The sequence below is a fragment of the Burkholderia sp. AU15512 genome (assembly GCF_002223325.1).
Taxonomy (GTDB): domain Bacteria; phylum Pseudomonadota; class Gammaproteobacteria; order Burkholderiales; family Burkholderiaceae; genus Burkholderia.
The window spans coordinates 677764-791744 of sequence record NZ_NKEX01000004.1 but is presented as its reverse complement, the minus strand read 5'-3'; the positions used below and the strand labels follow the sequence as shown (position 1 = coordinate 791744).

Annotated in this window: 102 protein-coding genes and 1 pseudogene (2 of these 103 only partly in view); 60 read left to right on the top strand and 43 right to left on the bottom strand. The window is 68.1% G+C overall.

The window, feature by feature from the left end:
* The 3 genes from CFB43_RS16295 to CFB43_RS16285 all read left to right on the top strand — a co-directional run.
* On the top strand, positions 1 to 800 hold the 3' portion of the coding sequence (locus CFB43_RS16295) for a LysR substrate-binding domain-containing protein (protein ID WP_089495751.1). Its footprint begins 241 nt before the window's first position; 800 of the gene's 1041 nt are visible here — the last part of the coding sequence; the start codon falls outside the window, past its left edge; its stop codon occupies positions 798 to 800.
* Between the two features lie 115 nt (positions 801 to 915).
* Positions 916 to 1125 (top strand): hypothetical protein, encoded by a 210-nt coding sequence (locus tag CFB43_RS16290; protein ID WP_089495750.1) that lies wholly within the window; start codon positions 916 to 918, stop codon positions 1123 to 1125.
* A complete protein-coding gene (locus CFB43_RS16285; RefSeq protein ID WP_089495749.1) occupies positions 1125 to 1505 on the top strand; it encodes a type II toxin-antitoxin system VapC family toxin in 381 nt (126 codons plus the stop codon). Before CFB43_RS16290 ends, CFB43_RS16285 begins: the two co-directional genes overlap by 1 nt.
* A gap of 56 nt (positions 1506 to 1561) precedes the next feature.
* Here CFB43_RS16285 and dapA read toward each other — a convergent pair whose 3' ends face one another.
* Positions 1562 to 2455, bottom strand: a complete 894-nt coding sequence (gene dapA, locus CFB43_RS16280; protein WP_089495748.1) for a 4-hydroxy-tetrahydrodipicolinate synthase — start codon at positions 2453 to 2455, stop codon at positions 1562 to 1564.
* Between the two features lie 452 nt (positions 2456 to 2907).
* On the opposite strand from dapA, the gene CFB43_RS16270 reads away from it, so the two are divergent.
* Both CFB43_RS16270 and CFB43_RS16265 read left to right on the top strand, forming a co-directional pair.
* On the top strand, positions 2908 to 3927 hold the full coding sequence (locus tag CFB43_RS16270; RefSeq protein ID WP_069249019.1) for a sulfate ABC transporter substrate-binding protein: 1020 nt from the start codon (positions 2908 to 2910) through the stop codon (positions 3925 to 3927).
* 179 nt (positions 3928 to 4106) lie between these two features.
* On the top strand, positions 4107 to 5069 hold the full coding sequence (locus tag CFB43_RS16265; RefSeq protein WP_089495747.1) for an ion channel: 963 nt from the start codon (positions 4107 to 4109) through the stop codon (positions 5067 to 5069).
* 52 nt (positions 5070 to 5121) lie between these two features.
* Here the strand turns inward: CFB43_RS16265 and CFB43_RS16260 are convergent, their stop codons facing one another.
* The gene (locus tag CFB43_RS16260) at positions 5122 to 5736 is read right to left on the bottom strand and encodes a glutathione S-transferase family protein (protein WP_089495746.1); all 615 of its coding nucleotides are present in this window, start codon (positions 5734 to 5736) and stop codon (positions 5122 to 5124) included.
* Between the two features lie 400 nt (positions 5737 to 6136).
* On the opposite strand from CFB43_RS16260, the gene CFB43_RS16255 reads away from it, so the two are divergent.
* Both CFB43_RS16255 and CFB43_RS16250 read left to right on the top strand, forming a co-directional pair.
* A complete protein-coding gene (locus CFB43_RS16255; protein WP_089495745.1) occupies positions 6137 to 6694 on the top strand; it encodes a sugar O-acetyltransferase in 558 nt (185 codons plus the stop codon).
* A 2183-nt stretch (positions 6695 to 8877) separates the two neighbouring features.
* Positions 8878 to 12450, top strand: coding sequence for an indolepyruvate ferredoxin oxidoreductase family protein (locus CFB43_RS16250; RefSeq protein ID WP_089495744.1), 3573 nt, complete (start codon positions 8878 to 8880; stop codon positions 12448 to 12450).
* A 92-nt stretch (positions 12451 to 12542) separates the two neighbouring features.
* On the opposite strand, the gene CFB43_RS16245 is transcribed toward CFB43_RS16250, so the two are convergent.
* Positions 12543 to 14210 (bottom strand): Na+/H+ antiporter, encoded by a 1668-nt coding sequence (locus CFB43_RS16245; RefSeq protein WP_089495743.1) that lies wholly within the window; start codon positions 14208 to 14210, stop codon positions 12543 to 12545.
* Between the two features lie 298 nt (positions 14211 to 14508).
* Between CFB43_RS16245 and CFB43_RS16240 the strand changes: the two genes are divergently transcribed.
* Both CFB43_RS16240 and CFB43_RS16235 read left to right on the top strand, forming a co-directional pair.
* Complete coding sequence (locus CFB43_RS16240) at positions 14509 to 15795, top strand: sensor domain-containing phosphodiesterase (RefSeq protein ID WP_039346416.1); 1287 nt, start codon at positions 14509 to 14511, stop codon at positions 15793 to 15795.
* Between the two features lie 95 nt (positions 15796 to 15890).
* Positions 15891 to 16616, top strand: coding sequence for a copper homeostasis protein CutC (locus tag CFB43_RS16235; RefSeq protein ID WP_089495742.1), 726 nt, complete (start codon positions 15891 to 15893; stop codon positions 16614 to 16616).
* 196 nt (positions 16617 to 16812) lie between these two features.
* On the opposite strand, the gene bioB is transcribed toward CFB43_RS16235, so the two are convergent.
* The 11 genes and pseudogenes from bioB to aceK all read right to left on the bottom strand — a co-directional run bounded on the left by bioB (position 16813) and on the right by aceK (position 29030).
* Entirely contained in the window at positions 16813 to 17835 is a 1023-nt protein-coding gene (gene bioB, locus CFB43_RS16230) for a biotin synthase BioB (protein ID WP_089495741.1), read from the bottom strand.
* 55 nt (positions 17836 to 17890) lie between these two features.
* On the bottom strand, positions 17891 to 18610 hold the full coding sequence (bioD, locus tag CFB43_RS16225) for a dethiobiotin synthase (RefSeq protein WP_089495740.1): 720 nt from the start codon (positions 18608 to 18610) through the stop codon (positions 17891 to 17893).
* Positions 18611 to 18828: 218 nt separating this feature from the next.
* A pseudogene (bioF, locus tag CFB43_RS16220) lies at positions 18829 to 20103 on the bottom strand (8-amino-7-oxononanoate synthase); the annotation flags it as partial.
* Entirely contained in the window at positions 20100 to 21446 is a 1347-nt protein-coding gene (gene bioA / locus CFB43_RS16215) for an adenosylmethionine--8-amino-7-oxononanoate transaminase (protein ID WP_089495738.1), read from the bottom strand. The gene bioA and the pseudogene bioF, both read right to left, overlap by 4 nt.
* Before the next feature lie 398 nt (positions 21447 to 21844).
* Positions 21845 to 23194 (bottom strand): type II toxin-antitoxin system HipA family toxin, encoded by a 1350-nt coding sequence (locus CFB43_RS16205; RefSeq protein ID WP_089495737.1) that lies wholly within the window; start codon positions 23192 to 23194, stop codon positions 21845 to 21847.
* Entirely contained in the window at positions 23194 to 23583 is a 390-nt protein-coding gene (locus tag CFB43_RS16200) for a helix-turn-helix domain-containing protein (protein WP_256941058.1), read from the bottom strand. The genes CFB43_RS16205 and CFB43_RS16200 overlap by 1 nt, the downstream gene beginning before the upstream one ends.
* Positions 23584 to 23736: 153 nt before the next feature.
* Positions 23737 to 25011 carry a dienelactone hydrolase family protein gene (locus CFB43_RS16195; protein WP_089495736.1) on the bottom strand — a complete coding sequence of 425 codons (1275 nt, stop codon included), beginning with the start codon at positions 25009 to 25011 and terminating at the stop codon, positions 23737 to 23739.
* A 106-nt stretch (positions 25012 to 25117) separates the two neighbouring features.
* Positions 25118 to 25555, bottom strand: coding sequence for a YchJ family protein (locus CFB43_RS16190; protein WP_089495735.1), 438 nt, complete (start codon positions 25553 to 25555; stop codon positions 25118 to 25120).
* 45 nt (positions 25556 to 25600) lie between these two features.
* Positions 25601 to 26278: an SDR family oxidoreductase gene (locus CFB43_RS16185; RefSeq protein WP_089441137.1), complete on the bottom strand. Its 678-nt coding sequence runs from the start codon at positions 26276 to 26278 to the stop codon at positions 25601 to 25603.
* 111 nt (positions 26279 to 26389) lie between these two features.
* A complete protein-coding gene (gene can, locus CFB43_RS16180; RefSeq protein ID WP_089441136.1) occupies positions 26390 to 27157 on the bottom strand; it encodes a carbonate dehydratase in 768 nt (255 codons plus the stop codon).
* 55 nt (positions 27158 to 27212) lie between these two features.
* Positions 27213 to 29030, bottom strand: a complete 1818-nt coding sequence (gene aceK / locus CFB43_RS16175; RefSeq protein WP_089495734.1) for a bifunctional isocitrate dehydrogenase kinase/phosphatase — start codon at positions 29028 to 29030, stop codon at positions 27213 to 27215.
* 304 nt (positions 29031 to 29334) lie between these two features.
* Between aceK and CFB43_RS16165 the strand changes: the two genes are divergently transcribed.
* Positions 29335 to 30414 (top strand): MBL fold metallo-hydrolase, encoded by a 1080-nt coding sequence (locus CFB43_RS16165; RefSeq protein WP_089495733.1) that lies wholly within the window; start codon positions 29335 to 29337, stop codon positions 30412 to 30414.
* A 16-nt stretch (positions 30415 to 30430) separates the two neighbouring features.
* Here the strand turns inward: CFB43_RS16165 and CFB43_RS16160 are convergent, their stop codons facing one another.
* From CFB43_RS16160 to argS, 6 genes are all read right to left on the bottom strand, one after another.
* Positions 30431 to 32077, bottom strand: coding sequence for an ABC-F family ATP-binding cassette domain-containing protein (locus CFB43_RS16160; protein WP_089495732.1), 1647 nt, complete (start codon positions 32075 to 32077; stop codon positions 30431 to 30433).
* A 199-nt stretch (positions 32078 to 32276) separates the two neighbouring features.
* The gene (locus CFB43_RS16155; RefSeq protein WP_089495731.1) at positions 32277 to 33872 is read right to left on the bottom strand and encodes an ABC transporter substrate-binding protein; all 1596 of its coding nucleotides are present in this window, start codon (positions 33870 to 33872) and stop codon (positions 32277 to 32279) included.
* A 451-nt stretch (positions 33873 to 34323) separates the two neighbouring features.
* Positions 34324 to 35097 (bottom strand): SDR family oxidoreductase, encoded by a 774-nt coding sequence (locus tag CFB43_RS16150; RefSeq protein ID WP_089495730.1) that lies wholly within the window; start codon positions 35095 to 35097, stop codon positions 34324 to 34326.
* A 19-nt stretch (positions 35098 to 35116) separates the two neighbouring features.
* Positions 35117 to 35755 carry a thiol:disulfide interchange protein DsbA/DsbL gene (locus tag CFB43_RS16145; protein WP_089441130.1) on the bottom strand — a complete coding sequence of 213 codons (639 nt, stop codon included), beginning with the start codon at positions 35753 to 35755 and terminating at the stop codon, positions 35117 to 35119.
* A gap of 69 nt (positions 35756 to 35824) precedes the next feature.
* Positions 35825 to 36730 carry an SPOR domain-containing protein gene (locus CFB43_RS16140; RefSeq protein WP_089495729.1) on the bottom strand — a complete coding sequence of 302 codons (906 nt, stop codon included), beginning with the start codon at positions 36728 to 36730 and terminating at the stop codon, positions 35825 to 35827.
* Positions 36731 to 36822: 92 nt separating this feature from the next.
* A complete protein-coding gene (argS, locus tag CFB43_RS16135; RefSeq protein ID WP_089426440.1) occupies positions 36823 to 38604 on the bottom strand; it encodes an arginine--tRNA ligase in 1782 nt (593 codons plus the stop codon).
* 200 nt (positions 38605 to 38804) lie between these two features.
* On the opposite strand from argS, the gene CFB43_RS16130 reads away from it, so the two are divergent.
* Entirely contained in the window at positions 38805 to 39128 is a 324-nt protein-coding gene (locus CFB43_RS16130) for a DUF1840 domain-containing protein (protein WP_089426439.1), read from the top strand.
* 115 nt (positions 39129 to 39243) lie between these two features.
* Here CFB43_RS16130 and metH read toward each other — a convergent pair whose 3' ends face one another.
* From metH to CFB43_RS16100, 5 genes are all read right to left on the bottom strand, one after another.
* A complete protein-coding gene (gene metH / locus CFB43_RS16125) occupies positions 39244 to 41961 on the bottom strand; it encodes a methionine synthase (protein ID WP_179254842.1) in 2718 nt (905 codons plus the stop codon).
* A 42-nt stretch (positions 41962 to 42003) separates the two neighbouring features.
* On the bottom strand, positions 42004 to 43071 hold the full coding sequence (locus tag CFB43_RS16120) for a homocysteine S-methyltransferase family protein (RefSeq protein ID WP_089495898.1): 1068 nt from the start codon (positions 43069 to 43071) through the stop codon (positions 42004 to 42006).
* Positions 43072 to 43272: 201 nt separating this feature from the next.
* Positions 43273 to 43530, bottom strand: a complete 258-nt coding sequence (locus CFB43_RS16115) for a BTH_I0359 family protein (protein WP_006477667.1) — start codon at positions 43528 to 43530, stop codon at positions 43273 to 43275.
* 254 nt (positions 43531 to 43784) lie between these two features.
* Positions 43785 to 45065, bottom strand: a complete 1281-nt coding sequence (locus tag CFB43_RS16105; RefSeq protein WP_089495728.1) for a DUF3108 domain-containing protein — start codon at positions 45063 to 45065, stop codon at positions 43785 to 43787.
* A 126-nt stretch (positions 45066 to 45191) separates the two neighbouring features.
* Entirely contained in the window at positions 45192 to 46058 is an 867-nt protein-coding gene (locus CFB43_RS16100) for an IclR family transcriptional regulator (protein WP_179254841.1), read from the bottom strand.
* Between the two features lie 155 nt (positions 46059 to 46213).
* Here CFB43_RS16100 and CFB43_RS16095 point away from each other — a divergent pair, with 155 nt between their 5' ends.
* From CFB43_RS16095 to rfaE2, 6 genes are all read left to right on the top strand, one after another.
* A complete protein-coding gene (locus tag CFB43_RS16095) occupies positions 46214 to 47206 on the top strand; it encodes a fumarylacetoacetate hydrolase family protein (protein WP_089495726.1) in 993 nt (330 codons plus the stop codon).
* Positions 47207 to 47343: 137 nt separating this feature from the next.
* Positions 47344 to 48171: an enoyl-CoA hydratase/isomerase family protein gene (locus CFB43_RS16090; protein WP_089495725.1), complete on the top strand. Its 828-nt coding sequence runs from the start codon at positions 47344 to 47346 to the stop codon at positions 48169 to 48171.
* Between the two features lie 88 nt (positions 48172 to 48259).
* On the top strand, positions 48260 to 49021 hold the full coding sequence (locus tag CFB43_RS16085) for a PhaM family polyhydroxyalkanoate granule multifunctional regulatory protein (protein ID WP_089495724.1): 762 nt from the start codon (positions 48260 to 48262) through the stop codon (positions 49019 to 49021).
* A gap of 24 nt (positions 49022 to 49045) precedes the next feature.
* Entirely contained in the window at positions 49046 to 50272 is a 1227-nt protein-coding gene (locus CFB43_RS16080; protein ID WP_089495723.1) for a patatin-like phospholipase family protein, read from the top strand.
* Positions 50273 to 50736: 464 nt separating this feature from the next.
* The gene (locus CFB43_RS16075; RefSeq protein ID WP_011353352.1) at positions 50737 to 51615 is read left to right on the top strand and encodes a diiron oxygenase; all 879 of its coding nucleotides are present in this window, start codon (positions 50737 to 50739) and stop codon (positions 51613 to 51615) included.
* A 150-nt stretch (positions 51616 to 51765) separates the two neighbouring features.
* Positions 51766 to 52251: a D-glycero-beta-D-manno-heptose 1-phosphate adenylyltransferase gene (gene rfaE2 / locus CFB43_RS16070; protein WP_089426432.1), complete on the top strand. Its 486-nt coding sequence runs from the start codon at positions 51766 to 51768 to the stop codon at positions 52249 to 52251.
* Positions 52252 to 52267: 16 nt separating this feature from the next.
* Here rfaE2 and CFB43_RS16065 read toward each other — a convergent pair whose 3' ends face one another.
* The 3 genes from CFB43_RS16065 to CFB43_RS16055 all read right to left on the bottom strand — a co-directional run bounded on the left by CFB43_RS16065 (position 52268) and on the right by CFB43_RS16055 (position 54434).
* A complete protein-coding gene (locus CFB43_RS16065; protein ID WP_089426666.1) occupies positions 52268 to 52510 on the bottom strand; it encodes a hypothetical protein in 243 nt (80 codons plus the stop codon).
* 206 nt (positions 52511 to 52716) lie between these two features.
* Positions 52717 to 53517, bottom strand: coding sequence for a type III pantothenate kinase (locus tag CFB43_RS16060; protein WP_089495722.1), 801 nt, complete (start codon positions 53515 to 53517; stop codon positions 52717 to 52719).
* Positions 53514 to 54434, bottom strand: coding sequence for a biotin--[acetyl-CoA-carboxylase] ligase (locus CFB43_RS16055; protein ID WP_069248972.1), 921 nt, complete (start codon positions 54432 to 54434; stop codon positions 53514 to 53516). Before CFB43_RS16055 ends, CFB43_RS16060 begins: the two co-directional genes overlap by 4 nt.
* A gap of 432 nt (positions 54435 to 54866) precedes the next feature.
* On the opposite strand from CFB43_RS16055, the gene CFB43_RS16050 reads away from it, so the two are divergent.
* Genes CFB43_RS16050 through CFB43_RS16040 form a run of 3 tightly spaced genes read left to right on the top strand, consistent with a single transcriptional unit; the run spans position 54867 to position 56503 of the window.
* Positions 54867 to 55421 carry a hypothetical protein gene (locus CFB43_RS16050; RefSeq protein WP_089495721.1) on the top strand — a complete coding sequence of 185 codons (555 nt, stop codon included), beginning with the start codon at positions 54867 to 54869 and terminating at the stop codon, positions 55419 to 55421.
* Entirely contained in the window at positions 55408 to 56082 is a 675-nt protein-coding gene (locus CFB43_RS16045; RefSeq protein WP_179254840.1) for a M35 family metallo-endopeptidase, read from the top strand. Before CFB43_RS16050 ends, CFB43_RS16045 begins: the two co-directional genes overlap by 14 nt.
* Before the next feature lie 49 nt (positions 56083 to 56131).
* Positions 56132 to 56503 (top strand): OmpA family protein, encoded by a 372-nt coding sequence (locus CFB43_RS16040; protein ID WP_179254839.1) that lies wholly within the window; start codon positions 56132 to 56134, stop codon positions 56501 to 56503.
* 77 nt (positions 56504 to 56580) lie between these two features.
* On the opposite strand, the gene CFB43_RS16035 is transcribed toward CFB43_RS16040, so the two are convergent.
* From CFB43_RS16035 to CFB43_RS16025, 3 genes are all read right to left on the bottom strand, one after another.
* On the bottom strand, positions 56581 to 57129 hold the full coding sequence (locus CFB43_RS16035) for a hypothetical protein (RefSeq protein ID WP_089495718.1): 549 nt from the start codon (positions 57127 to 57129) through the stop codon (positions 56581 to 56583).
* Between the two features lie 214 nt (positions 57130 to 57343).
* Positions 57344 to 58189 carry a tetratricopeptide repeat protein gene (locus CFB43_RS16030; RefSeq protein WP_089495717.1) on the bottom strand — a complete coding sequence of 282 codons (846 nt, stop codon included), beginning with the start codon at positions 58187 to 58189 and terminating at the stop codon, positions 57344 to 57346.
* An 8-nt stretch (positions 58190 to 58197) separates the two neighbouring features.
* On the bottom strand, positions 58198 to 60267 hold the full coding sequence (locus CFB43_RS16025; protein WP_089495716.1) for a bifunctional 2',3'-cyclic-nucleotide 2'-phosphodiesterase/3'-nucleotidase: 2070 nt from the start codon (positions 60265 to 60267) through the stop codon (positions 58198 to 58200).
* Positions 60268 to 60624: 357 nt separating this feature from the next.
* On the opposite strand from CFB43_RS16025, the gene CFB43_RS16020 reads away from it, so the two are divergent.
* The 10 genes from CFB43_RS16020 (at position 60625) to CFB43_RS15975 (ending at position 69639) form a co-directional block, all read left to right on the top strand.
* Positions 60625 to 61749: an MlaE family ABC transporter permease gene (locus CFB43_RS16020; protein ID WP_089495715.1), complete on the top strand. Its 1125-nt coding sequence runs from the start codon at positions 60625 to 60627 to the stop codon at positions 61747 to 61749.
* Positions 61746 to 62660, top strand: coding sequence for an ABC transporter ATP-binding protein (locus CFB43_RS16015; RefSeq protein WP_089495714.1), 915 nt, complete (start codon positions 61746 to 61748; stop codon positions 62658 to 62660). The genes CFB43_RS16020 and CFB43_RS16015 overlap by 4 nt, the downstream gene beginning before the upstream one ends.
* Positions 62661 to 62678: 18 nt before the next feature.
* A complete protein-coding gene (locus CFB43_RS16010) occupies positions 62679 to 63608 on the top strand; it encodes an MlaD family protein (protein ID WP_089426421.1) in 930 nt (309 codons plus the stop codon).
* A 38-nt stretch (positions 63609 to 63646) separates the two neighbouring features.
* A complete protein-coding gene (locus CFB43_RS16005; RefSeq protein ID WP_089495713.1) occupies positions 63647 to 64270 on the top strand; it encodes an ABC-type transport auxiliary lipoprotein family protein in 624 nt (207 codons plus the stop codon).
* Positions 64271 to 64289: 19 nt separating this feature from the next.
* The gene (locus CFB43_RS16000; protein WP_089495712.1) at positions 64290 to 65441 is read left to right on the top strand and encodes a VanZ family protein; all 1152 of its coding nucleotides are present in this window, start codon (positions 64290 to 64292) and stop codon (positions 65439 to 65441) included.
* 139 nt (positions 65442 to 65580) lie between these two features.
* Positions 65581 to 65898, top strand: coding sequence for a (2Fe-2S) ferredoxin domain-containing protein (locus CFB43_RS15995; protein ID WP_089495711.1), 318 nt, complete (start codon positions 65581 to 65583; stop codon positions 65896 to 65898).
* 13 nt (positions 65899 to 65911) lie between these two features.
* Positions 65912 to 66556 (top strand): alpha/beta hydrolase, encoded by a 645-nt coding sequence (locus tag CFB43_RS15990; protein WP_034198940.1) that lies wholly within the window; start codon positions 65912 to 65914, stop codon positions 66554 to 66556.
* A gap of 486 nt (positions 66557 to 67042) precedes the next feature.
* The gene (locus CFB43_RS15985; RefSeq protein WP_089495710.1) at positions 67043 to 68356 is read left to right on the top strand and encodes a D-alanyl-D-alanine carboxypeptidase family protein; all 1314 of its coding nucleotides are present in this window, start codon (positions 67043 to 67045) and stop codon (positions 68354 to 68356) included.
* 48 nt (positions 68357 to 68404) lie between these two features.
* Positions 68405 to 69331, top strand: coding sequence for a D-amino acid aminotransferase (locus tag CFB43_RS15980; protein WP_089495709.1), 927 nt, complete (start codon positions 68405 to 68407; stop codon positions 69329 to 69331).
* Positions 69331 to 69639, top strand: a complete 309-nt coding sequence (locus CFB43_RS15975) for an HP0495 family protein (RefSeq protein WP_011353335.1) — start codon at positions 69331 to 69333, stop codon at positions 69637 to 69639. The genes CFB43_RS15980 and CFB43_RS15975 overlap by 1 nt, the downstream gene beginning before the upstream one ends.
* On the opposite strand, the gene CFB43_RS15970 is transcribed toward CFB43_RS15975, so the two are convergent.
* Positions 69623 to 70609 carry a transcriptional regulator GcvA gene (locus tag CFB43_RS15970; RefSeq protein ID WP_089441104.1) on the bottom strand — a complete coding sequence of 329 codons (987 nt, stop codon included), beginning with the start codon at positions 70607 to 70609 and terminating at the stop codon, positions 69623 to 69625. The two genes, CFB43_RS15975 and CFB43_RS15970, sit on opposite strands and share 17 nt — an antisense overlap.
* A gap of 102 nt (positions 70610 to 70711) precedes the next feature.
* On the opposite strand from CFB43_RS15970, the gene CFB43_RS15965 reads away from it, so the two are divergent.
* From CFB43_RS15965 to CFB43_RS15930, 8 genes are all read left to right on the top strand, one after another.
* A complete protein-coding gene (locus CFB43_RS15965) occupies positions 70712 to 71038 on the top strand; it encodes a DUF2917 domain-containing protein (protein WP_089426664.1) in 327 nt (108 codons plus the stop codon).
* Positions 71039 to 71122: 84 nt separating this feature from the next.
* Positions 71123 to 71881, top strand: coding sequence for a lipoyl(octanoyl) transferase LipB (gene lipB / locus CFB43_RS15960; protein ID WP_089495708.1), 759 nt, complete (start codon positions 71123 to 71125; stop codon positions 71879 to 71881).
* Positions 71874 to 72866: a lipoyl synthase gene (gene lipA / locus CFB43_RS15955; protein ID WP_039346279.1), complete on the top strand. Its 993-nt coding sequence runs from the start codon at positions 71874 to 71876 to the stop codon at positions 72864 to 72866. Before lipB ends, lipA begins: the two co-directional genes overlap by 8 nt.
* Before the next feature lie 334 nt (positions 72867 to 73200).
* Entirely contained in the window at positions 73201 to 73569 is a 369-nt protein-coding gene (locus CFB43_RS15950; RefSeq protein WP_089495897.1) for a helix-turn-helix domain-containing protein, read from the top strand.
* A 7-nt stretch (positions 73570 to 73576) separates the two neighbouring features.
* Positions 73577 to 74902, top strand: coding sequence for a type II toxin-antitoxin system HipA family toxin (locus CFB43_RS15945; RefSeq protein ID WP_089495707.1), 1326 nt, complete (start codon positions 73577 to 73579; stop codon positions 74900 to 74902).
* A gap of 182 nt (positions 74903 to 75084) precedes the next feature.
* On the top strand, positions 75085 to 76101 hold the full coding sequence (gene tauA, locus CFB43_RS15940; protein WP_089495706.1) for a taurine ABC transporter substrate-binding protein: 1017 nt from the start codon (positions 75085 to 75087) through the stop codon (positions 76099 to 76101).
* Positions 76102 to 76127: 26 nt separating this feature from the next.
* Positions 76128 to 76925, top strand: a complete 798-nt coding sequence (locus tag CFB43_RS15935; protein ID WP_089495705.1) for a taurine ABC transporter ATP-binding protein — start codon at positions 76128 to 76130, stop codon at positions 76923 to 76925.
* Entirely contained in the window at positions 76925 to 77887 is a 963-nt protein-coding gene (locus CFB43_RS15930; protein WP_089495704.1) for an ABC transporter permease subunit, read from the top strand. Before CFB43_RS15935 ends, CFB43_RS15930 begins: the two co-directional genes overlap by 1 nt.
* A 15-nt stretch (positions 77888 to 77902) precedes the next feature.
* Here the strand turns inward: CFB43_RS15930 and CFB43_RS15925 are convergent, their stop codons facing one another.
* The 3 genes from CFB43_RS15925 to CFB43_RS15915 form a co-directional block, all read right to left on the bottom strand.
* The gene (locus tag CFB43_RS15925) at positions 77903 to 78499 is read right to left on the bottom strand and encodes a hypothetical protein (protein ID WP_089495703.1); all 597 of its coding nucleotides are present in this window, start codon (positions 78497 to 78499) and stop codon (positions 77903 to 77905) included.
* 5 nt (positions 78500 to 78504) lie between these two features.
* The gene (ggt, locus tag CFB43_RS15920) at positions 78505 to 80382 is read right to left on the bottom strand and encodes a gamma-glutamyltransferase (RefSeq protein WP_089495702.1); all 1878 of its coding nucleotides are present in this window, start codon (positions 80380 to 80382) and stop codon (positions 78505 to 78507) included.
* Positions 80383 to 80453: 71 nt separating this feature from the next.
* Positions 80454 to 81416, bottom strand: a complete 963-nt coding sequence (locus tag CFB43_RS15915; RefSeq protein WP_089495701.1) for a LysR family transcriptional regulator — start codon at positions 81414 to 81416, stop codon at positions 80454 to 80456.
* 248 nt (positions 81417 to 81664) lie between these two features.
* Between CFB43_RS15915 and CFB43_RS15910 the strand changes: the two genes are divergently transcribed.
* The 9 genes from CFB43_RS15910 (at position 81665) to CFB43_RS15870 (ending at position 94637) form a co-directional block, all read left to right on the top strand.
* Entirely contained in the window at positions 81665 to 83797 is a 2133-nt protein-coding gene (locus CFB43_RS15910) for a 3-hydroxyacyl-CoA dehydrogenase NAD-binding domain-containing protein (protein WP_089495700.1), read from the top strand.
* Between the two features lie 29 nt (positions 83798 to 83826).
* Entirely contained in the window at positions 83827 to 85035 is a 1209-nt protein-coding gene (locus CFB43_RS15905; RefSeq protein ID WP_089495699.1) for an acyl-CoA dehydrogenase family protein, read from the top strand.
* Between the two features lie 14 nt (positions 85036 to 85049).
* A complete protein-coding gene (locus CFB43_RS15900; RefSeq protein WP_089495698.1) occupies positions 85050 to 86186 on the top strand; it encodes an acyl-CoA dehydrogenase family protein in 1137 nt (378 codons plus the stop codon).
* Positions 86187 to 86216: 30 nt separating this feature from the next.
* A complete protein-coding gene (locus CFB43_RS15895; protein ID WP_089495697.1) occupies positions 86217 to 87422 on the top strand; it encodes a CaiB/BaiF CoA transferase family protein in 1206 nt (401 codons plus the stop codon).
* 101 nt (positions 87423 to 87523) lie between these two features.
* Positions 87524 to 87829, top strand: a complete 306-nt coding sequence (locus CFB43_RS15890; protein WP_071335156.1) for a DUF485 domain-containing protein — start codon at positions 87524 to 87526, stop codon at positions 87827 to 87829.
* Between the two features lie 11 nt (positions 87830 to 87840).
* Positions 87841 to 89526 carry a cation acetate symporter gene (locus CFB43_RS15885; RefSeq protein WP_089495696.1) on the top strand — a complete coding sequence of 562 codons (1686 nt, stop codon included), beginning with the start codon at positions 87841 to 87843 and terminating at the stop codon, positions 89524 to 89526.
* Positions 89527 to 89883: 357 nt separating this feature from the next.
* Complete coding sequence (locus CFB43_RS15880; RefSeq protein WP_059489813.1) at positions 89884 to 91173, top strand: dicarboxylate/amino acid:cation symporter; 1290 nt, start codon at positions 89884 to 89886, stop codon at positions 91171 to 91173.
* A 4-nt stretch (positions 91174 to 91177) separates the two neighbouring features.
* Positions 91178 to 93187 (top strand): sensor histidine kinase, encoded by a 2010-nt coding sequence (locus CFB43_RS15875; RefSeq protein ID WP_089495695.1) that lies wholly within the window; start codon positions 91178 to 91180, stop codon positions 93185 to 93187.
* Between the two features lie 94 nt (positions 93188 to 93281).
* Positions 93282 to 94637 (top strand): sigma-54-dependent transcriptional regulator, encoded by a 1356-nt coding sequence (locus CFB43_RS15870; protein ID WP_089426405.1) that lies wholly within the window; start codon positions 93282 to 93284, stop codon positions 94635 to 94637.
* A 97-nt stretch (positions 94638 to 94734) separates the two neighbouring features.
* Here CFB43_RS15870 and CFB43_RS15865 read toward each other — a convergent pair whose 3' ends face one another.
* A complete protein-coding gene (locus CFB43_RS15865; RefSeq protein WP_089426404.1) occupies positions 94735 to 95271 on the bottom strand; it encodes a peroxiredoxin family protein in 537 nt (178 codons plus the stop codon).
* Between the two features lie 160 nt (positions 95272 to 95431).
* On the opposite strand from CFB43_RS15865, the gene CFB43_RS15860 reads away from it, so the two are divergent.
* Positions 95432 to 96004 carry a hypothetical protein gene (locus CFB43_RS15860; RefSeq protein WP_089495694.1) on the top strand — a complete coding sequence of 191 codons (573 nt, stop codon included), beginning with the start codon at positions 95432 to 95434 and terminating at the stop codon, positions 96002 to 96004.
* A 333-nt stretch (positions 96005 to 96337) separates the two neighbouring features.
* Here CFB43_RS15860 and CFB43_RS15855 read toward each other — a convergent pair whose 3' ends face one another.
* Together CFB43_RS15855 and CFB43_RS15850 are read right to left on the bottom strand one after the other, a co-directional pair.
* Entirely contained in the window at positions 96338 to 97969 is a 1632-nt protein-coding gene (locus CFB43_RS15855; protein WP_089495693.1) for a YifB family Mg chelatase-like AAA ATPase, read from the bottom strand.
* A 297-nt stretch (positions 97970 to 98266) separates the two neighbouring features.
* Positions 98267 to 98518: an accessory factor UbiK family protein gene (locus tag CFB43_RS15850; RefSeq protein ID WP_006489451.1), complete on the bottom strand. Its 252-nt coding sequence runs from the start codon at positions 98516 to 98518 to the stop codon at positions 98267 to 98269.
* A gap of 355 nt (positions 98519 to 98873) precedes the next feature.
* Between CFB43_RS15850 and CFB43_RS15845 the strand changes: the two genes are divergently transcribed.
* The 7 genes from CFB43_RS15845 (at position 98874) to ptsP (ending at position 106297) form a co-directional block, all read left to right on the top strand.
* Positions 98874 to 99212 (top strand): P-II family nitrogen regulator, encoded by a 339-nt coding sequence (locus CFB43_RS15845; RefSeq protein WP_027789049.1) that lies wholly within the window; start codon positions 98874 to 98876, stop codon positions 99210 to 99212.
* Between the two features lie 37 nt (positions 99213 to 99249).
* Positions 99250 to 100761 (top strand): ammonium transporter, encoded by a 1512-nt coding sequence (locus tag CFB43_RS15840; RefSeq protein WP_089495692.1) that lies wholly within the window; start codon positions 99250 to 99252, stop codon positions 100759 to 100761.
* Positions 100762 to 101005: 244 nt separating this feature from the next.
* Positions 101006 to 102295 carry a glutamate--cysteine ligase gene (gshA, locus tag CFB43_RS15835; RefSeq protein ID WP_011353295.1) on the top strand — a complete coding sequence of 430 codons (1290 nt, stop codon included), beginning with the start codon at positions 101006 to 101008 and terminating at the stop codon, positions 102293 to 102295.
* Between the two features lie 26 nt (positions 102296 to 102321).
* Positions 102322 to 103278 carry a glutathione synthase gene (gene gshB, locus CFB43_RS15830; protein ID WP_089456980.1) on the top strand — a complete coding sequence of 319 codons (957 nt, stop codon included), beginning with the start codon at positions 102322 to 102324 and terminating at the stop codon, positions 103276 to 103278.
* Positions 103279 to 103509: 231 nt separating this feature from the next.
* Positions 103510 to 103980, top strand: a complete 471-nt coding sequence (locus CFB43_RS15825; protein ID WP_089426398.1) for a PTS sugar transporter subunit IIA — start codon at positions 103510 to 103512, stop codon at positions 103978 to 103980.
* Between the two features lie 73 nt (positions 103981 to 104053).
* Positions 104054 to 104323 carry an HPr family phosphocarrier protein gene (locus CFB43_RS15820; RefSeq protein ID WP_089441083.1) on the top strand — a complete coding sequence of 90 codons (270 nt, stop codon included), beginning with the start codon at positions 104054 to 104056 and terminating at the stop codon, positions 104321 to 104323.
* 201 nt (positions 104324 to 104524) lie between these two features.
* Positions 104525 to 106297 carry a phosphoenolpyruvate--protein phosphotransferase gene (gene ptsP, locus CFB43_RS15815; protein WP_089495691.1) on the top strand — a complete coding sequence of 591 codons (1773 nt, stop codon included), beginning with the start codon at positions 104525 to 104527 and terminating at the stop codon, positions 106295 to 106297.
* A gap of 72 nt (positions 106298 to 106369) precedes the next feature.
* On the opposite strand, the gene CFB43_RS15810 is transcribed toward ptsP, so the two are convergent.
* The 3 genes from CFB43_RS15810 to gpmA all read right to left on the bottom strand — a co-directional run bounded on the left by CFB43_RS15810 (position 106370) and on the right by gpmA (position 109798).
* Positions 106370 to 107122 carry a HesA/MoeB/ThiF family protein gene (locus tag CFB43_RS15810; protein ID WP_089495690.1) on the bottom strand — a complete coding sequence of 251 codons (753 nt, stop codon included), beginning with the start codon at positions 107120 to 107122 and terminating at the stop codon, positions 106370 to 106372.
* A 103-nt stretch (positions 107123 to 107225) separates the two neighbouring features.
* Positions 107226 to 108773, bottom strand: coding sequence for a S41 family peptidase (locus CFB43_RS15805; protein ID WP_089495689.1), 1548 nt, complete (start codon positions 108771 to 108773; stop codon positions 107226 to 107228).
* A gap of 278 nt (positions 108774 to 109051) precedes the next feature.
* Entirely contained in the window at positions 109052 to 109798 is a 747-nt protein-coding gene (gene gpmA, locus CFB43_RS15800; protein WP_027789056.1) for a 2,3-diphosphoglycerate-dependent phosphoglycerate mutase, read from the bottom strand.
* Between the two features lie 135 nt (positions 109799 to 109933).
* Here gpmA and CFB43_RS15795 point away from each other — a divergent pair, with 135 nt between their 5' ends.
* The 5 genes from CFB43_RS15795 (at position 109934) to CFB43_RS15775 (ending at position 112847) form a co-directional block, all read left to right on the top strand.
* Positions 109934 to 110356, top strand: coding sequence for a rhodanese-like domain-containing protein (locus CFB43_RS15795; protein ID WP_089426395.1), 423 nt, complete (start codon positions 109934 to 109936; stop codon positions 110354 to 110356).
* Complete coding sequence (gene grxC, locus CFB43_RS15790; RefSeq protein ID WP_039346228.1) at positions 110353 to 110613, top strand: glutaredoxin 3; 261 nt, start codon at positions 110353 to 110355, stop codon at positions 110611 to 110613. Before CFB43_RS15795 ends, grxC begins: the two co-directional genes overlap by 4 nt.
* Before the next feature lie 107 nt (positions 110614 to 110720).
* On the top strand, positions 110721 to 111203 hold the full coding sequence (secB, locus tag CFB43_RS15785; protein WP_089426394.1) for a protein-export chaperone SecB: 483 nt from the start codon (positions 110721 to 110723) through the stop codon (positions 111201 to 111203).
* A 25-nt stretch (positions 111204 to 111228) separates the two neighbouring features.
* Positions 111229 to 112227 (top strand): NAD(P)H-dependent glycerol-3-phosphate dehydrogenase, encoded by a 999-nt coding sequence (locus tag CFB43_RS15780; RefSeq protein ID WP_089495688.1) that lies wholly within the window; start codon positions 111229 to 111231, stop codon positions 112225 to 112227.
* Positions 112228 to 112322: 95 nt separating this feature from the next.
* Entirely contained in the window at positions 112323 to 112847 is a 525-nt protein-coding gene (locus CFB43_RS15775; RefSeq protein ID WP_089495687.1) for an O-acetyl-ADP-ribose deacetylase, read from the top strand.
* A gap of 34 nt (positions 112848 to 112881) precedes the next feature.
* On the opposite strand, the gene trmL is transcribed toward CFB43_RS15775, so the two are convergent.
* Together trmL and CFB43_RS15765 are read right to left on the bottom strand one after the other, a co-directional pair.
* On the bottom strand, positions 112882 to 113352 hold the full coding sequence (gene trmL, locus CFB43_RS15770) for a tRNA (uridine(34)/cytosine(34)/5-carboxymethylaminomethyluridine(34)-2'-O)-methyltransferase TrmL (protein WP_089495686.1): 471 nt from the start codon (positions 113350 to 113352) through the stop codon (positions 112882 to 112884).
* A gap of 103 nt (positions 113353 to 113455) precedes the next feature.
* Positions 113456 to 113981 carry the 3' portion of a ComF family protein gene (locus tag CFB43_RS15765; protein WP_089495685.1) on the bottom strand. It continues 272 nt past the right edge of the window, so 526 of the gene's 798 nt are visible here — the last part of the coding sequence; the start codon falls outside the window, past its right edge; the stop codon is at positions 113456 to 113458.

Here is a 113981-nt window from a genome sequence, read left to right as displayed (position 1 = left end):
CGCTGACCGATGCCGGCGACGCGATGCTGCGCTATGCGCGGCGGATGATCGAGCTGAACGACGAGGCGGCCGCGGCCGTGCGCGGCATGAATCTCGACGGCTGGGTGCGGGTCGGGCTGCAGGAGGATTTCGGCGAGGCGATTCTGCCCGACGTGCTCGGGCGGTTCGCGCGTGCGCATCCGAAGGTGCGGATCGAGGCGCGCGTGGCGCGCAATGCCGACTTGCTCGACCGGCTCGACGCGAACCAGCTCGATCTCGCGCTGGTGTGGGGTGACCCGGCGTCGGCGGCGCTGGTGGCGCGCGCGGGGATCGACAGCGAAGCGATCGCGCAGGTGCCGATGCAGTGGGTGGGGGCGGCGGGCGGCTTCGGCGTGCCGGGCGGCGGTGCGGAGAAGGAGGGCGGCGCGGACGAAACAGGCGGCGATGCGGTGCGCGCGCCAGGCGAGCCGCTGCCACTCGTCGTGTTCGACCGGCCGTGCCGATTCTTCGGCGCGGCGACCGGCGCGCTCGATCGCGCGGGCGTGCCGTGGCGCGTTGCGTTCACGACCCCCAGTCTCGCCGGGCTATGGGCCGCGGCGGCGGCCGGCCTCGGGCTGACGGTGCGCTCGCAGTACGGGCTGCCCGCGTCAGTGCGCGTGCTCGATGCGGCTTCGTGCGGGTTGCCGGCGCTGCCGAGTTTGCCGCTGATCTTGCTGCGGCGCACGTCGTCGGCGACGCCGACCGTCGATCGGCTCGCGCGGATCGTGAAGCAGGCGGTGCGGGATGCGACGGAGGGGACGGGGGTGGCGCTGGCGGCGTGACGAAACCTTCGATTGCCGTGGCAGGGTGTTGTTCGGCACTCCCTCTGCCGATCGGTCGAATGGATCGATCAGGTGAACCTGACTACAGTGATGATCACTTGAAACGGAGGTCATCATGCGAAACGCAAATACGCCCGGCGCCAGTGCGGCCGATCCGGCCCAAAGGGCAGATGTCACGATCCGCGGTGACGGGGCGTCAACTGATCGACTCGTGCCTGGCGATCCGCCTGTTCGGTTCGGTATCCTGCAAGGGCAGGCGTGGATCGCGGACGATTTCGATGCCCCGCTGCCCGATTACCTGCTGGATGCCTTCGAAGGGCGCTGATGCGGCTGTTGCTCGATACGCACATCTTTTTGTGGATCGTGACCAATGACCCCAGGCTGAGCGCAACGGCGCGCCGGCTGATCTCGGCCGCCGATGACCGTTTCGTCAGCAGCGCGAGTATCTGGGAGGCCGCCATCAAGGCCGGCCTGGGGAAGCTCGATATCGACGTCGGCAAGCTGATCGGAGCGATCGGCTCGAGCGGGATTCGCGAGCTACCGGTTCGGGCCGCGCATGGGGCCGCGGTCCGTGATTTGCCGCACCACCATCGTGATCCATTCGATCGCTTGCTGGTCGCGCAGGCTCGTCACGAGCCGCTTCAGCTCGTGACGGCCGATGCCTATCTCGCGCGGTACGACCGGTCTCTCGTTCTGACAGTTTGAAGCAATCTGTCGGGGCGAAATCGATCGGTCGCCTGCACGTCATGTGGCGTCGCGGTTCATGCGGCCGCGACGTCCGGCTCGATTTCGTCCAGTTCCGCACAAATGGCCGCCAGCCGCTCCTTCAACCCTTCACTCGCCGGCACGAACGGCAGCCGCAACCCGTCCTCGCACCACCCTTGCGCGGCCAGCACGGCCTTCACCGGCGCCGGGTTCGGCTCCGCGAACAGCGCCGCGACGAGCGGCCGCAGCGCGACCGACAGGCGCCGCGCATCGGCGAGCCGGCCGTCGCGCAGCAGCGCGTGGATGCGCACATGCCATTCGGGCAGCACGTGCGCGCTGCTCGCGATCGCGCCGTGCGCACCGGTGCACATCGCCGCGAAGTTCTGGTTGTCGTCGCCGGACAGGATCGCGAGCGGCGTGTCGTGCACGAGCCGGCTCATCCGGTCGAGCGTGCCGCCGCATTCCTTGATGCCCGCGACGCGCGGGTCGCGCGCGAGCGTCTGCAGCGTGTCCAGTTCGACGTTCACGCCGGTGCGGTATGGGATGTTGTAGACGAGCACCGGCAGGTCGGCCGCGTCGACGATCGCCTCGACGTGGCGGCGGATGCCGTCCTGCGTCGGCCGCACGTAGACGGGCGGCGTGACGAGCAGCCCGTCAGGCCGCAGCGCCGCGAGTTCGCGCGCACGGGCAGCCGCGAAATGCGTCGCGCTCGCGGTCAGCCCGACGACGATCGGCAGCCCGGGTGCCGCGTCGCGCAGCGTCGCGAACACCGCGTCCTGTTCGCGCGCGTCGAGCAGCACGCCTTCGCCGGTCGTCGCGCCCGCGACGAAGCCCGCGAGGCCCGCGGCCGCATAGTGGCGCGCGAGTCGCGCGAGCGCGGCATGGTCGACTTCGCCGTGGTGGAACGGCGTGATGATCGGCAGCCAGATACCTTCGAAACGTGTGTTCATGCAAAGCCTCAGGGTGGAAACGGAGTGGGAAGGAACCGTTCCGCCGGCGGAGAGCCGGAGCGAGGCGTGCGAGCAAGGAGAAAGAAACGACCTGCGGGCATCCCGTCCGGCATTCGCCTGACGGGACGCGACGTCCCCGTCAGTCGAGGAGTCGTTTTTTCAGTTTCAGCCCGGCCGCGCGCGCACCTGCCGCGACGGCGGCGAGGATCGGAAGCGAGCGCAGGGCAGCGGACATGGAGGAACCGGGAAATGGGCTGAGCGGCGATCTTAACACCGGTTCCGATCCGCGCGCGAGCGCCTGCCGTCGTTTAGCAGGATTCGAGATTTGCTTTCCACGACTGATTGGAAAGCGCGCCGCGCCCGGCCGCTAGAATGCCCGCTTACGTTTCGATGACAGCGCGTACGCGTGCCGTCACGCACATTCACCACCACTGGAAACGGGGCATATCACGATGGCAAGCATGAAGGGGATCGGCCGCTGGCTGCACACGGGCGCGGCGGCGGCGCTGGTCGTGGCGGCAACGGCCGCGCACGCGGATACGTCGATCCTGAACGTGTCGTACGACGTGACGCGCGAACTGTACAAGGACATCAACGCGGGTTTCGCCGCTGCCTACAAGCAGAAGACCGGCGAGACGGTCGCGATCAAGCAGTCGCACGGCGCGTCGAGCGCGCAGGCGCTGTCGGTGCTGCAAGGGCTGCAGGCCGACGTCGTGACGATGAACCAGCCGAACGACATCGACCTGCTCGCCGAGCGTGGCCAGCTGCTGCCGAAGGACTGGCGCGCGCGTTTCCCGGACAACAGCTCGCCGTACTCGACCACGATGGTGTTCCTGGTGCGCAAGGGCAACCCGAAGGCGATCAAGGACTGGAGCGATCTCGCGAAGCCGGGTGTCCAGGTGATCATCGCGAACCCGAAGACGTCGGGCAACGGCCGCTATGCGTATCTGGCCGCGTGGGGCTTCCAGAAGCAGAAGGGCGCGACCGACCAGCAGGCGATCGACTTCGAGAAGGCGATCTTCCGCAACGTGCCGGTGCTCGACTCCGGCGGCCGCGGCGCGACGACGACGTTCACGCAGCGCGGCATCGGCGACGTGCTGGTCACGTTCGAGAACGAAGTCGCGCTGATGGACACCGGCGCATCGGGCGCGCAGTTCGACGCGGTGTATCCGTCGGCGAGCATCCTCGCGGAGCCGCCCGTCGCCGTCGTCGACAAGGTCGTCGACAAGAAGGGCACGCGCAAGGTCGCGCAGGCGTATCTCGACTACCTGTACACGCCGGAAGCGCAGGAAATCATCGCGCAACACCATTTGCGCCCGCGCGACGCGAACGTGCTGAAGAAGCATGCGGCCGAATTCAAGTCGCTGAAGACGTTCAGCGTCGAGCAGGTCTTCGGCAGCTGGGCGAACGCGCAGAAGACGCACTTCGCGGACGGCGGCACGTTCGACCAGGTGATCGTCGACCGCAAGTGAGCGCCGCGCGCAGCGCGCCCTCGCCCATCCGCCGACGATGCAGCCGGCCGCTTCCGCGGCCGGTTTTTTTTGCGCCGCGCGGCCGGTGGCGCGACGGATTTCCATTCCGAACCGGCACGCATACCCGGCCGCCGCCGCGCGTGCTACGCTCATCGCCTCCCTGTTTCCGGCACCGCGCGATGAACGTCGATTCGTCCTCCTCAGCCTCCCGCGGCCGTGGCCGCAAGCTCTGGTCGGGCACCCGCCCGGTGATTGCGTACGGGATGCCGCCGCTCGGCTGGCGCGACCTCTATCACCGCGCGCTGACGGTGAGCTGGCCCGTATTCTTCCTGTCGCTCGCCGTGCTGTTCCTGCTGCTCAATGGCGCCTTCGCGACGCTCTACCTGCTTGGCCATGCGCCGATCGCGAACCAGTCGCCGGCCGGCTTCGGCGGCGCGTTCTTCTTCAGTGTCGAGACACTCGCGACCGTCGGCTATGGCGACATGCACCCGCAGACCGTCTATGCGCACCTGGTCGCGACGTTCGAGATCTTCGTCGGGATGTCGGGCATTGCGATGGCCACGGGGCTCGTGTTCGCGCGGTTTTCGCGGCCGCAGGCGAAGATCCTGTTCGCACGCTACGCGATCGTCCGGCCGTTGAACGGCAGGATGACGCTGATGGTGCGCGCCGCGAATGCGCGCCAGAACGTGATTGCCGAGGCGCAGGCGAAACTGCGGCTGATGCGCGTCGAAGGCACGCACGAGGGCTACACGTTGCGCAAGATCCACGACCTGGCGCTCGTGCGCAGCGAGCATCCGATCTTCCTGCTCGGCTGGAACCTGATGCACGTGATCGACGAATCGAGCGCGCTGTTCGGCGAGACGCCCGAATCGCTCGCCGCGCGCGACGCGTCGTTACTGATCACGATCGAAGGCTCGGACGAGACGACCGCGCAGGTGATGCAGGCGCGTCACTCGTGGGAGCATGACGAGATCCGCTGGCGTCACCGCTATGTCGACCTGATGCACGACGAAGACGGCATCACGCACATCGACTACACGCATTTTCATGAGGTGGTGCCGGTCGACGCCGATACCGACGAGCGCGGCTCGCCGGGTGCGGTGGTCAACGCCGGCGCCGCGACGTCGGGCCCGGCCGCGTAGCGGCGCTCGCGGGCGGGCCGGTCGTGCCGCCCCCGAGCGACGCGTCTACACGTCACGCATGCAGCAGGCGCGCCGCTTCGCGCTGTTCGATCGCGACCGCGCGGCGGAATGCGTCGCGATCCTCGGCGCGCGCGACGTAGTCGCCGAGCACGCCTTCGTGCGGCAGCAGATGCGCGTCGAAGGCGATCTTCAGCGTGCTGGCGAGCAGCAGGTCGGCCGCCGTGAAGCGGTCGCCGACGAGCCACGGACGATGGGCGAGCGCTTGCGCGAGTGCGCGCTGCACGCGCGTGATGTTGCCCCAGCCGAACGCGACCGGATTTCCCGACGCGCCGGTGAATTTTTCGGCCATCGCCGGTTCGAGGCAGGTCGGCGTGAAGAACATCCATTGGAGGAAACGGCCGCGCAGCGGATCGTCGGGCGCGACGCCGAGCCCGGCAGCCGGGCAGCGGTCGGCAAGATAGAGCAGCACGGCGCCCGATTCGGCGAACGGCATGCTGCCGTCGTCGAGTGCGGGCAGCTTGGCCATCGGGTTGACCTGCACGAACGCGTCGCTGCCCTGTTCGTGCGAACGCAGGTCGATCGGCACGAGTTCGTACACCACGCCGAGTTCTTCGAGCATCCACAAGGCCCGGAATGCCCGGGTCTTCGGCCAATAGTAGAGCTTCATCTTGCCTCCGCGTTGGGGTGCAACTGTCGGTCCGGTGGATGCTCCAGCGTACCCGAGCAGCGGCGGTTCGGACAGGGGCGCCGGGCTAGGGGCGCCTGGCTAGGGGCGCCCGGCGAGGGGCTTCCCGCCGCGCGCGGCTATCTGCGTGTGATGACCCGATGCGTTATGTGTCGGGCGTGAATCAGGCAGAAGGCCGGGCAAAGCCTTACGACACAAGAAGGTTTGGTTATGACTAGTTATATTTAAACTAGTTATAAATTTTGCGGAAATCCCGGTATTGGCTGGCATCCCGCACACGGCATCACGGAGCCCGCAGCGTCCGCGCACACGCCAACACCGGCATCCTTCCGCAAGCGCCGATGCATCGCGAAACAGGGAAATCATGGGAGACAACTCACGCATGGCAAACGACGATTGCACCACGATCATTCCGAGAAGAACGCCGGAATCGGCGGCGATGGTGGCCGAAGTCAAGCGGGCGATGTCGATCGCCGCGCGGATCAATCGCCTGACGTTCGACGATGCCGCCGAGGTGCGCACATTATTCGGAGAGCTGATCGGCACGCAGGTGGATGACGGCTTCGTGTTGATCCCGCCGTTCCATGCGACGGGCGGCACCGGCATGACGCTCGGGCGCAATGTGTTCATCAACCAGAACTGCACGTTCTACGATCTTGGCGGGCTCGAGATCGGCGATGACGTGATGATCGGGCCGAACGTCAGCCTCATCACGTCCGGCCATCCCGTCGAACCTTCGCGGCGGCGCGACTTCGTCGTCGCGAAGCCGATCGTGATCGAACGGAACGTCTGGATCGGCGCCGGCGCGACGATCATCGGCGGTGTGACGGTGGGCGAAAACTCGGTGGTCGCGGCCGGCGCCGTCGTCACGCGGGATGTTCCGCCGAATGTGCTGGTCGGCGGCAATCCGGCGGCGGTCATCCGGTCGATTGTCGAGTAATCCGACGCGAGGACGCTTGCCCATTCGAGGCAGCCGGGATGGGCGGATGTGGATAACCGACCCCCGAGGCGACTCGAAACACTGTGCATTTGAATGGTGAGGGCGCCGCCGAGGCAGTCTGGATGCGGCTTTCTGGCAAATGCCCGATAGCGGTTGGCGGATGCGCGGGCCGTTCCGGTCGATGGTTGGAAGAAAGTCGCGCCGCGTGATCGGTTGTGGATATCCTCACGCCGAAACGACTCGGCGCCCTGTGCATTTCACAGGTGAGGGTCACCGGATGATACGGAACGCATGAAGCGGGTTGTGGACAACTCGCCCGCGAAACGACGCGAAATGCTGTGGAATTCAACGGTGAGGGGCCGCGTCCGATCGGGCGATGCGCCTTTCCTGGCGCGGCTTACCGGTCTTTGCGTGGTTCGAGGCGTCGCGCATTCTAGCCGAACGCGCGCATGCTTGGCGGAACCGCGTGCGTGCCGCGATGTGGAGATCCGGTTCCGGCTGTCACCCGGAAGGCCGTGCATTTTAACGGCGAGTGCGGGTGCGTGGTCTGCAACATGCAGATTTCGCGGCGCCTCGCCGCGTTCGCAAGCGACTCGAAACGCTGCGCAATGCAGCGGCGAGCGCGAATACGCGAGCGGTGGTCGGCGCGGCAAGATGCGATCGTTCCGCCAGCGGTTCCGTCCGAAGTGGCGTGCATGTCCGGTTCGGACGCGAGCGTGCGAGCGGGGCCAACGCAAGCCCCCGTGTGGATATCCGATCACCGAAACGACTCGCGACACTGTGCATTTCGACGGTGAGCGGCAGTACCCGATCGGCCGATGAGCCTTTGCCAGCAAGGATTGCCGGCCGGTCTCGCCTTCCGCGGCGCGCATCCGTCATCGCATTGGTAGATGCGCATGCATGTGGATATCCTGCGTCGCGGACCACTCGACGCGCTGTGGTTTTCAACGGTGAGGGTGCCCGCGTGGCTGGTCGGCAATGCCGGATCGGGCGTGGATAACCGCTGTTGTGGACACTCGAAGCCCTGTGTATTTCAACGGTGAACGCGAGCCCGCGATTGTGCCGCATGCGCGTTGCGGCGTACATGCCCGGCCGATAAACCTGCTCGTGCCCCCGTGTGTACTTCTGCGGAGTGTGTGAATCCGCGATTGCGCAGCATGCGGGTTCCGGCCTGCCTGTTCGGCCGATAGGCCCGCTCTCGACCCAATGCATTTCCATGGTGAGCGGGAGCCCGCGGTTGTTCAGCATGCGGGTTCCAGCGTGCCCGTCCGGCCGATAAACCCACACGCGACCCGGTGTATTTCCACGGTGAGTGTGAGTCCGCGATGGTGCGGCATGCGTGCACCAGGGCGCCCGTCCGGCGGATCGTCCCGCTCGCGACCCGGTGTATTTCCACGGTGAGTGCAGGCCCGCGATTGCGCAGCATGCGTGTTCCAGCGTGCCTTTCCGGCTGATAAACCCACTCGCGACCCAACGTACTTCCACCATGAGCGCGAGTCTGCACTTGCCCGGCATGCATGTTTCCGCACGCCTTTCCAGCCGACAAACTCACTCACGACCCTGAGCATTCGAACGCCGAAGGCGAGCCGCCGATCGACGCAACACGCCCTCACCGATGTGGATATCCGCAGCCGAAATCCACTCGCCGCGCTGTGAATTTCGACGGTGAGCGTCGAGGCAAGCGCCAAACGCATGCCGCCAACGATGTGGACATCCCGGCCTCCACGCCACTCGAAACGCTGTGCAATCGAACGGTGAGCGCGCGAGCCCGGTCGGCCGAGGGGCGCGGCGTTGTGGACATCCCGCGCCGCCGACCAATCGCAACGCTGTGCATTTCAATGGTGAGGGTCACCGCCACGAAGTGCTGAAACGCTTGTCGCACGGGGCACGAGCGCCATCCGCCCCCTACCCGGGGCCACCGTCGGACCGCCACGCGTTTCCCCGACAAGCGACCCGCCCACCCCGACGCGTCGCCCATCCCGCCCGACCGCCGTGCGCGAAAACTCTCTCAAATCCCGCCAAAAAGGTGCGCAGTTTTTCTCACAGAGGGCCCGCCCGAGCAAGATGAGAAAAAACATTCTCGGCTGCGCGCGAAAAAATAGAGCCATTCGCTGCCGCCAGTCACGCGTCGCCCGACGCCCTGCCGAGCAGCCCAGAACAGCACAATCCGGAGACATCCCCCCATGACTGCCCGCCTGCCCGTCGATGGCACGCCTGCCCTGTCCGACTACCGCCTGACCGACAACCTGACCGCGACGCGCGGCCGGATCTTCCTGACCGGCACGCAGGCGCTGGTCCGCCTGCTGCTGATGCAGCGCACGGTCGACGTCGAACAGGGGCTCAACACGGCCGGCTTCGTCAGCGGCTATCGCGGCTCGCCGCTCGGCATGGTCGACCAGCAGCTGTGGAAGGCGAAGAAGCTGCTCGACGCCGGCGGCGTGCGCTTCCTGCCCGCGATCAACGAGGAACTCGGCGGCACGGCCGTGCTCGGCACGCAGCGGGTCGAGGCCGATCCCGAGCGCACGGTCGAGGGCGTGTATGCGATGTGGTATGGCAAGGGGCCGGGCGTCGATCGCGCCGGCGACGCGCTGAAGCACGGCAACGCGTACGGCTCGTCGCCGCATGGCGGCGTGCTCGTCGTCGCGGGCGACGACCACGGCTGCGTGTCGTCGTCGATGCCGCACCAGAGCGACTTCGCGATGATCGCGTGGCACATGCCGGTCGTGAACCCGGCGAACATCGCCGACATGCTCGAATTCGGCCTGTACGGCTGGGCGCTGTCGCGCTACTCGGGCGCGTGGGTCGGTTTCAAGGCGATCTCGGAAACGGTCGAATCGGGCTCGACCGTCGACCTCGACGCGCTGCAGACGCAGTGGCCGGCGCCGGAAGGCTTCACACCGCCGGCGGGCGGCCTGCACAACCGCTGGCCCGATCTGCCGAGCCTCACGATCGAGGCGCGCCTCGCCGCGAAGCTCGACGCGGTGCGCCATTTCGCGCGCACCAACAGCATCGACAAGTGGATCGCGCCGAGCGCGCAGGCGAACGTCGGCATCGTGACCTGCGGCAAGGCGCACCTCGACCTGATGGAAGCGCTGCGCCGCCTCGACCTGACGGTGGCCGATCTCGACGCGGCCGGCGTGCGGATCTACAAGGTCGGCCTGTCGTATCCGCTCGAGATGACGCGCGTCGAAACCTTCGTCGACGGCCTGGCCGAAGTGCTCGTGATCGAGGAGAAGGGCCCGGTCATCGAGCAGCAGATCAAGGACTACCTGTACAACCGCACGGAAGGCGCGCGCCCGCGCGTGCTCGGCAAGCACGACGCCGCCGGCGCCTGCCTGCTGTCCGAGCTCGGCGAGCTGCGCCCGTCGCGCATCCTGCCGGTGTTCGCCGACTGGCTCGCGCGCCACAAGCCGGCGCTCGACCGCCGCGAGCGCGTGGTCGATCTCGTCGCGCCGCAGATCCTGTCGAACGAGGCGGACGCGGTGAAGCGCACGCCGTATTTCTGCTCGGGCTGCCCGCACAACACGTCGACGAAGGTGCCGGAAGGCTCGATCGCGCAGGCCGGCATCGGCTGCCACTTCATGGCGTCGTGGATGGAGCGCGACACGACGGGGCTGATCCAGATGGGCGGCGAGGGCGTCGACTGGGCCGCGCACGCGATGTTCACCAACACGAAGCACGTGTTCCAGAACCTCGGCGACGGCACCTACTTCCACTCGGGCATCCTCGCGATCCGCCAGGCCGTGGCCGCGAAAGCGAACATCACGTACAAGATCCTCTACAACGACGCGGTCGCGATGACGGGCGGCCAGCCGGTCGACGGCAGCATCTCGGTGCCGCAGATCGCGCGGCAGGTCGAGGCGGAAGGCGTGTCGCGCTTCGTCGTCGTGTCCGACGAGCCGGAGAAGTACGACGGTCATCACGGCCAGTTCCCGACGGGCACGACGTTCCATCACCGCAGCGAACTCGACACCGTGCAGCGCGAGCTGCGCGAGACGCCGGGCGTCACCGTGCTGATCTACGACCAGACCTGCGCGGCCGAGAAGCGCCGCCGCCGCAAGAAGGGCGAATTCCCCGACCCGGACAAGCGCCTGTTCATCAACGACGCCGTGTGCGAAGGCTGCGGCGATTGCGGCGTGCAGTCGAACTGCCTGTCGGTCGAGCCGCTCGAAACACCGCTCGGCCGCAAGCGCCGCATCGACCAGTCGTCGTGCAACAAGGACTACTCGTGTGTGAACGGCTTCTGCCCGAGCTTCGTGACGGTCGAAGGCGCGGCGCTGAAGAAGGCCGCCGGTGCCGCATTCGACGAGGCCGCGCTTGCCGTGCGGGTCGACGCGCTGCCGGTGCCGGCGACGCATCTCGACGCGGCGCCGTTCGACATGCTCGTGACGGGCGTCGGCGGCACGGGCGTGGTGACGGTCGGCGCGCTGATCAGCATGGCCGCGCACCTCGAAGGCAAGAGCGCGTCGGTGCTCGACTTCATGGGCTTCGCGCAGAAGGGCGGCTCGGTGCTGTCGTTCGTGCGGATCGCGTCGAGCGACCGGTGGCTGAACCAGGTGCGTATCGACACGCAGCAGGCCGACGTGCTGCTCGCGTGCGACATGGTCGTCGGCGCAAGCGCCGAGGCGCTGCAGACGGTGCGTCACGAGCGTTCGCGGATCGTCGTCAATACGCACCGGATCCCGAACGCGTCGTTCGTGCAGAACCCCGATGCGAACCTGCATGCGGACGCGCTGCTCGAGAAAATGCGCCACGCGGCCGGCGACGGCTTCCTGTCGAGCTGCGACGCGCAGGCGCTCGCCGCGAAGTTCCTCGGCGACTCGATCGGCGCGAACATCCTGATGCTCGGCTATGCATGGCAGCTCGGCCTCGTACCGGTGTCGCTCGCGGCGATGATGCGTGCGATCGAGCTGAACAACGTCGCGGTGCCGATGAACAAGCTCGCGTTCTCGATCGGCCGGATGGCGGCCGGCGACGCGGCGGGCCTCGATGCGTTGTGGAACGCGCGTCACACGGTGGCCGCGCATGCCGCGCCGGAGACGCTCGCCGAGCTGATCGCCGATCGCGAAGCGCGTCTCGACGCGTACGGCGGCGCACGCTATGTCGAGCGCTACCGTACGCTCGTGAGCGCGGCGCGTGCGAAGGGTGACGACGCGCTGACGCGCGCGGTCGCGACGACGTTCTACCGGCTGCTCGCGGTGAAGGATGAATACGAGGTCGCGCGGCTGTACGCGGACGACGCGTTCCGCACGGCGCTCGAAGCGCAGTTCGAAGGCGTGCCGGGGCAGGCCTATCGCGTGAAGTTCAACCTGGCGCCGCCGACGGTCGCGAAGGCCGGCCGCGACGGCAGCGCACCGAAGAAGCGGGTGTTCGGCCAGTGGATGTGGCCGGTGTTCGGCATGCTGGCGCGCGTGCGCAGCCTGCGCGGCACGTGGCTCGATCCGTTCGGCCGCACTGTCGAGCGCAAGATGGAGCGTGCGCTCGCCGACGACTACGAGACGACGCTCGCGCGTGCGCTCGCCGCGATGACGGCCGGCAATGCGGCGCAGGTCACGCAACTGGCCGATCTGCATGCACGTGTGCGCGGCTTCGGGCACGTGAAGGTGCGCAATCTCGCCGGCGTGAAGCGCGCGGAGCGCGAGCTCGCATTGCAGCTCGGCATCGAAGCGGCGACGAGCGCGGCCGTGCAGCACGCGCTCGACGAGATGAAGGGCGCGGGGATGCTGAAGGGGATTCCGGTCGTCGTCGCGAAGTAACGCGAGCGCGGGCGGATGTGAAAACGGCGACGCGTGTGCGTCGCCGTTTTTTCTTGGGCGCCGGCTGCCGCGTACGGGCAGCGGCCGGCCCTTTAGAGAATGCCCTTCTTGCGCGTCGACAGCGCGGTTTCCGACAGGTCGATCTCGCGGAGCAGCTTCGTCAGCGTCTCGTCGGAAATCTTGCTTTCGCTGCGCAGCCGGTACAGCGCGGAGCGTTCCGCGCGCACGGCCGCGATCCGCATCTGCAGTTCCATCGTTTCGGCCTGCTTCGCTTCCGCGCGCGGCGTGGGGCCGTCCTCGGCGAGCGTCGCGAGGCGGCGGCGGTACTGGTCCATCACGCGTGCGGAGATGTCCGCGCAGCGTGCGGCGCCCGATTCGTCGAGATCGACCGAGATCGCGTCGTGCGACGAGTCGATCGCGCGGATCGCGGCCTGCGCGGCGGCCGCGCGCGCGGCGCGCTCCTCGTCGCCGAGCGGGCTGCGCGACGAACGCACGCCGCGCAGCAGCAGCGGCAGGCCGATCACCGCGACGACGAGCGAGCCGAGGATCACGGCCGACGCGACGAAGATCGCCGTATCGCGGCCCGGCAGCGGCACGCCGTCGGACAGCGCGACCGGAATCGACAGCACGCCGGCGAGCGTGACCGCGCCGCGTACGCCGCCGACCGTCATCACCGCGATCGTGCGCACGCCGGCCATCGTGCCCGCGAGGCCGTGGCGGGCGGCGCGTCGGCTCGCGAACCAGCGCAGCAGCCAGACCCACAGGAAGCGGATCGCATACAGCGCGAGCATCATCGCGCAGACGTTGAAGATCATCCGGCCGACGAGCGCGTCGCTCGTGTGGTGCGCGTCGACGAGCGTGCGGCCGATGATGTGCGGCAGTTGCAGCCCGAGCATGATGAACACCATGCCGTTGAACACGAACTCGATCATCGCCCACGTGCTTTCGGCGCGCACGCGCGATGCGACGGTGCTTTTACGCGAGAAGCTCGTGTAGTTCATCATCATCCCGGCCGACACGGCCGCCAGCACGCCCGACAGGTCGAGGTGCTCGGCGAACAGGTAGGCCGCGAACGGCACGAGCAGCGTCATCACGATGCCGGGGGCCGGATCGCCTTCCTGCTCGGCGTTCAGGAAACGCGTCGACAGCGCGCTGAACGCCCACGACACGATCGCGCCCGTCGCGAGCCCGCCGGCCGCGACGATCACGAACGTGACCGACGCGTCGCGCAGCGAGAACATGCCCGTCAGCGCGGCCGCGATCGCGAATTTCAGCGCGACGAGGCCGGACGCGTCGTTCATCAGCGCCTCGCCTTCTAGGATGTGCATCAGTTGCGGCGGGATCCGGCCCTTGCCGGCGATACCGGACAACGCGACCGCGTCGGTCGGCGACAGCACGGCCGCGAGCGCGAACGCGATCGGCAGCGGCAACTCGGGTATCAGCCAGTGCGCGAAGTAGCCCACTGCGAGTACCGTCATGAACACGAGCCCGAATGCGAGCATCAGGATCGCGCGGCGCTGCAGGTACAGCTCGCGCTTCGGAATCCGCCAGCCGTCCGCGAACAGCAGCGGCGGAATGAACAGCAGCATGAAGATTTCGGGATCGAACGTGACGTGCAGGTTCAGCTTCGGCCACGCGAGCATCGCGCCGAACGCGATCTGCATCAGCGGCAACGGCAGTTGGAACGGCAGGTTGCGCGTGACGGCGCCGGACAGCGCGACGGTCAGCAGCAGGATCAGGACGGTGAAGACGATTTCCATCGATACGGCGAATACGGGGAATGAAACGATCGTACGGAGTGTAGCGTGCTGGCGTGACGGCTGCGTTCGAGCGGCCGGTGCGTGTGCACGAAAACGGTGCGCGCGACCTGCGCCGGGATGGTGCGGCAACCCGGCGCGAGCCGTGCGGCGCACGGGCTGTCGGCGCCTTGCACGGAGCTTGCTTGAGGTTCGGCAGCCGTCCGGCGTCGACCGGACAACCGAGGGTCCAACCAATGACATTGCACGCGCCGCTCGCTTCGTCGGGCGCCGCGTTCGAAGGCAATACCAGGAGGAAGGCATGACGATCGTGCAACAGGAGCGTCCGGCCGCCGCGTCGCCGTACCGGTTCGAGCGGGAGGTGAGTTCCGGCTTCGAACGTCTGGCGACGCAGCACCGCGACATGACGCTCACGACCGTATTCCAGCCGATTTTCAGCCTGTCGCACCAGCGTGCGGTGGGCTACGAGGCGCTGCTGCGCGCGCACGATGCGCTCGATCGCGCGGTGTCGCCGCTCGACGTGTTCGGCGAAGCCGCGCGCCAGGGCGAGCTGCTGCAGCTCGACCGGCTCGCGCAGGCGCTGCATCTCGAGAACTTCGCGCTGCTCGGCGCCGAGCGCGAGTGGCTGTTCCTCAACGTGCATCCGGGCGTGCTCACCGACCCGTTCCAGGCGGCCGCGCTGCTCGCGAACCTGAAGCGGCTCGGCATGCCGCCGCGCCGCGTCGTGCTCGAAGTGCTCGAGCAGCGCGCGGAAGACGTCGAGCGGCTCGCCGAGGCCGTGCGCGAATTCCGCACGCACGGCTTCCTGATCGCGCTCGACGATTTCGGCGCGGGCCACTCGAACCTCGAGCGGATCTGGCAACTGAACCCGGACATCGTGAAGCTCGACCGGATCATGCTGTCGCACGCGGCGCACCGCACCGGGCTCACCGCGATCCTGCACGGGCTCGTGACGCTGCTGCACGAGGCCGGCAAGCTGGTGCTCGTCGAGGGCATCGAGACCGAGCACGAGGCGCAGATCGCGCTGTCGTGCGAGGCCGATTTCGTGCAGGGCTACTACTTCGGCCGGCCGGCGCCGGGGCTGCCGGACAGCGCGGCCGCGACGGGGTGCATCGGCGAGCTGACCGAGCGCTTCCGGCAGCAGACCGACGCGCGCGAGCGGCGCGATGCGCAGCGGCTCGCGCCGTACCTGCGCGCGTTCGAACGTGCGGCCGAGCGTCTCGCGGCCGGCGAGCCGCTCGACGAGGTGTGCTGGAACTTCCTCGCGCTCGACGCGGCCGCGCGCTGCTTCCTGCTCGACGCGCACGGCCGCCAGTCGGGCCGCAACGTCGTGCTGCGCGCCGACCGCGCGCTCGCCGAGGCGCGCTTCTCGCCGCTGGCGGACGCGCAGGGCGCGAACTGGCTGCGCCGGCCGTATTTCCGCTCGGCGATCGCCGAGCCTGGGCGCGTGCAGGTCACGCGGCCGTACCTGTCGATCAACGAGGCGCAGCCGTGCGTGACGCTGTCGGTGGCCGTGCGCATCGGCGATGCGCAGCGCGTGCTGTGCGGCGATATCGACTGGCGCGACGACGAAGCGGACGCCGGCTAGCGCCGCGCGCATCACGGGCGGCCGCCGGCACGCTGGCGTCCGTCACGCGGCTCGGCTAGGATGCGCGAATTGTCCTGACGATTCGCGGGCCGCCCATGAACCGAAACGCCGCTTCCTCCGTTCTCCTCGAAGTGATCGCCACGACCGTCGGCGATGCGCAGGCCGCCGCCCGCGCGGGCGCCGACCGCCTCGAACTCGTGACCGCGATCACCGAGGGCGGGCTGACGCCGAGCGTCGGCCTGATCGAAGCCGTCGTGGCCGCCGTGCCGATTCCCGTCAACGTGATCGTGCGACCGCACAGCCGGTCGTTCGTCTATGACGTCGACGATCTCCGCGTGATCGAACGCGACGTGCGTGCAGCCGTCGCGGCCGGGGCGAACGGCGTCGTGTTCGGCGCGCTCGACGCACGCGGCGACGTCGATCTCGGCGCGCTGGCGCGCATCGCGGCCGCGGCGGACGGCCGCGCGCTGACCTTCCACCGCGCGTTCGACGTGTCGCGCGACCTCAATGCCGCCTTCGACGCGCTGTTGCGCGTGCCGGCCGTCACGTCGGTGCTGACGTCGGGCGGCCATCCATCGGTGCTCGACGCGGTCCCGACGATCACGCGGCTCGCGCGGCAGGCGGCAGGCTCGACCTGCACGGTGCTGGCCGGCTCGGGGCTCACGGTCGATGCGGTCGGCGATTTCGTCCGCGCGACCGGCGTGCGCGCGGTGCATGTCGGCTCGGGTGTGCGGCCGCGCGGCGAGGTGCTGGCGCCGGTCGATCAATCACTCGTCGAGCGCGTGCGCGCGGCGATCGACGGCGCGGCGGCACACGTGTGACGCGCACCGCAGCGGGCAGCGGCCGCTGCCGTACGTGCCGATACGACACACCGGTACGCCATCCGGAAGGGCGGGCCACATGACGGGCGTGACATTCGCCACGCGGGACGGCGCGCGAGTCTATCCGGTGCAGACGATCGGGTGAAGAAAAGCCGGGGCATGCCCCGGCTTTTTCGTGGGTACGCGATGCTGCCGCTTACGCGTTCGCCGTCATCGCGTCCGCATCGCTCGAACGGATCCCGAGGCGTTCGAACAGCGCGCGGTCTTTCTGCGACTGCGGGTTGCTCGTCGTCAGCAGCTGGTCGCCGTAGAACATCGAGTTCGCGCCGGCGAGGAAGCACAGCGCCTGCAGCCCGTCGTCGAGCTGCTCGCGGCCGGCCGACAGGCGCACCACGGCCTTCGGCATCGTGATCCGCGCCACCGCGATCGTGCGCACGAATTCGAACGGGTCGAGCGGCGCGGTGCCTTCGAGCGGCGTGCCTTCGATCGCGACGAGGTTGTTGATCGGCACCGAATCCGGGTACGGGTTCAGGTTCGCGAGCTGCGAGATCAGGCCCGCGCGTTCGCGGCGCGATTCGCCCATGCCGATGATGCCGCCGCAGCACACGTTGATGCCCGCGTCACGCACGCGGTCGAGCGTGTCGAGGCGATCCTGGTAAGTGCGCGTCGAGATCACCTGGCCGTAGAACTCCGGCGACGTGTCGAGGTTGTGGTTGTAGTAGTCGAGGCCCGCGCTCGCGAGTTCCTGCGCCTGCTCGTCTTCCAGCATGCCGAGCGTCATGCAGGTCTCGAGGCCGAGTTCCTTCACGCCGCGCACCATCTCGGTCAGCGCCGGCATGTGGCGCTCCTTCGGGTTGCGCCACGCGGCGCCCATGCAGAAGCGGCTCGCGCCGTTCGCCTTCGCCGCGCGCGCGGCGTCGAGCACCGCGTCGACGTCCATCAGCTTCTCGGCCTTCAGGCCTGTGTCGTGGTGCGACGACTGCGAGCAATAGCCGCAATCTTCCTCGCAGCCGCCCGTCTTGATCGACAGCAGCGTCGACAGCTGCACCGCGTTCGCGTCGAAGTGCTCGCGGTGCACCTGCTGCGCGCGGAAGAGCAGGTCGTTGAACGGCAGCTCGAACAGCGCGACGACGTCGGCGACGCGCCAGCGCTGCGAGACCGGAGCGGCCACGGGAATCGCGTCGGGATGCACGGTGGCGGCGGTCTGGGCTTGGGTCATATCGTTTTCCTGTCCTGGTCGGGGATGAGGGATCGGGGGGATCTGTTTCGGTTGGTCAATGCCGCGCGGTGCGCAGCGTCTCGACGAGCGCGGCGATGTCGAGCATCGCCGCGGCGGATTCGGGGGCGGCCGGGCTCAGGTGCGGAATGCGGCCGAGCAGCGGCGCGCCATGCTCGCGCGCGAGCCAGTCGCGCATCGTCGCGATGTTTTCATCGGGGAACGACATCGCCGGGTCGACGTGGTTCGCGACCCAGCCGGCGAGCGTGAGGCCGCGCGCGGCGATCGCGTCGGCGGTGAGCAGCGCGTGGTTGATGCAGCCGAGCCGCACGCCGACCACGAGCACGACCGGCACGCCGAGCGCGACCGCGAGATCGGCCATGTCCTGCGTGTCGTTCATCGGCACGCGGAAGCCGCCGGCGCCTTCGACGACGACGATCTCCGCGCGCGTCAGCGCTTCGCGATGGCACGCGACGATCGTGTCGATGTCGAGCGTCACGCCTTCCTGTGCGGCGACGATATGCGGCGCGGCCGGTGCCTTCAGCAGGAACGGCGTGCGCAGCTCGGGCGGCAGCACGACGTTCGCGGCCGCGTCGAGCTGGTCGGCGTCCTCGTTGCGCCACACGCCGTCGCGTTCATACGCGCCGGCCGCGACGGGTTTCAGCGCGGCCGCGCGCAGGCCATGCCGCGCGAAGCCGTGCAGCATCGCGGCCGACACGAAGGTCTTGCCGATTTCGGTGTCGGTGCCGGTAACGAACAGCGAGAGCGGGGCGGTCATGCCGCAGTCTCCCGCCGGGCCGCCCCAAGGGAGGCGGCAGCCCCCTCGGGGGGCAGCGAACGAAGTGAGCGTGGGGGCGGTTCTGTTTCCCGCCGGGCCGCCCCAAGGGAGGCTGCAGCCCCCTCGGGGGGAGCCGTGCATGGGACCGGAGTAAGCGCTGACGCGCCAACTCCGGTCGACAGTGAACGAAGTGAGCGTGGGGGCTGTTCTTCCTCTTGCGCGGCCTGCGCTTCGCTGGCTTCGATCAGCGCGGCTTCGAGTCGCGCGAGATCGTCGAACGAATGCGCGGCCGACAGCGACACGCGCAGCCGCGACGTGCCGACGGGCACCGTCGGCGGCCGGATCGCGGGCACCCACAGGCCGTGCGCGTCGAGCGCGCGCATCGCCGCGAGCGTCGCGTCATTGCTGCCGATCACGAGCGGCTGCACGGCCGTGTGCGAATCGACCGGCTGCCAGCGCGTGTTGCGTAGCAGCGCGCGCGTGCGGTCGATCAGCGCGGCGAGATGCGCGCGTCGCGCGTCGCCTTCGTCGCCCGCGATCACTTTCAGGCTGGCCGATACCGCGTGCGCGACGGCCGGCGGCGCGGCCGTCGTGAAGATGTAGCTGCGCGCGCGCTGGATCATCCATTCGATCACGGTCTCGTGCGCGATCACGAACGCGCCCGCGACGCCGGCGGCCTTGCCGAGCGTGCCGACGTACACGAGATGCTGCGAGCGCAGCGCGGCGGCCGCGAGCGCGCCGCGGCCTTGCGGGCCGAGCACGCCGAAGCCGTGCGCATCGTCGACGACGAGCCACGCGCCGTGGCGTTCGGCCAGCGCGACGAGTTCGGCGAGCGGCGCGATGTCGCCATCCATGCTGAACACCGTGTCGCTGACGATCAGCTTCGTTTCGGCATCCGATGCGTCGAGCAACGCGGCGAGCGCGGCCGTGTCCGCATGCGGATAGACCTGCACGTTCGCGCGCGACAGCCGCATGCCGTCGATCAGCGACGCGTGGTTCAGCGCGTCGGAGAAGATCGTCGCGCCCTTGCCGGTGAGCGCCGTCATCGCAGCGAGGTTCGCCATGTAGCCGGTGCTGAAGTACAGCGCGCGCGGTGCATCGGAGAAGCCGCCCGAGAAGGCCGCGAGTTCTTCTTCGAGCGTGGCATGCGCACGCGAATGGCCGCCGAGCAGGTGCGAGCCGCCGCTGCCGGAGCCGTAGCGCTGCGCGCCGTCGGCGAACGCGGCGACGAGCGCCGGATGCGCGGCGAGGCCGAGGTAGTCGTTGCTCGCGAAGCCGACGATTTCGCGACCGTCGACGGTCATGCGCGCATCGCACGCGGTGTCGGCGGTGCGGCGCACGCGGCGCAGCCCTTGCGCGTCGAGCGCGGCGAGGCCGCGTTGCAGGGTATCGAGCAGAGGGTTCGTCGCTGCCTCCCGCCGGGCCGCCCCAAGGGAGGCAGCCGCCCCCTCGGGGGGCAGTGAACGAAGTGAGTGTGGGGGCTGTTGTGTCATCCGGCGATCTCCGCGAGCGTTGCATCGAGCGTGTCGCGCGTGCTTTGCGCGAGCCACGCGATGTCGTCGTCGCTCATCACGTACGGCGGCATCAGGTACACGGTCGTGCCGATCGGGCGCAGCAGCAGCTCGCGTTCCAGCGCGCGCTCGAAGAAGCGACGCGAGAAGCCGCGCGCCACGTCGCCGTCGAGCGCGACGTCGAACGCGAACAGCGTGCCGCGCTCGCGCAGGTGCCGTACCTGCGGGTGCGCATCGAGCGGCGCGAGCGCGGCGCGCAGCGTCGCCGACTTGCGGGCATTGGCCGCGAGCACGTCGTCGCGCGCGAACAGGTCGAGCGTCGCGACCGCCGCGCGGCACGCGAGCGGGTTGCCCGTGTACGAATGCGAGTGCAGGAAGCCGCGCGTCGTGTCGTCGTCGTAGAACGCGGCGAACACGTCGTCGCGCGTGAGCACGAGCGACAGCGGCAGGTAGCCGCCGCTGATGCCTTTCGACAGGCACAGGAAATCGGGCCACACGCCGGCCTGCTCGCACGCGAAGAAAGTGCCGGTGCGGCCGCAGCCGACCGCGATCTCGTCGGCGATCAGGTGCACGCCGAATTCGTCGCACAGCGCGCGCAGCCCGCGGACGTACGACGGATCGTGCATCGCCATGCCGGCCGCGCACTGCACGAGCGGCTCGACGATCAGCGCGGCGATCCGGTCGCCGCGTTCGACGAACAGGCGCCGCACGTCCGCGAGCGCGCGGCCCGCGACGTCGGCGGCCGTTTCGCCCGGCAGTGCGCCGCGTGCGTCGGGTGACGCGACGACGTGCGCATGGCGGATCAGCGGGTCGTACGCGTCCTTGAACAGCGCGACGTCGGTCACGCCGAGCGCGCCGATCGTCTCGCCGTGATAGCTGTTGGCGACGCAGACGAATTCCTGCTTGTTCGCGCGGCCGCGGTTGCGCCACGCGTGGAAGCTCATCTTCAGCGCGATCTCGACCGCCGACGCGCCGTCCGACGCGAAGAACGCATGGCCGAGCGTGCGCTGGGTGAGCGCGTGCAGCCGCTCCGCGAGCGCGATCGCGGGCTCGTGCGTGCAGCCGGCGAGCATCGCGTGCTCGAGCGTGTCGAGCTGGTCCTTCAGCGCCGCGTTGATGTCCGGGTTCGCATGGCCGAACAGGTTGACCCACCACGAGCTGATCGCGTCGAAGTAGCGGCGGCCGTCACGATCGTACAGCCACAGGCCCGCGCCGCGCGCGACGGGGATAAGCGGCAGGCGCTCGTGATGCTTCATCTGGGTGCAGGGATGCCAGACCGCGCGCAGGCTGCGCGCGACCCAGTCGTCGGTGGCTGGCGTACTCAAGGCGACTCCGGGGGATAAAACGGCTGCGCGGCATCGACGGGATGCCGCGCGGCGAGATACGAAACGCGCTGAGATTAGCGTGTTCCGCGACCCGTTGCACTACCGGTTACAAACACCGCAAAGCCTTGCCGGGCGGGAGTTTGGCGCAGATCGGGGCGGCTCGGGACGGTACGGTTCAGATATCCCGAAATGACCGCAGATGACGACGTTCGAGTGAGACCCCCCAACTGAAAAAATCGTGGGGCGGGTGGGGCGTGATGGCGCAGAAATATGGGGAATGATGAAATGGGTGGTTTGTGGCGACACTGGGAGATCGAACGATCCAGCGTCTCGCGTTGCCCGATCGACGGGGACCATGCATGGCAAGGCGCCGGGACGGACGCCGATGGAAGGTGAGATCAGGGCAACGCTTTACGCAACGCCGGGTGGGATACGTCATCGATGTGGCGGAACGCCGGCGTGATCTTGTCGATTTCCTTGCCGGGCACGCCGCGCTCCTCGAAACACGTCTTCCACTCGCGGGTCGGCTGCCAGACTTCCGCAATTGCGAGTCCGGCATCCGTTTTCGAAAGACCGAACGCATCCCGGGCGTCGAACGCGTTGTCCAGCGTCGCGAGCCGGCCTTGCGGCCCGATGCCGAGGTGCAAATAGCGTTCGTGCGCGCTGCTCGGCCGGGGCAGGACATCGTACAGCGGGCTGAGGCGCCAGCCGGGGAGGCGGGGGTCGTAGATGAATCCGTGGTTGCGCAGGTGGTCGTCGTCGTTGCTCACGAGGATGTTGAAGACCATCCGCTTGAACAGTTCCCGGTTGTCGGCGCGAATGGCATCGATGTGTCCATGCTGCCGGATCGCGTGCGCGACGTCCTGGTAACTTTTCGCCATCGATTCCATCTCGGCACAGCCGACCAGCGTCAACGCACTCGCGAAGGGGAGTCTTCGCTCGGTTGCTCCGGCGCGAGGGGGCAGGTATAACGCGTCGTCGCCGCGAAGGGTGCCGAATTTGGGGTGGGTCCAGTACCGATCGAATCGACGGATCAACATGACCTGACGGGTTCCCACGTCGACGATGCGGGTGGGCGGTACCCGAATGCCGCACTGTGCCGCCAGACGAAGCGTGGCTTCTTCGATGACCGTCAGGTTCAACCGATCGCTGAGACTGGGGAATTTGGCCAGCCACAACACGCCGTCTTCGTCTCGCACCGTCGCCTTCGGGCGCGCACCGCCGAGACCGCTCCCTTGTACGAAGATGGCCTCGAGTTCGGCGGGCACGGCCTCGCCTTCCTCGATGCGCGCCGCCGAATCGACCAGGTATTCGAGGTTGAGCAGGCCATTGCCCGCCTGCGGGCCGGGGGGCGTGTCCAGGCTTTCCCGAACATCGAGTGCGCCGATCCGCTGACTGCCGGCGTGCAGGAGATAGGTGGACTCGGGCAGCGCGTTGGCTTTGGCCCTGAGCTTGGCTTCGATGACACGTCGCCCCCATGCATCGGGCGCGGCATCGCGAATACCGCCGAACTGCGTCAATCCGCCCGCCGGAAAGTTCATCTTGCCGCGTATCTCGTCCTTTCTTGCGAGGCTCAGGCTGACCGGGTCGATTTCGATGGCGTTGGGCCGGCCGAGATAGCGCAAGCCGTATGCGAAGCTCGACGCCTGCAGGCTCACGCCCTCTTCGGTCATTTCGAGCAGACCGGCGGGTGCCCAGTCATCGTCGAGATAGGCAAACACCGCGAGTCTTTTGACGACGGCAGCCATCAGAAGTCCAGATCCTTGAGTTCGTTGTCGGTGAGCGAGCGCACCCGCCGGCCGCGTTCGCGGGCCGCTTGAGCCTTGAGCGACGGGTCCGTTCCGGAGAGCAGTTCCAGCAGGGTCGTTCCTGGCGCAATCGCGTCGAGATACCGAAGCCACTGCCCGAGGGCGACGCCAGGATCGCCTTTCTCGATACGATAGGCGGTATTGCGCGAGAGCCCGGCGCGGGTGGCCGCCTCGTTTTGCTGAATGCGTCGCGCAACGCGCAGACGGGCGAGCGCTTCGCCAACGCGGGCGGCTTCTGCGAGAACGGTTGGGCTGGCGGCAGCGGCTTGATTGACCTTCATGTTCGTAAAATCGATCGTTATATCGATAGGGATCGAAATAACGATCATGATAGATCATGCGTATGCGAATTCAAGCTGGATGCTCGTAAAAACGAGCATTCCATGGATTGCGCTCGATTTTACGAGCACGAGCGAGGCGTGAAGTGAGGCGCTGCAATGGCCTCGGTGTGATGGGCGAGGGGAGGAAATGACGCGCTTGGATCAGCGCGAAGCCAGCGCCGGCGTACCGGTGTCGCGTGCGGTGCCGTCGTCGTGATCGGCCGTTTGCGTCGCGTCGTTCCACACGACCCGGTCGTTGACCGCATACAGCCGGCACGAACCTGCGCCCTGCTTCGAGCAGTTGTCGAGCGCGAGCGCCATCGGATCGTCGCCGCCTTCGGCCCACGACCACGCGCCTTCCGACGACACCGCGAATGCGCGGCTCGGATGCTGGTTCAGGAAGCGGCGATAGCCTTCACGGCCGGCTTCGTCGACATACGGTACCGCGTTGACCGAGTCGATCGACGCATAGCCGCTCGCCTTCGGTTCGTGCGGGCTCGCGACCGCGTAGCGCACCGACGTCGGCAGGTTCAGCTGCGCGAGGAACGCGTCGACGGCCGGCCACCACACGGGCACGCCGTCGCGATCGACGATCAGCCGGTGCGCGTCGTCCTTGTAACGGCCGAAATCGATGAACCGGGCCTGCGTGCCGTGCGAAACGTACGCGTCGTGCATCTGCGCGACGAGCCCGGGCGTCCACACCGAGTCGTTGTCGCCGTACAGCCACAGCGACCGCACGGCCGTGTGCGCGCCGTACTGGTCGAACGCGTCGACGAGGTTTTTCTGCCAGCCGTCGCAGAGGTCCTGGCGCAGCCCGCCGGAGAAGTTGATGATGCCGCGCACGCCCGGTGCGGCTTCGGTGCCATATGCGACCGATACGAGGCCGCCGTGCGACGTGCCGGCGACGACGATGCGCGACGCATCGACGTACGACTGATGCGACATGTAGCGCACGGTCGCGTCGACGTCGGCCGCTTGCGCGAGGCCGTTCTTGCCGACGTTGCAGCCTTCCTGCTGGTACGTGCCGTCCGAGCCGGCGAAACCCTGGCGGTTCGGCGCGATCACCGCATAGCCGCGGCGCACGAATTCGCGCGCGAACGCGAGCGGCCGGCTGCGCGGCTGCTGATGGAGATCGCCGGTGTTCTTGCCGTGGTTGAAGACGACGAGCGGGAACGGGCCGGTCCCGTTCGGCTTGAAAAGCGTGGCCTCGAGCGTAACGGAGCCCGATGCGTCGGCCGGAATGCGGAGGATCTGTTCGTTCAGGTCGGCGGCGACCTGCGGCAGGTTCGAATCGGCGTAGTCGAAGCGTTCGGCGTGGGCGAGCGACCCGCTGGCGCCGGCACCCGACCCCGTATTGGCGCTCGGCAGCGTACCGGCCTGAGCGGCCGACAGCGCACACGCCGCCATCCATCCCACCAATCCCTTGCTGAACGCCATTCGTAAGCCCTGCCATGCAACATGACCAATTCGAGGTCATCGTAGCCGGACAAAATGGGGTTGTGCAATGCGGGAATTACCCGGCGTCTGACACAGCAACTATTTGTCAACGTTCACTGACTTCGCCGTCGACGTAGCGCCAGAAACCCTGTTCGTCGCGCTCGAAACGGCTCGTCTCGTGGAGCCGGTAAGCGCGCCCGCCAACCTTGTAGCGGGCCACGAACTCGACCTCCGCATGCCGCTCGTCGAGCGGCGCGTGGCGTTTGACCGCGAGGCCGAGCCAGCGCGGCGCATCGGGCGCTTCGGGGTCGGTGTCGAGATCCGGCGGGCAGGTGCGCGTGGCCCAGGTCGCGCGCAGGTAGTCGGTCGCGCCGAGCACGTACGCGCTGTACCGCGAGCGCATCAACTCGAGTGCGGTCGGCGCGGCTTGCCCGCCGTCGATGAAGCGGCCGCAGCAGGCCGCATAGCGGGGCGCCGGCGCTTTGCCGGCGGGAGCGGGGGACGCGCCGCCGCACGGGCACGCATCAGGTCGGTTCAAAATCATGCGAAACAGGAATTAACGACGTAGGGTTGTCGGCTGACTACCGGTTCACCAGCTCAGCTCGATACCGTCGTACTGGAAGAAGCGGCCGTTTGCCTGCGACACGTCCGCGCCGGATTCGGCGATCACGCGGCGCATGCCGGTCACGCTGGTTTCCGGATCGATCGCGGCCTGCGCGCCGCCCATGTCGGTGCGCACCCAGCCGGGATGGAGCGAAATGCATGCGGCGTGGCGCGTCTGCAGCGACGCGATGCGCAGCGCATCGTTCAGCGCGGCCTTGCTCGCGCGGTACAGCCAGCCGGTCGTGCCGGTCGCCTCGGCGATGCTGCCCATCCGGCTCGACACGACGGCCAGCACGCCGCGCGCGTCCTCGACCAGCGGCAGCACGATCGGCAGCAACTGCATCGGCCCGCGCACGTTCGTGTGCATCACCGCGTCGAAATCCTCGGCGGTGACCGTCTCGACGCCCTCGGTGCGCGGCCCGTACACCCCCGACACCAGCACGGCCGCATCGAGCCGCTCGCCGTCGAGCTTCCAGCCGAGCGCCGCGATCTGCTCGGGCTGCGTGATGTCGAGCGCATGCGCCTGCGCGCCGAGCGCGCGCAGCGCGTCGAGCGACGCGTCGTCGCGCGCGGTGGCGATCACGTTCCAGCCGTCGCGCCGGTATTGGCGGACGAATTCGCGGCCGAGGCCGCGCGATGCGCCGACGATCAATGCGGTTTTCATGCCCGTCGCTCCTTTGCTTGGCGCCGCCGTGGCGGCAGCGCCGGTGTCAGATCCGTTCGATGAGTGCGCAGCGGCACGCCTGTGTAGCGATCCGCTACGCAGGCCGTGGCGTCACTTCGCGTCGTCGCACGGCTTCAGCGTGGCGGCGACTGCCTGCGCGACGCCTTCGAGCCGTGCGGCGTCCGCCGCGATCATGTCGTTGTCCGGCGCATGCTCGCCGCCGGCGACGAGTGCGGCCACGCAGCGCTTGTAGGTCTCGTCGAGCGCGTCGAAGCTCGACACGGCCATCCCGAGGTTGCGCATCCGGCCGTCATGCACGCCGTACACGAGCCCGTGCACGGTGAGCGACTGGCCGCGCGCCCACGCGTCGTTGACGATCGTCGTGCGGCACACGTTGACGACCTGCTCGATCGCGTTCAGCTCGATCAGGCGGCGATACCGCGCTTCGCCCACCGGCCATGCGTCGAGCAGCGCCGAGTGGCGTTCGCGCACGTCCTGCACGTGATGCAGCCAGTTGTCGGCGAGGCCGACGCGGCGGTTGAGCAGGGCGGCGTTCACGCCCGAGCAGCCATAGTGGCCGACCACCATGATGTGCTTCACGCGCAGGATGTCGACCGCGAACTGGATCACCGACAGGCAGTTCAGGTCGCTGTGCACGACCACGTTCGCGATATTGCGGTGGACGAACACTTCGCCCGGCGGCAGGCCGATGATCTCGTTCGCGGGCACGCGCGAATCCGAGCAGCCGATCCACAGATATTCCGGCGCCTGCTGGTGGGCGAGACGCGCGAAGAACTGCGGGTCGTCCTCGAGCTTGTGCTTGACCCAGGCGTCGTTGTTGTCGAACAGGTGTGAAAGCGGATTGTCTTGGGGGTTCATCGGTGTGGATTCCGTTGACGGAAATCGGGTCGCAATCGGTGCGGCATAGCGGGCGTCAGGCGGCGCGCTGCGCGTCGCCTGCGCCCTCGTTCTGGTCCGTCGCGCCGAAGCGCGCGGGGTAGCGCACGCAAAAGCGCAGCGCGGTGTCGTACGGATAAAAGTCGGGTAATTCGCCCTGGATCAGCTTGTCCTTGCTGGCCTGCCACAGCGCGGGATCGAAAAAGTCCGCGTGATGCTTCATGAAGACCTCGCGCACGCGCGGGTCGCCGAGCAGGAATGGCCCGTAGGTCTCCGGAAAGATGTCGTGCGGGCCGACGGTATACCACGGTTCGCCGGACAGCTCGTCTTCCTCGTTGCGCGGCGGCGGCACACGGCGCACGTTGCAGTCGGTCAGGTACTCGATCTCGTCGTAGTCGTAGAACACCACGCGGCCGTGGCGCGTGACGCCGAAGTTCTTGTACAGCATGTCGCCGGGGAAGATGTTCGCCTTCATCAGCTCCTTCACCGCGTTGCCGTACTCCTTCACGCCGTGCTCGACGTCGGCATCGGAGCCGTTCTGCAGGTACAGGTTGAGCGGCGTCATCCGGCGCTCGATGTACAGGTGCTCGATCACGAGATTGCCGTCCTCGTATTCGAGCAGCGACGGCACCTCCTTCTCCAGCTCGCGCACGAGCGCGTGGTCGAGCCGCGCGAGCGGCAGCGCGACGCTCGAATACTCGAGCGTGTCGGCCATTCGCCCGAGGCGGTCGTGGCGCTTCACGAGCTGGTACTTCTCCATGATCTGCGCGCGCGTCGTTTCCTTGGGCGGCGGGAACTGATCCTTGATGATCTTGAACACGTACGGGAACGACGGCAGCGTGAACACGAGCATCACGAGGCCCTTGATCCCGGGCGCGATGATGAAGCGGTCGCTCGAATGCGACAGATGGTGCAGCAGGTCGCGATAGAACAGGTTCTTGCCCTGCTTCTGCAGGCCGACCGACGTGTAGATCTCCGCCTTCGGCTTGCCGGGCATGATCGTGCACAGGAAGTCGACGTACGCGGACGGCACGCCCATGTCGACGAGGAAATACGAGTGCGAGAAGCCGAAGATGATCATCAGCTGGTCGCGGCGCAGCAGCACGGTGTCGAGCGCGAGCACGCCCGGGCGCACGTGGCGGATCGGCACCGCGAACGGCAGCACGCGGTCGGCGTTGATGATGCGGCCGACGATGTATGCGCTCTTGTTGCGGAAGAACAGCGACGACAGCACGTGGATCTGGAAATTCGGCGCTTCGTCGAAATGGCCGAATTCGTCGTGGATCGCGTCCATCACGCATGCGATGTCGCGCGGGAGATCGTCGAACGCCGGCTCGAGCTGGAAGTTCGTGACGATCCGCTCGAGCGTGGCCGCGAGCCCGTCGGTGCCCGGATAGTACGCGCGGTAGGTCGGCTTCGCGGCCGGCTCGTCGTTCTCCAGATACTCGGTCGAGATCGCCGGGCGCACGAAGATGAAATCGTTGCTGAAGTACGAGCGGTGCAGGATCTTGCAGCACACCGAATTGAAGAAGGTCTCCGCGCACTCGGGCTGGCGGTGCGACGTGAGCAGGCCGATGTAGTGCAGCTTGATCTGCTGCCACACTTCGTCGTCGATGTTCTCCGCGTCGTATTCGTCTTCCAGCACCTCGACGCATTCCTTCACGCGATCGTCGTACGACGTGATCCGCTCGCGCGCGAGCCGCTGCAGCCCGTGCCAGTCGCCGCGCTCGAACAGCGTCTTCGCCTCGACGGCCGCGTCGCGGAAGATCCGGTAGTGGCGGTCGAAGTTTTCGAGCATCGTCTGCGCGACGTCGAAACCGATCTGCGAGGACAGCAGTTTGGGGAAGTGATTCATCGCGTGCAGGCTCGTTCGGGAGGGGCTGTAAGCACTCGCCATTTTAGCGCCCAAGCGGGCGGTTCAAGGGCTTTGCGGCAAGGCGCAGCCGGCCGGCAAGCGGCGGGTTGCCCGCCGTTGGGTGCCGTTCGGTGCATCTTCGCGTAAAGATACGGGTACGGAACCGATTCTGGCACGAACTTTTTTTGACGGGCAGCAAGCCGCCGGGCACGCGTTCCCCGGGACGGCGATAGAATCGGCGGAACGCCCGCCATGGCCTGCCGCCCGCGCGCAATCGCACCGATAACGACGAGACGCCCCACCGATGAACGCACTGGAACACCAACTCGACTATCCCTTCGCCGATACGCTGCCCGCCGCGGGCGACACGTTCGAGGTCGCGCCCGGCGTGCGCTGGCTGCGCATGCCGCTGCCGTTCTCGCTCGATCACATCAACCTCTGGCTGCTGCGCGACGAGATCGACGGGCAGGCCGGCTGGACGATCGTCGATTGCGGGATCGCGTCGGATGCGATCCGCGCGCACTGGGAACAGATCTTCGATACGCATCTCGACGGCCTGCCCGTGCTGCGCGTGCTCGTCACGCATTGCCACCCCGATCACTTCGGCCTCGCGAACTGGCTGTGCGAAGGCGGCGACAAGGGCCGCTGGAACGTGCGGTTGTGGATGACGCTCGGCGAGTACATGTTCGGCTGCCTGATGGCGGCCGGCAACGGCTCGAACGCGGGCGGCGCTGCCGCCGCCGATCACTTCGCGCGCCACGGGCTGACCGATCCGGCCGCGCTCGACAAGCTGCGCAACCGCCGCCACTACTACTCGGATCTCGTGCCGGCCGTGCCGCCGCGCTACCGGCGCTTGCGCGAAGGCGACGCGGTGACGATCGGCGCGCGCACGTGGCGCGTCGTGACCGGCTTCGGCCATTCGCCTGAACATTGCGCGCTGCACAGCGAAGCGGACGGCGTGCTGATCTCCGGCGACATGGTGCTGCCGCGCATTTCGACGAACGTGTCCGTGTTCGACCTCGAACCGGAGGCGAACCCGCTCGCGCTGTACCTGCAGTCGCTCGGCCGCTACGAGACGATGGCGCCCGATACGCTGGTGCTGCCGTCGCACGGCAAGCCGTTTCGCGGCGTGCGCACGCGCATCACGCAACTGCGCGAGCACCACGACGCGCGCCTGGCCGAAGTGCGCGTCGCGTGCGCGGAACAGCCGATGAGCGCGGCCGACATCGTGCCGATCATGTTCCGCCGCCGCGAACTCGACATCCACCAGATGACGTTCGCGCTCGGCGAGGCGCTCGCGCACCTGAACCTGCTGTGGCTCGCGGGCGAGCTCGTGCGCGAGCAGGGCGACGACGGCGTGCTGCGGTTCCGCACCGCCGGCTGACACCGTTTCGCTTTCCTCAAGCGACGGGTTCGTAGCGCCACCCGTCGCGATGCCATTGCATCGTATGCGTCGGGTCGAGCGCCGCAAGAAACGCGGGGTCGTGCGACGCGACCACGATCGCGCCGGGGAAGCCCGCCAGTGCGGCTTCGATCGCCCGCACCGATTCGAGATCGAGGTGATTGGTCGGCTCGTCGAGCAGCAGCAGTTGCGCGGGCGTGCCGCGCCACAACGCGCACGCGAGCGCGGCCTTCAGCCGTTCGCCGCCGCTCAGTTGCCGCGCCGGCTGCGTTGCGCGTACCGCGTCGAGCTGCAACAACGCGAGACGGCTACGCAGGTCGCCTTCGGCGAGCGGCGTATCGAGCAGCCCCAGTTGCTCGACGATCGAGCGATCGGGATCGAGCAGCGCGAGCCGCTGGTCGAGATACGCGGCACTTACGTGTGTCGTGCATGCGCCCGAACGCGGCGCAAGCTCGCCCGCGAGCATGCGCAGCAACGTTGATTTGCCGCAGCCGTTCGGGCCGGTCAATGCAATGCGCACCGGGCCGCTGGCCGACCATGTGATCGCGTCGGCATCGCCGGCGATGCGCCACGGCAGTTGCGCGCGGTCGAGCGTGAACAGCTGGCGGCGTGCGCTGACCTCGGTGCCCGGCAGCGACACGAGCACGGGCGCATCGGCTTCGACGCGCGCGGCCGCTTCCTGCACGCGTTCGTCGAGCGTCGCCTTGAATTCATTCTGGTGGCGCCGCACCGTGCCCATGATGCTGCGCGCCGCACCCTTGCGACTCTGTTTTGCCCCCGACGACAGGTTGGCCGTCTTCGCGTCGCGCAGCGACGCGGCCGCGTGGCGCTGGATCGTGTCGTGTTCCTGTTCGAGCCTGCGCCTGACGCGTCCGCGTTCGGCACGCGCGTTGTCGAGCGCGGACTGCGCGGCATCCTGTTCCGCGTCGCGCTGCGCACGATAGAGCGCGTAGTTGCCACCGTACGCGCGCACGCCTTGTGGCGTCAGCTCGACGATGCGCTGCACGTCGGCGAGCAGCGCACGGTCGTGGCTCACGATGACGAGGCCCCGGCGCCAGCCGTCGAGCGCCGCGCGCAGCCACGCGCGGCCCGACGCGTCGAGATGGTTGGTCGGTTCGTCGAGCACGAGCAAGCCCGCGCCGGACAGCAGCGCGCCGATCAGCGCGACGCGCGCGAGCTGCCCGCCGCTCAGTGCCTGCGCGGGCGTGTCGGGTTGTACGTCGTGCAGGCCGGCTGCGTCGAGCGCGGTGCGCAGCCGTTCCGCAAGATCCCAGCGATCGCCGATCAGGTCGAAGTCGTGCGGTTCCGCGCGGCCGTCGGCGAGACGTGCGAGCGCGCCGAGCGGTGCATCGAGCGCGGCGATCTGCGCGACGGTTCGCGGGCCGGCCGATACGCCACCGTAGTCGTGCTGCTGCGCGACGTAGACGACGTGCGTGTGCCGCTCGATCGCCCCCGCGCTCGGCGCGCAGCGGCCCGCGATCAATTGCGCGAGCTGGCTCTTGCCGATGCCGTTGCGGCCGACGATGCCGGTCGGCGTGCGATCGATGGAAAGGTTGAGCGAATCGAACAGCGTGAAGCCGTCGTCGAAGCGGAAGGAAACGTGATGAAGCGCGACGAGCGCGCCGGTGGGCGTGGCTGCAGCCATAAGCACCTCCAAAAATGCGTGAAGACCTTCGCGCGCGGCGTACGTGGCACGGCGGCGAAAACATTTCGGGAAGGCTTAGTTGTTCACTTTGGCTGGCGTCCGGTATGAGGAATAGGCGCGCAGTGTAGCAAGCGCGGCGCGCGGGCCGCAAGCGACGGTCGGACGCACCGTCGCTTGCGCGCCACGCGCGAGGGTCGCGTTACTGCACGGCGACGGTCGTGAAGTTCTGCCGCCCGAACGGACTCACGTGATAGCCGCTCACGTTCGTGCGCGTGAGCGCGGCCGCGGTCGGATAGCCGAGCGGAATCCACAGCGCCTGGTCGTGGATGATCTTCTGCGCCGCTTCGTACAGCTTCGCGCGCTTGGCCTGATCGGCGGTCGACTTGCCGTCGGCGATCAGCTTGTCGAGTTGCGTGTCGCAGAAGCGCGCGAAGTTGATGCCCGACTTCACCGCATTGCAGCTGAACAGCGGCGACAGGTAGTTGTCCGGATCGCCGTTGTCGCCGGCCCAGCCCATGAACAGCATGTCATGCTGGCCGAGCTTCGCCTGCTTGATCAGCTCCCCCCATTCGATCACCTTGACCTCGGCCTTCACGCCGATCTTCGCGAGGTCGGCCTGCAACAGCTCCGCGCCGACCTTCGGGTTCGGGTTCAGCACGCTGCCGGTCGGGCGCGTCCAGATCGTCGTCGAGAAGCCGTTCGGGAAGCCGGCCTGCGCGAGCAGCTGCTTCGCCTTCGCCGGATCGTATGCATACGGCGCGACGTCCTTCGCGTAGCTCCACGTGTTCGGCGGATACGGGTTGTTCGCGGCCGTCGCGGTGTTGTCGAACACGACTTTCAGGTAGGTCGCGCGGTCGAACGCGAGGTTCAGCGCCTCGCGCACCTTGTCGTTGTCGAGCGGTTTCTTCTGCGTGTTCAGTGCAACGAACGCGGTCATGAACGCAGGCGTCTGCGCGACCTTCAGTGCGCTTTCGCCCTTCGCGGCGAGCACGTCCTGCGGCTTCGGCGACAGCGCGATCTGGCATTCGCCGGCCTTCACCTTCTGCAGCCGCACGGACGGATCGGGCGTGATCGCATAGATCAGCCGGTCGACCTTCGGCTTCGTGCCCCAGTAGGTCGGGTTCACGTCGTAGCGGATCAGCGCATCTTTCGTGTAGCTCTTCAGCACGAACGGGCCGGTGCCGACCGGCTTCGCGTTCAGGTCGGCCTGCTTGCCGGCCTTCAGCAGCTGGTCCGCGTATTCGGCCGAGTAGATCGACGCGAAGCCCATCGTCAGGATCGGCACGAACGTCGCGTTCGGCTCGTTCAGCACGAACTTCACGGTGCTGTCGTCGACCTTCGTGACCGACTTCACGAGCTTCACGAGGCCCATCGACTGCGCGTGCGGGAAGCCGCTCGCGCCGGCCACCTTGTGCCACGGATTCGCGTCGTCGAGCATCCGCGAGAACGTGAACACGACGTCGTCCGCGTCGAGCGCATGGGTCGGCTTGAAATACTCGGTGGTCTGGAACGCGACGTTCGGGCGCAGATGGAACGTGTACGTGAGGCCGTCGGCGCTCGCGTCCCATTTGTCGGCGAGCGCGGGCACGACCTTCTTCGCGGCTTCGTCGTACGACACGAGCGTGTTGAAGATCACGTCGGCCGACGCGTTGGTCGTGACGAGCGAGTTGTATTGCACGACGTCGAAGCCGTCGGGGCTCGATTCCGTGCAGACGGTGAGCGGCTTGGCGGCGGCGAGGCCGGGGGCGGCGAGGGCGGCGGCGAGCGTGGCCGCGGCGAACAGCTTGACCTGCATAGGATCTCCCACGTGGCTTGTGTTTTTTGCTCGGTGACGGGATGCGGGCGCGGCCCGGAAGCGGACAGGGCCGGCGCGGCTGGCGAATAGCATACCGTCAAAGCGCGCGGCGCGTGAAAAAAGGCGCCTGAACGCGGCGAATTGGCCGAAAAACGGCTGCGTTCGCGACGGAACGGGTGTTGGGGCGGCGAGTGGGGCGAAGGAGGCGGCGGGCGGCGGAACGCTGGCGCCGGGGATGCCGGGCAGCGACGCGTCGGGGATGGCGCGGGAGCGGTGCGGACGTGTCGCGAATCGAAGCGTCGAAACGGCCAGGTGGCGGTGCGGAGAAGCGGAGAAGCGGAGAGACGGAGAGACGGAGAGACGGAGAGACGGAGAGACGGAGAGACGGAGAGACGGAGAGACGGAGAGACGGCCCGCGAAGCTTCACGCGGGCCGAGCGCTCACCGGAGCGTCAATGCGCGCCCGCCTTCGGCTTGCGCGGCGCCTTCTCGAACAGGCGGTCGTACAGCCAGCGCGGCAGCACATGCAGCACCTTCGCGACCACACCCATCTGCCACGGAATCACGCGGAACGCGCGCTGCCGCGCGATCGTCTGGGCCGCACGCGAGGCGAAGCGGTCGGCGTCCATCAGGAACGGCATCCGGTACGGGTTGTGTGCGGTCATCGGCGTACGGATGTAGCCGGGCGCGATCGTCACGACGCCGACGCCGGCCGGCCGCAACTCGACGCGCAGCGCTTCGAGATACTTGATCGCGGCCGATTTCGACGCGCTGTACGCGCCGGAACCAGGCAGCCCGCGCACACCGGCGACGCTCGCGACACCGACCAGCGTGCCGTGGCGCGTGGCCGTCATCGGGCCGACGAACGGCTCGAACGTCGCGACCATCCCGTAGTAATTGATGTCCATCACGTCGCGGAACGTCGCGAGATCGCCCTGGCCCGTGACGGCGCCCTGGCTGATGCCGGCGTTCGCGATCACGACGTCGGGGCAGCCGTGCGCCGCGATGAACGACGCGGCGGCCGTCGCGAGCGCGTCGGCATCGCGCACGTCGGCGGAATAGACGGAGATGGACAGCTTCGGGAAGCGCCGCGCGAACGCCTCGAGGGCATCGGTGCGGCGCGCGACGAGTGCGAGCATGGCGCCCTGGCGGGCGTATTCCTCGGCCATCGCGAGGCCGAGGCCGCTCGATGCGCCGGTGATGAAGACCTTCAGCGGAGTAGTCATGCCGGCGCGCGGGCGGGGATCAGAGCTTCTTGTCCTGAACCTGCTTCACGAGGAAGTCGAGCACCTGGGCGGTACCCGGGATGCTGTTCGTGTAAGCGGGGCCCGTCTTGTACTTGCCCTGGACGACGACCGTCGGCACGCCGTCGATCGCGTAGTCCTTCAGCAGCTTGGCCGACTGGTTCACTTCGCCCTGCACGCTGAACGAGTTGTACGCGTCCGTGAACTGCTTCTTGTCGACGCCCTGCGTGGCCAGGAAGTCGGCCTGCGCCTGCGGCGTCAGCAGGTAGTTCTTCTGCTTGTGGATCGCGTTGAAGATCGCCGGCGTGACCTTCTCGGAGATGCCGAGCGCGGACACCGCGTAGAACAGCTTCGAGTGCGGGACGAAATCGTCACGGAATGCGACGGGGACGCGCTTGAAGTCGATGTTGTTGCCTTGCTTCTTCACCCAGGCCTCGATCGTCGGCTCGAATTCGTAGCAGTGCGGGCAGCCGTACCAGAAGAATTCGATCACCTCGACCTTGCCGGCCGGTGCGGACACCGGCTGCGGCGACTTCATCACCTCGAAGTCCTTGCCGGAGACCGGTGCGGCGGGCGAAGCCTGCGCGAGGCCGGCGGCCAGGCCCAGGGACAGAAGGAGCGTGCTAAGCAGTTTTTTCATGTTGTGAACGTCGAATCAGTTGCTCGGGTTACGAAACGTAACGGGTTCTGAGTGGGCTCGGCCGGTTGCTTACTGCTTCGTGAAACGGATCACCGCCGTGTCGACACCTGCATCGGACAGGCGCTGGCGAGCCGAGTTCATATCCTCGAATTTCGAGAACGGGCCGACACGCACGCGGAAATACGTCACGCCGCTGACATCGCGCTTCGACACCTTCGACTCGAAGCCCTGGAAGCCGAGGCGCGCCCGCTGCTGCTCGGCGTCGCCTTCCGTCTTGTACGCGCCCACCTGCAGGAAGTAGCCGGTATTCGCGTCGTTCGCGGTCGGCGGCTTTGCCGTCGCGGCGGCCGCGGCCGACGAGGTCGGCTTCGGCGTGTTCGCGGCCAGTTGCTGTTGCTGCTGCTTTTGCGCGGCCGCTTGCTGCGCCTGCTTCTGCGCGGCGAAGCGGGCGAGGTCGTCCTCGCCGCCTTGCTGCTGTTGCTGCTGCGCCTGCTGCGTCTTCTTCGGCGGCGGCGTGGTGTCGGCCGGCTTCGGCGCGACGGCCACGCCGTTGCTCGACGACGTGTTGTTCGACGCGGTCGTGTTGTTCGAGCTGCCAGTGTTGTTCGAGCCGCTCGACCCGTTGGCCTGCGGCGGCACTTCGACGATTTGCGGCTCGGGCAGCAGGCCGCCCTGGGTCTGGTTCGCGGCCTGGCCGGGCGCGGTGTTCGGCGGCGCGGGCTGCGCGGCCTGCGGCACCGGCTGGCCCGGCGTCTTGCCCTGCAGCGCGCGGTTCGGATCGAACTGCTGCGGCTGGCTCGCGCCGTTGTCGGCCGGCGGCGGCGCGACCTTCGATACGAACGGCGACGGGGAACGCGTGATGTAGAGCGCCACCACCACGGCGATCGCGAGGCCGACGATCAGGCCCAGCACGATTCCAAGAAATGTCCCTCCGGCTTGTTTCGATTGCTTCGAAGTTCGGCGTGGTTGTGCCATTGCTTGAGTCACCTGCAAAAAGAATCGTGAAAAGGCTGCGACGGGCACTCCAGCCGCAGCCATTCGCTGCCCGGTTCGGGCCGCTTACTGCCTTACATCTTGGCGGGCGCGGACACGCCGAGCACCGCCAGGCCGTTCTCGAGCACCTGCCGGGTCGCGGCGAGGAGTGCGGCGCGCGCATTGCGCGGCGCTTCGTCGTCGACCAGCACGCGCTCCGCATTGTAGAACGAGTGGAATTCGCCAGCGAGGTCGCGCAGGTAGAACGCAACCGCGTGCGGTGCCAGTTCGTTGGCCGCGTGCGTGAGCATGTCCGGGTACTCGGCCAGCTTCTGCATCAGCGACGCCGCTTGCGTGCTCGTCAGCTGCGACAGGTCGGCGCCCGGCAGCTGCGCGACGTCGACGTTGTAGCGCGACTTCAGCTCGTTGAGCACCGAGCAGATCCGCGCATGCGCGTACTGGACGTAATAGACCGGGTTTTCGTCGTTCTGTTTCAGCGCGAGGTCGATGTCGAACACGAACTCGGTATCGGCCTTGCGCGAGATCAGGAAGAACCGCACCGCGTCGCGGCCGCGCGTGATGGTCGCTTCGTCGATCAGGTCGGGCGCCGCTTCCTGGCCCGCCGCCGCGCCGCCCGACCATTCGATCAGGTCGCGCACCGTCACGTAGCTGCCCGCGCGCTTCGAGATCTTCACTTCCTGGCCGTCGCGCATCACGGTGACCATCTTGTGCAGCACATAGTCGGGGTAGCCCTTCGGGATCCCGATGTGCAGGCCCTGCAGGCCGGCGCGCACGCGCGCGATCGTGCCGTGGTGGTCCGAACCCTGGATGTTGATCACCTTCGTGAAGCCGCGCTCCCACTTCGTCACGTGGTACGCGACGTCCGGCACGAAGTACGTGTACGTGCCGTCCGACTTGCGCATCACGCGATCCTTGTCGTCGCCTTCGTCGGTCGTGCGCAGCCACAGCGCGCCGTCCTGCTCGTAGGTCATGCCGGCCTTGATCAGCGCGTCGACCGTCTTCTCGACACGGCCTTCGCTGTACAGCGACGACTCGAGGTAGTACTGGTCGAACTTCACGCCGAACGCCTGCAGATCCATGTCCTGCTCGCGACGCAGGTACGTGACCGCGAACTTGCGGATCGCGTCGAGATCCTCGACGTCGCCCGTGCCCTTGACCGGCTCGCCGTCCGACGCGGCGACCGTTTCGCCGTTCAGGAAGTCGCGTGCGATGTCGGCGATGTATTCGCCGTTGTACGCGGCTTCCGGCCAGCCCGCGTCGCCCGGCTTCAGGCCGCGTGCGCGTGCCTGCGTCGAGATCGCGAGGTTGCCGATCTGCACGCCCGCGTCGTTGTAGTAGAACTCGCGGTGCACCGCGTAGCCCTGGCTCGCGATCACGTTCGCGAGCACGTCGCCGAGCGCGGCCTGGCGGCCGTGGCCGACGTGCAGCGGGCCGGTCGGGTTCGCCGACACGAATTCGAGCAGCACCTGCTTGCCTTTCTCGCGATCCGACGTGCCGAACGCGCGGCCCTGGTCGAACACGGCGGCGATCACCGCCTGCTTCGCGGCGGCCGACAGGCGCAAGTTGATGAAGCCGGGGCCGGCGATCTCGGCGGCTTCGACGAGGCCTTGCGCGCCCGGCTGGGCGGTGAGGGCGGCGACGATCTGCTCGGCGAGCTGGCGCGGGTTCGTGCCGAGCGGCTTCGCGAGCTGCATCGCGACGTTGCACGCAACGTCGCCGTGCGCGGCGACCTTCGGGCGCTCCAGCGTGATGACGGGGGCGACGGACGCGGCGTCGGCGCCTTTCAGCGCGTGTGCGACCTGCTTGACGCTATCCGCGAGCAGGGCTTCGAGGGTCTGTTTGTGTGCTGGCAGCATGCTGGTAGAAGGCTTCGTTGGTGGCGGCCGGAAACGCCGGCCCGCCGGCGCGCTTTTTAAGCGCGCGTTTCAGGGATCGCAGAATTTTAACAGGTGCTAATATGCCGCTCAGGCGGCCCGCGTCCGCGAGGCCGGACGCCGGTCTGCCGGCGTTCCCCAACCGCGCCGCGCAGGCACAACAAGATGAAAAGGGAATTGTCATGATTACGTTCAAGAGCAAGGCGGCACAGGATCTCGACGTGCTGAAGGATTTCGCCGTGTATGTGCTGGGTCTCGTCGGCAAGCAGCTGGGCGAGCGCGGGGTGATTACGCACGACGAGCTGGACCACGCGATCGCCAAGCTGGAAGGCGCGGTCGCGCAGGCGAAGCAGGAACGCGCCGAGCACGCCGGCCATTTCCACGAGGACGAAGCCGACCACGCGCACCACGAAGTGCCGGCGAGCCTGGCCCAGCGCGTTGCGCCCTTCCTCACGATGCTGCGCGAAGCGAAAGCCGGCGAAGCCGACGTGCACTGGGGCTTCTGAGCCTGCTTGCCCGGCCGGTCCGAAAGGATCGAAAGGCATGAAAAAGCCCGCTTTCGAGCGGGCTTTTTCTTTTGTCTGATGATAACGGGCGGCGCCGCGCCCGTCGAAGGGCCGATCAGAGCTGCGGCGCGAGCGCGCGGCGCGCGTCGTCGAGCGACAGCGCCATGCGCTGCGCGTAGTCCTCGAGCTGATCCTGGCCGATTTTGCCGACCGAGAAATACGTGCTGTCCGGATGGGCGAGATAGAAGCCCGACACGCTCGCGGCCGGCAGCATCGCCAGCGAGTCGGTCACGCTCATGCCGATCTCGTCCGCGCGCAGCACGTCGAACATGTCGCGCTTCACGAGGTGGTCGGGGCAGGCCGGGTAGCCGGGTGCCGGGCGGATGCCCGCGTACTTTTCCGCGATCAGCGCATCGTTGTCGAGCGTCTCGCCGCTCGCGTAGCCCCACAGCTCGCGCCGCACGCGCGCGTGCATCGCTTCCGCGAAGGCTTCCGCGAAGCGGTCGGCGAGCGCCTTCAGCATGATCGCGCTGTAGTCGTCGTGGTCGGCTTCGAACTGCTTTTCCTTCGCGTCGACGCCGAGGCCGGCCGTCACCGCGAACATCCCGATGTAGTCGGCGACGCCCGATTCCTTCGGCGCGATGAAGTCGGCGAGCGAGCGGTTCGGCCGCATCACGCCGTCGACCACCGGGCGCACGCTCTGCTGGCGCAGGTTGCGCCAGGTGAGCAGCACATCCGAGCGAGACTCGTCGCTGTAGATCTCGATGTCGTCGTCGTTGACGGTGTTCGCCGGCAGCAGCGAGATCACGCCGCTCGCGGTCAGCCAGCGGCCCTGGATCAGGCGCGCGAGCATCGATTTCGCGTCGGAGAACACGCGCCGCGCCGATTCGCCGACGATCTCGTCGTTCAGGATCGCCGGGTACGGGCCCGCGAGATCCCAGGTCTGGAAGAATGGGCCCCAGTCGATGTACTGCGCGAGCTCGTTCAGGTCGTAGTTCTTGAACACGCGGCGGCCGATGAACTTCGGCTTCACCGGCTGGTAGCCCGCCCAGTCGACCTTGGTCTTGTTCGCGCGCGCTTCGGCGAGCGTGACCATCGGCTGCGCCTTGCGGTTCGCGTGCTGGTCGCGGATGCGTTCGTAGTCGGACTTCAGCTCGTCGAGGTACTTCGTCGCGCCTTCGTCGGACAGCAGGCTGGAGGCGACCGACACCGAGCGCGACGCGTCCGGCACGTACACCACCGGGCCTTCGTAGTGCGGCGCGATCTTCACGGCCGTGTGCACGCGCGAGGTCGTCGCGCCGCCGATCAGCAGCGGGATCTTCTTCACGCGGAAGTAGTCGTCGCGCTGCATTTCGGACGCGACATAGGCCATTTCCTCGAGGCTCGGCGTGATGAGGCCCGACAGCCCGATGATGTCCGCGCCCTCGACCTTCGCCTTCGCGAGGATCTCGTTGCACGGGACCATCACGCCCATGTTGACGACTTCGAAGTTGTTGCACTGGAGCACGACCGACACGATGTTCTTGCCGATGTCGTGCACGTCGCCCTTCACGGTCGCGATGACGATCTTGCCCTTCGCGCGCACGTCGCCGCCCGCTTCCGCGAGCAGGCGCTTTTCTTCCTCGATGAACGGGATCAGGTGCGCAACCGCCTGCTTCATCACGCGCGCCGACTTCACGACCTGCGGCAGGAACATCTTGCCCTGGCCGAACAGGTCGCCGACGATGTTCATCCCGTCCATCAGCGGCCCTTCGATCACGTTGATCGGGCGGCCGCCGGCCGCGGCGATCTTCGCGCGCACTTCTTCGGTATCCTCGACGATGAAGTTCGTGATGCCGTGCACCAGCGCATGCGAGAGCCGCTTCTCGACCGGCTGGTTGCGCCACTCGAGGTTCTCTTCCTTTTTCGCGCCGCCCGCCTTGAACTTGTCGGCGATCTCGAGCAGGCGGTCGGTCGAATCGTCGCGGCGGTTCAGGATCACGTCCTCGACGCGCTCGCGCAGCTCCGGGTCGAGGTCGGCGTACACGCCGAGCTGGCCCGCGTTGACGATGCCCATGTCCATCCCCGCCTGGATCGCGTGGTACAGGAACACGGTGTGGATCGCCTCGCGCACCGGGTCGTTGCCGCGGAACGAGAACGACACGTTCGACACGCCGCCGCTCACCTTTGCGTACGGCAGGTTCTGCTTGATCCAGCGGGTCGCCTCGATGAAGTCGACCGCGTAGTTGTTGTGTTCCTCGATACCGGTCGCGACCGCGAAGATGTTCGGGTCGAAGATGATGTCTTCCGGCGGGAAGCCGACTTCGTTCACGAGGAAGTCGTACGAGCGCTTGCAGATCTCGGTCTTGCGCGCGAACGTATCGGCCTGGCCGGTTTCGTCGAACGCCATCACGACGGCCGCCGCGCCGTAGCGGCGGATCAGGTGCGCGTGGTGGCGGAACGCGTCCTCGCCTTCCTTCAGCGAGATCGAGTTCACGATCGCCTTGCCCTGCACGCACTTCAGGCCCGCCTCGATCACTTCCCACTTCGACGAGTCGATCATGATCGGCACGCGCGCGATGTCCGGCTCCGACGCGATCAGGTTCAGGAAGCGCACCATCGCCGCCTTCGAATCGAGCATCGCCTCGTCCATGTTGATGTCGATCACCTGCGCGCCGTTCTCGACCTGCTGGCGCGCGACCGCGAGCGCCTCGTCGAACTGGCCGTTGAGGATCATGCGTGCGAACGCCTTCGAGCCGGTGACGTTGGTGCGTTCACCGACGTTGATGAAGAGCGTCCCGGGCGTGACGTTGAACGGCTCGAGGCCGGCGAGGCGCATCATGTGATCGGTCATGGCGGTGCGAATTCTGGTGATGAAGGACGGGGGACGGTCGGGTCAGGCGTTGTCGCTGTACTGGTTCGGCCAGCGGCGCGGCTTCACGTCGGCGAGCGCCTTCGCGATCTCGGCGATGTGTTCGGGCGTCGTGCCGCAGCAGCCGCCCGCGAGGTTCACGAGCCCGGCTTGCGCGAATTCCTTCAGGAGGCCCGACGTGACGTCCGGCGTTTCGTCGAAGCCCGTCTCGGCCATCGGGTTCGGCAGGCCCGCGTTCGGATAGCACGACACGTACGTGTCGCACAGCTTCGCGAGCTCGGCGATGTACGGGCGCATCAGCGCCGCGCCGAGCGCGCAGTTCAGGCCGAACGTGAGCGGCTTCGCATGACGCAGCGAATTCCAGAACGCCTCGACCGTCTGGCCCGACAGGATCCGGCCCGACGCATCGGTGACGGTGCCCGAGATCATGATCGGCAGGCGCTCGCCGGTGTCCTCGAACAGCTCGTCGAGTGCGAACAGCGCGGCCTTCGCGTTCAGCGTGTCGAAGATCGTCTCGACGAGGAACAGGTCGACGCCGCCGTCGAGCAGCGCCTTCGCCTGCTGGTAGTACGACGCGCGCAGTTCGTCGAACGTGACGTTGCGTGCGCCCGGATCGTTGACGTCCGGCGAGATGCTGGCCGTCTTCGGCGTCGGCCCGATCGCGCCCGCGACGAAGCGCGGTTTGTCGGGCGTCGCGTATTGCTCGGCCGCTTCGCGCGCGAGCTTCGCCGAGGCGATGTTCATCTCGACGACGAGATCTTCCATCTCGTAGTCGGCCTGCGCGACGGTCGTCGCGCCGAACGTGTTGGTCTCGACGATGTCGGCGCCGGCCGCGAAGTACTGGTCGTGGATCTCGCGGATGATCTGCGGCTGCGTGATCGACAGCAGCTCGTTGTTGCCCTTGATGTCGCGCGGGAAATCCTTGAAGCGCTCGCCGCGATACGCGGCTTCGTCGAGCTTGTAGCGCTGGATCATCGTGCCCATCGCGCCGTCGAGGATCAGGATGCGCGATTTGAGCAGCGCAGGCAGAGCGGCGCCGCGCGTGTAGGACGCGTCGAGCGGGACGGAAGCGGCGAGAGGAGTCGCAGACATGGGCGAAAGACCGGCGAAGACGGGAAAGCCGTCATTGTAGCCGGTGCGCATGGGCGCCGCCCGGCCTCGCGCCGCGCCGGCCGGGCCGCCAAATGAAAACCCCCGCCGGCGAACCGGGCGGGGGCAGGATCGGAGTGCTCGCGGCGCCGCATCGATGCGCGGCGAATGGCCCGGCCGCACGAGGCGCCGGGCCGCGGGCCGTCAGTGCAGTACGACGGGCATCATCATCAGGCTGTCGAATTGTCCGAGGAATTCGTCGACTTCATCGAGCGACGGTTCATCCTCGATCAACTGCTTCACGTGCGCGCGGAATCGTTCGGCAAGTTCGCCGTCGATGAAGATTTCGCGCTGCGCGTTCTTGTCGACGATTTCATATCCGCCGGCATTCATCAGGTGGTGGCCGGCCTGCGGCGCGAATTCGACGACGCAGTAGTTGGGGCTGTTGTAGATCATTTGCATGGCGGCACTCCTCTTCGCAGTGGCATCTGGCCTTGTTGTCCCCTAGGTGGGGCGAGCCTTGCCGGTTTCAAGGGGCTTGCGCTGCACACCCCGTTCCCGTCTGCATGGGGTGTATCGGTTAGAAGCCGATGTCTATGAAACGTTTCCCATTGTCTGCCGGTGGACTGAAATAGTTGTTAAAGAGTGTCATCGGCCATTTCACGGAAATCTGTAATCGGTCGAAATTGCCGAATCGCGTGCATGTGCGCGCGAGTTCACTGTGTGACAGGCGATGTGACAGGCGAGGGCGCGGGCGGTGCAGCCGGTTGTGCCGGCGGTTGCACGGCGGCCGGCGGTGCGGGTTGTGCTGGTTCCGCGGCGGGAGCGGTTGATGCGTCTGGCGTCGGCGTACCGGCGGGCGCATGCGGTGCGCCGCCTGCGGGTGCGTCGTCGGACGGTACGCCCGGCGCCGCGAGCCGGCCATGCCACAACAGCTCGATCTGCGCGCCGTTCGGTTCGGTCTGCACGAGCCGCGCCGGTAGCCAGCCGAGCGACGGCGCGAGCCACATGTCGATGCGGCGCGTGTCGCCGTCGCGTCGCGGCAGGCGCATGAAGTGCCGCGCGCCGATGATGCCGGCCTGCGTCTGCACCTGCTCGTCGCCGATCACGGTGATCGGCCAGGTTTCGCCGCTGTTGTTGTCGATCACGAAGAACTGCTGCGTGACGCCCGGCTTGTACGCGGACGGATTGCCGCGCACGAGCCCCGACAGTTGCATCAGCATGCTGAAGCGGTCCTGCACGCCGTCGGGCAGCGGCGCGTTGTTCGGCGTGCGCGTGAACACGACCTGCCGGATCTCGCGGTTGAAGATCGCGATGTCTTCCGGCCGCTTGCCGCGCTTCTCGACGTAGCGCTCGGGCGCGACGCCGAACGCGTCGATGCGGCCTTCGCTGCGGTAGGTGAACGGGCCGACGAACGGCACGGGCATCGACACCGACAGGTCGTAGGTGTGCCCGTCGGTGCGCCAGTGGATCGTGCCGATCATGTTCTGCATGCCGTTGTAGAACGTGTCGTACTGCAGGTCGCCGGACGGCGGCGCGTTGAACTTCACGCCGTTCGTCGCGGGGCCCGGAGTCGCGGTGCTGGCGGCGCCGGCAGCCGACGCGGCATGCGCGCCCGATGCGGCAGGCACACCACTCGCTGCTGCTGCGGCGGCCGGCGGCTCGCCGTGCTCGGCCGTTTGCGTCGACGTGAGGACCGGCTCAGGCGCGGGTTTCGGTGCGGCGGCCTTCGGGGCCGCCGGCGCGGGCGCGGCCGGCTGCTCGACCGGCTGCGGCGCAGGCGGCGCAGGCTGGCGCTCGATCGGTTGCGGTTTCAGCAGCTCGATCTGCACGGGGACTTCGGCGGCTGGCGGCGGCGTGAACGAATCGCGGTTGCGCATCAGCCAGAACGCGGCGAGCGCATGCAGCACCAGCACGATCACGAGCGCAATGCCCACGCGCAGCCAGTGGCGGGGCAACGCGTGACTCGGGCGGGTGTCGGCAGGCTGCATGGGCATCGGGACAGGATCGGGGCGTTCGCGTGAGCTCGGGCGCGCAGCGCGCGCCACAGGAATCGGACTGTCGAATGCGCCGCACGTTCGCGCTGCGTGACGGGCAGGTGCCGGGGGCGGTTACCGGATGCGTCAGGCGTCGCGCGCGTCGGCACTATAGCCGAGTTCGTAAGACAGTTTCTGCGCGCAGGCGCGCAGCGCGGTGTCGATCTCGCCGCCCCATGCAATGTCGAACGAGCCTTCCTGGCCGAGCGCGACGATCGCGAGCGCGAGTTCGCCGACCGCATCGAACACGGGCATGCAGAACGCGTGGATCGTCGGCAGCAGCATCCCCTCGACGCGCGCGGCCTCGTGCCGGCGCACGTCGGCGAGCACCGCGTCGACCTCGTCGAGCGTGCGCGGGCCGCCGTGGTGCGGCGAGCGGCGCGTATCGGCGAGTTCGCGCTCGAGCATCGCGGCGGTCTTGCTGCGCGGCAGGTACGCGGCGAACAACAGCCCCGTCGCGGAGCCGAGCAGCGGCATCACGTCGCCGAGCTTCAGCGACGCCTTCGCCGGGTGGCTCGATTCCATCCAGTGCACGATCGTCGGCCCCTGGTTGCCCCACACGGCGATGCCGACCGTCTGGTCGAGCCGGTCGCGGAATTCGGTCAGCGCGATCCGCGCGAGCTTCACGCCGTCGACGCGCGCGAGCCGCGCGAGCCCCATCTGCAGCGCGAAGCCGCCGAGTTCGTAGCGGCCGGAGACGGGATCCTGCGACACCACGCCGAGCCGCGAGAAGCTGACCAGGTAGCGGTGCGCCTTCGCGGGACTCATGCCCGCGCGCTGCGCGAGGTCGCGCAGCATCATCGCGCGCGGCTCGCTCGTCAGCACGTCGAGCAGGCGGAAGCCGACCTCGATCGACTGGATGCCGGAACGGACCTTCTCGCCGTGCTCGCCGGAAGCGGCGTCGTCGGTGTCGGAGTCGGCGAGATCGTCGTCGGGAAGCGGGCTGGCAGGCATGGGTGGCAGGTGCGCGAAAACGCGGCAGGAGTCGGACTGGAAAACCGGGCCGAAGAATCGGGGCGAAAACGGCACGCACGATCGCAGCGCGCCGCAGGGATTCACCATCGTAAAATAGATTCCCTCCATCGTCACTACAACGCCAGAGTCCCCTTATGAAACTTGCTTCGCTGAAGGACGGCACGCGCGACGGCCAGCTGATCGTCGTGTCGCGCGACCTGCACACCGCGGCGATCGCCGACGCGATCGCGCCGACGCTGCAGCGCGTCCTCGACGACTGGGCGTTCTACGCGCCGCAGCTGCGCGACCTGTACGACGCACTGAACCACGGCCGCGCGCGCAATGCGTTCGCGTTCGATCCGGCCAACTGCATGGCGCCGCTGCCGCGCGCGTTCCAGTGGGCCGACGGCTCCGCGTACGTGAACCACGTCGAGCTCGTGCGCCGCGCGCGCGGCGCGGAGATGCCGCCCGAATTCTGGACCGATCCGCTGATGTACCAGGGCGGCAGCGACGATTTCCTTGGCGCTCGCGACGACGTCGTGTGCCCGTCCGAGGAATGGGGCATCGATTTCGAGGCGGAAGTCGCGGTGATCACCGGCGACGTGCGGATGAGCGCGACGCCCGACGAAGCGCTGAAGGCCGTGCGGCTCGTCACGCTGGTGAACGACGTGTCGCTGCGCAACCTGATCCCGGCCGAGCTCGCGAAGGGCTTCGGCTTCGTCCAGAGCAAGCCGGCCACCGCGTTCGCGCCGGTCGCCGTGACGCCCGACGAGCTCGGCGACGAATGGCGCGAAGGCCGCGTGCACCGGCCGATGATCGTCCACTGGAACGGCAAGAAGGTCGGCCAGCCCGATGCCGGCACCGACATGGTGTTCCACTTCGGCCAGCTGATCGCGCACGCGGCGAAGACGCGCAACCTGCGCGCCGGCTCGATCGTCGGCTCGGGCACGGTGTCGAACAAGGACGCGAAGCGCGGCTACTGCTGCATCGCCGAGAAGCGCTGCCTCGAGACGATCGAGCACGGCGCGCCGCAGACGGAATTCATGCGCTACGGCGACACCGTGCGCATCGAGATGTTCGACACGGCCGGCAAGTCGATCTTCGGCGCGATCGAGCAGTCGGTCGCACCGCCCGACGGCGCGGCGTAAGTCGCGCGGCGCACGCAGCGCTGCGCTTTCGCGAAACCCGGGCCCGGCCCGCGCGCCGGGTTTCGCCTGATGTTTGCCCGCGCGGGCTTGGCTACACTCGATTCAGGGGCGCGAAAGCCTCGAGCAAGGAGCAGCGCATGGCCGATCTCGCCGCGTACGGCGGTTACGAAGCACTGAAGGTGACGCGCCGCGACCATGGCGTGCTCGACATCGTGATGAGCGGCGAGGGCGCGAACCGCAGCGGCCTCGCGACCGCGAACGCACGCATGCATCGCGAGCTCGCCGACATCTGGCGCGATATCGACCGCGATCCCGACACGCGCGTCGCGGTGATCCGCGGCGAAGGCAAGGGCTTCTCCGCGGGCGGTGACCTCGCGCTCGTCGAGGACATGGCGAACGACTTCGACGTGCGCGCCCGCGTGTGGCGCGAGGCGCGCGACCTCGTCTACAACGTGATCAACTGCAGCAAGCCGATCGTGTCGGCGATGCATGGCCCGGCCGTCGGCGCGGGGCTCGTCGCCGGGCTGCTCGCCGATATCTCGATCGCCGCGAAGGATGCGCGCATCATCGACGGCCACACGCGGCTCGGCGTCGCGGCCGGCGACCACGCGGCGATCGTGTGGCCGCTGCTGTGCGGGATGGCGAAGGCGAAGTACTACCTGATGCTGTGCGAGCCGGTGAGCGGCGAGGAGGCCGAGCGGATCGGGCTGGTGTCGCTCGCGGTCGAGCCGGCCGACCTGCTGCCGAAGGCCTACGAAGTGGCCGAGCGGCTCGCGCACGGTTCGCAGTCGGCGATCCGCTGGACCAAGTACGCATTGAACAACTGGCTGCGCACGGCCGGGCCGACCTTCGATACGTCGCTGGCGCTCGAATTCATGGGTTTTTCGGGGCCCGACGTGCAGGAAGGCATTCGCTCGCTGCGCGAGCGGCGGCCGCCCGAGTTTCCCGGCGACGCGCCGTTCTGACACGCGCCGGCGCTATGATCGATCCAGGCGCGGCTCGCGCGACGCATGGCGGCCGCCTCGCTCTCACCCAGTCAACCAGGATGCCCGTATGACGACCGATGCCTCCGGCTCCAACCCTTTCGCCGGCTTTGCCGGCTTCAAGCCCGCCGACATGATGGACCGGATGTGGGACATGATGCGGATGTCGCCGTTCGGCGGGATGACGTCGTTCCCGGGCGCCACGCAAGGGCTGCCGCCGTCGCTGTCGAGCATGTCCGACATGATGGCGCCGCTCACGAGCGTCGAGGAGCTCGACAAGCGGATCACCGATCTGCGCGCGGTCGAGCAGTGGCTGAAGCTCAACCTCGGGATGCTGCAGTCCGCGATCCAGGCGCTCGAGGTGCAGCGCGCGACGCTCGCGACGCTGCGTGCGTTCGGCGCGTTCGCGCAGAGTTCGATGTCGGCCGCCGAGGAAGCGGCCGTCGCGGCCGCGCATGCGGCGAAACACGCGTCGGGGGCGTCGAACGATGCGCCGCCGGCACCGGATGCCGACGCGTCGGCGGCAGCGTCGGGCGACGCCGCGCAGCAGGCGTTCGACCCGTCGGGCTGGTGGAACCTGCTGCAGTCGCAGTTCAACCAGCTCGCGAGCCTCGCGATGGCGCAGCCGGGCATGCAGCCCGCCGCGTCGGGCGATGCGCCGCCGGACGCGCCCGCTGCGCCGGAGCCGGCCGCGAAGCCGGCACCGGCCGCCGCCGCGCCGCGCAAGCCTGCCGCGAAGCGCGCGAAATCAGCCGGTGCGGCCGGTTCGGCCGCGGCGCGCGCGGCCGCCGCATCGTCGCCCGAAACCCGTCCGCCGAAGCGCTCGACGTGACGCGGCGCAGGTAGCAGGTCGATCATGCGGCTCGCGCTCGTGCTGATGGGAGGCGGCGCACGTGCCGCCTATCAGGTCGGCGTGCTGAAGGCGCTGGCCGAGATCGCGCGCGAGGCCGATCCGCTGCGGCACACGCTGCCGTTCGCGGTCGTGTGCGGCTCGTCGGCCGGCGCGATCAACGCGACGTCGATCGCGAGCCACGCGGACGACTTTTCCCACGGCGTGCGGCGCCTGCTCGAATTCTGGGAGCCGCTACGCGCCGACTACGTGTATCGCACCGACTGGCTCGGCATCGCGGGCGCCGGTGCACGCTGGCTGGCGACGATGACCTTCGGCTGGGCGGCCCGCCGTTCGCCGCGCGGGTTGCTCGACAACGCGCCGCTCGCGCACCTGCTGCAGCGCGAGCTGAGTTTTCACCGGATCGAGCAGATGCTCGAGGCGCGCCTGCTGCATGCGCTCGCGGTGACGGCGCTCAGCTATTCGAGCGGGCGGCACCTCACGTTCTACCAGGCCGCCCAGCCGATCCAGGCGTGGCGGCGCGCGCAGCGCACCGCGCGGCTGGTCGACCTGTCGGCGTCGCACCTGCTCGCGTCGTCGGCGATTCCGTTCGTATTCCCGGCCGTGCCGCTCGTGCTCGACGGGCAGATCGAATACTTCGGCGACGGCTCGATCCGGCAGATCGCGCCGCTGTCGCCGGCGATCCACTTCGGCGCGGACCGGATCGTCGTCATCGGCGCGGCCGACCCGCGGCCCGAGATTCCGGCCGCGAACGGCCACGGGCTGGTGCGCGGCTACCCGACGCCCGCACAGATCGGCCAGCAGGTGCTCGCGAGCGTGTTCCTCGATTCGATCGGCTCGGACATCGAGCGCATCGAGCACATCAACCGGATGATCGAGCACCTGCCGCACCAGGTCGAGATGGACAGCGGCTGGCGGCACGTCGACGTGCTCGCGATCGCGCCGTCCGAGCGCATCGAGCTGATCGCCGCGAAGCACCTGAAGCAGATGCCGGCGACGATGCGCGGGCTGCTCGGCGCGATCGGCGGCAGCCAGCCGGCCGGCGCGTCGTTTGCGAGCTACCTGCTGTTCGAGGAGGCGTTCACGCGCGAACTGATCGAGCTCGGCTACCGCGACGGGCGTGCGCAGCGCGACACGCTGGCCGGCTGGATCGCGCGAGCGGACGGCGGCAGCGCGCCGGCCGCCCGCATGCCGCCGGAAGATGGCCTCGCGACCGGAGAAATACGGGTCTGATGCTTGCAGAGCAATGTAAGGTTGCGTTTTCGCGACGTTCGGCCGCGACCGATCGCCGCACCGATGGGCGGCGCACGACCGGGCAGGCGTCTCGGAACCGTCATGCACGCGTGATATCATGGCCGCCGCCGTATACACCATATCGAGCAGCCCGCCGATCCGGCATCCGCACGGGACCTTTCGGGGAACCGCCTGGGGCAGGGGACGGGCGCGCAACGAGCCGGCCAGCGCCGGCCCCCCACTCAGGCAGGCGTGCAGCCGGTTCCGTTCGCGGAGCGTGGCTGCGGCATGCCGCAACGGCGGCGGCGCGGCCGCCCGGCTGCCGGACGAGGAATCACCGTCCGGCTGGCCGGTTTCCCGCGTAAAATTAGAGTCTTGGCTGCAAAAGGCGCGCTCGGGCGTGCTTGCGCGGCAACAGTCACGTTTAGAGAAGTCGCATTGCGCAGAACAGGGGTGGGACCATCATGAACACGATGCTTTATCCGGAACTTTACCGATCGCTCGAAGCCGTCCGCTGGGACATGGAGAAGGACATTCCGTGGGACAAGTTTGACGCGTCGCTGCTCACCGACGAGCAGGCGAAGACGATCAAGATGAACGCGATCACCGAATGGTCGGCGCTGCCCGCGACGGAAATGTTCCTGCGCGACAACCAGCACGACAGCGACTTTTCCGCGTTCATGAGCGTGTGGTTCTTCGAAGAGCAGAAGCATTCGCTCGTGCTGATGGAATACCTGCGCCGCTTCAAGCCGGAAATGGTGCCGACCGAAGAGGAACTGCACGCGGTGCGCTTCCAGTTCGACCCGGCGCCGCCGCTCGAGACGCTGATGCTGCACTTCTGCGGCGAGATCCGCCTGAACCACTGGTACCGTTGCGCGGCCGACTGGCACACCGAGCCGGTCATCAAGCAGATCTACGAAACGATCTCGCGCGATGAAGCGCGCCACGGCGGCGCGTACCTGCGCTACATGAAGAAAGCGCTGAACAACTGCGGCGACGTCGCGCGTGCGGCATTCGCGAAGATCGGCGTGCTGATGGCGTCGGCGCGTCGCACCGAAAAGCCGTTGCACCCGACCAACCTGCACGTGAACCAGGCGCTGTTCCCGCGCGACACCGTGCAGTCGCGCCTGCCCGATCCGGAATGGCTCGAGCGCTGGCTCGACGAGCAGATCCGGTTCGACGGCGAGTGGGAAAAGAAGGTCGTCGAGCGGATCCTGCACAACCTGTCGATCCTGTTCGAGCGCACGTTCGCGACCGCGCAGGAGCTGAACCGCTACCGCAAGGAGGTCACCGGCCGCCTGCAGGCCGAAAGCGGCCCGTCGTCGGCCGCCCAGCCGGCCTGAGGCCGGTTGGCGCCGCAGCCGGCGTGAATCGCGCCGGCCGCGTTGCGCGATGTCGTACCCGTTGCATGAAGCCCGCCCGGTCAGTCCGGCGGGCTTTTTATCTGGCGCCGCCGCCGCGCGCGCCGTTGCCCACTTCGTCCGACCTCCATCATGTCCGCCACCTTCGAACGCAAGCTGATCACTCGTGATGCCCTCGTCGCCCTGCGCGCGTCGCTGCCGTCGCCCGTCGTGTTCACCAACGGCGTGTTCGACATCCTGCATCGCGGCCACGTCACCTATCTCGCCGACGCGAAGGCGCTCGGCGCATGCCTGATCGTCGGCGTGAACAGCGACGCATCGGTACGCATGCTCGGCAAGGGCGACGACCGGCCGATCAATCGCCAGGAAGACCGCGCGGCACTGCTCGCGGCGCTAGAAAGCGTCGACTGGGTCGTGACGTTCGAGGAAAAGACGCCGGTGTCGCTGATCGAGGCGGTCCGGCCGGACATCCTCGTGAAGGGCGGCGACTACGACATGGATGCGTTGCCGGAATCGGCGCTGGTGCGTGGCTGGGGTGGCCGGGCGCTGGCGATTCCGTTCGAGCACGATCGCTCGACCACCGCGTTGCTGAAGAAGGTGCGCGCGCAGCAGTCGTGAGCGCGGCCCGGCGCCGTCAGGGCGCGGACGCGGCGAGCGGCTCGGCCGTGACGGACGGCGGCGCGATCGGGCCGCCGATGACGGGCTGGTCGGTGGCCCGTGCGAGCGGCGTCACGCGCAGCGCATCGGGCCGCACCTGTCGCGCCAGCACGCCGGGTTCGCGCGGGCCGGCCGCCGGCAGCGGCCCGAACACGCCGCGCGCCACCACGAACGCGAGCATGTTGGCGAGAAAGAGAACAGCGATCAGCCAGCGCAGCATCGTCGACACTCCTCGTCGTCATTGACGTGGTTCACGTCATTCAATCGGGCCGGCCGCATCGCCGGCGATTTCATTCCTTCCCATTCCTGCCGTTGACCGTGCGCGCGGGCGGCCAGCACGGCGCCGCCGGTGCTTCACCGTCATCGTGACGCAGGCCCGCACGGGCTCGCGTTGCCGTGCGCCGGCGCGATGCCGGCGCTTTTCCGTCACGCCTGCGTCGGCGTGGTGGTTGCTGCTTCCGCGGCGATCAGCGCCAGCCCGGACAGGATCAGGGCATCGTGCCGCGTATGCGGGAGCGTCAGCGCACGCGCGACGTCGTCCGCCGCGCCGCCGGCCAGCACGAGCCGCACGGGTGCCTGCCAGGCATCCGCGAGATCGCGCCACGCGCGTTCGATCAGCCCGGCCTGCGCATACAGGCAGCCGGCCGACAGCGAGCGCGGCGTATCGACCTGGAACGGTTCGGCTGGTGCGCCGGCGAGCAGGCCGCTCGCGATGTCGGTGGTCAGCGTCGGCAACTGCGCGGTGTGCGTGCCGAGCGCGCGCATCATCAGCGCCCAGCCCGGTGCGATCAGCCCGCCCGTGAAGCGGCCGTCCGCGCGCAGCGCCTCGAGCGTCGTCGCGGTGCCGAACGTCGCGATCAGCAGGTGCTCGCCCGGAAACGCCGCGTGCGCGCCGATCAGGCCGGCCCAGCGGTCGCTGCCGAGCTGGTCGGGCGTCGTATAGCCGTTCGTCACGCCGCATTGCGTCTGCCGCGCGCGTATCGTCGTGCGCGGCAGGGCCGGCCAGCGTGCGTCGAGCAGCGCGTCGAGCCGCGCGGCCACGTCGGCGCCCGCGACGTTCGAGATCCACGCGCCGCGCGGACGCGGCAGGGCCGACCAGTCGGGATCGGCGCCGCCGTCGCGGGTGTGGCCGAACGCGCCCGTCTCGACGAGCGTGCGCTGCGCATCGGCGAGCGCCCACTTGATCCGGCTGTTGCCGGCGTCGATCAGCAGGTGCGGCTCGTTCATTGCGCTTCGCGCAGCGACACGTCGCCGGCGGCGATCGCCTGCACGCCGTCCGGCGTATCGAGCAGCAGCTGGCCGGTCGCGTCGATGCCCGTCGCGATGCCGCGCACGCGTTCGACGCCCTGTTCGAGCAGCACGACTTCGCGCCCCGCGTACGCGTGCAGCGCGTGCCAGCGCGGCAGGAACGGCGCGAGCCCTTCGGCGCCGAACTGCGCGAGCGCGGGCGTGAGTGCGTTCAGCGAAGCGGCGAGCGTATCGGTGAGGTTGGCCGATGCGCACGCGATCGACAGCGCGGCGGGCGGCAGCCCGCTCGCGAGCGTCGCTTCGCGCGCGCGCAGCGCGTCGACCTGCGCGGCGACGGCCTCCGCGCCGCGCACGTTGATGCCAAAGCCGATCACGACGGCGGTGGCGTCGGCGCTGGTCCACGCGGTTTCGATCAGGATCCCGGCGAGCTTGCCGACGATGCGCGGCGTGCCGTCGTCGGTAGCGGTCAGCAGCAGGTCGTTCGGCCATTTGAGCGCGACGCGTGTATGGGCGTCGAGCGGCAGCGCGGCCAGCCCTTCGGCGAGCGCGACGCCGATCGCGATGCTGAGGCCGCCGAGTGCTTCGACGGGGCGCGGCACGATGCAGCCGACCGAGCACAGCAGCGCATTGCCGGGCTGCGCGAACCACGGGCGGCCCTGCCGGCCGCGGCCGGCCGTCTGCTCGAACGCGACGCGCACGAGCGGCGCGGGCAGCGCGTTCGCGTTGCGCGGCAGCGCCTTGAGCCGGGTGGCGACGTCGGCGTTGGTCGAGCCGGTGGCGGCGACGATGTCGAGCGGCCACGCACGCGGCGCGGCGTCCAGGTGCGCCTCGAGCCGGTTGCGCGCGATGTGCGCGTCGCCGGAATCGGGCGTGTCGGAGGAGGTGGGGGCGTTCATGGCGCCTATTGTAGCGACAGGGGGCGGTGGCGCGCGTCGGGCGGGGTAATAGTCATTTCCCCGGGACAGGGGCCAATTGGTATCCGACGCTTCGCGCGTATGTGCTCGTGCCGAATCGAAGGAAGTTACGTTCAGGTAGTCATGGGCATGCGAGCCGGAAGAAATGCCGCACCGACATTCCGGTCGATCAATTGACGAAACATCGCCGACCGATATCGATCGGTCAGAAGTTCGAATTCGTATGATGGATTTCCCGGTGCCGATCGTGCATTTTGGTGGGATGAGATTGCGCTGATAGCGACGAGAGGGAATCCGGATGAATGGTGGCGAGAAATGGTTAAGCGAGTCTTCGTTGACCGTTGGCGGAGGGGCGGGGCCCGGTACTTTCGCGGATGAGCGTTGCTCGGGCGCGATGAGCCGAGGTGACGCCGCATGATCCGCTATTTCCTCGCCAAGGGCGATCGGGGCGGCAGCGCGACGATCACCGAGGGATTGGAATGCGTCACGTGTTCCAATCCGCCGCCGCGTGTGCAGATCGCCACGCTCTACATGAAAACTTACTGTACGGCTTGCGAGCAGGTGGGGTTTGTCGCGCCGAAAGGCCCGCGCTTGCCCGGCAGGGCGCCGAATGGTCAGGGATGGGCGTTGAGTGGGGATATCAATGCATGCGGGTGCAGTCCGCCGCCTGTGTTCTATGCCGAGCGGGGCATGAGGATGCGGGTCGGTGACGGGGCGACTGAGCCGAAAGAACTGGGAGACGATCATTCTCACTCGCCGGTCTCTGGGGTGGAATGCGACGAGCAGTATGTATTGAAAAACGAGAAGACGGGGCAGCCCTTGGTATGTGTGCCTTATCGAATACATACCAGTTCCGGCCAGGTCTTCAGCGGTATGACTGATCGTGCCGGGCACACACAGCGCGTAGCGACTCGTCATTCGGAGAAACTGCGAATTGAAATAGTGGAGCATGGCCATGCCGCACGATGACTACGAATACGTGACCGTGCATGACTCGGCCATAACGAATACGACGCGTGGTTCGAAGGTTGAGCTTTTACTGGCAGTCGACGGGCCGCCCATCTGTAAAAACATGACCGATGCGGAATTTCGGAAGAAAGTCCTGACATTGCGCGACGATGCCGTAAAAATAATCACGCAGAGAGTCGACGAACTCGATGTCTGGAGAGAGCCTGCGCGGGCGAGAGTCAGAGAGTGGTTCGGGGTCGCCGACGAGCCCACTCGCGATGCGCTGACGAACGGATTGGTGGCGTTGATCACAGTCATGAACGGATTGACGGCAAGGAATTTCGTTCGCTCCGATCCCGACCTTGATCGGGCTCTCGGCTGTACGCCAAATACCAAAAATCTAGACGGCGAAGTTGCGCACGTTTGCGGCCCCGATACCGCCACGCACACGATATCGATTTCCCCGAAGTTCTGTGAGCTTCCGGATACGAGTGCGGGTACGTTTTCCTCGATGCAACTGACCATTGTTCACGAGTGTGTGCATTTTCGGGATACATTCGGAGCGATTGACTACAAGAACACCTATGGACAATTTCTCAGCAGGCGGCTCGCCAAAGAGGTCCCGACAATGGCGATCAGGAATGCGGACAATATTGCGTGGTATATCTTGTGCATCGATTAGCCTTGTGGGGCTTTGTGCTTCAAGCGTCCTGTTTGCTTGCAGCTTTTCCTTGCAATACGCAAGTAAGCTCGACCTCGGCGTCGTGGCCATTTCGAATGCTGACCGGATTGCGCTCGCCAGCTTGTTGGTGACCGTTCGGAACAGTGCGGCCAACAATGGTCCCGTCGTGATCTACGGATATGCCGACGAGCGTGAGCGCGACGCAATTTCGATCGCCCGTACTCGGGCCAATGCTGTCCGAGCGTATCTGCTCGATCTCGGCGTAGCAAAAGATCGGATTCACATGGACTCTAAAATCTGGCGAAGCAACTCCGTTGTTCCGTCGAGTAAACGCAATCAGATAGAGATAGAGTTTATTCCAGCGTGTTCATCGGAAGGTTGCGAGAATCCGTGCGGTACGGTCCTGCCGGAGCAGAAGTAACGACGCACGGTATTCGCATGCGAGATATCCCCGGTGTGGCGTTGCGTTGCGTTGCGTCGCGCCAGCGCCTCACCTCCTCAGCGCCGCATCTCCATCCGCTCCAGCGCCTTGATGTCCTCCTCCGACGTCATCTCGCAGGCCAGCAGCGTCTTGCCCTTCAGCGCGGGGCCCTGGCGGGCCGACACGAGGATCAGCGCGCCGCCCGGGCCACGGACCGTCAGCCGGCGCGAATAGCCGACGGACGACGCGCCCAGCAGGTGGCCCTTCTCGAGGGCGAGCTGGTAGCGCTTCGCGAGCTGGTCGGCGACTTCGCCGTCGACGAGCACGCCGATCCCGGTACTGACGAACACGACCTGCTGCGTCGTGAAGCCGTCGCGGTGGATCGGCTCCGGCAGGCGATAGACCGCGGCGCCCAGCATCGATTCGTCCGGCTTCGGATCGGCCGCCTTGGCGATGTTGTAGATCGAGTCCATCAGGTCCGACGTGAACGGCGGCTTGCAAAGCGCGGCGTTGAAGATGTCGGGCTGGGCGGGCGGCGCGGCGCGTGCGGTGAGCGGTGCGCCGGCAATGACGAGGGCGACGGCGCCGACGGCAGCGGCACCAAGCCTGGAAAGGCGATGGGACATGGATGCAGTTCTCTCAGGTTTTATTGTGAGGCTGCATGTTAATGCATTGCCGCGTGTCGAACGGTCGACGTGGCGCAGCCGGAGGGCGGCAATGCAACCGGCGCGCGAGCCCGGACGCGCCGCGATCGATTCCGTTGCCGGGTGATCGATGCGCGGTGCGTCGGGGCATGCGCGTCATGCAGCCGGTGGGATGCCGGTGCGTGCGGACGAACCGTTACGGCGCGACGACCGGGTGCTTCAGCGCATGCGCGGTCTCGATCCACTGCGCGTGGAACGCGTCCGCGTCGGGCTTGAGCCCGAGTTCGCCGTTGCGATAGGCCATCGCGAGCGTCTGCACGGCTTCCGGCAGTTCGTGCTCGGCGGCGCGGCGATATAGCGCCAGCGCGCGCGCCTCGTCGCGCGGCACGCCGCTGCCTTCGCGGTACGCGTTCGCGAGCATGAAGTCCGCGGCCGGGATGTCCGCGCGCGACGCGACGTCGAACCAGTGCGCGGCCTGCACGGGATCGGCGGCGACGCCGTAGCCGCTGCGATAGATCAGCCCGAGGTAATACGCGGCGGCCGGGTCGCCCTGCGCGGCCGCTTCGCCGAGCAGCGTGCGGGCGCGTGCGTAGTCCTTCGGCATGTCGCTGCTGCCGAGCAGCAACGCCTTGCCGAGCGCGAGCTGCGCACGCCGGGCGGCCGGCGCGTCGGCCTTGCTGTCTGCCGCCGCGGCCGTTTCCAGCCAGCCGCGCCCCTCGTCGCGCAAGCCCGGTTCGCGCGCGTCGACGAGCGCGATCCCGAGCGCCGCCTGCGCGTCGCCCGAGCCGCGGCGCGCCAGCGTGCGCAACTGCGCGAGCGCATGCGGCTCGGTGGCCTGCGTGACCATCGCCTGCCACTCGTCGAGCTGCGCGGCGCTCGGCGCGGGGCCGGCGCCGCGCAGGCCGGCTGCCGCGACGACGGCCGCGACGGTCACGGCCGCCGCCGCGAGCAGCGCGGCCGGCGGGAGTTTCGCGCGCAGCAGGCGCCGCGCGGCGGCGGCGAGGCCGGTTTCGGCCGGCCGCATCGTCCGGATCGGTTGCATCGCGGGTCTCATTGCGTGAGGTCGATTTCGTAAGTGGCGAGGTTCTTGCCCGAGCCGTCGTCGGCCGCGACCTGCGTGATGCCGGTCAGGCCGGCCGCCGCCGCGTCGCCGAGGCGGTTCGGCGCGGACGCGAACTGCACGTGCGCGACCGAGCTCGCGAGCTTCGTGAAGCGCCAGCTGCGCTGCGCGCCGTCGGCTGCGCGCGTGATGGCGCCGCGCTTCTTGACGAACGCGATCAGCACGTCGCGGTTCGCGTCGGGCGACGCGAAGATCGTCTTGCTGCCGTCGAGGCCCGGGAAGTTGCCGCCGCCGCTCGCGCGGTAGTTGTTGGTCGCGACGATGAACTGCGCGTTCGGGTCGATCGCCGCACCCTTGTAGGTCAGGTTCTTGATCCGGCTGCCGACCGGCTGCGTGACGTCGATCTCATACGCGAGATCGGCCGACGTGAACATGTCGAAGTTGTAGCCGGGGAACGTGCTGACGAGCGGTTGCACGGTCGCCTTGGTCGGGTCGATCCGGTTGAAGCGCTTCGCGGCCGTTTCGAGCCAGTTCTTCACGTCGGCGCCGCTCACCTTCACCGCGTACACGGTGTTCGGGTACAGATAGAGGTCGGCCGCGTTGTTGATCGCGAGCGCGCCCGGCGCGACGTCGGTGTAGTCGGTGCCGCCGCCGAAGCCGCTCTTGAACGGCGCGCTGACCGACAGCACCGGCAGCGACGCGTATTGCGGCAGGTTCGCCTGCACGTAGGTCTTCACGTAGTCGGCCTGCGCCTCGTTGACGATCTGGATCGCGCCCGGATCGCCGACATCGGCGAAGTACGAGTTCATCCGGTAGTCGGTCGAGCCGATCGGCGTCTTCACGTAGTCGATCGTCGCCTGGTGCTCGGCGGCGATCGCGGCGGACACGGACGGATCGGCCGCGACGTAGCTCTTGTCGGCGTTCTGGATCGGCCGCGCCTCGACGGTGGTCTGCGACTTGTCGACGCTCCACGTCTTGCCGTCGAACTTCAGGCCGAGCTTGATCACGCCGAGGTGCTTGCCCCAGTAGTTGGCCATCACGGTCGGCACGCCGTTGACGGTGCCCTTGACCTTGTCGACGCCCGGCAGGTTGAACTGCGACACGGTGCTGTTCGCGTCCGGGAACACCTGGTGCGAGTGGCCGATCAGCATCGCGTCGATGCCGGTCACCTTCGACAGCCACCAGCTGCCGTTCTCCATCGTCGGCGAATACGCGGAATTGTCGAGGCCGCCGTGCGAGATCGCGACGACGAGATCGGCGCCCTTCGCGCGCATCTCCGGAATGTACTTCTCGGCGGCTTCCTTCAGGCCGGTCGTGTAGACCTTGCCGTCGAGCCAGCGCTTGTCCCAGTTCATGATCGCGGGCGGCGTGAAGCCGATGATGCCGATCTTCACGGGCGCGCTGACCGTCTTGCCGTCCGGCGTCGTCGCGGTCACGGTGCGGGTCAGGATCGTGTACGGCGTGAACAGCGGCGCGTTGGTCTTCGCGCTGATCACGTTCGCGAGCACCTGCGGGAAGTTCGGGCCCGCGCACTTCTTCTGCTGAGCCGGCGCCGGCAGGCCGTCGACCTCGAACGTGTTGCCGGTCACCTGCGACAGGTACGGCAGCCCGTAGTTGAATTCGTGGTTGCCGATCCCGCCGCCGTCGAATTTCGCGGCGTTCATCACCTTGTAGATCGCGAGCGTCTGGTCGCAGCCGACCGGTTTCACGAGCGCCTGGTAGTCCGACAGCGCGGTGCCCTGGATCGTGTCGCCGTTGTCGAGCAGCAGCGTGTTCGGATACTGCGCGCGCGCTTGCGCGATCAGCGTCGACACGCGCTCGAAGCCGAGCGAATTGTCGGCGGCGAGCTTGAAATAGTCATACGACAGCACGTTGGTGTGCAGGTCGGTCGTCTCGAGCAACGCGAGCGTGGCCGTCGTGCCGACGGGCGCCTGGGCCGCCGGCGGCGTCGCGGGCGGCGAGGTGACGTCGTCGCCGCCGCAGGCGGCGAGGATGAAGGCGAGGCTGGCGAGCGCGGCGATGGCCGGCATGCGGCGGCGGGAAAGCAGGGGGAGACGCATCGGTTGTCCTGTTCGGTGTTCTGTTTTATGAAAGGCGAGAGTCGCAACGATTGGCGGCGCGGGGCGCCGACGGCCTGATGTGCGGCGCGTGAGAGTATCGAAAGGAATCGTGACGGAACAATGAAAGGTTGCGACGTCGGCAGCGGGCCGTGGCCGGCGACGGCTTCGGGCCGGTTCCGACCGGCCCCCCGGCTCGGCGCCCCGGCGCCCCCGCCGCGCGCGCCGAGCTCGCCGCCCGCAGCTACGCTGCCCCCACGCTTGCCGCCCGGGCTGCGCGCCCCGACGGAAATCCTCACGTCGCGTCGTCGGGCGGTTCGCTACAATGGCCGCTGTCACCTTTTTGCAAACAATCCGCCCTTGGACTTCGAGACTCCTCCCGGCCTGTCGGTCGACGCCGGCGGCCAGGGCCAGACGGTGCGCCTGACCGGCCAGTGGACCGCGCTCGCGCTGGCACGCAATCGCGGCGCGGTGGCGCGCCGTATCGCGAGCATCGCGTCCGGGCGCGTGAGCGAATGGGATCTGTCCGGCATCGAGCGGCTCGACCATGTCGGCGGCCAGGCGCTGTGGCGCGTGTGGGGCCGCAAGCTGCCGGCCGGCGTCGCGCTGAGCGCCACGCAGCGCACGATCTTCGAGCGCATCGAGCGGCTCGACAGCGCGCGCGAGGCGCCCGAGCGCGTGGTGCGCTTCGGCCCGATCACGCGCTTCGGCTTCATGCTGTTCGCGTTCGGCGAACACCTGAAGGGCGGTATCGCGATGTTCGGCCTCGTGATCCTCGATGCATTGTCGGTGCTGCGTCGCCCGAAGACGATGCCGTGGAAGGAGACCTCGGCGAACATCTACAGCGCCGGCGCGCAGGCGCTGCCGATCACCGCGCTCGTCGCGTTCCTGATCGGCATCGTGCTCAGCTACCTGTCCGCGCAGCAACTGCAGATGTTCGGCGCGAACCGCTACATCGTGAACATCCTCGGGCTGTCGGTGATCCGCGAGCTCGGCCCGGTGCTGTCGGCGATTCTCGTCGCCGGCCGCTCGGGCTCGGCAATCACCGCGCAGATCGGCGTGATGCGCGTGACCGAGGAGCTCGACGCGATGCGCGTGATGGGCATCCCGCACGGGCTGCGGCTGATCCTGCCGCGCGTGCTCGCGCTCGGCGTCGCGATGCCGCTGCTCGTGATGTGGACCAACATCATCGCGCTGACGGGCGGCGCGCTCGCCGCGAAGCTCGTGCTCGGCATCGACGTCAACTATTTCGTGCGCTCGCTGCCGGGCGTCGTGCCGATCGCGAACCTGTACATCGGGGTCGGCAAGGGCGTCGTGTTCGGCATGCTGATCGCGCTGGTCGCCTGCCATTTCGGCTTCCGGATCAAGGCGAATTCGCAGAGCCTCGGCGAAGGCACGACCACGTCGGTCGTGACGTCGATCACGGTCGTGATCCTCGCCGACGCGGTGTTCGCGATCCTGTTCCAGAACGTGGGGCTCGGATGAACGCATCGAACGAAACGACCGCGCACGCCGCGGCCATCGGCGCCGGGTCGGTCGGCAACGGGCCGGCCGCGGCGGCCGACGGCGGCGACCTCGTGATCGAGGTGCGCAATCTGACCAAGCGCTACGGGCGTAACATCATCCACCAGAAGCTCGACTTCGACGTGCGGCGCGGCGAGATCGTGTCGATCGTCGGCGGCTCGGGCTCCGGCAAGACCACGCTCGTGCGGCAGATCCTCGGCCTCGAGCGGCCGACGTCGGGCACGATCAAGGTATTCGGCGAAGATACCGCGACGATCGACGACGCGAGCGCGCGGATGATGCGCACGCGCTCCGGGATGCTCTTCCAGCAGGGCGCGCTGTTCTCGTCGATGACGGTGTTCGACAACGTCGCGCAGCCGCTGCGCGAGCTCGGCCGCGTGCCGCCGGACCTGCTGCACGACATCGTGATGCTGAAGCTCGAGATGGTCGGGCTGCCGTGCAAGCACGCGTCGAAGATGCCGGCCGCGCTGTCGGGCGGGATGGTCAAGCGGGTGGGCATCGCGCGCGCGATCGCGCTCGAGCCCGAGCTGCTGTTCCTCGACGAGCCGACGGCCGGCCTCGATCCGCAGGCGTCGGACGAATTCGTCGAGCTGATCGCGACGCTGCACCGCACGCTCGGGCTGACCGTCGTGATGGTGACGCACGATCTCGACACGATGGTCGCGCTGTCGACGCGCGTCGCGGTGCTGGCCGACCGCAAGGTGCTGGTCGCCGCGCCGGTCGAGGAGGCCGCGAACGTCGACCATCCGTTCATCCACGAATATTTCCTGGGGCTGCGCGGGCGCCGCGCATTGCAGGCGCTGCCGCCCGAGCGGCGCGCGAAGCTGCCGAAGGCGGCCCTCGAACCGGCGCTGTCGAGCGTCGAGCTGTAGGCACGAAGGAATCAGCGAATGGAAAACAAATCACATGCGTTCTGGGCCGGCCTGTTCACGATCGCGCTGACGCTCGCGATCGCGGGCACCGTGTTCTGGTTCAACGTCGATCGCACCGTGCGTGTGCCGTACGACCTGCTCGCGCGCACCAACGTGACGGGGCTGTTCCCGGACGCGGCCGTGCGTTTTCGCGGCCTCGACGTCGGCAAGGTGCAGTCGATCGGCTTCGACCGCACGCATCCGGGCCAGATCCGGATCCGGATCCTCGTCGATCACGACGCGCCGATCACGCAGTCGACCTACGGCAGCCTCGGCTTCCAGGGCGTGACGGGCATCGCGTTCGTGCAGCTCGAGGACACGGGCCGCGACCTGGCGCCGCTGCCGTCGTCGCCGAAGGCGATCGCGCAGATCCCGATGCGGCCGAGCCTGTTCGACCAGATCCAGGAGCGCGGCGACGTGCTGCTGCGGCAGCTCGAACTGGCCGCGAAGAGCGCGAATGCGCTGATGTCGCCCGAGATGCGCGAGCAGTTGCGCGCGACCGCCGAAAGCCTGCAGCACGCGGCCGATGGCGCCGCCACGCTGACGAAGCAGCTCGGCCCGGCGGTGACCGCGCTGCCGGAAACGATGCACGAGGTGAACCGCGCGATGGCGTCGGCGAACACGCTGCTGCAGCCGAACGGGCCGCTCGTGTCGAACCTGAACAAGGCCGGCACGGCCGCCGAGCAGATCAGCGTCGCGCTCAACGGTCTCAACACGCGCGTGCAGTACGACACCCTGCCGCGTTTCAACGCGCTCGCCGGCAGCGTCGGCGACGCATCGCGGCAATTGAAGGACGTGGCCGGTGAACTTGGCCGCAATCCGCGCAGTCTGTTGTTCGGTTCGCCCGGCGCGGCGCCGGGGCCCGGCGAGCCGGGCTTCGTCTGGCCGGGTGCGACGGCCGGGCAGTGACACCCATCGAAACCGGAAACATCATGCAGGAACACGCCATGCCACGAATCCTTGACCGCGCGCTGCGTCCCGCCGCGGCCGCGCTTGCCGTGCTGACGCTGTCGCTCGCGGCCGGCTGCGCCGGCAACGGCGCGGTGCTGTCGAATGTCCGCTATGACCTCGGGCCGGCCACGTCGGTCGTGACCGCGGGCCCGGGCCCCGCGCTGAAGGTGCTCGACGTCGCCGCGCCCGACGCGCTCGACTCCGACAAGTTCGCGTACCGCCTCGCGTACGTGGACGCGCAGCACGTGGCCGTCTATCGCGACAGCCGCTGGACCGCGCCGCCCGCGCAACTGCTCACGCAGCGGCTGCGCGGCGCGCTGTCGTCGCGCGGCACGGTGCTCGAAGGCTCCGACGGCGTGCGCGCGCCGACGCTCAAGGTCGACCTGAACGAATTCGAACAGGTGTTCGACGGCCAGTCGCAGAGCCACGGCGCCGTCACCGCGCGCGCGACGCTGATGCTGGACGGCAAGGTGCTCGGCCAGCGCACGTTCGTGGCACGCGCGCCGTCCAGCACGCCGGACGCGGCGGGCGGCGCCCGCGCGCTCGCGACGGCGAGCGACCAGCTCGTGTCGCAGATTGCCGCGTGGGTCGGCATGCAGGCGTACGCGGGCACGCCGTGACGCGTGCCGTGCAGCCGCGATGAGCGCGACCGGCACCCTTCGCGCATCGCCGCTCGCGCGGCAGGCCTTTGCCGCTTATGCGGCCCTCGTCGTCTACGCGTCGCTGTATCCGTTCGCAGGCTGGGTGTCGCTCGGCATCGGGCCGTTCGACTACCTGTTCGCGCCGATGCAGCGCTACGTGACCGCATTCGACGTGGTCACGAACGTGCTCGGCTATATGCCATTCGGCGCGCTTGCCGTGCTCGCGCTGCACCCGCGCTGGCGCGGCGTGGCCGCGACGCTGATCGCGGCCGGGCTCGGCGTGCTGCTGTCGGGCACGATGGAAGCGCTGCAAACCTACCTGCCGACGCGCGTCGCGTCGAATCTCGATCTCGCGGCCAACGCGCTCGGCGCGCTGCTGGGCGCGGCGCTCGTCGCGCCGGCCACCGGTGCGCTGCTCGATCGCGGCGCGCTGCGCCGGCTGCGCTTCGCGTGGTTCGAGGACGACGGCGCGACGCCGCTGCTGCTCGCCGGGCTGTGGCCGTTCGCGATCCTGTTTCCGTCGCCGTTCCTGTTCGGCATCGGCGACTGGCCGGCCGCGCTGTGGGAGCGCGCCGACGTGTCGATGCAGGACGCGCTGCTCGCGTGGCTGCCGGCCGCGTGGCGCGTGGGCGAATGGCCGGAGCGCGTCGACGGCTGGCTGTCCGACTCCGGCTGGGAAGCCGCGCTCGGCGGGTTGATGCTGTTCGCCGCGCTGACGATCGCGTCGCTCGCGATGCGGCCGCGCGCGCCGCGCATCCGGCTCTTGGTCGCGCTCGTCGTCGCGACGCTCGTGCTGAAGGCGGCCGCGACCTTCATGCAGTCGGCCACCGGCCTCGTCGTCGTCTGGGCGACGCCCGGCGCGCGGCTCGGGATCGAGCTCGGGTTCGCGGCCGCGCTCGTCGCGCTGCACGTGCCGGCGACCTGGCGCGCGACGCTGGCGGCGCTCGCGCTGCTGGCCGGCGTGGCGCTCGTGAACCTGCTGCCGGTCAATCCGTTCTTCGATTTCACGCTGTCGGGCTGGCGGCAGGGCCGCTACGTGCACTTCAACAGCCTCGCGCGCTGGCTCGCGTGGATCTGGCCCTACGCGGCGCTGATCTGGCTCGGCCAACGCGTCGAGCATGCGTGGCTGCCGGCCGTGCTGCGCCGCTGACGCGTGGGCGCAGCACGGCCGCAGTGCTGTCGCGGGCAGCGACACGTGCCGCTCGCTATAATCGTCTCCTCCGTTGCCCCGCGCAGCGGCAACCGCTCCTCTTTCCGCACGGCCTCGCGCCGGGCCGCTCGTCACCATCATGGATTCCTACTACCAGCACCACGTCTTCTTCTGCCTGAACCAGCGCGAACCGGGCGCCGAACGCCCGAGCTGCGCGCAATGCGACGCGCAGACCATGCAGGAATATGCGAAAAAGCGCGTGAAGGAACTCTGCCTCGCGGGGCCCGGCAAGGTCCGCATCAACAAGGCCGGCTGCCTCGACCGCTGCGAGGAAGGGCCCGTGATGGTCGTGTATCCGGAAGGCACGTGGTACACGTACGTCGACCAGGCCGACATCGACGAGATCGTCGAATCGCACCTGCGCGACGGCAAGGTCGTCGACCGCCTGAAGATCTGAGCGGGCCGGCGCAATGAACGTTCATACGCAGAAGTCGCTGATCGCGGGCCCGGTCGGGCAGATCGAAATCGCCGTCGACCTCCCCGACGCCGTGCGCGAAAGCGGCGCCGCGCCGCGCGGCATCGCGCTCGTCGCGCATCCGCATCCGCTGTTCGGCGGCACGATGGACAACAAGGTCGCGCAAACCCTGGCGCGCACGCTCGTGCAGTTGAACTACGTCGTGTTCCGGTCGAACTTCCGCGGCGTCGGCGCGACCGAAGGCGTACACGACAACGGCACCGGCGAGGCCGACGACCTGCTCGCGGTGCTCGCGCACATGCGCGCGCAGCCCGCGTATGCCGACCTGCCGCTCGTGCTCGCGGGCTTCTCGTTCGGCACCTTCGTGCTGTCGCACGTCGCGAAGCGGCTGCGCGACGCGGGCGAGACGATCGAGCGGATGGTGTTCGTCGGCACGGCCGCGAGCCGCTGGCAGGTGGCCGACGTGCCGGAGAACACGCTCGTGATCCACGGCGAAACCGACGACACGGTGCCGATCGCTTCCGTGTACGACTGGGCGCGGCCGCAGGAACTGCCGGTCGTCGTGATCCCCGGCGCCGAGCATTTCCTGCATCGCAAGCTGCACGTGCTGAAGCGCATCATCGTCGACGCGTGGCGCTAGCCAGTGCGCGGGTGCGGGCGTAACGCCGGCACCCGCGTCGCATCTCACCCTGGATCTCCTGGCACGCGCCGGACGCGCGTTCCCCCACGCGACATCGCGCCGCGCCGTGCGGCGCCACCTCACTTCCGCCTCGCCTGCGCATGCCTTTCGCACCCCTTCGCGTGCGATGACGGGCAGCTTGCCGTCACCCCGCGCCCGATGCGGATGCGCAACTGTCCGGCGCCAGGTTCGCGAAAACGCGCTGCGCGCCCACGTATAATGGCCGGATTCCGCGTCGCCCGCGGCCCGGCTGGGCGCATTGCGGCGCTCGTTTCGCCGCCTGTCCGCCCGCTCGCGACGGCCGCGAACCGAACGCGTCCGCACGAGTCCAACCGGCGCGTTTCGCGTCGCCCGACGATCTCGGGCGAGTGCCCGAAACGCCCGCCGCCTTGCCGTTCAACCCTGCGCGTTTCGCACCGCACTTTCTGCCATCAGCCTGAATCGATCATGCGTCTGTCTCCCCAAGGCCTCAAGTCCCTCGCTTCCTCCATCGCCTTCGGCACCGCCGCGCGCAACGTCGCGCTCGGCGTGATGCTGCCCGTCGCGCTCGCCTCGACGATCGTCGTCGCCGAAGCGAAACCGGCCGCCAAGGCCAAGGCCGCGCATGCGGCGCCGGCCGCCACCGAGCAGTTCACCGGCGCGCCCGCGACCTACATGCCGGGCGCGGTGCCGCCGCCGGGTGTGAATGCGCGCTCGTGGGTGCTCGTCGATGCGACCAGCAACACGGTGCTCGCATCGGGCAATGCCGATGAACGCGTCGAGCCCGCGTCGCTGACGAAGCTGATGACGGCGTACCTCGTGTTCGAGGCGCTCGACAAGAAGAAGATCTCGATGGAGCAGATCGTCACGCCGAGCGAAGCCGTGCGCCGCGTCGGCCGCGACGAGTCGCGCATGTTCATCGAGGCGAACAAGCCGGTGTCGGTGCACGACCTCGTGTACGGGATGATCATCCAGTCGGGCAACGACGCCGCGATCGCGCTGGCTGAACTCGTCGGCGGCAGCGAAGGGCAGTTCGTCACGTTGATGAACGACGAGGCGCAGCGCCTCGGCATGAAGGGCACGCACTTCGCCGACGTGAACGGCATGCCCGACCCGAACCACTACACGACGGCCGGCGACCTCGCGAAGCTGTCCGCGCACCTGATCCGCGATTTTCCGCAGTACTACAGCATCTTCTCGGAGAAGGAATTCAAGTACAACAACATCCGCCAGGGCAACCGCAACCGCCTGCTGTGGCTCGACCCGACGGTCGACGGCCTGAAGACGGGCCATACGCAAGCGGCCGGCTACTGCCTGATCGCGTCGGCGAAGCGCGCGATTCCGGGCGTGGACGGCCAGCGCCGCCTGGTGTCGGTGATGATGGGCGAGCAGAAGGAAAGCGAGCGCACGCAGGACAGCATGAAGATGCTGAACTACGGCTACAGCGCGTTCGATTCGGTGCGCCTGTTCAAGGGCGGCCAGGCGATGTCGACGCCGCGCATCTACAAGGGCAAGGACAACACCGTGCAGGTCGGCGTGAAGGCCGACCAGTGGGCGACCGTGCCGCGCGGCCTCGGCGACAAGATCAAGACGGAAGTCGACGTCAACGCGCCGCTGATCGCGCCGCTCGCGGAAGGCCAGCAGGTCGGCACCGTGAAGATCGTCGCCGACGGCAAGACGCTGTCGGAATTCCCGGTCGTCGCGCTGCAGGCCGTGCCGGAAGCGGGTATCTTCGGGCGTATCTGGGACTCGATCCTGCTGATGTTCAGCAAGAAGAAGTAAGCACGACGGGCCTTTGTTTTCGCGACTTCATCCCCATCTGACATAGCTATGAGCCAAGCCGAATTCGAACCGATCGTCTACCTCAGCGTCTCGTCGCAGGAGGAAATGGTGCCGCTGTCGGAAGCCCGTGTACCGGTGCTCGACCGCGGGTTCATCTTCGGCGACGGCGTGTATGAAGTTGTCCCCGTTTATGCGCACGACGGCGCGCACGTGCCGTTCCGGATCGAGCAGCATCTGGCACGGCTCGAGCGCAGCCTGAAGAAGATCGGCATCGCGAGCCCGCACGACGACGCGGGCTGGCGGGCGTTGATCGAGCGCGTGGTGGCGGCGAATGCCGAAGGGCTCGGCGATGGCAACGCGCTCGTCTACCTGCAAGTGACGCGCGGCGTCGCGAAGCGCGGCCACGCGTTCCCGGCGAACGCGGTGCCGACGGTGTTCGTGATGACGAGCCCGCTGCGCCTGCCGTCCGCCGAAGAGCGCGCGCGGGGCGTGCGCTGCGTGACGGCCGAGGATCGTCGCTGGCTGCATTGCGACATCAAGTCGATCTCGCTGCTCGGCAACGTGCTGATGGCGCAGCATGCGGCCGAACGCGATGCGTTCGAGACGCTGCAGCTGCGCGACGGCAACCTGACGGAAGGCTCGTCGTCGAACGTGTGGATCGTGAAGAACGGCGAGCTGCTCGCGCCGCCGCGCAGCAACAAGATCCTCGAGGGGATCCGCTACGCGCTGATCGAGGAGCTGGCGGACGAATGCAAGATCCCGTTCGTCGCACGCGAGATCAGCGAAGTGGAGTTGCGCGCGGCCGACGAAATCATGATCACGTCGGCCACGAAGGAAGTGCTGCCCGTCACGTCGCTCGACGATCTGCCCGTGCATGGCGGCAAGCCGGGCCCCGTATTCGCGGCGTTGTACGACGCGTACCAGCGCGCGAAAGCGCGCGAGTTTGAACAGTTTGACCTAACCCGGAGCAAATGATGAGCGAACCGACCAAAACCATCGAGGTGACCGGCGCGATCGATACCCGGAAGGAGTCGCTGCTGGAGTTCCCGTGCGATTTCCCGATCAAGATCATGGGCAAGGCGCACCCCGAGTTCAAGGACACGATCTTCAAGGTCGTCGCCGTTCACGACAATGAGATCGACGTCGAGAAGATCGAGGAGCGCGCGTCGAGCGGCGGTAATTACACGGGCCTCACGATCACCGTGCGGGCGACGAGCCAGGAACAGCTCGACAACATCTACCGCGCACTGACCGGCCATCCGATGGTCAAGGTCGTACTCTAAGCGCCTTCCATCCTCCTTCCTGCGCGCACTCGGCGGGGGTCTTCCCCGCCGCGCGCCGCGCGTCCAGCTCGTCGCACAGCCGCTTGTATTCGGCGACTTCCTGAAGCAGCCAGGTCCTGAACGCCTGCACGCGCGGCGTGTTCACGAGCGGCGGCGGACACACGAAAAAATAGTGCCACGGGCTCGGCCCGTCGATGTCGAACAGGCGCACGATGCGCCCGTCGAGCAGGTCGTGCACCGCGAGCGAGCGGCGCACGAGCGCGATGCCCTGGCCGTCGATCGCGGCCAGCAGCAGGTTCGACGAATCCTGGTACAGAATCCCCCGTTTCGGCTCGGTCAGCGTCTTGAGCCCGGCCGCGTCGAACCACGGCCGCCATAGCTCGTCGTCCGAGCGCAGCAGGTTGTAGTGCACGAGATCCGCGGGCGTTTGCGGCAGCTTGCCGCCGTTCAGCGTCGGCGCGCACGCCGGAAAGAACACCTCGTCGAACAGCGGCTCGACATGGAGCCCCGGATAGTTGCCTTGACCGAAGCGGATCGCGATGTCGACGTCGTCGCGCGCGAAATCGGTGAGCGAGTTGGTGGACTGCAGCTCGACGTCGATTTCCGGATGCCGCTCGATGAACGTGCCGATGCGCGGCGTGATGAAGCGCGCGGCGAACGACGACAGCATCGACACCACGAGCCGCCGGTCGCGGTCGCTCGCGCGCACGTCGCGGGTCGCATCGGCGATCACCATCAGCGCGGTGCGGATCTGCTGCGCGTAGCGCATGCCGGCGTCGGTCAGGCACAGCCGCTTGCCGTTGCGCGTGAACAGCTGCACGCCGAGTTCTTCCTCGAGTGCGCGTACCTGGTGGCTCACCGCGCCGTGCGTGACGAACAGCTCGTCGGCGGCGCGCGAGAAATTCTCGTGACGGGCGGCGGCTTCGAACGCGCGAATCGCGTTCAGCGCAGGTAGCTGGCGGAGGTCCATTTGCTAATTTTCCTCACATCGACGTGAAAATTGGTCGTTTTGTCTGACGCCTTGGAGTGACTACGATTGTAGCCATCGAAGCACTTTTTGGCGGAGTCGATCATGCAAGAAATTTCTTCAAGCATCACGTTCGAAATCCCCGCGGGCGAAACCGTGCCGATGAAGGTACAACGCAGCACGCGGCTGATCGTCCAGAGCGGGCCGGTGTGGGCAACGCGCAGCAACGACGTCAACGACTACTTCCTGGTCGACGGCGAAACGCTGAAGCTGCGCCGCGGCGAGCGGCTGTGGCTCAGCGCGGAGGGCCGGGAGGGCACGCGCGTGGCGTTCTCGGTGTCGCGGCCGCCCCGGGAAGTCGCGCTCGGCGGGCTGGCACGGCTGCGTGAACGGCTGTCCGCGCTGCTCCATGACGGATGGCGCACCGTCTGACCATCATTTCCTCCGACGGATACCGGCGATCCGTCCCCCTCCCCAGGCCGGCGAGACCCACGGGTTTTCGGTAAACTACCGCCCATGTCCGTTTCGCCGGTTTCCATCGTGTCCACGCCTGTTGCCGTTTCCGCATCGCCCACCGGGTCCCCGGATCAGCCGGCCCCGCCGGTCACCGTGCGGTGGCGGGGCGTCGAGACCTACGAGGCGAGCTTCGACGCGATGCGAGCGTTCACCGACACGCGCACCGCCGACACCGGCGACGAGATCTGGCTGGTCGAGCACCCGCCCGTCTACACGCTCGGCCAGGCCGGCGACCCGGCCCACCTGCTGGTGGCCGACAGCGGCGTGCCGCTCGTGAAGGTCGACCGCGGCGGCCAAATCACTTACCACGGCCCCGGCCAGATCGTTGCGTACCTGCTGCTGGACCTGCGTCGGCGCAAGCTGATGGTGCGCACGCTGGTGACGAAGATCGAGGAGGCCGTGATCGAAACCCTCGCGGCGTATAATCTCGCTTCGGTCCGCAAGGCGGGCGCGCCCGGGATCTACGTGGCGTCCGGCGTGCACGAAGGCGCGAAAATCGCGGCCCTCGGCCTGAAGATCCGCAACGGCTGCAGCTATCACGGGCTGAGCCTGAACGTGAAGATGGATCTGCGCCCGTTTCTTGCGATCAACCCGTGCGGCTATGCCGGACTGGAAACTGTCGACATGGCGAGCCTCGAGGTTGCCGCCGACTGGAACGACGTCGCCCACACGCTGGTGCGCCGTCTGATCGCCAACCTCGACGGCGCATCCGCGGCCGCCGACAAGCCGCAGGCACTGGAACAACATTCGAATGACTGACGTTACCGCTTCCCCCGCACCGGCCGATTCGGCCGCGACCCCTGCCTACGATCCGACCGCCAAGCAGAAGGCGCAGGCGAAGACGGCGCGCATCCCGATCAAGGTCATTCCGATCGAGAAGCTGAAGAAGCCTGAGTGGATCCGCGTGAAGGCGGCCACCGGCAGCTCGCGCTTCAACGAGATCAAGACGATCCTGCGCGAGCACAACCTGCATACGGTGTGCGAGGAAGCGAGCTGCCCGAACATCGGCGAATGCTTCGGCAAGGGCACCGCGACGTTCATGATCATGGGCGACAAGTGCACGCGCCGCTGCCCGTTCTGCGACGTCGGCCATGGCCGCCCCGATCCGCTGGATCCGGACGAGCCGAAGAACCTCGCGCGCACGATCGGCGCGCTGAAGCTCAAGTACGTGGTGATCACGAGCGTCGACCGCGACGACCTGCGCGACGGCGGCGCGGGCCACTTCGTCGAGTGCATCCGCGAAGTGCGCGAGCAGTCGCCGGAAACGCGCATCGAAATCCTGACGCCGGACTTCCGCGGCCGTCTCGACCGTGCGATCTCGATCCTGAACGCCGCGCCGCCGGACGTGATGAACCACAACCTCGAAACGGTGCCGCGCCTGTACAAGGAAGCGCGCCCGGGTTCGGACTACGCGCACTCGCTGAAGCTGCTGAAGGACTTCAAGGCGCTGCATCCGGACGTCGCGACGAAGTCGGGCCTGATGGTCGGCCTCGGCGAAACCGAAGAGGAAATCCTGCAGGTGATGCGCGACCTGCGCGCGCACGACGTCGACATGCTGACGATCGGCCAGTACCTGCAGCCGTCCGAGCACCACCTGCCGGTGCGGGCGTACGTGCATCCGGATACCTTCAAGATGTACGAGGAAGAGGCTTACAAGATGGGCTTCACGCACGCGGCCGTCGGCGCGATGGTGCGCTCGAGCTATCACGCCGATCTGCAGGCGCATGGGGCCGGGGTGGTCTGAGCACCGTTGCTTTGCCGTCTTCCGGCGAAACCAAAAGAAGCCCGCAGCGATGCGGGCTTTTTTGTTGATGCTGACGCGGAGCGTGGCCAAACGGCCGAATTGTGTGCCGGTAGGGTGCCGTCGATGATGTATGCGACGACGAAGTGTTGGACTACGCGACACGTCAGAGTCGCGCTGTCAACGGTGGCCGCGTTGGGTGCAGTAGCGCATTGCCCATCAATGAATGCCCTTTAAGGTATCCAATGAGAGCTGTTATAGGGGTTAATGGTTCTCGTTGGGGCTCTTAAGGGGTGCTCGCCTTGAGATCCTGCTGTGTCGACTTATAATGGGTCTCATGGAAACCATTAAGTCAGATAAAGGCTCGGTTGAGAACCGTAAGGTTGAGCGACCTTTGCCTGTCATCGCGCAGCGTACGCTCAAGAAACTGGGTGGCGACATCAATCGTGGCCGGCGTCGGCGAGGGTTGACGCAGCAGGCGTTGGCCGAGCGTGTCGGAGCAGGACTCAGCACGATCAAGCGACTGGAGGCCGGTGATCCGCGCATGCAACTGCATGTGCTTGCGCGCGTGCTTCAGGTGTTCGGTGAACTCGACCGGCTGAGCGATCTGCTCGACAGTGCACAGGACGACGTCGGGCTCGCGCTGATGGACGAGCAACTGCCCCAACGGGTTCGCACGCCCAAGAAGAGCCCCCACGCATTTTGAGCAGCGAATGAACGGTAAAGCGATCAAACCGGATGTCAGCGACGCACTGGACTTGCACATCGGCACGGCCGGGTTGCCGGTCGGGCGCTTACTCTATGTGAGTCAAGGGCGGCGCGAATTGTCCCAGTTCGTCTATGACGAGCGCTGGTTGACGCATCCCGATCGCTTCGAGATATCGCCGGATCTGCCGCTGCACGCTGGCTATCAGACCCGCCGCGCACCGCGCGCGGTGGATTCGGTCTTTCACTTCGCGCTCGCCGATACGGAGCCCGATGCATGGGGGAGACGCGTCATCGATCGAGCGCACGCCAAGCTGCGTCGAACCCAGCCCGACCTCAGGCCACTCAACGAGCTGGATTATTTGTGTGCGGTCGATGACTTCAGCCGGGTTGGTGCGCTGAGGCTGTGTCGTTCGGGCCGGTATTTGCGGACCGAGGAGGGCGGGCGGCGGACCACGCCACCTTTCATCGAACTCGAGCGGATCGCCGATGCCACGCGCGCGCTCGAGGCGGGCACCGACACGGCCGCCGATCTGAGCTATCTGCAGGGCAAGGGTACGTCGCTGGGTGGTATGCGCCCGAAATGCACGGTGCTGGACGAGAACGGCAGGCTCGCCATCGGCAAGTTTCCCAGCATCGGGGACACGATCAACGTCACGCGAGCCGAGGTGCTGGCACTGCGTCTCGCTCGCATGGCCGGTATCGATGCGGCGGGCGCGCGATGCGTGATGGTGGGCGAGACGCCCGTTGCGCTCATCGAACGGTTCGACCGCACCGGCGACGATCTTCGTATTCCGTATCTGTCAGCCGCGTCGATGCTGCAGGCGTCCCGTGACGATGAGCACGCCTATACGGAGATCGTCGATGCGATGCGCCAGCATGGCGCCCGGCCGCTCGATGATGCGCGCGAGCTCTGGCGGCGTCTCGTGTTCAACCTCCTTATCACGAACACTGACGACCATCTGCAGAATCTCGGCTTCCTTTACGACGGCAATCGACGATGGCGGTTGGCACCGGCTTTCGACGTCGATCCGATGCCCGGCAAGTTGCGCGAATCGAAGACGTGGCTCACCGAGGATACGGGTCCGATCGATTCGATTGGCATGCTGCTCGATGCATGCAGTCATTTTTCGTTGACGCGCGAACAGGCGCTTGACGTGCTGGGCGGCGTGTTCGATGCCGTTCAGAGTTGGCGGCGCGTCGGTCAATTGGCGGATATCGGTTTGACGGTACGGGAACTCGACGATCTAGAGGACGCGTTCGAGCACCCGCAGACCGAGCTAGCGCGCAGGTATCTCGGCCGGCCAGTGCGACCCGCGACCCGCGAACGCTGACACACGCGTTCCGCGTCCCCGCACGACAATCGCCACCCGACCGGACGCGTAATCCGGTCGAGCATGGAAAGCAAAGCTGAAACGGCATCGATAGCTTCGCAGGATAAGTTCGCTCCCGCCGCGCGCAAAGCTCCTATAGTCGGCTCTCCCGCAGCAATGCCCGCATTCCGAAGGAGAGCCGCATGTCCCGTTTCAGCTTCATCCGCCGCGCCGTCGTCGCGCTGACCGCCTTTGCCGCGCTCGGCGCGGCGCACGCCGAAACGCGCGAAGTCGTGATCGCGTACCAGGACATGGTGGTGCCGTGGCGCTATGCGCAGGCGAGCGGTGAAGTCGAAAAGGCGACCGGCTACAAGGTCACGTTCCGCAAGCTCGACAGCGGCGCCGACGTGATCCGCGCGCTCGCGTCGGGCTCCGTGCAGCTCGGCGAAGCCGGCTCGAGCCCGATCGCGGCCGGGCTGTCGCAGGGGCTCGACATCTCGCTGTTCTGGGTGCTCGACAACATCAACGACGCCGAGGCGCTCGTCGCGCGCAACGGCTCGGGCGTGACGAACGTCGCATCGCTGAAGGGCAAGAAGATCGGCGTGCCGTTCGTGTCGACGTCGCATTTCCACACGCTCGTCGCGCTGCAGGCCGCGGGCGTCAATCCGAACGACGTGAAGATCGTCAACCTGCGTCCGCCCGAAGTCGCGGCGGCGTGGGCACGCGGCGATATCGACGCGACCTACATCTGGGATCCGGTGCTCGCGAAGGTCAAGCAGTCGGGCACCGTGCTGACGACGTCCGGCCAGGTTGCGAAAGAAAGTGGCAAGGCGACCTTCGACGGCTTCGTCGTGAGCCGCAAGTTCGCGCGCGAGAATCCCGAGTTCGTCACGCGCTTCGTGAAGGTGCTCGCGGCCGCCGATGCCGACTATCGCGCGCATGCGGCGGCGTGGAAGGTCGGTTCGCCGCAGGTCGCGGCGGTCGCGAAGGTATCGGGCGCGAACGCGCAGGACGTGCCGGCCAGCCTCGCGCTCTATGCGTTCCCGACCGCGGCCGAGCAGGCGTCGCCGACGTGGCTCGGCGGCGGTTCGCAATCGGGTGCCGCGAAGTCGCTGGCGGCGACGGCCACCTTCCTCAAATCGCAAGGCACGATCCAGACGGTGCTCGCCGACTATTCGGCCGGCGTCGATCCGCAGTTCGTGCAGAAGGCCGCGCGCTAAGCGGCGATCATCGCGGAGCCCTGAGCATGAGCACGCTGGAAGTCCGTCAGGTATCGGTGGCCTATCCGGGCGAGCGCGGCAGGCCGACGACACAGGCGCTCGCGCGCGTCGACCTGCGCATCGATGCCGGTGAATTCGTCGTCGCGCTCGGCGCGTCCGGGTGCGGGAAGACGACGCTCTTGAATTGCATGGCCGGCTTCGTCGCGCCGACCACCGGTGAGGTGTGCGTCGACGGCGTGCCGGTCACGGGCCCCGGCGCCGATCGCGGCGTCGTGTTCCAGAAGTACGCGCTGCTGCCGTGGCTCGACGTGCTCGACAACGTCGCGCTCGGGCTGCGCTTCGCGCGCGTGTCGAAAGCCGAACGCGAAGCGCGGGCGCGGGAGATGCTCGCGCTCGTCGGGCTCGACGCTCATGCACATGCGCGCGTGTACGAGCTGTCGGGCGGGATGCAGCAGCGTGTCGGCATCGCGCGTGCGCTCGCGAGCGACCCGCGCGTGCTGCTGATGGACGAGCCGATGGGCGCGCTCGACGCGATGACGCGCGGCACGATGCAGGCGCTCGTGCTCGACGTATGGGCGCGCACCGGCAAGACGGTGTTCTTCATCACGCACGATGTCGAGGAGGCGCTGTTCCTCGCGACGCGCCTCGTCGTGATGACGCCCGGCCCCGGCCGGATCGCGGAAACCTTCGAATTGCCGTTCGCGCGCCGTTACGTCGAATCGCGCGATGCGCGCGCGGTGAAGTCGTCACCGGATTTCATCGCGTGGCGCGAGCGGCTGATCGCGTACCTGCATCGCGACGAAGCGGCCGAGGCGGCCGCGTGATGCACGAACTCGCGCGACAGGGCGCGTCGGTCGGACGCGGTCGGATCAGCACTTTGCACAGGCAGGACAGCATGAGCACGCAGGATTCGTGGACGGCCGACGGAACGGCCGCAGGTGTCGAGCAGGGCGATCGCACGCAGGCTCGAGCGACGGAGCGCCGTGCGCCGTCGTCGCGCCGCTACCGGTTGCCGGGGGAGGGGAAGACAGCGGCCTTGAGCACGGCGACGGTCGCGGTGCTGGCCGTGCTGTGGTGGGTCGCCACGCATCGCCAGTGGCTGCCGCCGCTGTTCCTGCCCGCGCCGGAAGCCGTGTGGACGGCGTTCGTCGATGCCTGGCATGGTCGCATTCAGGGTGGGCTGCCGTTGTCCGAGCACCTGCTGTGGAGTGCGGCGCGCGTGTTCGGCGCGTTCCTGCTCGCGACCGCGATCGGCGTGCCAGCCGGCATCCTGATGGGCGTGAGCCGCGTCGCGCGCGGCGTGCTCGATCCGCTGCTGGAGTTCTACCGGCCGCTGCCGCCGCTCGCGTACCTGCCGCTCGTCGTGATCTGGTTCGGCATCGACGAAACGGCGAAGCTCGTCGTGATCTTCCTCGCGTGCTTCGCGCCGATCGCGATGGCCGCGCGCGCCGGCGTGCGTGCTGCGACGGTCGAGCAGATCAACGCCGCGTATTCGCTCGGCGGCAGCTTCGCGCAGATCGTGCGGCATGTGGTGCTGCCGGCCGCGCTGCCGGAAATCCTCACCGGGCTGCGGATCGCGATCGGCTTCGGCTGGACGACGCTCGTCGCGGCCGAGATGGTGGCCGCGACGGCCGGGCTCGGGCAGATGGTGCTCAACGCGTCGAGCTTCCTGCGCACCGACATCGTCGTGATGGGGATCCTGATCATCGGCGCGATCGCGTGGCTGTTCGATCTCGCGATGCGGTGGGTCGAGCGGCGGATCGTGCCGTGGAAGGGGCGTGGTTGACGCAGTGCGCAGTGCTCAGATGTGCTGGTGCACGACCGCCAGCGGCTGGCCATACGCGGCGGTGAATTCGGCGATGAACGCATCGCTCAGCAGCCAGTTCTGGAAATTGAAGCCGAGATTGCCGAAGGCCCACGGCGGGTCGTAGCGCCACTGCGTCACGGCCTGCCGATGTCCGCACGCGCCGCATACGAGCGGAGCCGCATCGTCACCCTTGAACCAGTCGGAAAATGCATCACCCCATGCGTCGCCGAGTGCGGTCTGCTCCGCGTTGCACGCCCGGCAGAAAATTTCGAGGCCGTTCCCCCCGGCATCGAAGATGCGGCGCTCCACGGCGACCTCCAGCCAGTTCGGGATTGACGGCGGCAAATTCGCGCGCGCGTCGCAGGCGTTCGCATGATGCGGGCCGGGTGGGTAACCGGTTCGGTCGATGGCCGTCAGATGGCTTTCCTTGAGCCCCCAGGTCTTGCCCCATTCGCGATACAGGTCACCGACGCGCGTCGCCGTGCCGACGATGCCTGCCGCCTGCAGCCAAGCGATCATTCTCTGCGCTTGCGCGGGCGCCGCATCGAGTGAGACCGCTGGGTCGATCAGCCACGTGAAGTTGTCGCTCATCGCCCTCAATCCCCCATCGCCGCGCCTTCCCGCCGCGGATCCGCGCCGCCGAACCACACTGTCTGCCCCTGCACGTTCAGCCGCTGGATCCCCTGCAGCCCCGAGTTCATCTCGACGACCTGCACGTCGTGCCCGCGGCCCTTCAGCCCGTCGGCGAGCGCTTCCGACACGCGGCCGCGTTCAAGCTGCGTCGGCCCGTTCATCGACCCGAAGTTCGGCAGCGCGATCGCCTGCTGCATCGTCATCCCCCAGTCGAGCACGCCCACCAGCGTCTTCGCGACGTGGTTGATGATCGCGGGGCCGCCGGCCGAGCCGACGATCATCGTCACCTGCTTCGTCTTCTTGTCGAACACCAGCTCCGGCGACATCGCCGAGCGCGGCCGCTTGCCGGCCTGCACGCGGTTCGCGACCGGCCGGCCGTTGTCGTTCGACACGAACGAAAAATCGGTGAGCTGGTTGTTCAGCATGAAGCCGCGCACCATCAGCCGCGAACCGAACGCGTCCTCGATGCTGGTCGTCATCGACAGCGCCTGGCCGTAGCGGTCGACGATCGCGATGTCGGACGTCGACGGCAGCTCGGGGCTGCGGTCGTCGGCCATCGCGAGCGTCGCGCCCTGCGGCGTGCCGGCTTGGGCCACGCCCATGCTGCTGTCGCCGATCAGGTGCGCGCGCTGCGCGAGATAGGTCTTGTCGGTGAGGCTCGCCCAGCTGCCACCGGGCAGCGGCACGAAATCGGGATCGGCGACGTAGCGCGCGCGGTCCGCATACGCGAGGCGCCCGGCTTCGCTGAACAGGTGCGCGGCGAACGGCGTCGGCTCGTAGCCGACGTCGTTGCGCACCGGCTTCTGCGCGCCGATCTGCTGCCAGTCGGGCATCGCTTCGAGGATGCCGAGCATCTGCGCGATCGCGAGGCCGCCCGACGACGGCGGCGGCATCCCGCACACGACCGAGCGCCGGTAGTCGGCGCACAGCGGCGCGCGCACCTTCGCCTTGTAGCGCGCGAGATCCTGCAGCGACAGCAGGCCCGGGTTGGTCGGGTGCTTGCGCACCTTCGTGACGATGTCGCGCGCGATCGCGCCGCTGTAGAACGCGTTCGCGCCGCGGTCGGCGACCTGGCGCAGCACGGTCGCGAGCGCGGGGTTCTTCAGCACCGTGCCGGCCGCCTTCGGCGTGCCGTCCGGGTTGTAGAAGTACGCGCGCGCGGCCGGGTCGTTCTTCAGGTATCGGTCGTTGGCGATCAGCGTCGCGAGCCGCGGGCTGATCGTAAAGCCGTGCTCGGCGAGCCGGATCGCCGGCTGGAACAGCCGGCGCCACGACAGCTTGCCGTGCGCGCGATGCGCGGCGTCGAGCATGCGCAGCACGCCCGGCGTGCCGACCGAGCGTCCGCCGACGACACCTTCGTAGAAGCTCATCGGCTGGCCGGTCGGCCCGTAGAACAGGCGGTCGGTCGCGGCGGCCGGCGCGGTTTCGCGGCCGTCGTAGGCCTGCGTTGCCTTGCCGTCGAAGTACAGCAGGAACGCGCCGCCGCCGATCCCCGACGATTGCGGCTCGACGAGCGCGAGCACCATCTGCGTGGCGATCGCCGCGTCGATCGCGGTGCCGCCCGCTTTCAGCATCTCGTAGCCGGCCTGCGTCGCGAGCGGGTTCGCAGCCGCGATCATGAAGTGCTGCGAGGTCCAGCCGGGCTTGTCGGTCCAGCCGGACGACAGCTCGGGCGCGTGGAAGCCGGGCAGCGGCACGGCGGCGCCCGAGGCGGCGACGACGGGCACCACCGCGCCCGACGGCGGCGTGGACGGGGACGTGCAGCCGGCGTTGAACGCGACGAGCGCGACGGCGGCGAGCAGCGTCCAGGAGCGCGAATGCGGACGAATCCGGTCGAACATTGAACCCTCGGCAGCAGTGAATTCGAAGGAGGCGACAGTGCCGGCGCAACGCGGCTGCCCGCCCCGGCGCGCTATTGTCGCCGCGCGCCCGGCGGCTTGTCACCCGACAGGAAACCCTGACGCATCGCGCCGGGCCCGCCCCGGCCGGTCTTTCCGGCCTGTTCGAGGATGAACTCTATGAACGTCGACGTCGCGCGCGTGTGGTGCCGGTTCGGCATGTAGAGCATGTACATGTGCGTGCCGAAGATGCTGAGCCGGTACGCGTCGAGCGACGTGACGACCGTGCCGCGCCGGATGTCGTCCTGTACCACGTAGTCGGGCACGATGCCGACGCCGATCCCGCCGAGGATCGCCTGCCGCAGGAACAGGAAGTTCTCCGAAACCAGCGTGGGCTCGAGCAGCACCTCGTGGCGCTCGTCGCCCAGATACGCGGCGATCCGGAGCTGCCGCCCCATCACCGTCGCGGTGACGACCGGGGCGGCCGACAACGCGCCGAGGCTCGCCGGCATCCCGTGCTCGGTCGCGAATGCGGCGGACGCGCACGCGACGTAGCGCACCGCGCCCATGTCGCGCGCGACGAGGTTCTGCGGCGGCTCCGGCATCACGCGCACCGCGATGTCGATCTCGTCGCGCATCAGGTCTTCCACGCGGTTCTCGAACACGACGTCGAGCACGATGCCCGGGTGCAGCCGCTTGAACGCGAGCAGCCAGTCGGACATCACCATCTGCCCGTAGCCGCTCGGCACCGACAGCCGCACGCGGCCCTGCAGGTCCTGGGCGAGCGTCGTCACCGATTCCTGCGCGGCGAGCAGTTCGTTGCGGATGCGCCGGCCGTGCTCGTACAGCTTCAGCCCGATCTCGGTCGGCTCGATGCGCCGCGTCGTGCGCCGCACGAGCTGCTGGCCGATCGAGCGCTCGAGCTGGTTCAGCCGGTAGCTGACGTTCGCGCGGCTCATCTTGAGCCGCTGCGCGGCCTTGCTGAGATTGCCGGCGTCGAGGATCTCGACGAGCAGCGTCAGCGCGTTCAGATCCATGCGTCGCGTCTCCTGATCCGTCCCGGTTAATGGTCGGAAGCATTCAGTGTCAAGTCAGACTTGACAGCTTGTAAAAGCAGGAGGGAATTGTCAATGAATCTCGATCAATCGAGAATCAGGTCATGCCCGGCGTACGGCCGGATCTTGTCCCGCTTCGTGCGGGACGGGGGGCCGGTGCCCCGACGCCACTCCTGGCCGTGAGCCACGAACCGGCGTCGACGCACCCGCCGCCGCGTCAAGGAGACACGATGAATTCACCCGCTTCCCCCACCAGCCCGGCCGGCACCGTCACGCGCGAACGGCGCGACAAGGTGCTCGTCGTCACGATCGACCATCCGCCCGTCAACGCGCTGTCCGTCGAGGTGCGGCGCGGCCTCGCCGACGCGCTCGACGCCGCGCAGGCCGACGACGCGATCCGTGCGGTGCTGATCGTCGGCGCCGGCCGCAACTTCATCGCGGGCGCCGACATCCGCGAATTCGGCAAGCCGATCGCGCCGCCGTCGCTGCCTGATGTATGCGAGCGGATCGAATCGGGCACGAAGCCGGTCGTGGTCGCGCTGCACGGAGCGACGCTCGGCGGCGGCCTCGAAGTCGCGCTCGCCGCGCATTACCGGCTCGCGGTGCCCGGCACGAAGCTCGGGCTGCCCGAAGTCACGCTCGGCCTGCTGCCCGGCGCGGGCGGCACGCAGCGCGCGCCGCGCCTGATCGGTGCGAAGGCCGCGCTCGACCTGATGCTGACGGGTCGTCATGTGAGCGCGGACGAAGCGCTCGCGCTGGGCCTCGTCGACCGCGTCGCGCACAGCGACGACACGCTCGCCGAAGGCCTCGCGTATGCGCAGGAACTCGTGTCGCTCGGCGCGCCGGTGCGCCGCACGCGCGATGCGCGGGGGCTCGCCGACCGCGTGGCCGCGCAGGCCGCGATCGATACGGCGCGCGCGGAACTGCCGAAGAAATCGCGTGGCCTGTTCTCGCCGGCGAAGATCGTCGACGCGGTCGAGGCCGCGCTCACGCAGTCGTTCGACGCGGGGATGAAGCTCGAGCGCAGCCTGTTCCTGCAGTGCATCGACAGCCCGCAGCGCGCGGGCCTCGTGCATGCGTTCTTCGCGGAGCGCGAAGCGGCGAAGGCGCCCGAGGCGCGGCGCGCGAGCGCGCGGCCGGTCGAGCGGATCGGCGTGGTCGGCGGCGGCACGATGGGCGCGGGCATCGCGGTCGCGGCGCTCGATGCCGGGCTGCCGGTGACGATGATCGAACGCGACGAAGCATCGCTCGCACGTGGCCGAGCGCACGTCGAGAAGGTGTACGACGGCCTCGTCGCGAAAGGGCGGATGACGCCGGCCGCGCACGCGGCGCGGCTCGCGCGCTTCAAGGGCAGCACGTCGTACGACGCGCTCGCGCAGGCCGACGTCGTGATCGAGGCGGTATTCGAGGACATGGCCGTGAAGCAGGCCGTGTTCGCCGAACTCGCGCGCGTGTGCAAGCCGGGCGCGGTGCTCGCGACCAACACGTCGTATCTCGACATCGACGAACTGGCCGCCAGCATCGACCGGCCGGCGGACGTGATCGGCCTGCATTTCTTCTCGCCGGCCAACGTGATGAAGCTGCTCGAGATCGTCGTGCCGGCGCGCGTGAGCGCGGACGTCGTCGCGACCGCGTTCGCGCTGGCCAAGCAGCTGAAGAAGACGCCGGTGCGCGCGGGCGTGTGCGACGGCTTCATCGGCAACCGGATCCTCGCGGTCTATCGCACGGCGGCCGACCATCTGATGGAAGACGGCGCGTCGCCGTACCAGATCGACCGCGCGGTGCGCGAATTCGGCTTCCCGATGGGGCCGTTCCAGGTCGTCGACCTCGCGGGCGGCGACATCGGCTGGGCGACCCGCAAGCGCCGCGCGGCGACGCGCGACCCGCGTGCGCGCTACGTGGAGATTTCCGACCGGCTGTGCGAGCGCGGCTGGTTCGGCCAGAAGACCGCGCGCGGCTACTACCTGTATCCGGACGGCGCGCGTGTCGGCACGCCGGACCCGGAAGTCGAGGCGATCGTCGCGGAAGAACGCGCGAAGAAGGGCGTCACGCCGCGCACGTTCACCGACGACGAGATCCTGCGCCGCTATCTCGCCGCGACGATCAACGAAGGCGCGAACGTCGTGCACGAGAAGATCGCGCTGCGCCCGCTCGATGTCGATGCGGTGTTCCTGCACGGCTACGGCTTCCCGCGCTATCGCGGCGGCCCGATGCATTACGCGGACACGGTCGGCCTCGCGAACGTGCTCGCCGATATCCGCGCGTTCGCGAAGGAAGATCCGCTGTTCTGGAAGCCGTCGCCGCTGCTCGTCGATCTCGTCGCGCGCGGCGCGGATTTCGCGAGCCTGAACCGCATCGACTGAACGCCCACCGCATTCGCCACGGACCGAAGATGGACCTCAATTTCACTCCCGAAGAGGAAGCCTTCCGCACCGAAGTGCAGCGCTTCCTGCGAGCCGAACTGCCCGCGCGCATCGCGCGCAAGGTGAAGAGCGGCCTGCATCTCACGCGCGACGACATGCGCGAATGGCACGCGATCCTCAACGCGCGCGGCTGGCTCGCGAGCCACTGGCCGCGCGAATACGGCGGCCCCGGCTGGAGCGTCGCGCAGAAGTTCCTGTTCGACAACGAATGCGCGCTCGCGGGTGCGCCGCGCATCGTGCCGTTCGGCGTGAACATGCTCGGCCCCGTGCTGATCAAGTACGGCAACGACGCGCAGCAGCGCCACTGGCTGCCGCGCATCCTCGACGGCACCGACTGGTGGTGCCAGGGCTACTCGGAGCCGGGCGCCGGTTCCGATCTTGCAGCGGTGAAGACGAGCGCGGTGCGCGGGATCGACGCGCAGGGCGAGCACTATCTCGTGAACGGCCAGAAGACGTGGACCACGCTCGGCCACTACGCGAACATGATCTTCTGCCTCGTGCGCACCGCGACCGACGTGCGCAAGCAGGAAGGCATCAGCTTCCTGCTGATCGACATGAACACGCCGGGCGTCGAGGTGCGCCCGATCGTCACGCTCGACGGCGAGCACGAAGTGAACGAGGTGTTCTTCACCGACGTGCGCGTGCCGGCGACCAACCTCGTCGGCGAGGAGAACCGCGGCTGGACCTACGCGAAATACCTGCTCACGTACGAGCGTACCAACATCGCGGGAATCGGCTTCTCGACGGCCGCGCTCGACCGGCTGCGGGCAGTCGCCGCGAAGGTCACGAAGAACGGCCGGCCGCTCGCGGACGATCCGTTCTTCGCGGCGCGCGTCGCGCGGGTCGAGATCGAACTCGAGAACATGCGCACGACCAACCTGCGCGTGCTGGCCGCGGTCGCGGGCGGCGGCGCGCCGGGCGCGGAAAGCTCGATGCTGAAGATCCGCGGCACGCAGATCCGCCAGGAGATCACCGCGCTGATGCGGCGCGCGATGGGGCCGTACGCGCAGCCGTTCGTCGAGGAAGCGCTCGATGCCGATTACGACGGCGAGCCGGTCGGCCCGGACGAAGCCGCGAGCGCCGCGCAGCAGTACTTCAACAACCGGAAGCTGTCGATCTTCGGCGGCTCGAACGAGATCCAGAAGAACATCATCGCGAAGATGATGCTCGGGCTGTAACGAGGGACGCGACGATGGATTTCCAGCACACAGAAGACCGCCGGATGCTGGCGGATACGTTGAACCGCTTCATCGCCGAACAGTACGCGTTCCCGGTGCGCGATCGCATCGCGCAGTCGGCCGAGGGGTTCGATCGCGCGATGTGGCGGCGCCTTGCCGACCTCGGCACGGTCGGCGCGCTGTTTGCCGAAGCCGACGGCGGGTTCGGCGGCGCGGGCTTCGACATCGCCGTGGTGTTCGAATGCCTCGGGCGCGGGCTCGTCGTCGAGCCGTTCCTCGGCGCGCTGCTCGCGGGGCGTGCGCTGTCGCTCGCCGGCGGCGCCGCGCATCGCGACCGGCTGGCCGCGCTGATCGACGGCAGCGTGAGCGCCGCGTTCGCGCATGACGAGCCGGGCTCGCACTACGAACTGACGACCGTGCGCACGCGCGCCGAACGCTCGGGCGACGGCTGGGTGCTGACGGGCGCGAAGGGTGTCGTCGACCAGGCCGCGCAAGCGGCGTTCTTCGTCGTCAGCGCGCGCGTGTCGGGGCACGACGACGATGCGGCCGGCATCGGCCTGTTCGTCGTGCCGGCCGATGCGCCGGGCGTATCGCTGCGCGACTACCGGAAGATCGACGGCGGCCGCGCGGCCGAGGTGCGCTTCGAACGCGTCGTGCTGCCGGCCGATGCCGCGCTCGGCGCGCACGACGGCGAAGCGGGCGTCGAGCTGCTCGAACGGGTGCTCGGCTACGGATTGCTCGCGCTGTCGGCGGAGGCGCTCGGCGCGATGGACGTCGCGAAGGAATACACGCTCGACTACCTGCGCACGCGCAAGCAGTTCGGCTTGCCGATCGGCAGCTTCCAGGCGCTGCAGCACCGGATGGCCGACCTGCTGCTCGAGGTCGAGCAGGCGCGCTCGGCCGTGATCAACGCGGCCGCGCAGCTCGATGCGCCGCGCGGGGTGCGCGAACGCGCGCTCGCGGCGGCGAAGGTCACGATCGGCCGGATCGGCACGCTCGTTGCCGAAGAGAGCATCCAGCTGCACGGCGGGATCGGGATGACGTGGGAGCTGCCGCTGTCGCACTACGCGAAGCGCCTCGTGATGATCGATCACCAGCTCGGCGACGAGGATCATCACCTCGCGCGCTACATCGCGCTGTCGAAACAGTAAAGACGAACGACGCGAACGGAGGAGACAAGGATGACGAACGAATCGCGCGCATTGCCGCTGGCCGGCGTGAAGGTGCTCGATTTCTCGCGTGTGCTCGCGGGCCCGTGGTGCGCGATGGTGCTCGCCGATTTCGGCGCGGAAGTGATCAAGGTCGAGCATCCGGCGCGCGGCGACGACACGCGCGACTGGGGCTTGAGGATCGGCGACACCGAGACGACCTACTTCAACAGCGTGAACCGCAGCAAGCGCTCGATCTGTCTCGACCTGCAGACTGAAGACGGGCGCCGGCTCGCGCGCGAGCTGGCCGCGCAGGCCGACGTGGTGCTCCACAACTTCAAGTTCGGCGGCGCGGAAAAGCTCGGGCTCGGCTACGACGCGCTGGCCGAGCTGAATCCGCGCGTCGTGCACTGCGCGATCTCCGGCTACGACCGCTCGGGCGCCGAGGCCGCGCGGCCTGGCTACGACCTCGTCGTGCAGGGCGAGGCCGGGTTGATGGCGCTGAACGGCGAGGCCGGCCAGCCGCCGCTGAAGTTCGGCGTCGCGGCGGTCGACCTGTTCACCGGCATGTATTCGGCGCAGGCGATCCTCGCCGCGCTGTACGAACGACACGCAACGGGGCGCGGGCGGCGCATCGAGATGGCGCTGTTCGACTGCGGGCTGATGATCACCGCGTACTACGGGCTCGACGCGCTGCTGATGGGCGAGGACCCGCCGCGCTACGGCAACGCGCATCCGTCGGTCGTACCGTACGGCGTGTTCGACGCGGCCGACGGCCCGCTCGTGATCACGGTCGGCAACAACACGCAGTTCGCGCGTTTCTGCGAGGCGATCGAGCGGCCTGATCTCGCGGCCGACGCGCGCTACAAGACCAACCTCGGCCGCTCGGAAAACCGCGCCGAGCTGCTGCCCGAGATTTGCGGCGAACTCGCACGCCGGCCGCGCGCGGCGTTGCTCACGGCGCTTTCCGGCGCGGGCATTCCGTGCGGCGAAGTGCTCGGGCTGCACGAGGCGCTGAAGTCGGAACGCGCGGCGAGTGCGGGGCTCGTCACGCGGCAGCCGCACCCGGTCGCGGGCGGCGTCGACGTGCTGGCGCCGCCGTACCGGTTCGACGGCGCGCGGTTGCCGGTGCGCGGTGCGCCGCCGGTGCTCGGTGCCGATACGGAGGCGGTGCTCGGCGGCTGGCTCGGGATGTCGGCCGACGAGGTGGCGCGGCTGCGTGCGGATCGCATCGTGTAACGCGCTTCATGCCTTGCCGTCGTGGCGCGGGCGGAGTAGTCGACGCGCCAGCCATCCACAAGACAACCCTCGCGCAACGACGCGGTGGAAATGGAGACACCATGGAGCTTTCCGTCATCGAATCGGTCACGGCGCGCCGTGACTACCAGCAGCTCGTGCGGGCGCGGCGCCGCTTCAGCTTCACGCTGACGGCGCTGATGATCGCCACGTACTACGGCTTCATCCTGCTCGTCGCGCTCGCGCCGCACGTGCTCGCCGCGCCGCTGTACCGCGGAGCGACGATGACGGTCGGGATCGCCGCCGGCGTCGCGATCATCCTGGTCGCGATCGGCCTGACCGCGTGCTACGTGCTGCGCGCGAACCGTGCGTTCGACCGCCGCGTCGACGCGATCCTGCAGCGTTCGTGACGGAGGCCGACATGCGACGACTCTCGATGGCGCTCGGCGCGCCTGCCGTTCTCGCTTCCACCGCCGCGCACGCGGTATCCGTCGCGGGCCCGATGCCCGACAAGGTCGAACTGAACCCGGTCGCGATCGGGATGTTCTTCGCGTTCGTGTTCGCGACGCTTGCGCTCACACGCTGGGCCGCGCGCCGCACGCGCTCGACACGCGACTTCTACACGGCCGGCGGCGGTATCACCGGGCTGCAGAACGGGCTCGCGATCGCGGGCGACTACATGTCGGCCGCGTCGTTCCTCGGGCTGTCGGGGATGGTGTTCATGTTCGGCTTCGACGGGCTCATCTACTCGATCGGCTTCCTGGTCGGCTGGCCGTTCGTGATGTTCCTGATCGCGGAACCCTTGCGCAACCTCGGCAAGTTCACGTTCGTCGACGTCGTCGCGTACCGCTTCGCGCAGCGGCCGATCCGGCTGCTGACGTCCGCGAATTCGCTGACCATCGTCGTGCTGTACCTCGTCGTGCAGATGGTCGGCGCGGGCAAGCTGATCCAGCTGCTGTTCGGGCTGTCGTACGGCACGGCCGAGCTGATCGTCGGCGTGCTGATGGTGGTGTACGTGTTCTTCGGCGGGATGACCGCGACCACCTGGGTGCAGGTGATCAAGGCCGTGCTGCTGCTGTGCGGCGCGACGCTGCTCGTCGTGCTCGCGCTCGGCGAATTCGGCTTCAGCGTCGACGAGATGTTCCGCCGCGCGGTGGCCGTGCATCCGGGCGCGCTGTCGATCATGGGCCCCGGCAAGCTGATCCGCGATCCGGCCAACGCGCTGTCGCTCGGCATCGCGCTGATGTTCGGCACGGCCGGCTTCCCGCACATCCTGATGCGCTTCTTCACGGTGCCGAACGCGAAGGAGGCGCGCAAGTCGGTGCTCTATGCGACCGGCTTCATCGGCTACTTCTATTTGCTGACCTTCGTGATCGGCTTCTCCGCGATCGTGCTGCTCGCGCAGCATCCGGAGTTCTTCAAGCTCGGCGCGAACGGCACGTTCAGCCTGACGCACGACCTGCTCGGCGGCTCGAACATGGTCGCGGTGAAGCTCGCGCAGGCGGTCGGCGGGAACTGGTTCTACGGCTTCATCGCGGCCGTCACGTTCGCGACGATCCTCGCGGTGGTGGCGGGCCTCACGCTCGCCGGCGCGACGACGATCTCGCACGACCTGTACGCGCAGATGTGGGCACGCGGCAAGCCCGACGAGCGCGTCGAGATGCGCATCTCGCGCGCGGCGACGATCGCGCTGTCGGCGGTCGCGATCGGGCTGTCGATCCTGTTCGAGCACGTCAACGTCGCGTTCATGGTCGGCCTCGTCGCGGCGGTGGCCGCGAGCGCCAATTTCCCGGTGCTCGCGATGTCGATCTTCTGGCGCGGGATGACGACGCGCGGCGCGGTGCTCGGCGGCGGCCTCGGCCTCGTGTCGGCGGTCACGCTCACGGTGCTGTCGAAGTCGGTGTGGGTCGACGTGCTGCACCACGCGCACGCACCGGTGTTCCTCGACAACCCGGCGCTCGTGTCGGTGCCGCTCGCGTTCATCGGGATCGTCGTCGGCTCGCTCGCGGATCGCGGCGAGCGCGCGCGGCGCGAGCGCGACGCGTTCGCGCAGCAGGAGTTCTACGCGCAGACGGGCGTGCTGGCCGGCCGCGCCGTGCAGCATTGATTCGTCAGATGAATGAGCGCATCCGTCCGGATCGCCGGACGGATATTTTCCGGAAATCCGGAATCCCGGATTTCCTTGCCTGCCGCATTATGAGAAATACAATGAATACAAAGGTTTGACGGGTTTCAGGAACCTGGCATTGACCTTGCAATATAAAGCGCACGGCCTTCCCCCGGCCGAACTACTACAGCAAGCAAGGAGACAATCGATGACCACTGCCTTCCTCCCCCTCCGGACGTCCTGAGGCATCGCTTGTTGCGGCACGGCAGCCGCGCGGGCGAGTGAATCTCCCCTGTGACATTCGTCCACGCGCGTGACGCCGTTTCCATCGGCTCATCTACTTCTGCAGGAACCATCGTGAAGAAGAAACCCTTCTACAAAGTGCTCTATGTGCAGGTGATCTTCGCCATCATCGTCGGCGTGATCCTCGGCCATTTCTACCCGTCGATCGCCACCGACATGAAGCCGCTCGGCGACGGCTTCATCAAGCTGATCAAGATGGTGATCGGCCCGATCATCTTCTGTACGGTCGTCACAGGCATCGCCGGCATGGAGGACATGAAGAAGGTCGGCCGCGTCGGCGGCAAGGCGCTGCTGTACTTCGAGATCGTGTCGACCTTCGCGCTGGTGCTCGGCCTGGCGGCCACGCACATCCTGCGTCCGGGCGTCGGCTTCAACATCGATCCGGCGACGCTCGACGGCAAGGCCGTCGCGTCGTACGCGGCGAAGGCGCACGGGCAGTCGACGGTCGACTTCCTGATGCACATCATCCCGAACACGATGGTCGATGCGTTCGCGCAAGGCGAGATCCTGCAGATCCTGTTGATCGCGTTGCTGTTCGGCAGCGTGCTCGCGCACCTCGGCGAGCGCGGCAAGGTCGTCACCGACTTCATCGACGGCCTCACGCGCGTGCTGTTCGGCATCGTGCACATCGTCACGAAGCTGGCGCCGATCGGCGCGTTCGGCGCGATGGCGTTCACGATCGGCAAGTACGGCGTCGGCTCGCTGGTGCCGCTGCTCAAGCTGATCGGCACCTTCTACCTGACGTCGGTGGTGTTCGTGCTCGTCGTGCTTGGCACGATCGCGCGGGTCACGGGCTTCTCGATCATCCGCTTCGTGTCCTACATCAAGGAAGAGCTGCTGATCGTGCTCGGCACGAGCTCGTCGGAAGCCGCGCTGCCGCAGCTGATGGAAAAGCTCGAGAAGGCCGGCTGCTCGCGTTCGGTCGTCGGCCTCGTCGTGCCGACCGGCTATTCGTTCAACCTCGACGGCACCAACATCTACATGACGATGGCCGTGCTGTTCATCGCGCAGGCGACCAACATCGAACTGACGTGGATGCAGCAGCTCACGCTGCTCGCCGTCGCGATGCTGACGTCGAAGGGCGCGAGCGGCGTCACGGGCGCGGGCTTCATCACGCTCGCCGCGACGCTGGCCGTCGTGCCGACGATCCCGCTGTCGGGCATGGTGCTGATCCTCGGCATCGATCGCTTCATGAGCGAATGCCGTGCGCTGACCAACATCGTCGGCAACGGCGTCGCGACGGTCGTCGTGTCAGCCTGGGAGAAGGAGCTCGACCGCAACAAGCTGCGCCAGGCGCTGAAGGGCGGCGGCGAAGTGACGCCGACCGAGACGGCCGGCGTCTGACGCGATGAAGGAGCAGGCGGCGGCACCGCCCGCCGGCGGTGCGAGCTGCGGCGGTCGAGGCGTAAGGGCGGAGGCCTATGACACAATAGGCGATCCGCATCGCCAGGAAGCCTCGACCGTGACGCGTCGTCTGCTCATTCTCGTCGTGCTTGCCGCCGCGCTCGCCGCGGCGTGCACGCTGACGTGGACGATCACCTGGCGGCGCGGCGTCGCCGAGCTGCAGCGCAACGCCGCCGTGCGCGTCGATCGCACCACCAACGCGCTCAAGAGCACGCTCGACCGCTACGAGTCGCTGCCCTATCTGCTCGGCAGCCATCCGTACGTGCAGGACCTGCTCGCCGAGCCGACGCGCGCCGACTACACCGGGCGCGTCAATCGCTATCTCGAAGACCTCAACGAACACGCGCACGCGACCGTCACCTATGTGATCGGCGCGGACGGCCTGTGTGTCGCCGCCAGCAACTGGCGCGCGCCCGACAGCTTCGTCGGGATCGAATACCGCTTCCGCCCGTATTTCCTCGATGCGATGAACGGCCAGGTCGGCCGCTTTTTCGGGATCGGCACGATCTCGCGCGATCCCGGCTACTACATCTCGCAACCCGTGTGGCGCGACGGCAAGATCGCGGGCGTGGTCGTCGTGAAGCTCAACCTCGAATGGTTCCAGGGCGCCGATGCATCCGAGCCGCTCGTCGTCGTGGACGACCATGGTGTCGTGTTCCTGTCGTCGGTGCCCGCGTGGAAGTACCACACGCTGCGGCCGCTGACGGGCTCCGTCGCCGCGTCGATCTACGAGACGCGCCAGTACGCGCAGCAGCCCGTCACGCCGCTGCCGCTGCGCATCGAGCAGGTGCTCGGCCCCGATGCGGAGATCGTGCGCCTCGGCCCGGGCCTGCGCGCGCCGCGGTTCCTCGCGAGCAAGCGCCGGATCGGCGAGCCCGACTGGCTGCTCGTCACGCTCGCGCCGATCGCGCCCGTCGACGCCGATGCGCGCAACGCGACGATCGTCACGGGTTTCGGCTTCGTGTCGGTCGCGCTGCTCGCGTTCTACTGGCGGATGCGCCGCGCGCGCGTGCGTGAAATGATCCGCGGCCGTGCGCTGCTGCAGCAGGCGTATGCGGAGCTGAACCGGCGCGTCGAGGAGCGCACGGCCGACCTGTCGGAAGCGAACGAGCAGTTGCAGAAGGAGGTCGGCGACCGCATCCGCGCGGAGCAGGAGCTGCGCGCCGCGCACGACGAACTGATCCAGGCGAGCAAGCTCGCCGCGCTCGGCCAGATGGCGGCCGGCATCACGCACGAACTGAACCAGCCGCTCGCGGCGCTGCGCAGTTTCTCGGACAACACGCGCGTGCTGCTCGATCGCGGCGAGCAGGCGGCCGCGCGGGAAAACCTCGAGGCGATCGCTGCGCTCACCGAGCGGATGGGCAAGATCACGAACCAGCTGAAGCTGTTCGTCGGCCGCGCGAAGCCGCGCAACGAGCAGGCGCTCGTCGTGCGCGCGCTGCGCAGCGTGCTGTCGCTGCTTGGCGAGCGTCTGCGCGGCGTCGCGCTCACGCTGACGCTGCAGGACGCGACCGTGTCGCCCGCGCAGGATGCGCCGCTCGACCTGGCGCGCGACTATCCCGAACTCGTCGCCCGTTGCGAGGATCTGCGCCTCGAACAGGTGCTGATCAACCTGCTCGGCAACGCGCTCGACGCGGTGGCCGGCGTGGCGGCGCCGGCGATCGAGGTGACGATCGCGGTGTCGGCGGCCACGCTCGCCGTCGAGGTGCGCGACAACGGAAGCGGCATTGCGCCCGACCTGCTGCCGCGCCTGTTCGAGCCGTTCTTCACGACCAAGGAAATGGGGCGCGGGCTCGGCCTCGGCCTCGCGATCTCGTCGTCGATCGCGAGCGATGCGGGCGGTGCGCTCACAGCGCGGAACGCGCCGTCGGGCGGTGCGCTGTTCGTCTTGACGCTGCGGCGCGCCCGCACGCATCATCCGGACTCCGTGTCCGAGCCGGCGGGCTCGCGCTAGGCGCGCCACGCCGCCCGCCCGATCGGCGCACGATCGGTATCAACGACGCCGCGCGCGCTGCCGCCGCGCGGCCCGTCAGGAGCAAGTGAGTACGATGGCCAACCGGCTGCAAGTGATCTATATCGAAGACGATGCGCTCGTTCGCCGGGCCAGCGTGCAGAGCCTTCAGCTGGCGGGGTTCGACGTCGCCGGCTTCGAGTCGGCCGAAGCGGCCGAGAAGGCGATCGTCGCGGACAACGCCGGCGCGATCGTCAGCGACATCCGGCTGCCCGGCGCGAGCGGGCTCGACGTGCTCGCGCAGTGCCGCGAGCGCGTGCCCGACGTGCCCGTGATCCTCGTCACGGGGCACGGCGACATCTCGATGGCCGTGCAGGCGATGCGCGACGGCGCGTACGATTTCATCGAAAAACCGTTCGCGGCCGAGCGCCTGATCGAGACGGTGCGCCGCGCGCTCGAGCGCCGCGAGCTCGTGCTCGAGAACCACGCGCTGCGGCGCGAGCTGGCCGGGCAGAACGTCGTCGCGCCGCGCATCATCGGCCGCAGCCCGGCAATCGAGCAGGTGCGCAAGCTGATCGCGAACGTCGCGCCCACCGACGCGTCGGTGCTGATCAACGGCGACACCGGCGCCGGCAAGGAGCTGATCGCGCGCAGCCTGCACGAGCTGTCGCCGCGCCGCGACAAGCCGTTCATCGCGGTGAATTGCGGCGCGCTGCCTGAGCCGATGTTCGAATCGGAGATGTTCGGCTACGAGCCCGGCGCGTTCACCGGCGCCGCGAAGCGCCGCGTCGGCAAGCTCGAATATGCGTCGGGCGGCACGCTGTTCCTCGACGAAATCGAAAGCATGCCGCTCGCGCTGCAGGTGAAGCTGCTGCGCGTGCTGCAGGACGGCGTGCTGGAGCGGCTCGGCTCGAACCAGCCGATCCGCGTGAACTGCCGCGTGGTGGCGGCCGCGAAGGGCGACATGAGCGAGCTCGTCGCGGCCGGCACGTTCCGGCGCGACCTGCTGTACCGCCTCAACGTCGTGACGATCGCGCTGCCGCCGCTGGCCGAGCGCCGCGAGGACATCGTGCCGCTGTTCGAGCACTTCATGCTCGACGCGGCCGTGCGCTACGCGCGGCCCGCGCCGGTGCTGACCGACCGGCAGCGCGCGAGCCTGATGCAGCGCGACTGGCCCGGCAACGTGCGCGAGCTGCGCAACGCGGCCGACCGCTTCGTGCTCGGCGTGGCCGACATGCCGCAGGAGACGGGCGCGAGCGGCGACGACGCCGACAGCGAGCAGACGCTGAAGGAGCGCATCGAGCAATTCGAGCGCGCGGTGATCGCCGAGGCGCTGAACCAGACGGGCGGCGCGGTCGCCGCGACGGCCGACCGGCTGCACGTCGGCAAGGCGACGCTGTACGAGAAGATGAAGCGCTACGGGCTGTCGGCGAAAGGCGAAACCGAGCGCTGAAAAGCAAACGGACCGCGGAACCGGGTTGCCCGGTCGTGCGGTCCGTGGTGCGGGGAAGGGCGCGGTGCGCGGCCCTTCCAGCCGGATCGGGCGGCGCTCAGGCCGCGTTGCCGTCGAGTGCCTTCTTGAGCAGTGCGTCGAGTTCCGCGAACTGCGGCGCGCCGACGTAGCGCTTCAGGATCTTGCCGTCCTTGTCGACGACGAAGGTCGTCGGCGTGAGCTGCACGTTGCCGAACTGCTTCGCGACGCTGCCGTCGTCGAGCGCGACCTTGAACGGCAACTGGCGCGTCTGCGCGTAGTTCGCGACGTACATCGGCGGATCGTAGTTCATCGCGACCGCGACGAATTCCAGCCCCTGACCCTTGAAGCGATTGTAGGTATCGACCATCTGCGGCATTTCCTGCATGCAGGTTGCGCAACTCGTCGCCCAGAAGTTCACGAGATAGACCTTGCCTTTCAGGTCGCCTGCCGTCGAGACCTTCTGGCCCGACAGCAGCGTGAACGTGGCGTCCGGCACGCTGGACTTGCCGTTGAACGCGAAGAAGCCGGCGACGGCGATCGCCGCGACGACAGCGGCGGCGACGATGTAGCGGACGGGGCCGGCGCTGCGCCGGACGGGAGGCGTGGTGTTCATCTGGTGCTCTCGGAGTCGGTCGATGACGCGGATCAATGCAAAGGACATCGAAATTCGACGCTCATTTTAGCGCGAATGCGGCTTGCGCACCGGCGGCGGCCACGCATCCCGGAATTCACGTTCGGCGGATAATGCCGGCTTTGCCTGCCCGATCCACGCCATGCCGAAGGAAGTCACCGTTTCGTTGCGCCCCCTTTTTCGTCCGCTGCGACACTTCGCCGCGCTCGCGTGCATGAGCGCGGCGCTGGCCGCGTGCTCGCCGTCGTACGACTGGCGCACGCTGCACAACGACGCCGGCTACACGATCGACCTGCCGGCGAAGCCGACCGTCGAGGAGCAACCGGTGGCGATCGGCGGCGCGTCGATGCCGATGCGGATGCAGGCCGCGCACGTCGATGGCGCGGTGTTCGCGGTCGGCACGCTGACGCTGCCGGACGACCGCGACGACACGCGCCGCGCGGCGCTCGAGTTCCTGCGTGCCGGGTTGTCGCGCAACCTCGAAGGCGCGCCGCGGACGGCTTCGGTGCCCGTGCCGCTCGCGGCCGGCGGCGCGGTGAACGGGCTCGAACTGCGCGTCGCGGGCGCGGCCGCCGGCGGCGATCGCGCGCACAAGACGATCGTGGCGCGACTCGTCGCGCGCGGCCGGCACGCGTACCAGGCCGTCGTGATCGCCGACGGCCCGCTCACGCAGGAGCAGCTCGACCAGTTTTTCGGGTCGTTCAAACTCGACTGACGGCGGCCGGAGGGGGCGCTCAGACACGCTGTGACAACTGAAAGTTCATTCGCAGCTTTCGACGCTAGTCGCCGGATTTTGCGAGGTTTTTTCGGCTATCCACAACGCATGTGGATAACTTTGTTGAAAAGTCGCCCTGAATTCCCGCCAAGCCGCGCGGGACGGCCTTCCGGCCCGTTTGGTCGCTCGCTCGCGTTTTGATAAAAGTCAATCAAAACAACGGGATACGGATTCCGTGCTGCAAAGGTCTCGCCGAGCCCCGATCCGGGGCCGGATTCGCGGAATTGTGCATAAGTCAAGTCTTGACAGCCTGATTTTGTCCTCCGAGGGCGTTCAGAGCGCCGTCAGCGCGCGCCGGTAGCGGATCGCTTCGGCGATCTGCGCGGCCGTCGGCAGCGGGTCGCCGGCCAGGTCGGCGATCGTGCGCGCAACCTTCAGCACGCGGAAATACGCGCGCGCCGACCAGCCGAAGCGCTCGCCGGCCTCGCGCAGCAGCCGTTCGCCTTCGTCGGTCGGCCGGCACAGGTCGTCGGTCTCGCGGCCGCTCAGCATGTGGTTCGTCTTGCCCTGCCGATCGAGCTGCAGCGCACGCGCATGCGCAACCCGCGCAGCGACCGCCGCACTCGGCTCGCCGGGCGCCGACGCGCGCGTCGCCAGCTCGGCCGGCGACAGCGCGGGCAGGTCGATCTGGATGTCGATGCGGTCGACGAGCGGCCCCGACAGCTTGCGCAGGTAGCGCGCGGCGACGTCCGGCGAGCAGCGGCAGCGCCCCGACGGATCGCCGTGCCAGCCGCACGGGCACGGATTCATCGCGGCAATCAGCTGGCAAGCGGCCGGGAAGTCGGCTTGCTGGGCCGCGCGCGAGATCGTGATGCGGCCTGCCTCTAGCGGTTCACGCAGCATCTCGAGCACGTGCCGGTCGAATTCAGGGAGTTCGTCGAGGAACAGCACGCCGAGGTGCGCGAGCGTGATTTCGCCCGGTTGCGGCGGGTTGCGGCCGCCGACCAGCGCGGCGGCGCTCGACGAGTGATGCGGTGCACGGAACGGCCGCCGGCGCCACTGCGCGGGCGAGAAGCCGAGGCGGCTCGCGGAAAGGAGCGCCGCCGACGTCAGCGCCTCGTCGTCGGTCAGCGGCGGCAGGAGGCCCGGGAGTCGTGCGGCCAGCATCGACTTGCCGGCCCCCGGCGGCCCGACCATCAGCATGTGATGGCCGCCCGCGGCCGCGACTTCCAGCGCGCGGCGGGCGCCGCGCTGGCCGACCACGTCGGCGAGATCGGGGGCGGCCGGCGTCGGCAGGCCGTCGAGGCACGGCGCGGCGACCGGCGCGAGCCGCCCGTCGGGTGCGCCGGTGAGGTGCGCGCACAGCGCGGGCAGGTCCGGCGCGCCGAACACGGTGACGCCCGGCACGAGCGCAGCCTCGGCAGCGCTGGCGAGCGGCAGGTATAGCTCGGGGGCGTTCGACGCGGCGGTGGAGCGCGGCGCCGGGCCGGCCCCTTGGCCACCGTCGCCTGAACCGGACAGCGTGCCGGAACCCAGGCCGGAAGCCGCGCCACTTTCCGCTGACTGCGCATCCCGCGCCACGCCGCACGCCATCGCGAACGCGCCGCGCATCGGCCGCAGCGCGCCGGTCAGCGACAGTTCACCCGCGAATTCGCGGCCGGCCAGCGCGTCGGCCGGAATCTGGCCGTTCGCGGCGAGGATGCCGAGCGCGATCGGCAGGTCGAACCGTCCCGACTCCTTCGGCAGGTCGGCCGGCGCGAGGTTGACGGTGATGCGGCGCACGGGGAATTCGAAGCCGCAGTTCTGCAGCGCGGCGCGCACCCGCTCGCGGCTTTCGCGGACTTCGAGATCGGGCAGGCCGACGATCGAGAACGACGGCAACCCGTTGGCGAGATGGACTTCGACGGTGACGTCCGGCGCGCGGCCGGAGGCGGGCGCGCGACTGCGCACCACGGCGAGCGACATGGCGAGGCTCCTGTAAACAAGGCGGACGGACGACGGCCGTTCGAGGCCGCGTGCCGCGGGAATCGGAGGAATTGGTGCGCGCTTGCCGGCGAGGCGCGGGGAAAGAACGAGGAACAGCGGAACGTCGGACTGCGAAGAGCGATGAACAGCGAAGAGCGAGGGCTGCGGAGAACGACGGACGACGAAGAGCGGTACGGTGACTTCAGTGCTTCAGTGCTTCAGTGCTTCAGTGCTTGAGGCGGCGGGCGCGGGCCGCACGAGGCGGCCCGCGCCCGGGCCTTGCGGCCGGGCAGGGCGTCAGGCTTGCGGCGCGGCGAGCTTCTGCTCGAGTTCCGCGACGCGTTTCTCGAGTTCCTCGAGGCGCACGCGAGTGCGGGCGAGCACTTGCGCCTGCGTGTCGAATTCCTCGCGCGTGACGAGATCGAGTTTCGAGAAGCCTTGCGACAGCATGGCCTTCACGTTGCGCTCGACGTCCTTGGCCGGCGAGTTTTTCAGCAGATCGCTGACGCGCGACTGCAGATCGTTGAAAACGTCGCTGGGTTGCTTCATGTGATTCCCCTTCCTTGCACAAAAAATGTGCATCTTCAGTTGCGTACGTGCCCATGATGCACGCATGACCGGAAATGGTGCGCCCGGAGCGCGAATTCCGGGCATGGCGCCCGCATGGGTGAATGCCCCGGCGATCCGGGACGTGCGTGCACTCTAGCAACGATCCTTTCGCCGCGCCAGCAAACCGGGCCACGTTGGCCATTCGGCCGGGCCTCCGCACCTTACATCACGCGATGCGACCCCTTGATGAAGCCCTTTGAAACGGTGCTCGAACCGACTTGGCATGCGAGTTGCTGAGAAGAGTCCGTTACAACATTCCAACCAATTCGACGGGACAACCCAGCGAGAGGACTTCATGAAACTCATTACCGCAATCATCAAGCCGTTCAAGCTCGATGAGACGCGCGAAGCGCTGTCGGCGCTTGGCGTCTCGGGCATCACGGTGACGGAGGTGAAAGGGTTCGGGCGGCAGAAGGGGCACACCGAGCTGTACCGCGGCGCCGAATACGTGGTCGATTTCCTGCCGAAGATGAAGATCGAGGCAGCCGTGTCCGACGATCTCGTCGACCAGGCGGTCGAGGCGATCGAGCGGGCCGCGCGCACGGGCAAGATCGGCGACGGCAAGATCTTCGTCACGGCGATCGAACAGGTGATCCGGATTCGCACCGGGGAGACGGGCGCTGACGCGCTGTAACAGAACAGACAAGACAAGCGACAAGAGGAAACCCAAGATGCGCAAACTTCTGATGTCCCTGCTGATGGCCGGCTCGCTGATCGCGGCCGGCGTCGGCCCCGCGCTCGCCGACGACGCGGCGTCCGCCGCGGCTGCGTCCGCGCCCGCCGCAACGGCTTCCGACGCGTCGGCTGCCGCCGCTCCGGCCGCCTCGGCGCCGGCTGCCACCGACGCATCCGCCACGGCCGCCGCCGCGCCGGCCTCGGGCGCCACCGACGCGTCGGCTGCTGCCGCCGCTTCGGCACCGGCCGCTCCCGCCGCGCCGACCGCGCCGTTCTCGGTTGACTCGTCGAAGATCAGCGCGGGCGACACCGCGTGGATGCTGACGTCCACCGCGCTCGTGCTGTTCATGACGATCCCCGGCCTCGCGCTGTTCTACGCCGGCATGGTCCGCAAGAAGAACGTGCTCGCGACCGTGATGCAGAGCTTCGCGATCACCGCGGTGATCACGGTGCTGTGGACGGTGGTCGGCTACAGCCTCGCGTTCACGCCGGGCAACGGCTTCATCGGCGGCCTGTCGCGTGCGTTCCTGCACGGGATGAACTACATCCACGGCGACAAGGCGACGACGCTGACCGTCAGCCACCTGGCCCCGACGATTCCGGAATCGGTCTACTTCGTCTACCAGATGACGTTCGCGATCATCACGCCGGCGCTGATCTGCGGCGCGTTCGCCGACCGGATGAAGTTCTCGGCGATGCTCGTGTTCATGACGCTCTGGTCGCTGATCGTCTATGTGCCGATCGCGCACATGGTGTGGGAGCCGACCGGCTGGCTGTCGTCGGACGGCGTGCTCGACTTCGCGGGCGGCACCGTCGTGCACATCAACGCCGGTATCGCGGGCCTCGTGTCGTGCCTGATGCTCGGCAAGCGGATCGGCTTCGGCCGTGAATCGATGGCGCCGCACAACCTCGTGCTGACGATGATCGGCGGCTCGATGCTGTGGGTCGGCTGGTTCGGTTTCAACGCGGGTTCGGCGGTGGCGGCCGACGGCCGTGCCGGCTTCGCGATGCTGACGACGCAAGTCGCGACGGCCTGCGCGGCGCTCGGCTGGATGTTCGCCGAGTGGATCTCGCACGGCAAGCCGTCGGTGCTCGGCATCGTGTCGGGTGCGGTCGCGGGTCTCGTCGCGATCACGCCGGCGGCCGGCTTCGTCGGCGTGACGGGTGCCCTCGTGATCGGTATCGCCGCAGGTGTCGTGTGCTTCTGGTCGGCGACGTGGCTCAAGTCGAAGCTCGGCTACGACGATTCGCTCGACGCATTCGGCGTGCACGGCATTGGCGGGATTCTCGGCGCATTGCTGACGGGCGTGTTCGCGATCAAGGACATCGGCGGCGCCGACGGCAGCCTGCTGCTGCAGGCCAAGGGCGTGCTGATCACGCTGGTCTACAGCGGCGTGCTGAGCTTCGTGCTGCTGAAGCTGATCGACCTGACGATCGGCCTGCGCGTGTCGGAAGAGGAAGAGCGCGAAGGCCTCGACGTGGTCCTGCACGGCGAGCATGTCGAATAAGTCATGGGAATGACCGGCGGGCCGCCGCGACGACGGCGCCCGCCATGAATGAGCGCAGCGACTTGGGCCCGCCTCACCCGGCGGGCTTTTTTTCTCCTGTCACCCACTGCCGTAGCGCATAACCCTTTGCACTATCGGGTCAATAGCCGAAAACTTCCTTCAAACCCTTGCGAAGCCGGGAACAATCCCCAAATGGGCAGGGCAATTGCTCTACAATCTTCATTCTCCCGCTCGCGAGTGATTCATGGTTCCCCACCTCGTTACGGCGTTGAACGGTCCGCTGCTCGAACTCGAGCAGAAGATCCTCGACGCGACGCCTGCGATCGAACGCTGGTTCAGGCTCGAATGGCAGGAACATACCCCGCCGTTCTATTGTTCGGTGGACCTGCGCAATGCCGGCTTCAAGCTGGCGCCCGTCGACGCGAACCTGTTTCCCGGCGCATTCAACAATCTGCCGTCCGAAGTGCTGCCGCTCGCCGTGCAGGCGGCGATGGCCGCGATCGAGAAGATCTGCCCGGACGCGAAGAACCTGCTCGTGATTCCCGAGCTGCCGACCCGCAATGCGTTCTACCTCGAGAACGTCGCACGCCTCGCGACGATCATGCGCCAGGCCGGCCTGAACGTGCGCTTCGGTTCGCTCGACCCGAGCATCACCGACATGACGCCGATCACGCTGGCCGACGGCCAGAAGATCGTGCTCGAACCGCTCGAGCGTTCGCAGCGCCGCCTCGGCCTGAAGAATTTCGATCCGTGCTCGATCCTGCTGAACAACGACCTGTCGGCCGGCATCCCGGCCGTGCTGGAAAACCTGCACGAGCAGTACCTGCTGCCGCCGCTGCACGCGGGCTGGGCCGTGCGCCGCAAGTCGACGCACTTCTCGTGCTACGACGACGTCGCGAAGAAGTTCGCGAAGATGGTCGGCGTCGATCCGTGGATGGTGAATCCGTATTTCGCACACGTGGAAGGCGTCGACTGGCAGGCGCATGAAGGCGAGCAGGCGCTCGCCGACGCGATCGACGGCGTGCTGAAGAAGATCGCGCGCAAATACCGCGAATACGGGATCAGCGAGAAGCCGTACGTCGTCGTGAAGGCCGACGCGGGCACGGCGGGGCGCGGCGTGATGACCGTGCACGACGCGGCCGAGATCGGCCGGATGTCGAAGGCCGAGCGCGCGCAGATGGCCGAGTCGAAGGCCGGCCTCGCGGTGCGCGACGTGATCGTGCAAGAAGGCGTGTATACGTTCGAGCGCGTCGGCGACGAAGTCGCGGAGCCCGTCGTGTACATGATCGACCGCTACGTGGTCGGCGGCTTCTACCGCACGCACGCCGGCCGCGAACGCGACCAGAACCTGAACGCGCCCGGCATGCACTACGTGCCGCTCGGCTTCGAGCACACCGCGCTGCCGGATGCGGGCGCGAAGCCGGGTGCCGCGCCGCCGAACCGTTTCTACATGTACGGCGTCGTCGCGCGGCTGTCGCTGATCGCGTCGTCGATCGAACTGGAAAAGACCGACCCCGAAGCCATCCAGGTGTAACGGACCTTCGCCACGTACAGGACCTCATGGACATTCTCTTTATCGCCGACCCGCTCGAGCGCTTCAAGATCTACAAGGATTCGACCTACGCGATGATGGCCGAGGCGGCGCGGCGCGGGCATGCGGTGTACGCGTGCGAGCCGAACCAGCTCGCGTGGACGGGCTCGGCCGTCGAGGCCGACGTGCGTCGCATCACGTTCGTCGGCGATCCGGACGACCTGCATCGCGAGACGTGGTACGAGGCCGGGCCGGTCGACGCGCGCCGCCTCGAATCGTTCGGCGCGGTGCTGATGCGCAAGGATCCGCCGTTCGACATGGAATACGTGACGTCGACCTGGCTGCTGGAGCTGGCCGAGCGCGCCGGCGCACGCGTGTTCAACAAGGCGCAGTCGATCCGCGACCATTCGGAGAAGCTCGCGATCGGCGAGTTTCCGCAGTTCGTCGCGCCGACGCTCGTCACGCGCGACGCGAAACGGCTGCGCGCATTCCACGCCGAGCACGGCGACGTGATCCTGAAGCCGCTCGACGGGATGGGCGGGATGGGCGTGTTCCGCGTGAAGCCGGACGGCATGAACCTCGGTTCGATCATCGAGATGCTGAGCCACGACGGCACGCGTTCGGTGATGGCGCAGAAATTCATCCCCGAGATCAAGGCCGGCGACAAGCGCATCCTGCTGATCGGCGGCGAGCCGGTGCCGTTTTCGCTCGCCCGGATTCCGCAGGGCAGCGAGGTGCGCGGCAATCTCGCGGCGGGCGGCCTCGGCGTTGCGCAGCCGCTGACCGCGCGCGATCGCGAGATCGCCGACACGCTCGGGCCGGTGCTGGCGGCACGCGGGTTGCTGCTGGTCGGCCTCGATGCGATCGGCGACTGGCTGACCGAGGTGAACGTCACGAGTCCGACGTGCTTCCGCGAGATCATGGAGCAGACGGGCTTCGACGTCGCCGCGATGTTCATCGACGCGCTGGAGCGTGCGGCCGCGTAGGCCGCTTTCCCGCGCAACCCCGGCGGCGGCCGCGCAGGTCCCCCGTCGCCGGAGCAGTTCGACCGGCCTGCTACAATGCCCGCTTGTCTGGTGCCGCGCTCGCGCGCCCAAGGCCCGGCGGTCGGGCCGAAACTGTTGCAAGGCTGAACATGGAACGTTTCCCTCACTCGCTACGCTCATTGCCCCGCCGCGGGGTGTTGGCCCGCCAGGGGCGGCCGGGAGCGATCTGACATGGCCGGGATCCTGATCATCGCGCACGCCCCGCTCGCCACCGCGCTGCGGGACTGCATCGCGCACATCTATGGCGGCGTGCCCGCCCGCATCGGCTGTATCGACGTGATGGCGGACAGCGATCCGACCCAGGTGATGGCGTTCGCGCACGCGGAGCTCGCGCGGCTCAAGGAAGAGAACGGCGTGGTCGTCCTGACCGACATGTACGGCGCGACGCCCGCGAACATCGCCGGCCAGCTGGCCAAGATCGACAACGTGCGCGTGCTCGCGGGCGTGAACCTGCCGATGCTCGTGCGGGCCGTCTGCTACCGCACGGTGCCGCTCGACAAGCTGGTCGACAAGGCGCTGTCCGGCGGCGCGAAGGGCGTCCACGAGGTGTCGTCCGGTACGCCGCCGCCGCCGACGGAAACCGGCTGCGGCCAGTGCGCGCCGATTCCGCCCGAGCCGCAGCCGCGCACCGAGTCGCACTGATTTCCCGTTTTCCGTTTTAGACCGCACCGCCGACGCGCGCCGCCGGCGGCCCCGACCGACCCGACCGAGAATCATGCTTCAACAAGAAACCACCATCGTCAACAAATTGGGGCTCCATGCGCGCGCATCGGCCAAGCTTACGCAACTGGCCGGCAACTTCCAGTCGGAAGTCTGGATGACGCGCAACGGGCGCAAGATCAATGCGAAGAGCATCATGGGCGTGATGATGCTGGCGGCCGGCATCGGCAGCACCGTGACGATCGAGACCGACGGGGCCGACGAGCAGGAAGCGATGGACGCGCTGCTGAAGCTGATCGCCGACAAGTTCGGCGAAGGCCAATAATCCTCAAGCGGGATCGTTGCCGTTTCCAGCCAGAATGCCGCGGATTCCGCGGCATTTTTTTCGTCGCAAGCATTGATGCGGAATGCGCAATGCTGCGGTGCATGCAGTCAGCGGGGAGTCGCGGAATTTATAATCGCTAACCGGGGTCATAAGCGCATCGCAGCAGTGTGCCGCGGCTTTACTTGTACAGAGGAGGTGCGCGTGTCCTTCACGCTGCATGGCATTCCCGTCTCACGTGGTATCGCGATCGGGCGAGCGTATCTGATCGCGCCGGCGGCGCTCGACGTCGCCCATTACCTGGTCGAGGCAAACCAGATCGATGCGGAGGTCGAGCGCTTCCGCACCGCGCTCGAGGTCGTGCATCACGAACTCGAAGCGCTGCGCGCCGACCTGACCGACGACACGCCGAGCGAAGTCGGCGCCTTCATCGACGTCCACGCGATGATCCTGAGCGACGAGATGCTCGTGCAGGAAACCATCGACCTGATCCGCACGCGCCGCTACAACGTCGAGTGGGCGCTGACCGAGCAGCTCGAGCTGCTCACGCGCCACTTCGACGATATCGAGGACGAATACCTGCGCGAGCGCAAGGCCGACATCGAGCAGGTGGTCGAGCGCGTGCTGAAGGCGCTCGCCGGCGCGCCGTCCGCGTCGCAGGCGCTCGACCGCGCGGCCAGGAACGGCACGAACGAGATGATCGTCGTCGCGCACGACATCGCGCCGGCCGACATGATGCAGTTCAAGTCGCAGTCGTTCCAGGCATTCGTCACCGATCTCGGCGGGCGCACGTCGCACACGGCGATCGTCGCGCGCAGCCTCGGCATTCCGGCCGCGGTCGGCGTGCAGCACGCGAGCGCGCTGATCCGCCAGGACGACCTGATCATCGTCGACGGCGACCAGGGCATCGTGATCGTCGATCCCGCGCCGATCGTCCTCGAGGAATATTCGTACCGGCAGTCCGAGAAGCTGCTGGAGCAACGCAAGCTGCAGCGTCTGAAGTTCTCGCCGACGCAAACGTTGTGCGGCACCAAGATCGATCTGTACGCGAACATCGAGCTGCCCGACGACGCGAAGGCGGCCGTCGAGGCCGGCGCGGTCGGCGTCGGGCTGTTCCGTTCCGAGTTCCTGTTCATGCATCAGAAGGAGATGCCGGAAGAGGAGGAGCAGTTCGCCGCGTACAAGCGGGCCGTCGAGTGGATGAAGGGCATGCCGGTGACGATCCGCACGATCGACGTCGGCGCGGACAAGCCGCTCGAGGCGCTCGACGAAGGCTACGAGACGGCGCCGAACCCCGCGCTCGGCCTGCGCGCGATCCGCTGGAGCCTGTCCGAGCCGCAGATGTTCCTCACGCAGTTGCGCGCGATCCTGCGCGCGTCCGCGTTCGGCCAGGTGAAGATCCTGATCCCGATGCTCGCGCACGCGCAGGAGATCGACCAGACGCTCGACCTGATCCGCGAGGCGAAGCGCCAGCTCGACGACGCGGGGCTCGCGTACGACCCGAACGTGCGCATCGGCGCGATGATCGAGATTCCGGCCGCGGCGATCGCGCTGCCGCTGTTCCTGAAGCGGTTCGACTTCCTGTCGATCGGCACGAACGACCTGATCCAGTACACGCTCGCGATCGATCGTGCGGACAACGCGGTCGCGCACCTGTACGACCCGCTGCATCCGGCGGTGCTGCACCTGATCGCCTATACGTTGCGCGAAGCGAAGCGCGCGGGCGTGTCCGTGTCGGTGTGCGGGGAAATGGCGGGGGACCCGGCGCTCACGCGCCTGTTGCTCGGGATGGGGCTCACCGAGTTCTCGATGCACCCGAGCCAGTTGCTGGTCGTGAAGCAGGAGATCCTGCGTGCGCACCTGAAGGCGCTCGAAAAGCCGACGGCCGACGTACTCGCCGCGTTCGAGCCGGAGGAAGTGCAGGCCGCGTTGCAGCGCCTGTCGGTTGCGGAGCCGCGCGCGGATGCGGCGGCTTGAGGCGCTGGCGTCCCCGTTAATCGTAGCGAAGTGTCACCACGCATGCGCCGCCCGGCGCATGCGCGTCGCGCGTCAGTGCCGGCCCCCGCACACGGGGCAGTCGGCCTGACGCGCGATTTTCATCGTCGTCCATTCCATCCGCAGCGAATCGAGCATCATCAGCCGGCCGTTGAGCGTCTTGCCGATGTCGCCGATCACGCGCAGTGCCTCGGCGGCCTGCATCGCGCCGATGATCCCGACCGTCGGCGCGAACACGCCCATCGTCGCGCACGCGACTTCCTCGAACGGCTGGTCTTCCGGAAACACGCACGCATAACAGGGCGCGGCCGGGTCGCGGAAATCGAACGTGCTGATCTGCCCGTCGAAGCGCAGCGCGGCGCCCGATACGAGCGGCACGCCGTGCGCGACGCACGCGCGGTTGATCGCATGCCGCGTCGCGAAGTTGTCGGTGCAGTCGAGCACGACGCTCGCATGCGGCACGTGCGCGCCGAGCCACGCATCGTCGACACGCTCCGCGACCGCGTGCACGGTCACCTCGGGGTTCAACTGCGCGAGCGCGTCGCGCCCCGATTCGACCTTGTGGCGGCCGACCGACGCCGTCACGTGCAGGATCTGTCGCTGCAGGTTCGTGAGATCGACCGTATCGGCGTCGACGAGCGTGATCGTGCCGACGCCCGATGCCGCGAGGTACATCGCGGCGGGCGAGCCGAGCCCCCCCGCGCCGACGACGATCGCATGCGCGTCGAGAAAGCGCTGCTGCGCCTCGATGCCGATTTCGTCGACGAGGATGTGACGGGAGTAGCGAAGGAGTTGATCGTCGTTCATGGGGAGTCGTGGCGAGGCGGCACAGGTGTCGTTATTTTAGGCGCGCATGAAAAACGGGCCATCGCGGTCTTCCCGCGATGGCCCGTCGGATGCCGGCCGGCGCTTACTTCGGCGCCGACGCGGGCTTCGGTGCGGAAGCCGGCTTCGCGCTGGCGCCCGATGCCTTCGGGGCCGTGGCGGCCTTGCCGGCCGGGCCCTTCGTGCTTTCGGCGAGCAGCGACTTCGATTCCTGGACCGGCTTGCCTTCGAGCTTGTTGAGCGCCTGCTGCATCATGAAGTCGTCGGCGCTGCCGAACTCGATCGGCTTGCGATCGCGATCCTTCTGGCGCTGCTCCGGCGTCTTCTTGTCGTTCTGCTCTTCAAGCACGCGCAGCTGATCCATCCGGCGCTGCTCGCGGTCTTCCTGTTCCTTCTTCTCGTTCGGATCCTGCGTGTTCGCGAGGTGGTTCGTGTAGTCGACCTCGCGCGTCACGAGCACGTCGTCCGGATCGCCGTCCGCGTACTGATCGACCGGCACGTCCGGCGTGATGCCCTTGTTCTGGATCGAACGGCCGCTCGGCGTGTAGTAGTACGCGGTGGTCAGGCGCAGCGCGGTGTCGGCCGTCATCGGGCGGACCGTCTGCACCGAACCCTTGCCGAACGTCGTCTTGCCCATGATCTGCGCGCGCTTCGAATCCTGCAGCGCACCGGCGACGATTTCCGACGCGGACGCCGAATAGGCGTTCGTCAGCACGATCATCGGCACGGTCTTGAAGACCGGCGGCAGGTTCTTCAGCGGATCGCCGTCGAAGGACGGCAGGCGGTAGTTGTCATACGTATCGCGGTAGACCTGCTTCGAATCGGCGATCTGGCCGTTGGTCGACACGACGACGGAGTCGGGCGGCAGGAACGCGCCGGCCACGCCGACCGCGCTCTGCAGCAGGCCGCCGCCGTTGTTGCGCAGGTCGAGGACGAGGCCCTTCAGGTTCGGCTGCTGGCGTGCGATATCTTGCAGCTTCTGCGCGAGATCGGGCGTCGTGCGCTCCTGGAAGCTCGTGATGCGGACATACGCATAGCCCGGATCGAGGATCTTCATCTTCACGCTCTGGACCTTGATGATCGCGCGCGTGACCGTGACCGGGAACGTGCGGTCATCGCTCTTGCGGAAGATCGTCAGCGTGACCTTGGTGCCCGGCTCGCCGCGCATCTGCTTCACGGCCTTGTCGAGCGTCATGCCGCGCACCGGCTTGTCGTTGATGCGGGTGATCAGGTCGCCCGGACGGATGCCGGCGCGGAACGCGGGGGTATCCTCGATCGGCGAGATCACCTTGACGAGGCCGTCTTCCTGCGAGATCTCGATGCCGAGACCCGCGAAGCGGCCCTTCGTCTGCTCCTGCAGCTCGTCATAGTCGGTCTTGTCGAGGAACGACGAGTGCGGGTCGAGGCTCGACACCATGCCCTTGATCGCGGCCGTCAGCAGCTTCTTGTCGTCGACCGGTTCGACGTACTCGCGCTTGATCTGTCCGAAGACTTCCGCGAACAGGCGGAGCTGGTCGAGGGGAAGCGGCGCCGTGGCGGTCTGCTCGGCCGATGCGGAAACCTGCAGCGTGGCGAACACGCCCGTGGCGAGGCCCGCGGCAATCAGGCCGATGTTCTTCAATTTCATTCGCATAGAGATCTGGTGCGGTCGGGAAGCGCGTGGCGGTAGCGGGGATGATGTAGCGGACAAGTATAACTGTTCGTCCGATAACTCAGTGGAACGGCGCGAAAAGCGTCGAAAAGGGCCCGGGGCCGGTCAGGCGGGCATCGCCGTGCGCACCGCGGGTTCGAAAGCGGGTTCGACAGCGCCGGCGCCGCGAAGGTTCGCGCGGGGCGCAGGGCAAGGGGCTGGGCCGGGGCCGGGCGGGCCGCACCGGACGCGGCCCGCCCGGCTCACCCGGCCGACGGGCGTCAGCCCGCCTTGCCCTGCTTCGCGACGGCGGCCTGCGCCTGCGCGATCGCGTCCTGGTCGCCGAGGTAATAGTGCTTGATCGGCTTCAGGTTCTCGTCGAGTTCATACACGAGCGGCACGCCGTTCGGGATGTTCAGGCCGACGATGTCGCTGTCCGAGATGCCGTCGAGGTACTTGATCAGCGCGCGCAGCGAGTTGCCGTGCGCGGCGATCAGCACCTGCTTGCCGGCGCGCACCGCCGGGGCGATCGACTCGTTCCACAGCGGCAGCACGCGCGCGACCGTGTCCTTCAGGCACTCGGTGAGCGGCAGCTGCTCGCGCGGCACCTTCGCGTAGCGCGGGTCGTTGAACGGCGCGCGCTCGTCGGTCGGCTCGAGCGCGGGCGGCGGCGTGTCGTAGCTGCGGCGCCACACGAGCACCTGGTCGTCGCCGAACTTCGCGGCCGTTTCCGCCTTGTTCAGGCCCGACAGCGCGCCGTAGTGGCGCTCGTTCAGGCGCCACGAGTGGACGACCGGCAGGTACATGAGGTCCATCTTGTCCTGCACGTGCCACAGCGTGCGGATCGCGCGCTTGAGCACCGACGTATACGCGATGTCGAACGTGTAGCCGGCCTCCTTGAGCAATTCGCCGGCCTGGTAGGCCTCGTTGCGACCCTGTTCGGTCAGGTCGACGTCGACCCAGCCGGTGAAGCGGTTTTCCTTGTTCCACGTCGATTCGCCGTGGCGGATGAGAACGAGTTTGTACATGGATCTTGCGGTCGGTAGTGAAGGAAGCGGTGGCGCGTCGCGCGGGACCCGACCCGGGCCCGCCATCGCGCAAGACGGTTATTTTATAATGGCGGGATTGTCCTCATCCGATTTCTCTTTTTCCGGCGGAATTCCGTGACGTTCTTTACCAATTACACCAACCTGGCCCTTATCGCGATCCTGGTGGTATCCGGCGGCCTGCTGGCCTGGCCCGCGCTGCGCCGCGGCCGCGGCGGCCTGTCGGCCGCGGAGGCGACGCAACTCATCAACCGCCGCAACGCGGTCGTGATCGACGTGCGCGCCGCGTCCGACTTCGCTGCCGGCCACCTGCCGTCGGCGCGCCAGGTCGCGGCGGGCGAGATCGGCACGAAGATCGCGCAGGTCGCGAAGAACAAGAGCACGCCGGTGCTGCTCGTCTGCCAGAACGGCCAGCAGTCGCAGAAGGCGGCGCGCGAGGTCGAGGCGGCGGGTTACGCCGAGGTGCACGTGCTCGAGGGCGGCGTGGCCGCCTGGCAGCAGGCCGGGATGCCGGTCGTCAAACAAGGAGTGGCGAAGTGAACAAGGTTTTGATGTACAGCACGCAGGTGTGTCCGTATTGCATCCAGGCCGAGCGCCTGCTGAAGCTGCGCGGTGTCGAGCAGATCGAGAAGGTGCTGATCGACCGCGATCCGGCCCGTCGCGACGAAATGATGACGCGCACGGGGCGCCGCACGGTGCCGCAGATCTATATCGGCGACACGCACGTCGGCGGTTACGACGATCTGTCGAAGCTCGACCGCGAAGGCGGCCTCGTCCCGCTTCTGCAAGCGGCCTGATTAGGGCAGAATGGCCGCCGGCCGCGCCGCGGCTTGGGCGCGCAGGATTCATCCGTGGCGGCCGGCGTGAAGCCGGGCCGCCCCGTCACCACTTTTAGGGAAACACCATGTCCGACGTCGAAAACCAACCGTTCTTCAACATCCAGCGCGTCTACCTGAAGGATATGTCGCTCGAGCAGCCGAATTCGCCGGCGATCTTCCTCGAGCAGGACATGCCGTCGGTTGAAGTCGAAGTCGACGTCAAGGCCGACCGCCTCGCGGAAAGCGTGTTCGAAGTCGTCGTGTCGGGCACCGTCACCGCAAAGGTGAAGGACAAGATCGCGTTCCTGATCGAAGCGAAGCAGGCCGGCATTTTCGACATCCGCAACATTCCGGACGAACAGCTCGACCCGCTCGTCGGCATCGCCTGCCCGACGATCCTGTTCCCGTACCTGCGTTCGAACATCGCCGACGCGATCACGCGTGCGGGCTTCCCGCCGATCCACCTGGCGGAAATCAACTTCCAGGCGCTGTACGAACAACGCCTCGCGCAGCTTCAGCAGCAGGCCGGTGCCGCAGCAGGCGCACCGAACGGCACGACGCTGAACTGACGTTTCACTCGGACCGGTGCTGGGTATGAAAGTAGCCGTTCTCGGCGCCGGTGCCTGGGGCACCGCGCTCGCGGGCCATCTGGCCGCGCGGCACGATACGCTTTTGTGGGCGCGCGACGCCGCGCTCATCGCCGGGCTGCAGGCCCGGCACGAAAATTCCCGCTATCTGGACGGCATCGCGCTGCCTGACGTGTTGCGCTACGACGCCGATCTCGGCGCCGCGCTCGCGCATGGCGCCGCGGACGACGCATTGTGCGTGATCGCCGCGCCGGTGGCCGGGTTGCGCACGCTGTGTCACGCGATGCGCGACGCAGGCTGCGTGCCCGCGCATGTCGTCTGGGTTTGCAAGGGCTTCGAGGCCGACACGCATCTGCTGCCGCATCAGGTGATCGCGGCCGAGCTGCCCGGGCAGCTCAGCAACGGCGTGCTGTCGGGGCCGAGCTTCGCGCGCGAAGTCGGGCAGTCGCTGCCCGTCGCGCTGACGGTGGCGAGCACGTCCGCCGAATGCCGCGAGCGCACGCTCGCCGCGTTCCATCACGGCGCGATGCGGATCTACACGGGTGACGACGTGGTCGGCGTCGAGGTCGGCGGCGCGGTGAAGAACGTGCTCGCGATCGCGACCGGCATCGCCGACGGTCTCGGCCTCGGGCTGAACGCGCGCGCCGCGCTGATTACGCGCGGCCTCGCCGAAATGTCGCGCCTCGGTGTCGCGCTCGGCGGCCGGGCGGAAACCTTCACGGGCCTCACGGGCCTCGGCGACCTGATCCTCACCGCCACGGGCGACCTGTCGCGCAACCGCACGGTCGGCCTGCAGCTGGCGGCCGGCCGCACGCTGAACGACATCCTCGGCGCGCTCGGCCACGTGGCCGAAGGTGTGCGCTGCGCGCAGGCCGTGCTGGCCATCGCACGCGCGCAGTCGATCGAAATGCCGATCACCGAAGCCGTGTGCGGCGTGCTGTTCGACGGCATCGCGCCGCGCGACGCCGTCAGCGGCCTGCTGCGGCGCGACGCGCGCGCCGAGTAACGCGGCCCGGCGCCGCCTGGCGCCGTGTTCACTGCGGGCGCGCGGCGTCAAAGCGCGCTACGCTTGAACAGTCTCCGGCGTTCCGGGAGGTTGTCATGCTGCAGATCCATTCCACCACGCTCGATGCGCAGGTCGTCGACATCACGACGCTCGAGGTCGATGCGATCGTCAACGCCGCGAACGGCTCGCTGCTCGGCGGGGGCGGCGTCGACGGCGCGATCCATCGCGCGGCCGGCCCCGGCCTGCTTGCCGAATGCCGCACGCTCGGCGGCTGCGAGACGGGCGACGCCAAGCTCACGCGCGGTCATGGGTTGCCGGCGCGCTACGTGATCCATGCGGTCGGACCCGTGTGGCACGGCGGCGGGCGCGGCGAGGCCGACCTGCTCGCGTCGTGCTACCGGCGCGCGATCGAGCTGGCCGAGGAGGTCGCGGCGACGTCGATCGCGTTCCCGGCGATCAGCTGCGGCATCTATCGTTATCCGGCCGAGGAAGCTGTCGAGATCGCGGTGGGCACCGTTGCCGAAATGCTGCCGCAGGCGCCGAACCTCGCACGCGTGGTGTTCGCGTGCTTTTCTCCCGACATCTACGACCTGTATCGCGCGCGGCTCGCACGGACGTGACGCGTCCCGCGGGGCGCGCTGCGCCGTGCAGGCGTCAGGCGCCGCCTTCGAAGCCGGCCTGGCGCCACGCCTCGAATACGACCACCGCGACCGTGTTCGACAGGTTCAGGCTCCGGTTGTCCGGCCGCATCGGCAGGCGCACGCGCTGTGCGTTCGGGAAGCGCTCGAGCAGCTCGGCGGGCAGGCCGCGCGTTTCCGAGCCGAACACGAACCAGTCGCCGGGCAGGAACGCGTGATCGTGGAAGCGGCCCGAGCCGCGCGTCGTGAACGCGAACATTCGCGCGGGGTCGGGCGTTTCCGTCGCGACGAACGCATCCCAGTCGCGGTGCACGCGCATCTGCGCATACTCGTGATAGTCGAGGCCCGCGCGGCGCATCCGCGCGTCGTCGAGCGGGAAGCCGAGCGGCTCGATCAGGTGCAGGCGCGCGCCCGTGTTGGCGCACAGGCGGATCACGTTGCCGGTGTTCGGCGGAATTTCGGGGGCGACTAGGACGACGTTGAACATGTTTCGGTCTGGCTGGGCCGGCCGGGACGGCGCAACGCGCGCTCCCGGCCGGCCGGTTCGTGGCGGCCGCCGCCGTGTCCGGGCGGCTGGCCTCTCTATCTAATTAATCCCTGGCGGTGCGCAGCGCAACCAGATTCGTCACGCGCGCGGCGCCCGCCGCTTTCAGCGCGTGCGCGGCGGCCGCAAGCGTCGCGCCGGAGGTCATCACGTCGTCGACCAGCGCGACGTGGCGGCCGGCGACGCCGCCCGCCACCGCGAATGCCGCCATCACGTTGTCGCGCCGTGCGTGCCGGTCGAGCCGCGACTGCGGCGCGGTGTCGGCGACGCGCGCGAGCAGCACCGCATCCGCGCGCACGCCGAGCCGCCGCGCGAGCGGACGCGCGATCGCCCACGCCTGGTTGTAGCCGCGCGCGACGAGCCGCCGGTGCGACAGCGGTACCGGCGCCACCAGGTCGAAGCCGCCGGCGCCGGGCGTATCGTCGATCAACCGGGCGAGCCGCGCCGCGAATTCGGTGCCGAGCGCGAGTTGCCGGTGAAACTTCAGGCCGCGCGCGAGCCCGTCGAGCGGTGCGCGGTAATCCGCCAGCGCGAGCGTCGCATCGAACGGCGGCGGCGCCGTGCGGCACGCG

Coding starts and splice junctions, on each gene's coding strand:
- CFB43_RS16150 (WP_089495730.1), bottom strand. CDS start 35,097: ATGACTACTCCGCTGAAGGTCTTCATCACCGGCGCATCGAGCGGCCTC.
- gshA (WP_011353295.1), top strand. CDS start 101,006: ATGGTTCCCCACCTCGTTACGGCGTTGAACGGTCCGCTGCTCGAACTC.
- CFB43_RS15975 (WP_011353335.1), top strand. CDS start 69,331: ATGAGCGAACCGACCAAAACCATCGAGGTGACCGGCGCGATCGATACC.
- CFB43_RS16015 (WP_089495714.1), top strand. CDS start 61,746: ATGAACGCATCGAACGAAACGACCGCGCACGCCGCGGCCATCGGCGCC.
- CFB43_RS16050 (WP_089495721.1), top strand. CDS start 54,867: ATGATCCGCTATTTCCTCGCCAAGGGCGATCGGGGCGGCAGCGCGACG.
- lipA (WP_039346279.1), top strand. CDS start 71,874: ATGACTGACGTTACCGCTTCCCCCGCACCGGCCGATTCGGCCGCGACC.
- metH (WP_179254842.1), bottom strand. CDS start 41,961: ATGACCGATCACATGATGCGCCTCGCCGGCCTCGAGCCGTTCAACGTC.
- CFB43_RS16265 (WP_089495747.1), top strand. CDS start 4,107: ATGAACGTCGATTCGTCCTCCTCAGCCTCCCGCGGCCGTGGCCGCAAG.
- CFB43_RS16100 (WP_179254841.1), bottom strand. CDS start 46,058: ATGCCTGCCAGCCCGCTTCCCGACGACGATCTCGCCGACTCCGACACC.
- CFB43_RS16145 (WP_089441130.1), bottom strand. CDS start 35,755: ATGAAAAAACTGCTTAGCACGCTCCTTCTGTCCCTGGGCCTGGCCGCC.
- CFB43_RS16080 (WP_089495723.1), top strand. CDS start 49,046: ATGCGGCTCGCGCTCGTGCTGATGGGAGGCGGCGCACGTGCCGCCTAT.
- CFB43_RS16270 (WP_069249019.1), top strand. CDS start 2,908: ATGGCAAGCATGAAGGGGATCGGCCGCTGGCTGCACACGGGCGCGGCG.
- bioB (WP_089495741.1), bottom strand. CDS start 17,835: ATGACCCAAGCCCAGACCGCCGCCACCGTGCATCCCGACGCGATTCCC.
- CFB43_RS16185 (WP_089441137.1), bottom strand. CDS start 26,278: ATGAAAACCGCATTGATCGTCGGCGCATCGCGCGGCCTCGGCCGCGAA.
- CFB43_RS16055 (WP_069248972.1), bottom strand. CDS start 54,434: ATGAACGCCCCCACCTCCTCCGACACGCCCGATTCCGGCGACGCGCAC.
- CFB43_RS16095 (WP_089495726.1), top strand. CDS start 46,214: ATGAAACTTGCTTCGCTGAAGGACGGCACGCGCGACGGCCAGCTGATC.
- CFB43_RS15855 (WP_089495693.1), bottom strand. CDS start 97,969: ATGTCGCTCGCCGTGGTGCGCAGTCGCGCGCCCGCCTCCGGCCGCGCG.
- CFB43_RS15970 (WP_089441104.1), bottom strand. CDS start 70,609: ATGGACCTCCGCCAGCTACCTGCGCTGAACGCGATTCGCGCGTTCGAA.
- CFB43_RS15995 (WP_089495711.1), top strand. CDS start 65,581: ATGGATTCCTACTACCAGCACCACGTCTTCTTCTGCCTGAACCAGCGC.
- can (WP_089441136.1), bottom strand. CDS start 27,157: ATGAACCCCCAAGACAATCCGCTTTCACACCTGTTCGACAACAACGAC.
- CFB43_RS16255 (WP_089495745.1), top strand. CDS start 6,137: ATGGCAAACGACGATTGCACCACGATCATTCCGAGAAGAACGCCGGAA.
- CFB43_RS15845 (WP_027789049.1), top strand. CDS start 98,874: ATGAAACTCATTACCGCAATCATCAAGCCGTTCAAGCTCGATGAGACG.
- CFB43_RS15925 (WP_089495703.1), bottom strand. CDS start 78,499: ATGAGCGACAACTTCACGTGGCTGATCGACCCAGCGGTCTCACTCGAT.
- CFB43_RS16240 (WP_039346416.1), top strand. CDS start 14,509: ATGACGATCGTGCAACAGGAGCGTCCGGCCGCCGCGTCGCCGTACCGG.
- gpmA (WP_027789056.1), bottom strand. CDS start 109,798: ATGTACAAACTCGTTCTCATCCGCCACGGCGAATCGACGTGGAACAAG.
- CFB43_RS15950 (WP_089495897.1), top strand. CDS start 73,201: ATGGAAACCATTAAGTCAGATAAAGGCTCGGTTGAGAACCGTAAGGTT.
- CFB43_RS16195 (WP_089495736.1), bottom strand. CDS start 25,011: ATGGCGTTCAGCAAGGGATTGGTGGGATGGATGGCGGCGTGTGCGCTG.
- CFB43_RS15775 (WP_089495687.1), top strand. CDS start 112,323: ATGCTGCAGATCCATTCCACCACGCTCGATGCGCAGGTCGTCGACATC.
- CFB43_RS16115 (WP_006477667.1), bottom strand. CDS start 43,530: ATGCAAATGATCTACAACAGCCCCAACTACTGCGTCGTCGAATTCGCG.
- CFB43_RS15945 (WP_089495707.1), top strand. CDS start 73,577: ATGAACGGTAAAGCGATCAAACCGGATGTCAGCGACGCACTGGACTTG.
- CFB43_RS16060 (WP_089495722.1), bottom strand. CDS start 53,517: ATGAACGAGCCGCACCTGCTGATCGACGCCGGCAACAGCCGGATCAAG.
- CFB43_RS16235 (WP_089495742.1), top strand. CDS start 15,891: ATGAACCGAAACGCCGCTTCCTCCGTTCTCCTCGAAGTGATCGCCACG.
- CFB43_RS16200 (WP_256941058.1), bottom strand. CDS start 23,583: ATGATCGTTATTTCGATCCCTATCGATATAACGATCGATTTTACGAAC.
- CFB43_RS15810 (WP_089495690.1), bottom strand. CDS start 107,122: ATGAACGACGATCAACTCCTTCGCTACTCCCGTCACATCCTCGTCGAC.
- CFB43_RS16130 (WP_089426439.1), top strand. CDS start 38,805: ATGATTACGTTCAAGAGCAAGGCGGCACAGGATCTCGACGTGCTGAAG.
- CFB43_RS16075 (WP_011353352.1), top strand. CDS start 50,737: ATGAACACGATGCTTTATCCGGAACTTTACCGATCGCTCGAAGCCGTC.
- CFB43_RS16010 (WP_089426421.1), top strand. CDS start 62,679: ATGGAAAACAAATCACATGCGTTCTGGGCCGGCCTGTTCACGATCGCG.
- secB (WP_089426394.1), top strand. CDS start 110,721: ATGTCCGACGTCGAAAACCAACCGTTCTTCAACATCCAGCGCGTCTAC.
- CFB43_RS15915 (WP_089495701.1), bottom strand. CDS start 81,416: ATGGATCTGAACGCGCTGACGCTGCTCGTCGAGATCCTCGACGCCGGC.
- CFB43_RS15840 (WP_089495692.1), top strand. CDS start 99,250: ATGCGCAAACTTCTGATGTCCCTGCTGATGGCCGGCTCGCTGATCGCG.
- CFB43_RS15885 (WP_089495696.1), top strand. CDS start 87,841: ATGCGACGACTCTCGATGGCGCTCGGCGCGCCTGCCGTTCTCGCTTCC.
- CFB43_RS15865 (WP_089426404.1), bottom strand. CDS start 95,271: ATGAACACCACGCCTCCCGTCCGGCGCAGCGCCGGCCCCGTCCGCTAC.
- CFB43_RS15985 (WP_089495710.1), top strand. CDS start 67,043: ATGCGTCTGTCTCCCCAAGGCCTCAAGTCCCTCGCTTCCTCCATCGCC.
- CFB43_RS15965 (WP_089426664.1), top strand. CDS start 70,712: ATGCAAGAAATTTCTTCAAGCATCACGTTCGAAATCCCCGCGGGCGAA.
- CFB43_RS15905 (WP_089495699.1), top strand. CDS start 83,827: ATGGACCTCAATTTCACTCCCGAAGAGGAAGCCTTCCGCACCGAAGTG.
- CFB43_RS15825 (WP_089426398.1), top strand. CDS start 103,510: ATGGCCGGGATCCTGATCATCGCGCACGCCCCGCTCGCCACCGCGCTG.
- bioD (WP_089495740.1), bottom strand. CDS start 18,610: ATGACCGCCCCGCTCTCGCTGTTCGTTACCGGCACCGACACCGAAATC.
- CFB43_RS16290 (WP_089495750.1), top strand. CDS start 916: ATGCGAAACGCAAATACGCCCGGCGCCAGTGCGGCCGATCCGGCCCAA.
- trmL (WP_089495686.1), bottom strand. CDS start 113,352: ATGTTCAACGTCGTCCTAGTCGCCCCCGAAATTCCGCCGAACACCGGC.
- CFB43_RS15870 (WP_089426405.1), top strand. CDS start 93,282: ATGGCCAACCGGCTGCAAGTGATCTATATCGAAGACGATGCGCTCGTT.
- CFB43_RS15930 (WP_089495704.1), top strand. CDS start 76,925: ATGCACGAACTCGCGCGACAGGGCGCGTCGGTCGGACGCGGTCGGATC.
- gshB (WP_089456980.1), top strand. CDS start 102,322: ATGGACATTCTCTTTATCGCCGACCCGCTCGAGCGCTTCAAGATCTAC.
- CFB43_RS16160 (WP_089495732.1), bottom strand. CDS start 32,077: ATGGCTGCAGCCACGCCCACCGGCGCGCTCGTCGCGCTTCATCACGTT.
- CFB43_RS15875 (WP_089495695.1), top strand. CDS start 91,178: ATGAAGGAGCAGGCGGCGGCACCGCCCGCCGGCGGTGCGAGCTGCGGC.
- rfaE2 (WP_089426432.1), top strand. CDS start 51,766: ATGTCCGCCACCTTCGAACGCAAGCTGATCACTCGTGATGCCCTCGTC.
- lipB (WP_089495708.1), top strand. CDS start 71,123: ATGTCCGTTTCGCCGGTTTCCATCGTGTCCACGCCTGTTGCCGTTTCC.
- CFB43_RS16005 (WP_089495713.1), top strand. CDS start 63,647: ATGCCACGAATCCTTGACCGCGCGCTGCGTCCCGCCGCGGCCGCGCTT.
- CFB43_RS16065 (WP_089426666.1), bottom strand. CDS start 52,510: ATGCTGCGCTGGCTGATCGCTGTTCTCTTTCTCGCCAACATGCTCGCG.
- CFB43_RS15900 (WP_089495698.1), top strand. CDS start 85,050: ATGGATTTCCAGCACACAGAAGACCGCCGGATGCTGGCGGATACGTTG.
- CFB43_RS16030 (WP_089495717.1), bottom strand. CDS start 58,189: ATGCAACCGATCCGGACGATGCGGCCGGCCGAAACCGGCCTCGCCGCC.
- CFB43_RS15990 (WP_034198940.1), top strand. CDS start 65,912: ATGAACGTTCATACGCAGAAGTCGCTGATCGCGGGCCCGGTCGGGCAG.
- CFB43_RS16045 (WP_179254840.1), top strand. CDS start 55,408: ATGCCGCACGATGACTACGAATACGTGACCGTGCATGACTCGGCCATA.
- CFB43_RS15895 (WP_089495697.1), top strand. CDS start 86,217: ATGACGAACGAATCGCGCGCATTGCCGCTGGCCGGCGTGAAGGTGCTC.
- CFB43_RS16000 (WP_089495712.1), top strand. CDS start 64,290: ATGAGCGCGACCGGCACCCTTCGCGCATCGCCGCTCGCGCGGCAGGCC.
- CFB43_RS15935 (WP_089495705.1), top strand. CDS start 76,128: ATGAGCACGCTGGAAGTCCGTCAGGTATCGGTGGCCTATCCGGGCGAG.
- CFB43_RS16285 (WP_089495749.1), top strand. CDS start 1,125: ATGCGGCTGTTGCTCGATACGCACATCTTTTTGTGGATCGTGACCAAT.
- CFB43_RS16250 (WP_089495744.1), top strand. CDS start 8,878: ATGACTGCCCGCCTGCCCGTCGATGGCACGCCTGCCCTGTCCGACTAC.
- CFB43_RS15850 (WP_006489451.1), bottom strand. CDS start 98,518: ATGAAGCAACCCAGCGACGTTTTCAACGATCTGCAGTCGCGCGTCAGC.
- CFB43_RS16190 (WP_089495735.1), bottom strand. CDS start 25,555: ATGATTTTGAACCGACCTGATGCGTGCCCGTGCGGCGGCGCGTCCCCC.
- CFB43_RS15805 (WP_089495689.1), bottom strand. CDS start 108,773: ATGCGAATGAAATTGAAGAACATCGGCCTGATTGCCGCGGGCCTCGCC.
- CFB43_RS16260 (WP_089495746.1), bottom strand. CDS start 5,736: ATGAAGCTCTACTATTGGCCGAAGACCCGGGCATTCCGGGCCTTGTGG.
- tauA (WP_089495706.1), top strand. CDS start 75,085: ATGTCCCGTTTCAGCTTCATCCGCCGCGCCGTCGTCGCGCTGACCGCC.
- CFB43_RS16165 (WP_089495733.1), top strand. CDS start 29,335: ATGAACGCACTGGAACACCAACTCGACTATCCCTTCGCCGATACGCTG.
- CFB43_RS16025 (WP_089495716.1), bottom strand. CDS start 60,267: ATGCGTCTCCCCCTGCTTTCCCGCCGCCGCATGCCGGCCATCGCCGCG.
- CFB43_RS16120 (WP_089495898.1), bottom strand. CDS start 43,071: ATGTCTGCGACTCCTCTCGCCGCTTCCGTCCCGCTCGACGCGTCCTAC.
- dapA (WP_089495748.1), bottom strand. CDS start 2,455: ATGAACACACGTTTCGAAGGTATCTGGCTGCCGATCATCACGCCGTTC.
- CFB43_RS16155 (WP_089495731.1), bottom strand. CDS start 33,872: ATGCAGGTCAAGCTGTTCGCCGCGGCCACGCTCGCCGCCGCCCTCGCC.
- CFB43_RS16035 (WP_089495718.1), bottom strand. CDS start 57,129: ATGTCCCATCGCCTTTCCAGGCTTGGTGCCGCTGCCGTCGGCGCCGTC.
- CFB43_RS16205 (WP_089495737.1), bottom strand. CDS start 23,194: ATGGCTGCCGTCGTCAAAAGACTCGCGGTGTTTGCCTATCTCGACGAT.
- aceK (WP_089495734.1), bottom strand. CDS start 29,030: ATGAATCACTTCCCCAAACTGCTGTCCTCGCAGATCGGTTTCGACGTC.
- CFB43_RS16085 (WP_089495724.1), top strand. CDS start 48,260: ATGACGACCGATGCCTCCGGCTCCAACCCTTTCGCCGGCTTTGCCGGC.
- argS (WP_089426440.1), bottom strand. CDS start 38,604: ATGCTGCCAGCACACAAACAGACCCTCGAAGCCCTGCTCGCGGATAGC.
- CFB43_RS15910 (WP_089495700.1), top strand. CDS start 81,665: ATGAATTCACCCGCTTCCCCCACCAGCCCGGCCGGCACCGTCACGCGC.
- CFB43_RS15780 (WP_089495688.1), top strand. CDS start 111,229: ATGAAAGTAGCCGTTCTCGGCGCCGGTGCCTGGGGCACCGCGCTCGCG.
- CFB43_RS16140 (WP_089495729.1), bottom strand. CDS start 36,730: ATGGCACAACCACGCCGAACTTCGAAGCAATCGAAACAAGCCGGAGGG.
- CFB43_RS15890 (WP_071335156.1), top strand. CDS start 87,524: ATGGAGCTTTCCGTCATCGAATCGGTCACGGCGCGCCGTGACTACCAG.
- CFB43_RS16090 (WP_089495725.1), top strand. CDS start 47,344: ATGGCCGATCTCGCCGCGTACGGCGGTTACGAAGCACTGAAGGTGACG.
- CFB43_RS15820 (WP_089441083.1), top strand. CDS start 104,054: ATGCTTCAACAAGAAACCACCATCGTCAACAAATTGGGGCTCCATGCG.
- CFB43_RS16105 (WP_089495728.1), bottom strand. CDS start 45,065: ATGCCCATGCAGCCTGCCGACACCCGCCCGAGTCACGCGTTGCCCCGC.
- CFB43_RS15980 (WP_089495709.1), top strand. CDS start 68,405: ATGAGCCAAGCCGAATTCGAACCGATCGTCTACCTCAGCGTCTCGTCG.
- CFB43_RS16245 (WP_089495743.1), bottom strand. CDS start 14,210: ATGGAAATCGTCTTCACCGTCCTGATCCTGCTGCTGACCGTCGCGCTG.
- ggt (WP_089495702.1), bottom strand. CDS start 80,382: ATGTTCGACCGGATTCGTCCGCATTCGCGCTCCTGGACGCTGCTCGCC.
- CFB43_RS15860 (WP_089495694.1), top strand. CDS start 95,432: ATGCCGAAGGAAGTCACCGTTTCGTTGCGCCCCCTTTTTCGTCCGCTG.